Source organism: Streptomyces sp. NBC_00986 (assembly GCF_045162565.1).
Classification (GTDB): Bacteria; Actinomycetota; Actinomycetes; order Streptomycetales; family Streptomycetaceae; genus Streptomyces.
Genome location: NZ_CP108733.1, coordinates 9262395 through 9377240, shown reverse-complemented (window position 1 = coordinate 9377240; position 114846 = coordinate 9262395). Strand labels below are relative to the sequence as shown.

Below are 114846 nucleotides of genomic sequence, written 5' to 3'. Positions count from 1 at the left end.
TTCCTCACTCCTATCCCCGTGCTTCGTGGGCCGCAACCTCCGGCGTCAGCAATCGCCGAAGACATCCCAGACATCTGGAACGTTCCGGGCCGAGACTGCCCTGTGAGATACCCAACTCCCCCGCAATCTCGCGATAGGTGAGGTCCTTGGGCGACAAGAGAGCCTCCATCAGGCGCGGGCAACGACCCGGCAGCCGGCTCACCGCGTCGTGCAGCGCGCGATGCCTCGCCGCCGTGATCGCGGCCTGCTCGGGGCCGCGGTCGCTGTCGTCGACGGGCTCGTCGCCGTACGACTGCTCGAGGCGGGCGGTACGGCGGGTGCGGCGGGCCTCCGAGCGGACCGCGCGGCGGAGCCAGCGCTGGGGGTCGACCGGGGGGCCGGAGGCGTCGAGGAGCTCCAGGAGGCGGAGCCAGACGGCCTGTTCGAGGTCGCCGGGCTCGGTTCCGGAGGCATATGCCTCGGCGGAGGCCTCGGCGGCGAGCAGTGGGCGCAAGGTGGCGACAAGTTGGTGCGTCATATGCGGCACGACGCGGCCGCCCCGGCAGGAGGTTGCCGGGGCGGCCGTCTGTCACTCCAACGGGGCGCGGGGCTCAGCCGTTGACGAAGTCCGCGCGGGCGAGCAGACCGGTGTCGGCGTTGTCGGTGAAGACGCCGTCGATGCCAGTGGCGAAGTACCGCTTGAAGGCACCGAACGCGTCGCCGTAGGCGTCCGCGGCCGTGCCCTTGCGGTACTCCAGCGGCAGGAACGGGTTCTCGTTGCGCATGGTGTAGGGGTGCAGGATCAGGCCCACCTTGTGCGCGTCGGCGACCAGGGTGGTCTCCTTGTTCAGGCTGCCGTCGGCGTTCTTCGTGATGATCAGGTCGAGCGTCGGGCCCAGGCCGTCCGCATACTTCGCGATCTCGGCGAGACCCTTGGGCGTGACCAGGTCGTCGACCGTGCGCGGGTCGCCCTGGTCGATGAAGTCGAAGGGCTGGGTGCCCGTGCCGGACAGCAGCACGACCAGCGGGTTGCCGACGAGCTTGTTGATCTTCGCGATGCTGGTCGGCTCGAAGGACTGGATCAGAACCGGCGAGTTCTTCCGGTCCTTGCCGTGCTTGCGCAGGATCGTCGAGAGCAGCTTCTCCATCTCGAATCCGCGCTTGCGGAAGTAGGTGGGGTGCTTCATCTCGGGGTAGATCCAGACCTGCTTGCCGCGCTTACGGGTCTGCTCGTCCTGCCACTTGAGCACCTCTTCGAAGGTGGGGATCTCCCAGCGGCCGTTGTAGAGCATGTTGTGCGGACGGTTGACCGGGATGCGCTCGATCGCGCGCAGGGTCTTCAGCTCGGCGAGCGTGAAGTCCTCGGTGAACCAGCCGGTCGTGGAGACGCCGTCGAGCAGCTTGGTGGTCTTGCGGGAGGCGAACTCGGGGTGGTCCGCGACGTTCGTGGTGCCGCCGATCTCCGGCTCGTGCCGGCAGACCAGGTGACCGTCCTTGGTGGGGACCAGGTCACCGGCCTCGACGATGTCGGCGCCCAGGTCGAGAGCGAGGTTGTACGAGCCGAAGGTGTGCTCCGGGCGGTAGCCGCTGGTGCCGCGGTGACCGACGATCGTCGGCTTGGGCAGGTCCTTCAGGCCGCCGCCGTGGCGGCCCGACGTGGCCTCGGCCGCTCTCGCGGTGCCCGCCGGTCCGAGTGCGGCCACTCCCGCGCCGAGCACGGCGGCGCCGAGCAGCGCCCGTCGTCCGGTGCCGCCCGCTCGCTCGTTCGGCCCCTGCGTTCCCTGCGTGTCCATGAAACCTCCTGGCGTCGCCCCGTCGCTGCGCGCCGATCGTAGGTGCGCGTAGATGACGGGCGGGAGACCTCGGCCGGAACACGGCGGTGACGCTGGATGTCGTACCGGCTGGCAGGTTTGACTCGGCGTCACCAAGGAACGCGAGATGCGTCACAACATGGCGGCCCGGTTACGGGACGGTCCTGGCGCGGCACCGCAGGTAAACGTGCGTCAACACTGCGTAAGACCTCGGTGAACCCGATGTGCAATACCCCGGGCGCCGCGAGTATCGTCCTCACCTGCACAGATTTATATCGAACCCCCTTGACACCGGAGGGCCCGTTGTCCCGCTTCGCGCTCATCAAGGCACTGCTCGGACCGATCATGCGCCTGATGTTCCGCCCCCGGGTGGAGGGAATCGAGCACATCCCGGGAGACGGTCCGGTGATCCTGGCCGGCAACCACCTCACGTTCATCGACTCCATGATCCTTCCGCTGGTCTGCGACCGGCAGGTGCTGTTCATCGGCAAGGACGAGTACGTCACCGGTGAGGGGTTCAAGGGGCGTCTCATGGCCTGGTTCTTCACCGGGGTCGGGATGATTCCGGTCGACCGGGACGGGGCGAACGGTGGGGTCGCCGCGCTGATGACCGGCCGTCGCATTCTGGAAGAGGGCAAGGTCTTCGGGATCTACCCCGAGGGCACGCGGTCGCCCGACGGGCGTCTGTACCGGGGGCGGACCGGGATCGCTCGGCTCACCATGATGACCGGGGCGCCTGTTGTTCCGTTCGCGATGATCGGCACGGACAAGTTGCAGCCGGGTGGGGCGGGGTTTCCTCGGCCGGGGAAGGTGACTGTTCGGTTCGGTGAGGCGATGGAGTTCTCTCGGTATGAGGGGATGGATCGGGACCGGTATGTGTTGCGGGCTGTGACCGACTCTGTGATGACTGAGGTCATGCGGTTGTCTGGGCAGGAGTACGTCGACATGTATGCGACCAAGGCCAAGGCCGCATAAGCCTCCGGCGGTCGACCGGTTTTCGGGTGCGGGCGCGTTGTGGCTGGTCGCGCAGTTCCCCGCGCCCCTAAAGGGCGTCCTCCAGCCGCTGGCCCCGGAGCATGAACCATGCCGCAACCGCCGTTGCCAGTAGGACCGTTGCGCCTACCGCCGATGCGACGCTGAGGCCGCTGACGAAGGCCTCTCTTGCTGACGTCAGCATCTGCTGAGCCGTCTGTGTCGGCATGCTCGCCGCCGCTTCCACCGCGCCGCCCAACGACTCGTGCGCGCCGCTCGGTGTGCCCGCCGGGGATGCGAAGCCCCGGTACACGCCCGTCACGATCGAGCCGAGTACGGCGATGCCCAGGGCCGCGCCCAGCTCGTAGGCCGTTTCCGAGACCGCCGAGGCTGCTCCTGCCTGTTCCTTCGGGACGGAGGAGAGGATGACGTCGGCTGTCACCGTGAAGGAGAAGCCGGCGCCTACGCCGACCACCAGGAGCGCGACGCCCAGGAGCGGGTAGCCGGTCGACCGGTTCAGGGTTGTCAGGACGGCCAGTGCCAGGCCTACCGCTGCCAGGCCGCCGGCGACCACCGCGCGGACCGAGAAGCGGCGAGCCACCCTTCCCGCGATCAGGCCGGCCGCCACCGCGCCCACCGCTGCGGGGATTTCGGCCAGGCCTGCCTCGAACGGACCCCTGCCCTGGACCAGTTGAAGGTACTGGGAGAGGAAGAAGACCAGGCCGGACAGGCCGAGGATGGTCAGGAGGTCGGCGAGGACGGCCGCGCTGAAGCCGCGGTTGCGGAACAGGCGCATGTCCAACAGGGGGGCGGGGAGCGTGAGTTGGCGGCGTACGAACCAGTACAGGGCCGCCGCGCCCAGTACGCCCACCGCGAGCGAGGGCAGCTCGAAGCCGTGGGTCGCGGCCTCCTTCACCGCGTAGACCACTCCGATCACGCCGATCAGGGACAGGACCACGCTGATCAGGTCCCAGGGGCCCGGATTGGGGTTCTTGGACTCGGGGAGGGTTTTGATGCCTACCAGGACCAGGACCGCCATCACGGGCAGGTTGATGAGGAAGACCGAGCCCCACCAGAAGTGTTCGAGGAGGAAGCCGCCCGCCACCGGGCCGACTGCCGTACCGGCGGAGGCAGTTGCGCCCCAGATGCCCACGGCGAGACTGCGTTCGCGCGGGTCGTGGAAGAGGTTGCGGATCAGGGCGAGGGTGGCGGGCATCAGGGTCGCGCCCGCGACGCCGAGCAGCGCCCGTGCCAGGATCATCAACTCCGGTGTGGACGCATAGGCGTTGAGCACCGAGATCGCGCCGAACGCCGTGGCTCCGATCAGCAGGATCTTCTTCCGGCCGATGCGGTCGCCGAGGCTGCCCATCGACACGAGCAGGCCCGCGATGACGAAGGAGTAGACGTCGCCGATCCAGAGGAGTTGAGTGCCCGACGGCTTCAAGTCCTCGCTGATGTAAGGGGTCGCGAGGCCCAGGACGGTCGCGTCCACGGCCACCAGCAGCACGGCGAGCACGAGGACGGAGAGCGCGAGCCAACGGCCCGGGCGCTTCTCCGTCTCCGATGCGATCGCCGGCCGCAGGGTGCTGGTCATGATTCCTCTCTCTGTGTTTCGTTTCGTCGTAGTGCGCCGCCGAGCAGCAGCTCGGCGATCATGCGCGTGAAGTCCTTGGGGGCACCCTTGCCGCTCTGCACCATCCAGGCACCGGAGGCCAGCAGGCCGAACAGCGCCTCGGTGAGCCAGGCGGGCGTCAGGTCGATGCGGAACTCGCCGTCCTGCTGGCCGCGCCGGAACACGGCGGTGATGCGGTCGTCGATCCGGGCCCAGCCCTCGTGCTGCTCCTCGCCCTCGAACAGCTGGTTCTCGGTGTAGAGGAAGGCGAGCAGGCCGGCGGCCGGTTCGACCTCACGGACGAGCCGTCGCACGGCGTCCTCCGCGGGGTCCTCGTCCAGCCGCGCCGCCTCCAGCGCGGTCTCGCACTCCGCGATGCCGAGCGCCTCCAGCGCCCGTACGAGCGCGTCGCGGCCCGCGAACTGGCGGTGCAGCGTGGCCCGGCTGATCCCGGCCGCCTTGGCGACCTCGTCCATGGTCGCGGTGGACTTACGGGTCAGCAGGGCCGCGGCGGCGCGGAGTACGTGGTCACGGTCGAGAGCCATGAGACAACCATAACCCACATGAGACACTCATGTCTCATCACGGGCGTTGCCGTCTCATGAGTGCATCTGCCTCGCAGGTGGTCGGTTGCCTGGAACTGCTCAGTGCCAGGGCAGCCGGCCGCGCTTCTCCCAGTACACGTGCGGGTCCTCGGCCAGCGCGTCGAGGCGGGCCAGCTGGTCGTCGTTCAGGTCCACGACCGCCGCGTGCAGGTTGGAGGCCAGCTGCCCTGCCGTCGCCGCACCGGAGAGAGCCACGCCGGCCCACGGCTCGCGCAGGATCAGGGCCAGGGCGATCGCGTCCGTGCCGAGTGATGTCTCTTCGGCTACGGCCTTCAGGGCGTCCGGTGCGTACGGCTCCGCGAGCCTTCCGTTGGCCATGCCCTCCTTGACGATCACCGTGAGGCCGGCGTCGTGCGCCTCCGCCAGGGCGGGGCCCGCCGAGGTCTCCAGGGCGTTGTACGTCGACTGGACCGTACGGAAGAGGGGCTCGCCGTCGACCGTCACGGTGAGCGCGGCGCGGATCGCGTCGGCCTGGGCGGGGCCGCTGGTCGAGAAGCCGACGGTCACGCCCGTCGCCGCCAACTCGGCCAGTTTCGCGTGGAGTTCCTTGTCGGTGAGGGCCGGGCTGTCCGGGGTCACCGAGTGGATCTGGTAGAGGTCCAGGCGGTCGCCGAGGAGGTTCGCGGTCTCGGCGCGCTGACGGTCGTAGGTCTGGACGCTGTGGTCCTTGACCTCGTGCGTCTCGGCGTCCGCCGACCAGTCCGCGGTGTAGGTGTAGCCCCACTTGCTGCCGACCACGATGTCGTCCAGGTCGGGGTGGGACTTCAGCCAGTCGGCGAGGAACTCCTCGGAGCGGCCGTAGGAGCGGGCTGCGTCGAAGTAGCGGACGCCTTGCGCGTAGGCGGCGTCCAGGAGTTCGTGGGTTCGGGTGCGGAGGGCTTCTACGGTGCGGTGCGCTCCGAGGTCTTCTTCTCGGCCCAGGTTGATGTAGCCGGGGCGGCCTACTGCGGCGAGGCCCAGTCCGATGTGGCTGGTGGGGGTTGTTGCGTTGGCCAGTCGGGCGAAGGGCATCGCGGGCTCCGGTTGGTCGGCTCCAGTACGGCTCTGACCAACGTAACCCCGGATGACCTTCGCCCTAGAGCTCGGGTTCTTCAGGTGATTTGGCGACTACGGGTGCGTCGTGGCTTGTCGCGCAGTTCCCCGCGCCCCCCACCCAAGGGCCTGCGGCCCTACTTCCTCTTCGCCGTGGCCCACTCGTACTGAGCCGCCAAATCCCGCTTCACCTCTGCCAGTTGGATGGCGACCGCGCTCGGGGCCGTGCCGCCTCGGGCGTTGCGGGAGGCCAGGGCGCCGGGGACGTTGAGGACCGTGCGGACCTCGGGGGTGAGGTGCGGGGAGATCTTCGCGAACTGTTCGTCGGTGAGGCCGTCGAGTTCGATGCCCTCGGACTCGGCGACCTTGACGCACTCGCCCGCGACCTCGTGGGCCACCCGGAAGGGAACGCCCTGCTTGACCAGCCACTCGGCGATGTCCGTGGCCAGGGAGAAGCCGGCCGGGGCCAGTTCTTCCATGCGGTCGCGGTGGATGGTGAGGGTGGCCATCATGCCGGTGAACGCCGGGAGCAGGACCTCGAGTTGGTCGATGGAGTCGAAGACCGGCTCCTTGTCCTCCTGGAGGTCGCGGTTGTAGGCGAGCGGGAGGGCCTTGAGCGTGGCCATCAGGCCGGTCAGGTTGCCGATCAGGCGGCCCGACTTGCCGCGTGCCAGCTCCGCGATGTCCGGGTTCTTCTTCTGCGGCATGATCGACGAGCCGGTGGAGAACGCGTCGTGCAGGGTCACGAAGGAGAACTCCTTCGTGTTCCAGATGATGATCTCCTCCGCGATCCGGGAGAGGTTCACCCCGATCATCGCCGTGATGAAGGCGAACTCGGCGACGAAGTCGCGGGAGGCCGTGCCGTCGATCGAGTTGGCGACACTGCCGTGCTCGAAGCCGAGGTCCTTCGCCACCGCCTCCGGGTCCAGACCGAGGGAGGAACCCGCGAGGGCGCCCGAGCCGTACGGCGAGACCGCCGTGCGCTCGTCCCACTGGCGCAGGCGCTCCGCGTCCCGGGACAGGGGCTGCACGTGGGCCAGCACGTGGTGGGCGAACAGCACCGGCTGGGCGTGCTGGAGGTGGGTGCGGCCGGGCATCGCCACGTCCGGGTGGGCCTCCGCGAGGCCGACCAGCGCGTCCTGGAGGTCGGCGATCAGGCCGCCGATCGTGCGGGCGTGGTCGCGCAGGTACATCCGGAAGAGGGTCGCGACCTGGTCGTTGCGGGAGCGGCCCGCGCGCAGCTTGCCGCCGAGGTCGGGGCCGAGGATCTCCAACAGGCCGCGTTCCAGGGCCGTATGGACGTCCTCGTCGGCGATCGTACCGACGAGGGAGCCGTCGGCGACGTTCGCTTCGAGCTGGTCGAGGCCTGCGAGCATGCGGTTCAGCTCGTCGTCCGTGAGGAGGTTCGCCTTGTGCAGCACGCGCGCGTGGGCGCGGGAACCGGCGATGTCGTAGGGCGCGAGCCGCCAGTCGAAGTGGACGGACGCGGACAGCTTCGCCAGGGCCTCGGCGGGACCGTCGGCGAAACGACCGCCCCAGAGCCGTACGTCACCGCTGTTGCTGCTCACTTGCGCTGCTCCTCAAAGGCTGTGGATGGGGGTCGTCGTTCTGTGGTGCCCCTGCATTGTCTCGCATGCATGATTATGCAGAGCTATGCATGATTCGTCAATTTGAAAGAACCTTGAACATCAGCAACCGCTTTCCCGTACCTCTCGCCGAACGCAGGCGCCGCGTTTCCCCCACGAGTCATCCCCTGTTCACCCCTGACCCGAGTGAGGCATTCGCATGTCCAGGGCTCTCCCCAAGTACAACAAGCGTCGCGTCGTGTTCATCGGCGGTGCCGCCGCCGTGGTGCTGTCCGGCGCGGTCATCGCCGGGTCCGCTCTCGCCGGGACGCCGGACAAGAGCAGCTCCGCGCAGAGCGCCCGGACGTTGGCCGACCCGGGGACGATCTCCTGCCCCGACGTGAAGTCGCAGCTGCCCGCTGTTCCGGCTTCCGCGCAGGCCGAGGTCGACCGCAACCTCACCCTCCTCGACACCCAGATCGCCGAGGCCAACAAGCGACTCGTCGACACGGTCGGGCAAGGCGGGGCGAACTTCGTCCAGAACGCGATCCTCGGCCCCCTGAAGGACAAGCGGGTCTCGACGATCGACCGGATCGCCATCGCCATCGGCCGTCAGGGCACCAAGCCGACCGGGCTCGACTCCCTGGCCACCTGCGCCCTGAACACCGGTGGGACCGACGTCGGCGGGACGGAGACGGGCGGTACCGACACCGGCACGGACACCGGCGCGACCGACACCGCCACCCCCAGCGCCACGGCGTCCGCCACCGACGCGGCCGGCGGGACGGACACCAGCACGGCGGTCGGGACCATCTCGTGCCCCGACGTGAAGTCGCAACTGCCCGCTGTTCCGGCTTCGGCTCAGGCCGAGGTCGACCGGAACCTCGCCCTTCTCGACACCCAGATCGCCGAGGCCAACAAGCGGCTCGTCGACACGGTCGGACAGGGTGGCGCCAACTTCGTCCAGAACGCGATCCTCGGCCCGCTGGCGGACAAGCGGGTCTCGACGATCGACCGGATCGCCATCGCCATCGGCCGTCAGGGCACCAAGCCCTCCGGTCTCGACTCCCTGGCCGCCTGCACGCTCACCAAGTGACGTGACAGGCAGCCGTGGCCGCCCCGATGAACGCCGGCCGGGGCGGCCACGGTCATGCCCGGACCGGTCTCGTCTTCCCTGTTCGGCCCATCTGAGCTGCCGTCACCTTGTCCGCGCTCTACCGTCTGAGCCATGCGTCCCGGTGTTGTCGCCCTCGCGTCCGCGTCCCTTCTTCTGCTGCTCGGTGCGGTGCCCGCGCGTGCGGCGGAGCCTCCGTCACCCTCGTCGCTCGCGGACACCGGGGGTGGGAGTCAGCTGATCCTGGCGGCGACGCCGCGTGCCAACTCCACTTCCGGGACGTTGAGTTGGTGGGAGCGGCGGGGTGGCGTGTGGGTCAAGGTCGGTTCTGCCGCCGCTCGGTTCGGGGCGAAGGGGCTTGTCGAGGGGCGGGCGCGTAAGCAGGGGTCGTACACGACTCCCACCGGGTTGTACGACCTGCCGTACGCCTTCGGGATCAAGGCGGCTCCGGGTGGGACCAAGGCCAAGTACCGGCGGGTTGGCGGGAGTTCGTGGTGGTGTGAGGACACTCGGTCTCGGGTCTACAACCGGTGGAGTGAGCCGCTGGCGGGTGACTGTCGGGCGAGTGAGTCCGAGCGGTTGATCTCTTATCCGGCCCAGTATGCGTATGGGTTCGTCGTTGGGTTCAACTACGCCAAGCCCGTGAAGGGGCGGGGTGCCGGGATCTTTTTGCATGTCAACGGGCGTGGGGCTACCGCTGGTTGTGTGTCTGTGCCGGGGGATGCGATGCGGAGGATTCTTGCGTGGGTTGTTCCTGGGCGGGGGCCGCATATTGTTATCGGGACGGTGAGCGGGGCTACGGCTATTACTCGGTACTGAATTGCGAGAGCGCCGTTCACATGTCGGTCGTCTGGCGCGTGCGGGGCGGATGTGGCCGGTCGCGCAGTTCCCCGCGCCCCTGAGGGGGTCAGGCCGGCGGGAGTCGGACCGTGAACGTTGTCGAGCCCGGGCGGCTCTCCAGCTTCACGCTTCCCCCGTGCGCCTGCGCCACCGCCGCCACGATCGACAGGCCCAGCCCCGCTCCTCCTCCCCCGCCATCCGCCCGGCGGCGGTCTGCTCGGGTGAAGCGTTCGAAGACTCCCGGTTGGACCTCCGCCGGGACTCCCGGGCCGTTGTCGTGGACCACCAAGCGGGTCACTCCATCGCCCGTCTCCACGGCCACCGTCACCTTCGTGCCCACCGGTGTGTGCAGACGTGCGTTGGCCAACAGGTTGGCCAACAGTTGTTGGAGGCGGTGGGCGTCGCCCGTGACCGTGATCGGTTCCTCGGGGAGTTGCAGGGTCCAGCGGTGGTCGGGGCCGGCGGCGCGCGCGTCGGTGACGGCGTCGAGGACCAGGTGGGTGAGGTCGACCGGGCGGCGTTCCAGGGGGCGGCCGGCGTCGAGGCGGGCGAGGAGGAGCATCTCGTCGACCATGACGCCCATGCGGGCGGACTCCGCCGCGATGCGTTCCAGCGCCCGGGTGACCTTCGGCGGGACGGGGTCCGGGTGCAGCAGGGCGAGTTCGGCGTGGCCCCGGATCGACGCCACCGGGGTGCGCAGCTCGTGGCTCGCGTCGGCCGCGAAGCTGCGGAGGCGTTCCTCGCTGGCGTGCCGGTGGGTGAGCGCGTCCTCGACATGGCCGAGCATGCGGTCGAAGGCACCGGCTACGCGGCCCACCTCGCTGCGCGGATCGGACTCGGGTGCCCGGGGCGGCAGGGTCACCTCGCCGCTGGCCAGCGGGAGTTCACTGACCCGGGTGGCCGTGGCGGCGACCCGGCTGAGCGGCCGTAGCGACCAGCGCACCCAGAGCGCGCCCGCGAAGCCGGTGATCAGGAGCGCCGCGCCGAAGACGATCGCCTCGACCGTTTCCAGTCGGTGGACGGTGGCCTCCACCGACTCCAGGGGCAGGCCGGTGATCATCACGTCGCCGTCCCGGCCCGCCGAGGCGAGGACCCGGTACCTGTCGAGGGACGAGAGGTGGATGGTGTGGGCCCTGCCGTCGACCGGGACCGCGGCGAGTTCCCTGCGGTCGCGCCCGGAGAGGGTGACCTTGAGGTCGGTCGTGGTGTCGTCCTTGTCGGCGGGTACGACCGCCGCGTTGGTGACGGTGCCGTCGACCAGGCGGGCGCCGAACGTGCCCGGCGCCTGCCTGCGGGTGTCGCCGCGTTCCCGGTCGTCGGCGTCGTGGTCGGTCAGCGTCTGGCCCTTGTGCTCCAGGCTGGCCGGGAACTGGGTCCCGACCTCGGTCAGCTGCTGGTCGAGGCGGCCGGTGAGGAACCCGTCCAGCTCGATCACCGCGGCCACCCCTACGGCGGCGCAGCTGACCGCCAGCAGCACCACCAGGCCCGCCGTGAGGCGCGCCCGCAGGGTGTGCGGCCGGGGCAGTCGCGCCAGCCGGCGCCCGACGGCTCGCGGTCCCCGGCCCATCACACGACCGGCTTGAGCACGTACCCGGCCCCGCGCACGGTGTGGATCATGGGCGCGCGGCCCACGTCCACCTTCTTGCGCAGGTACGAGATGTACAGCTCGACCACGTGGGCCTGGCCGCCGAAGTCGTAGGACCAGACGCGGTCGAGGATCTGGGCCTTGCTGAGGACGCGGCGCGGGTTGCGCATGAGGAAGCGGAGCAGTTCGAACTCGGTCGGGGACAGCTCGACGAGGTCACCCGCGCGGGTGACCTCGCGGGCCTCCTCGTCCATGACCAGGTCGCCGACGACGATCCGGGGGCCCTCCTCCTGCTGGCGGGCCATGCCCGCGCGGCGCAGCAGTCCGCGCAGCCGGGCGACGACCTCCTCCAGGCTGAAGGGTTTGGTGACGTAGTCGTCGCCGCCGGCGGTGATGCCGGCGATGCGGTCCTCGACCGTGTCCCGGGCGGTGAGGAAGAGCACGCAGACGTCGGGCTTGACCTCGTGCAGGGAGCGCAGCACGGCGAAGCCGTCGGTGTCCGGGAGCATCACGTCGAGGACGACGGCGTCGGGCCGCAGCTCGCGCGCGCCGACGAGCGCGGAGGCGCCGTCACCGGCCGCGCGGACCTCCCAGCCCTCGTAGCGCAGGGCGCCGGAGAGCACCTCGGCGAGGTCGGGGTCGTCGTCGACGACGAGGACGCGCACGGGGGTGCCGTCGGGGCGGGTGAGGGCCGGTCGGCCGGAGCGGGTCGTGTTCATGGCGTTTACCAGCATCTCCCCTGGCGGCGTCCTCGGCCGCCGTGAGCGGCTCTGAGTTTCCTCTGAGAAAGCTGAGAAAGGCGTTCGCTGAGAGATCCCTCAGAGGTTCGGCCCGCACAGTTGCGTGCAGGACGGGTGAAAGGACGCTCACATGACCACCGTGTACGAACGGCGGACGGCACCGCCTGTGGCGCCGGTCCCCCGGCGTTCACCGGCGGGCGCCGTGCTCGGGCTGCTGTGGGCCGGGGCGGCGGCCGCGGTCGCCCTCTGGTGGGCGGACACCGGGTCGGTCGTCGGGGCCGCGGGCTGGCTGACCGGGATCGGGCGGATCGCCGGGCTGCTGTGCGGGTACGCCTGCGCGGTGCTGGTGGGTCTGATGGCGCGGGTGCCGCTGCTGGAGCGGCGGGTCGGCTCGGACCGGGTGGCCCGCTGGCACGCGATGGCCGGCCGCTACACGGTCTGCCTGCTGGTCGTGCACATCGTGTTCATCCTGCTCGGCTACGCGGCCCAGGACCGTGCCTCGGTCGTGCACGAGACGGTCACTGTGGTCCTGGACTACCCGGACATGCTGAAGGCGACGTTCGGGGCGGTCATCCTGTTCGCGGTCGGCATCACCTCGGCCCGCGCCGCGCGGCGCAGGCTCAGCTACGAGTTCTGGTACTACGTCCATCTCCTCACGTACGTCGCCGTGTTCCTCACCTTCTTCCACCAGCTGTCCCTGGGCAACGAGTTCAACGGCCACGCGGGCGCGACGGACGCCTGGTACGCGCTGTATCTCGGCGTCGCGGCCCTGGTCCTCTGGTACCGGATCCTCGCCCCGGTGCGGCTCAACCTGCGGCACCGGCTGCGGGTCGAGTCGGTGCACCGGGAGGCGCCGGGTGTGTACTCCGTCGTCGTACGCGGCCGGCATGTCGACGAACTCGGCGCGCAGGCAGGGCAGTTCTTCCGCTGGCGGTTCTTCGGCGAGGGCATGGGCTGGACGTCGACGCCGTACTCCCTGTCGGCGCCGCCCCGCGGGGACCTGCTGCGGATCACGGTCAAGGCGCTCGGCGACCACAGCGCTGCCGTGCCGTTGCTGCGGCCGGGGGCGCGGGTGTGGGCGGAGGGGCCGTACGGGTCGATGACCGCCCAACGGGGTTCCGGGAAGCGGTCGTTGCTCATCGCGGCCGGGGTCGGGATCACGCCGTTGCGGGCGCTGTTCGAGACGCTGCCGGGTGAGGTGACGTTGCTGTACCGGGCGCGGACCGCCCAAGACCTGGCGTTGGGCGGGGAGTTGGAGGCGATCGCGCAGTGGCGCGGGGCGAAGGTCCTGTACGCGCTCAACGGGCCGCAGGGGCAACGACCTTCACTCGGTGCGGCGGCGCTCCGCGAGGCCGTGCCCGATCTCGCCGGGCACGACGTGTACCTCTGCGGTCCGCACGCGTTCGCCCAGGAGTTGTACGGGGCGCTGTGTGCCGCGGGTGTGCCGGACCGTCGTATCCATCACGAGTCGTTCGAGCTGTGAGGCCGTCGTGCATCCGTTGAAGAAGAACCGCCCGCTGCGCCGGATCGTGCTGGCCAGTGCGGTCACCGCGTCCGGTCTGGTGATGCTGCTGGCGCTGAAGCCGCACACGGCGCCCGCGATAGCGGCGTCGCCCGCGACCGCGCCGTCTAGCAGTTCCAGTTCCGGTACCGGTACGGGGTCCGGCGGTTCGACCGCCACCGGCACCAAGACCGTCACCGGCGAGACCGCGCAGACCCGTTGGGGTCCCGTGCAGGTGAAGATCACCGTCAAGAACGGCAAGATCACCGATGTCACCGCCGTCCAGTCGCCGTCGGACAATCCGCGCGACCAGGAGATCAACTCCTATGCCCTGCCGGAGTTGCGGCGCGAGGTGCTCGCCGCGCAGAGCGCGAGCATCGACACGGTGTCGGGAGCCACCTACACAAGTGACGGTTACCGCCAGTCACTCCAGTCCGCACTGGACTCCGCGGGACTCTGAACGCACAGGCGCAACGGCACGTACTTCAGGGCCAAGGGACCAGCCCACCCCCCTTGCCCCGTCCACGGAGGAACCGTGACCACCACGCTCGCAGGCGGACGTGCCGCCCGCCGACAGACGATGCGCCGCATCCGCCCGCGCCGCTCCCCAGCGACCCTGCTGCTGCTCGCCGTCTGGGCGGGTGCGGTCGGGGTGCTGTGGATGTGGTGGCACAACACGCCGTCCATCGCCGACCAGAACGGCAAGATCCTCAACGCGGGCCGTATCACCGGCCTGTTGGCCGGTTATCTGATGGCACTCGTCGTGCTGCAGATGGCCCGCGTGCCCGCCCTGGAACGCCGGGTCGGCTCCGACCGGGTCGCCCGCTGGCACGCGATGAGCGGCCGCTACACGCTCTGCCTGGTCTTCGCGCACGTCTTCCTCATCATGTGGGGCTACGCCCTCCAGGCGGGCAAGACGCTGAGCGACATCGTCCAGCAGACCATCGACTCGGTGAACCAGCTGCCCGACATGGGCAAGGCCGCCATCGGCACCGGACTGTTCCTCCTCATCGGCCTCTCCTCGATCGGCGCCGTCCGCCGCAGGCTGCCGTACGACACCTGGTACCACGTCCACCTGCTGACGTACGCGGCGGTGTTCCTGACCTTCTGGCACCAGATCACCACCGGCAACGACTTCGCGCTGACGCCGATCGCCAAGACCGTCTGGTACGGGCTGTACGGCACGGTCACCGCGCTGGTCGTCTGGTACCGGATCCTCACCCCGATCCGCCTCAACATGCGGCACCGGATGCGGGTCGAGGCGGTCATCGAGGAGACGCCCGGCATCGTGTCGGTGCTGATCAGCGGGCGCAAGCTGCACCGGATCGGCGCGGAGGCGGGGCAGTTCTTCCGCTGGCGGTTCCTGGCGCCGGGCATGCGGTTCAGCTCGCACCCCTACTCACTGTCGGCGGCGCCCCGACCGAACATGCTGCGGATCACGGTCAAGGCGATCGGCGACCACAGCGCCCGGCTGCGCGAACTGCGGCCCGGCACCAAGGTGTGGGCCGAGGGCCCGTACGGCGCGCTGACCTCGCAGCGGCGCACCCGCGGCAAGGTGCTGCTGGTCGCGGGCGGCGTCGGCATCACGCCGATGCGGGCGCTGTTCGAGACGCTGCCCGGCGCGGCCGGTGACATCACGCTGCTCTACCGGGCCAACACCACCCAGGACCTGGCCCTGTGGGACGAGCTGGCGAAGATCGCCGACGAGCGCGGCGCCCGGCTGATGTACGCGGTGAACAGCCCCGACGGGGAACGCCCCGACATCTCGGCGGAGTCCCTGCGGCGCAAGATCTCCGACATCGACAACCACGACGTCTTCATGTGCGGGCCGCCCGGCTTCGCGCAGTCGGTCTACGAAGCACTGCGCGGCGCGGGGGTTCCCGCCCGCCGCATCCATCACGAGTCGTTCGAGATGTGAGCGACGGGAGTCAGGAGCGATGAAGAAGAGCCACCCCATCCGGCGTGTTTTGCTCGCGAGCGCCGCCACCGTGTCCGGGATCGTGCTGCTGCTCTCCCTGAAGCCGGCGTCGGATCCAGCCTCCGCGTCCGCGCAGGGTGCGGGGACCCAGGGCGCCGCCGCCGCGCAGGAGTCGCCCCAGGGCGGTACCGCGGCGGCCGGGACCTCCACGGTCACGGGCGCCGTCGCCCAGACCCAGTACGGGGTCGTCCAGGTACGCCTGACCGTCGCCAACGGCAAGATCACCAAGGCCGAGGCGGTCCAGGCACCCAAGGGCGGCACCAGCGACCAGAAGACCGCGCTGTCCGTGCCCAAGCTCAACCAGGAAGTGGTCGCCACCCAGAGCGCGGACATCACGTCCGTGTCCGGGGCGAGCTACACCAGCGCCGGCTACAAGCAGTCCCTGCAGTCGGCCATCGACAAGATGAAGGCGGCCGGCGCCAACACGGCTGCCCCGTCCCAGAGTTCGGCCGCCGGGTCGGGTCAGGCCGCCCAGGCCAAGACCGTCACCGGTGATGTCGCGACGACCGAGTACGGGCCCGTCCAGGTCCGGATCACCGTCGCGAACGGCAAAATCACCAAGGCCGAGGCGGTGCAGGCGCCCAAGGGCGGCACCAGCGACCAGAAGACGGCGCTGGCGATCCCCAAGCTCAACCAGGAGGCCGTCGCGGCCGGGAGCGCGACCATCGACTCCGTGTCGGGCGCGTCGTACACCAGCGGCGGTTACAAGCAGTCCCTGCAGTCGGCGCTGGACAAGGCCGGTGGCTGACACGGTGACCGATCCCGCGGCGGCTCCCGCCGAACTGCGGCACGCCGAGGAGGTCATGGGGACGGTGTTCTCCTTCGACATCCGCGGCGGGGAGCCCGAGGCCGTCCGCGCGGCGCTGGAGCAGGCGATCGCGCAATTGCACCGCGTCAACGAGGTGTTCAGCACCTACCGCGAGGACAGTCAGGTCTCCCGGCTGGCCCGCGGCGAGCTGACCCTGGCCGAGTGCGACGCCGAGGTCGCCGAGGTGCTGGAGCTGGGCGCCGAGGCGGAGCGGGTGAGCGCCGGCTGGTTCAGCACCACGTACGAGGGACAGCTCGACCCGACCGGCATCGTGAAGGGCTGGGCCGCCGAACGCGCGGCCGAGCTGATCACGGCGGCGGCCGGGGTGAGCGGGGTCAGCGTGAACGGCGGCGGAGACGTCCAGATGTTCGGCACGCCGGGACCGCACCGGCCCTGGCGGGTCGGCGTCTCCGACCCGCTCCGCCCGGGCGGTCTCGCGGCCGTCATCTCGGCTGCGGGCACCGCCCAGTTGGCCGTGGCGACCTCCGGTACGGCGGAGCGCGGGGCGCACATCGTGGACCCGAGCACCGGCAAGTCCGCGGTGACGGACCTGGTCGCGGTCACGGTCGTGGCACCGCGTCTGACCTGGGCCGACTGCTGGGCCACGGCCGCGTTCGCGATGGGCTCGCGCGAGGGTCTGGCCTGGCTGGAGTCGCTCCCGGACGTGGAAGCCCTGCTCATCACGGCGGGCGACGAGGTGCGCTGCACGGGCGGCCTCGCGGCCAGACTCGGCTGAAGCCCCATGCGAGTCGGGGGCGCACCGGACAACTCCGGTGCGCCCCCGACTCGTTGGTCGTACGGGTACGTCAGTGGTCGTTCTGCGCCAGCCGCAGCAGATGGTCCGCGAGGGCCTGGCCGCCGAGCGGGTCCCGGCTGATCAGCAGGAGCGTGTCGTCGCCGGCGATGGTGCCGAGGATGTCCTGGAGTTCGGCCTGGTCGATCGCCGAGGCGAGGAACTGGGCGGCGCCCGGCGGGGTGCGCAGGACCACGAGGTTGGCGGAGGCCTCCGCGGAGATCAGCAGCTCGGAGGAGAGCCGCCGCATCCGCTCCTCCTTCGCCGACTCCCCCAGCGGCACGCGCGGAGTGCGGAAACCGCCCTCGCTCGGCACCGCGTAGATGAGGTCGCCGTCGTTGTTGCGGATCTTCACCGCGTTCAGCTCGTCCAGGTCCCGGGAGAGCGTCGCCTGGGTGACGCTCAGCCCGTCGTCGGACAGCAGCTTCGCCAACTGGCTCTGGGAACGCACCGGTTGCCGGTTGAGGATGTCCACGATCCGGCGGTGGCGGGCGGTGCGGGTCTGCGGCACGGCAGGCCCCGCGGTGTGCTCGTGCTCCTGCGCCTGACTCATCGTCGACTCATTCTCCGGATCATCCGTCCCCCTTGGCCACGTCCAGGACACCGGGCAGCGCCCGGAGGAACGCGTCCGCCTCGTCGTCGCCGAGGTTCAGCGGTGGCATCAGCCGTACGACATCGGGGGCGGGCGCGTTGACCAGGAAGCCGGCGTCCTGAGCCGCCTGTTGCACCTGGGGCGCGAGCGGCTCGGTGAGCACGATACCCAGGAGGAGCCCCGCGCCCCGGACATAATCGATCAACGGGTGGCCCAGCGACTCGATTCCGTCCCGCAGCTTCTCGCTCTGCCGCTTGACGTTCTCCAGCAACCCCTCGTTCGCGATGGTGTCGAGGACCGCGAGTCCGGCGGCGCAGGCGACCGGGTTGCCGCCGAACGTCGTGCCGTGCTGACCCGGCTGGAGCAGCTCGGCCGCGCGCCCGAAGGCCACGGTGGCGCCGAGCGGCAGCCCGCCGCCGAGCCCCTTCGCGAGGGTCACGACATCGGGCAGGACGCCTTCGTGGGCCTGGTACTCGAACCAGTGCCCGGTACGGCCGACCCCGGTCTGCACCTCGTCGAGCACCAGCAGCGCACCGTGCGCGGCGGTGATCGCGCGGGCTGCCTTCAGGTACCCGGCGGGCGGTACGACGACCCCGTTCTCGCCCTGGATCGGCTCGATGATGACGAGCGCGGTCTCGTCGGTGACGGCGGCGGCGAGGGCCTGCGCGTCGCCGTAGGGCACGTGCGTGACATCGCCGGGCAGCGGAAGGAACGGCTCCTGCTTGGCGGACTGGCCGGTGAGGGCGAGGGAGCCCATCGTCCGGCCGTGGAAGGCGCCTTGGGTGGCGACCATGTGCTGACGGCCCGTCAACCGGCCGATCTTGAAAGCGCCTTCGTTGGCCTCGGCACCCGAGTTGCAGAAGAACACCTTGCCGTCCCGGCCGAAGCGCTCGATGAGCCGTTCGGCGAGGGTGACGGGCGGTTCGGCGATGAACAGGTTGGAGACATGGCCGAGTTGGGCGATCTGCGTGCTGACGGCCTCGACGATCGCCGGGTGCGCGTGCCCGAGCGCGTTGACCGCGATCCCGCCGACGAAGTCGGTGTACTCGTTGCCGTCGGCGTCCCACAGCTTGGCGCCCGCGCCGCGGACGAGGGGGAGCTTGGGGGTGCCGTAGTTGTTCATGAGCGACCCCTGCCACCGCTGGGTCAGGTCCTCATTCGCGGTCATACGGCATCCCCCTGCTTCTTGCCGGACTTCTTGGCGGACTTCTTCTTGGCGGGTTTCGCGTCGGGCAGTTCGTCCGGCACGACCATCGTGCCGATGCCCTCGTCGGTGAAGATCTCCAGCAGGATCGAGTGCTGGACCCGGCCGTCGATGACGCGGGCGGTGGTCACGCCGTTGCGTACGGCGTGCAGACAGCCCTCCATCTTCGGCACCATCCCGGAGCTCAACTCCGGGAGCAGCTTCTCGAGTTCGGTGGCGGTGAGGCGGCTGATCACCTCGTCGCTGTGGGGCCAGTCCTCGTAGAGACCCTCGACGTCCGTGAGGACCATGAGGGTCTCGGCCCCCAGCGCAGCAGCGAGTGCCGCAGCAGCCGTATCAGCATTGACGTTGTAGACATGTCCGTCGTCCTCGCTCCTGGCGATCGACGAGACGACCGGGATACGGCCGTCCGCGAGCAGTGCCTCGATCGCGCCGGTGTCGATCGCGGTGATCTCGCCCACCCGCCCGATGTCGACCAACTCCCCGTCGATCTCGGGCAGATGCTTGGTGGCGGTGATGGTGTGCGCGTCCTCGCCGGTCAACCCGACGGCGAGCGGACCGTGTTGGTTGAGCAGCCCGACCAGCTCGCGCTGCACCTGGCCCGCGAGGACCATCCGTACGACGTCCATGGCGTCCTCGGTGGTGACACGCAGGCCGGCCTTGAACTCGCTGACGATGCCGTGCCGGTCGAGAGCGGCGCTGATCTGCGGGCCCCCGCCGTGCACGACGACGGGCTTGAGCCCCGCGTGGTGCAGGAACACGACGTCCTGGGCGAACGCGGCCTTCAGGTCCTCGTCGATCATGGCGTTGCCGCCGAACTTGATGACGACGGTCTTGCCGTTGTGCCGGGTCAGCCAGGGCAGCGCCTCGATGAGGATCTGCGCCTTGGGCAGCGCGGTGTGCTTGCGAGTAGTGCTCATGACGAGTACGCGCTGTTCTCGTGGACGTAGTCCGCGGTGAGGTCGTTGGTCCAGATCGTCGCGGTCTCGGTGCCGGCGGCGAGGTCGGCGACGATGTGCACCTCGCGGTAGCGCATGTCGACCTTCTCGCGGTCCTCGCCGACGCCCCCGTTCTTGCAGACCCACACACCATTGATGGCGACGTTGAGCTGGTCGGGTTCGAAGGCGGCCTTGGTGGTGCCAATGGCGGACAACACCCGTCCCCAGTTGGGGTCTTCGCCATGGATCGCGCACTTGAGGAGGTTGTTACGGGCGATGGAACGGCCGACTTCCACGGCCTCGTCCTCGCTCGCGGCGTTGATCACCTCGACCTTGATGTCCTTGCTGGCGCCCTCGGCGTCGCGGATGAGCTGCTGCCCGAGGTCGTCACAGACGGCGCGGACGGATTCGGCGAACTCGGCGTACTCCGGGGTGACTTGGGAGGCGCCGGAGGCGAGCAGCAGGACGGTGTCGTTGGTGGACATGCAGCCGTCGGAGTCGACCCGGTCGAAGGTGGTGCGGGTGGCGGCCCGAAGTGCCGTGTCCAGTACGGCACTTTCGACGTCGGCGTCGGTGGTGAGGACGACGAGCATGGTGGCGAGGCCCGGGGCGAGCATGCCGGCGCCCTTGGCCATGCCGCCGACGGTCCAGCCGTCCTTGGTGGTCACGACGGCGGTCTTGTGGACGGAGTCGGTCGTCTTGATGGCGATGGCGGCCTTCTCGCCCCCGTGCGGGGAGAGTTGACCGGCGGCGGACTCAACTCCCGTCAGCAGCTTGTCCATCGGGAGCAGGAGTCCGATGAGTCCGGTGGAGGCGACGGCGACCTCGGCCGCATTGTGGCCCAGCACGTCCGCAACCTTCTCGGCGGTGGCGTGGGTGTCCTGGAAGCCCTTCGGACCCGTACAGGCGTTGGCGCCACCGGAGTTGAGGACGACGGCGGAGACCTTGCCACCCTTCAGCACCTGCTCGGACCAGAGGACCGGCGCGGCTTTGACGCGGTTGGAGGTGAAGACGCCCGCGGCGGCGAGGCGGGGCCCGGTGTTGACCACGAGGGCCAGGTCCGGGTTGCCGTTCTCCTTGATCCCGGCGGCGATACCCGCGGCCGTGAATCCCTGTGCTGCCGTCACACTCACGGCGCGACTCCGATCGTAGAAAGCCCGGTGGTCTCGTCGAGCCCGAGGGCAAGGTTCATGCTCTGTACGGCACCGCCCGCGGTGCCCTTGGTCAGGTTGTCGATGGCGCTGATCGCGATGATGCGTCCCGCGGCCTCGTCGTACGCGACCTGCACCTGAACGGCGTTGGAACCGTAGACGGACGCCGTCGCGGGCCACTGTCCCTCGGGAAGCAGGTACACGAAGGGTTCGTCGGCGAAGGCCTTCTCGTATGCGGCACGCACGGACTCGCCGGTGACGCCGGGCTTGGCCTTGGCGCTGCACGTGGCGAGGATGCCGCGGGGCATCGGCGCGAGGGTGGGAGTGAAGGAGACGGTGACGGGCTCGCCGCCCGCCGCGCCGAGGTTCTGGATGATCTCGGGGGTGTGCCGGTGGCCGCCGCCGACGCCGTAGGGCGACATCGACCCCATGACCTCACTGCCCAGCAGGTGCGCCTTGGGGGCTTTGCCCGCGCCGGAGGTGCCGGAGGCGGCGACGATCACGGCCTCGTTCTCGGCGAGCCCGGCGGCATACGCCGGGAAGAGCGCGAGGGAGGCGGCCGTCGGATAGCAGCCGGGCACGGCGATGCGCTTGGAGCCCTCCAACGCGGCGCGGGCGCCCGGGAGTTCGGGCAGGCCGTAGGGCCAGGTGCCGGCGTGCGCGGAGCCGTAGAACTTCTCCCAGTCGGCCGCGTCCTTCAGCCGGAAGTCGGCGCCCATGTCGACGACGAGGACGTCCGGGCCGAGTTGCTCGGCGACGGCGGCGGACTGCCCGTGCGGCAACGCGAGGAAGACGACGTCGTGTCCGGCGAGGACTTCGGGGGTAGTTTCCTGGAGGACTCGGTCGGCGAGCGGCAGCAGGTGCGGTTGCAGCGCGCCGAGTTTCTGTCCGGCGTTGGAGTTGCCGGTCAGGGCACCGATCTCGACCTCGGGGTGCGCCAGGAGCAGACGCAGGAGTTCCCCACCCGCGTATCCACTCGCTCCGGCCACTGCCGCACGTACCGCCATGGAACCCTCCTCTTCGATGGCATGACTATACGTTTCGCTGCACGTTTATGCAATCCGAGGGGGTGGGTATGCACCCAGGTCGGCGCGACCAGGATTTTGGGGATGACTGGGTACGTCGGTGGAGCTGGACACGGCTGGTAGGCGACGGCAAGGCCTGCTGGCCGGTCCGGGATATGGCTCACGTACCGGTGCTGGTGTCCCGCCCGATGCGGGGCGCCTGCTGGTCGCGCTGGACCTCTTGAGGGCATCGGAGGTGCTGTCGCAGCCGTTCCGGCTGGACTCCGAGCATGCGGGTGGGCCGGCCTGGCGCATCCCGGACTTCCTGGCCGTGATCGGCGGCCGGATGTGGCTGCTGGATGTCCGGCCGATGAAGCTGATCAAGGAAGGGGACGCGCTGAAGTCCGCGGCGCCGGGGAAGTGGCGGCCACCGAGGCCGCCTCGTCGACGCCTTCGGTCGGACCGGGGCCGGCGAGCCCGTAGTAGCCGATCGTGCCCCCGGTATCACCGTGAACCCGGCTGGGACGGCATGGGCTTCGAGCCGGTCCCGGGCGTGGTACCCGGCTCATTTCCGCTCCAGCGGCTCGTACACCAGCCGGTCGCCGTAGTACCTCGGATCTCTCGCGAAGCCAGACACGGCCTGCGGTTTCCCACCGGCAGCCTCCGGCGGGACGGTCCCCGTCAACCGAACGATGGGCTACGGCCGGGCAGGGAGGAGGGGGAGACGCACGGTGCGGCCCTGCAGGTGGAAGCCGAACGGGGCCACGATCTCCTCGCCCAGATTCGTGGCCGGCCATTGGTCGTCCCCGGCTTCGCCGCAGCGCACGTACAGCGTGCTGTCGACCCCTAGGAGGAGCAGGGCGCCGCAGGCGCTCGCGGACGTGATCGGCGAAGGCGAGCTTGCCCTCTTCCCAGGCGTCGCGGACCTTCTTGTGCGCGGTGGGCAGCTTGTGCGTCACCAGCGGCCAGGCGTAGCCCGGCCCGGGAAGGCGTGCGCCGCGGAAGGCCTGCCAGGTGTCGGCCCGGTTGCTGCCCGCGGGATATCCGCACTCGGGGGCCAGGTCGGCCCGCCGGTCGGCCTTGACGTGCTGGCGGCAGCGCTCGCACGCGTACCAGAGCCCGGACGCGATGGGCCCGGCGAAGGTGAAGCCTTCAGTGGTGCCCGGGACTTCCGCCGACAGCGTGGTCTCCCCCGTCGGGAAGGCCACGCCGCCTGTTCGGGGGACCTCTCGGCGAAGAGATCCGTCCGGCAGAAGTCGCGGAAGGTCCCGCCGTCTTCCATCCGCCCGGCGCGGGTGACCGACCGGGCCCCGGCTCCGCCGGACCGGCCCGGGGGAGCCGTCAGCTCGGGTCGGAACTCTTCTGTCCTCTCGACGAACGCGCATTGACCGCCCGGGTCACCGCGGATGTGAGCAGCTCTCCGTCGAAGTAGCCGCCGATGGAGAGCTGGGCAGCGTTGGCGCGGGCGCTCAGCATGCGCTTCGTTATTCGGATGGCCGCAGGGTCCCGGCGTGCGATCGTCCTGGCCAGACGGCTGACGGCTGCGTCCAGGCCGTCACGTGGAACGACATTGTGGAGGACGGAGAGCTCCCGGGCCCTATGGGCATCGAAAGGCTCCGAGGTCAGCAGTAGGTAGCGGACCCAGGACTGCCCCACCTCTGTGGGGAGACGGTCCAGGACTCCTCCCCAAGCAGGCGGGAGCCCGAGCCCGAGCTCGGGCATCCGGAAGCGGCAGGTGTCGGCACCGACGCGCAGATCGCAGTAGACGGCGAGTCCCAAGCCGGCCCCGATGACGTCTCCTTGAAGCCGGGCGATGGTGACCACCTCCAGTGTGGAGAGTGCGGCGCACACACGCTCAGCCTTGGTGGCGAGCGCGCGAAGTGAGCCACCGGAGGGGTCTTCGGCCAACAGGGCCGGAAATTCGCTACGGTCGCCTCCCTGGCAGAAATCGTCTCCTGCCCCGGAAAGCACCATGACGCGAATCGTGGTGTCCTCCTGAAGCATATTCAGCACCTCCAGGAGGTCGGTGAGAACCTCTCCGGACAGGGCGTTTCCGAGCTCGGGTCGGTTGAGCTGTACCTGGAGGACGGGGCCCTCTTCGACCACGCGCAGGCTCTTGAAGTCGGTCGGCATGTCAGCTCTCTTGGAGTGGGTGGAGGTCATTCGAGGACGAGTTCCAGCGAAGTCGTGCGCCGGAAGGCGATCCGCGACGCCCACTGGACAGGTGCGTTGATGCGAAGGTGCCCGGGGCGCTTGAGCAGGGATCTGAGGAGGACTGTCGCTTCCAGGCGTGCGAGCTGGCTGCCGAGGCAGTAGTGAATGCCCGCGCCGAAGCTCAGGTGCGGGGGCCCGGCCGTCTTCGTCTGACGGCGACGGACATCGAAGCGGTGGGCATCCGTCCACTGGGCCGGGTCGTGATGCGCTGCTCCCACCATGAGTTGGACCATCCCGCCTGCGGGCACGCGGATTCCGCCAAGGTCGGTGGCGGTGCCGGCGATGCGGCTGATCATGTGAATCGGTGGGTCGTAGCGCAGGACCTCTTCGACCGCGTCCGGTACGAGATGAGGGAGCCGGCGCAGCCAGTCCTCCTGCGCGCGGTGGTCGAGCACGAGGCGAAGCGCTGCGGACAGCACGTGGCTCGTTGTCTCCAAGGCCGCGAGAATCATGAACAGGGCCATGGAGTGGACGGCCTCGTCGACGGTGGCCCGGTCGCGCTCTCGTTCATCCCAGATCCTGAGCCAATTCGAAATGGGATCGGCGCCAGGATTCTCCCGGCGGTCATTGATCAGTGCGGAAAAGTAGGACCGGAGTTGAGCGGTCGCGGCATCCGAGAGTGACAGCTCGGTCGCGGACGGAAACAACTCCTGGGTGAAGACCTGGTCGTGGGTCAGGGTTCGCAGGAGGCCGTAGTCGGATGAAGGCAGGCCCAACCACTCACCGATCGCGATTACGGGAAGTTCCTCACCGACGCTCTTCACGAAATCCGCCGGCCCTTGACTCAGCTCCTCGAAGAATTGATCGAGGAGACGGTCGACCGCCTTTTGTATCGAAGAACTCAACTGCGGGAGTGAGCCTTTGTGAAACACACGTCCAAGGATTTCCCTCGTCTGCGTGTGGAGCGGAGGATTCAGCATCGGCAGGGTGGAAGCCATCTGGAACGATGCGGCTGAATTCCATCGATTCGAGCCCGTCTGGCTGGCGCGCCATTGACGATCGGGAACTCTCCACGACCTATCCCGCAGAATGCTGTGACACAGCCGATAGGAAGTTACCAAATGCCCTCCCCATGGCGCCGGGATCACTTCGCCAAGTGACCTGAGCTGATCGTAGATGGGTAGCGGATTGGACTGTCCCTCGCTCCTGCGAAGACGAGCGAAAAGCGAAACCAGTGCGCGTCGGTCGACGTTGCTAGAAGCAACTATGGATTCCACGGCAACTCTTCCTCTGGCAGCCAGGACGTAACCGCAAGCCTGCATACCCCTGTGATTGAACGTTCATGCGAGGTGGCTACTGTTGTGCGGATCACGTTTGACCGATTCAGGCTTTCATCATCGAACCTGACCTGCCAGGAACGACCTCCCCCAGTTCGTCGGCGCGTCCCCATTTCCAGGGAAGCGACTGCCGGTGACGTGCGAGGGCGCGGACGTGCACTGCAGGCAAAGCCACAGTGGACTTTCACAGGAAGTCGCGGGCATTCAGCCCGCGCCAAAGTGTCTGGCCGCAGGTGAATACACATCAGGCGGGGCGTGGTCCTGAATACAGTCAAAGTACGTGCCGTGCCTCTAACTCCCGACAAATCCTTTGGTCGGATGCGTCCACATCGTCCTGCGGACGGCCGGGACGAACGGCGTTGGACAACTGGGGAGGTTTTACCGGACTGGAAGAACTACGTCGTCTCGGTGTCAGCCTCATCGCTGCGCTTTTCGAGCAACGCGGTGTACGCGCGATTGGAATTTGCTCAGGTCGCCGCCCATTGCCCGCCCTACGAAAGCCAGACCGGACCACGTTCCAGAGATTTGGACGGCGTGATCGTCCAGGACGATGTGCGGCCTCAGCCCACCCTGTTCTTTCGCTTCGGCCAGTTGGTCGATGTTGAACTCGACTCAATCCGGCCAGGGAATTCCGTAGTTTTTCCGCGCTTTGGCGTGGAATGAGAGCGTCAGTGCCGCTACCAGGGCAGGCTCATTAGCGAGTCCGTAAGCCGGCGACATCCCGGCGTCCACTACCTCCTGCAGTTTTACCCTCTGGTGATCGAGGCCCTCCACCACAGCGAAACTGTGAAGCACGATCACCTTCGCGACTTCAACTTTGTTCCTGAAGTGACCGCAGAAGGCCCCGTTAGTTGTTTCCGCAGCGAGGACAATGTCGGCCAAAGCGCCCGCTGCTGCGGACGCCGAGGCCGAGGCCGCGTATTCTCTGCGAGATGGTCGTTCATGGGTTACCACCTTTGCGGGTCCACTCGAATACTCAAGTCGAATGGTGTCTCCGCAGCGCCGCGACCGAGATCCGCTCAACGCGCCTTTCCGCCGGCGCGAACATTCGACGGTGGGGGTGCTGTGGCGGGTCGCGTACCGAGACGGGCTCGGCTGGTGGGCCTGGCCGCGTCGCTGCTGGCGTTCCTGCTCCCCGTGCTGATGGTGCCGGGCGAGGAGCCCAAGGGCTCAGCCGTCCCGGCGACGCTCGCGGTGCCCTTCGCCGCGCTGGTCGTGCTGCGTCCCCGGGGGAAGATCCCCGTGCCGCTGGGCACCGCCTCGACAGGCTCGGGGAAGTTCCGGGCGGGCATCACCGCGGGCGTCGAGATCCTGTTGCTCGCGGTGGTGGCCCGGCAGGGCGCCGCAGTCACCGGCTCTCGATCCTTGCCGGGTCAGGCACCGGTCGTACGGGCCGAGCGGGGCTGAGCACGCAGCGCGGGCAGCCGGGCACATTCCTCAGCGCTCGCCAGGCCCTCACCCAGGGCCAGAAGCGAGAGAAGCTGCACCGGGCGGCCGGCGGTGGCCGCGGCCTCCAGTTTGTGGTGGCCGTCGAGGAGGAAGTGGGTCAGACCCCAGTGCTGGGACTGGTCGTCCCCGAAGGCGATGGCGGGCTCGCACACGTCCAGCGTCGAGACCGCCACCGCCGTCGGGACCGCACCCCGGCCCATGAGCTCGACGTACTCCTCGACGCGCTCCCGGTCGTTCCACGTCGGCGGAACCATCGGCACGACGAACTCGTACAGGTGGGCGGACGCGTCGACCACCGTCTCGAAGGTCCGGTAGTACGGCGTGTGCGGGTACTCCGGGAGGCCCCAGAACTGGTCGATCCCCCAGGAGTCCACCTGCTCGCCGCTGAAGTAGTCGCCCTCCCGGCCCGGGATCACCAGCCGGGGCTCCACGCGCAGCAGCACCGGAAGGTACTCGCCCTCCGGCAGCAACGCGCCGAACGCGTCGATCACACCGCCGTCACCGGGCTCGGCCAGCGTCCCGGTGAGCTGCTCCCGTACGTCCTCCAGCGACAGCTTCTGATTCGCGGTCACCAGCCGGCGGAACAGCAACGGGCATGTCCCACACCAGTAGCTGAGCTCGAACGCGGGCTCCCCGTCGACCACGAGCAGTCTCCGCCCGGTCCGACCCCCGCTCCGCTGCGGCTCCGCCTCGAAGCGCAACCGCGCCTCGGCGTCCGGGACGCCGAGTCCGCGCGGCTCGTCACATCTGATCGTCACGGACCGACCGTAAGCGGACCCAACGGTTCGGCACCACCGCTCAAGGACGCGACGCCCTACTGTCGTCGGCATGACGGAGCCCGTCGCAGCGATGCGCACACCCGAGCACTCCCCCGGCACGGCACGCCTGATCGCGCTGTCCGACGGGATATACGCCATCGCGATGACGCTGCTCGTCATCAACGTCGCGGTCCCCGCAGATCTGGGCGACGCCGCCTTCCACAAGGCCCTGAGCGACGCGCTGCCCAGCCTCGGCGCCTTCGCGCTCAGCTTCACGCTCATCTCAGGGTTCTGGCGTGACCATCGCCGCATCCTCACGGCACTGCCTGCCGAGACGACCGTGGTCACCCGCCTGACCCTCCTCGGCCTCGGCCTGGTCGCGCTGCTGCCCTTCCCCACCGGGCTCCTGGCCGAGTACGCCTCCCAGCCCGACGCCGTCGCCCTCTACGCGAGCGCCATGGCCGCGATCCACGCGGTGCACGTGGCTCTGCTCCTGCTCACCCAACGCCAGGTGCACCCCTCACCCGAGTCCCCCGCCGCCCTGGCCCGTCGCCGCTTCACCGCCCAACTCGGCTCCAGCGTCCTGGTGTTCGGCCTGTCCATCCCCCTGGCCTTCCTCAACACGAAGGCCGCCATGTGGTTCTGGATCGCGCTCGTCCCCGCGCACTACGCCATTGGCCACTACCGGCGCCGGCCGGCGCGGGACTGACACCTCCTGCCCGGTCAGGAGCGCTCGGTGAGTACGGCTTCGAGGTGGGCGACGTGGCGGGCCTCGGCCTCTTTGCGGACGGCGGCGAAACGGCGGTCGACGATCAGCACGGGGATCAGCCAGAGGCAGCCCCACAGGCTGAAGTGGTCCACGGCTCCCGTCCGCCGCAGCGTCGTGTTGGTGGCGAAGCACAGGATGAGGCTGACCGCCCACGCGGCCGTCCGGTACCGGCCGAGGAGACGTACCGGCGCGTTCCACGGGCCGGAGAGCGCCTCCAGGGTCGTGGCGCGCACGGTGGCGGCCCGGTCGACGGTCCCGGCGCCTCGCGTGCTCGCGCCGTCGACGTCGTCGCCGTCCCGCTGCCGGAGGTCCTCGGCCAGGACGCGGGCCTGGGCCTCGGTGTCACGGCCCTGGAGCGCACCGACCACCGCTCTCATCCTGATGTCCTCCCAGTAACCGCGCCGGGCCCAGCGCTCGGCGGCGGCGAGCTGTCCGGCCTCGGCGGACTCCGGTGCCAGCTCCTTCAGGCGCCGGGAGAGAACGGCGGCGCGCGCGGCACGGCCGGGGTACTCGAACGCGTCGGCGCGCAGGCACAGTTCGGCGTAACCGGCGAGGAGCCCGAGATGGCCGGCGTCGAGCGCGAGTCCCGCCCGGAACGCCTCCTCCGCGCGATCGTCGTGGTCGTCGTCGTCCTCGACGGCATGCCCGAGGGCCAGCCAGCAGTAGAGATCGGGCTGCGGCCCCAGCTCGTCCAGCCCCTCCTGCGCGGCGCGCCGGACGGCCGCGTTTCCCCCGGCCAGGAACAGCTGCTCACAGCGGTCCTGGTACACGTCGATCGCGGTCGTCCCGCTCATATGGAATCCCCCTCGCCAACCCCCTCCCCGGGGGCCGGACAAGTGTGCGGGTCGGGTAATCCCCAGGTCAAGCGTGATCCAGCGGTTCGGATGCCGGTCCCGCTCGCACGTCCGCAGCGATCCCCGGCCGGGGCTTGACCTGGAGTGCGCTCCAGGTTCTACCGTTGTGTTCATGAGCAGCGGACAGCCCCCGGAACCCCTCCCCCGGGACCGGGAACCCACCCTCACCATCGCCCAGGTCGCCGAGCGCACCGGCCTCTCGCACGACACGCTGCGCTACTACGAGAAGGCCGGCCTCATCGAGCGGGTCGGAAGGACCACCGGCAACCAACGGCGGTACCAGGCGGCCGACTTGGCCTGGCTGGAGTTTCTGCTGCGGCTGCGCGAGACAGGCATGTCGATCGCCGACATGCAGCGGTTCGCGGCGCTGCGGGCGGCGGGGGACGGCACGGTCGCCGACCGGCTGGCGATGCTCCGTGAGCATCGTGCCGAACTGGCCGACCGGATCAGGGCGTTGCGCCGCAACGCGTCCGCGCTGGACGACAAGATCGACCACTACGAACAGCTGCTCCTCGACGAGGTCGAGCACGAGCGGCCGGGATCGGATGAGCTGACATGAGCGCGAGCACCACCCGTGAAGAGCGTTTCGCCCACGGCCTGGAGGTCCTGAAGCGGGTCGACGGCGAGGCCGGGCAGCGGGTCGTCGACTCGCTCGCCGACATCAACCCCGAACTGGGTCACCAGGTCGTCGCCTGGGCCTTCGGCGAGATCTACGACCGTCCCGGACTCGCCCCGCGCGACCGGCAGTTGGTGACGCTGGGCATGCTCACCGCGCTCGGCGGCTGCGAGGCACAGCTCGACGTGCACGTGAACGCGGCGCTGAACGTGGGCCTCACACCCGAGGAGATCATCGAGGCCCTCACGCACTCCGCCGTGTACTGCGGCATCCCCAAGGCGCTCAACGCCACCTTCGCCGCGAAGAAGGTCTTCGCCGAGCGTGGACTGCTGCCGCTGGGACAGCAGCCCACGCCGGACGCTACTTCTGCTTGATCCTGAGGAACGTGACCGAGTTCGCCGGGAAGGTGTAACTGAACCTGCCGGCAACCCCGTTGAAGGTGGACACGACCGGCGCGACCGCGGTCGCCGTCTCGCTGTTCACCGCGTCGGGCGCGGCGGCGAGCGTGGTGACCTTCGCCCTGGACGCGACCTTGGCGCCGCCCAGGGCGATCGCCGTACGGGCCGCCGAGGACTGGTCGTTGACGACCTTGACGATCAGGTCACCGGTCTTCGCGTCCCTGGTGACGACCTGACGGAACGGCTCGGCCGGCTTGTCGTCGGCGAAGCTGCCCCACTCCTGGCCATCGAGGTACAGGGTGACCTGACGGCCCCTCACCTTGATGTCGACGTCGTAGGCGCGGCCCGTCTCGATGGTCCCCGGCTTGGCGATCAGCGTCGACTTGCCGCCGTCCACGGCCTGTTCGACGGCGGTCTGGGTGTTGTTCCAACCGCCCAGGTTCCACCAGTAGTAGTTGCCGGTGTCCTTGACGCCGAACGCGACGAGAAAGCCTTCCTTCCCGGACTGTTTCGTCGCCTTCACGTGCAGGTCGTAGTCGTGCCAGGCCGGGTCGCCCGCCGACACCATGGTGTTCTCGGCGGCGGTGTCGGTCTGGACGTACTGCCCGTCCTCCAGACTCCAACTCCCGCCTCCCGTATGGGTCCAGCGGGACGCGTCACCGGAGAAGTCGTCGCTCAGGAGCGAGGTCCCGTCGGCGCCGGTCACCTGCACGTCGTCGTACGCCGCACTCGTCGCCCAGGTCGACAGGCCGACCGCGCCGGAGATCGGGGCGGCAAGTGAGGGGGTGCCAGTGGCAGTTGAGGGCACCACCCGGCTGCCGACGTTGTTCATGAACAGCTTCTGGACCTCGTAGTCGGCGGAGCCCCAGGAGGCGTGGTTGTTGAACCACACCAGGTCCGGGCGCCACTGGACGTAGTCCTCGTTCGCGAACAGCGGTGCGTAGGAGGCGAGTTTGACGACGTCCGCGTTGCGTTCCAGGCCGGTCATGTACGCCGCTTCGGCAAGGCCGTTCTTGAACGCGTTGCCACCGGAGGCGTATTCGCCGAGGAAGACCTTCGGGCCGGTGCGGTCGTAGGAGTCGTAGCGGTCGTTGTTCTGCAGGAACCACTGCGGGCTGTTGTAGTAGTGCTCGTCGACCATGTCGACCTTGGCGTCCTTGTTCAGCTGCCAGGCCGTGTCGAAGGTCGAACCGCTGTCGTCCGGGCCCGCGTTGGAGATCACGGTCATGTAGGGGTACTTGGCCTGGATCGCGGAGCGGAACTGGGTGAAGCGGGCGAAGAACTCGGCGGGGAGGTTCTCCTCGTTGCCGACCTCGATGTGGGTGAGGTGGAAGGGCTTGGGGTGGCCCATCTCGGCGCGCAGCCTGCCCCACTTCGACGTCACCGGCCCGTTGGCGAACTCGACCAGATCCAGGGTGTCCTGGATGTGCCGCTGGAGCAACGCCGGGTCGTCGACGGCCTTGTTCTGGCCGCAGCCGGTCACCAGGGCCGGTACGACGGGGAGCGGCATCGCGCCGATGTCCTCGGCGAAGCGGAAGTACTCGTAGTAGCCGAGGCCGTAACTCTGGTTGTAGCCCCAGAAGTTGGAGTTCGTGGCGCGGGTCTCGACCGGGCCTACGGTGTCCTTCCACTGGTACGAGCGCTTGCGCTGGTAACCGGAGGCGGCGCTGTAGTCCTCCATGGAACCGGTGTTGACCAGGCAGCCGCCGGGGAAGCGTACGAAGCCCGGATGCAGGGCGGCGACCTTCTCGGCGAGGTCTTTGCGGAGGCCGTTCGGCTCGTGCTTGTAGGTGTCGCGGGGGAAGAGGGACACCATGTCGAGGGCGGCCGCGTCGGAGGAGGCGACGGTGAGGCGGCCGGTGGTGCTGGTGCGGGTCGCGGTGAAGGTCGCCTTGTACTGGGCCCAGCCGTTCTTCCTCACCCGCACCTGACGTGCGGTCGCCAGGGTGCCGCCGGCGTCCTGGAGGCTCGCGGTGAGCGTGGTGCCGCTGTCGGCGCGGGCCCACACCGAGAAGTCGTACCTCTTGCCGTCCTCGACGGCGATGCCGGTGTTGTAACCGGCGTTCGTGACGGACGAACTCGCCGCCAGGGAGAGATAGTTGCGGTTGGTCTCGTTGAGGCGGCCGGAATCGTTCACGACCTGGGCCGTACCGGCGACCGTCCAACCGGTCAGCGGGGTGTACGACTTGTTGTCGTCGGTGGAGTACTCGAAGGACCGGTTCTGCACGAGCTCGGCGTACAGGCCGCCGTCGGCCGCGCGGTTGATGTCCTCGAAGAAGACGCCGTACATCGTCCTGTCGATCGTGGCGCCCCGCGACGACGGATCGACGGTGATCGCATAGTCGGTGACGTCCGTGACGTCCTCGGCGTGGGCGGGTGCGGGGACGACGGCCGTCGCCAGCAGGAATGCGCTTGCCCCTAAGGCAAGTCTCAGGCGGGTGCGGCTGGTGCGTGACATGGATACTCCGCGGCTCTTGAAGTTGCCCTGAGGCGGCCCTGGAACTACTCGGAGGCCACCTCGGGTTGTTCGAAATACCAGACGTCGGTCAGCACTTCGAACCGGCACGATAGGAAAGGGTCGTGAGCACGTCAATGGGGCCGGGGTGCGGAGGGACGTAGGGTCGAGGGCATGCATGCGCTGTTCCCGTACTTGGCCCTGCTCGGCTTCCTCGCCGTCGTACTGGGCTTCTTCACCTGGCTGGCCCGCCGGATCCGCCGCCGCGGCACCGCCGGAGGCGCCATGGGCGGCGCCCTGGCCGCGTACGAGGAGGCCTTCCGGACCACGAGCCACGCCTCGCACCACGAGATCCGGGCTCAGGCGCGGCGCAAGGCACCCACCGACTCGCCGGACGGTCGGCGACGTCGGCGGCGGCTGGGGAAGGGGTGACGATGGGCGAGTTCTGGCCGGTGGTGGACGTGTTGGCGTATCTGTCCGGGAGTTGGCGGGTGCGGAGGTCGGTACGGGACCTGTCGAGCGGCGACGAGGGCGACTTCGCGGGTACGACCGTCTTCGGCGCCCTGCCCGAAGGCGGCCTGCTGCACACGGAGTTGGGCACCTTCACCTGGCAGGGCGTGGCCCGCCCCGCCGAACGGACCCTACGGTTCCTGCCGGGCGGGGCACCTGGGGTGGCCGACGTTCGCTTCGGTGACGGGCGGCCGTTCCACGACCTGGATCTCACCTCGGGGCACCATGTGGCCGACCATCCCTGTTCGGCGGATCTGTACCGGGGCGAGTTCACGGTTCTGGACGCGGACCACTGGCGGACAGTGTGGCGAGTGGGCGGGCCCGCGAAGGATCTGGTGCTGAGTACGGAGTATGCGCGCGGGGGTTGAGGGGTGGCGGGTCCGGGCGGTAGCGGGTTGGGTTCGAGGCGGGTGCGGGGGCTGGGGCGGGGCGTCGCCGAATGCGGGTGATTTCAGGCGGAGTTGATGCTGGGTTGCGCGTGGGCTGGATGGGGGGTGGATGCAGGGGGCAGCGGCTGGTGCCGTCCCGCGCGTGCGCCGGCCTTCGTGTGCGTGGGCTGGGCGGCGGCCGACTCGGCCGGTTTCACTCGGAGTTGATGCCGGGTTGCGCGGGTTGGATGCAGAGGCAGCGGCTGGTGCCGTCCCGCGCGTGCGCCGGCCTTCGTGTGCGTGAGCCGGGCGTCGGCCAAACCGGCTGGCATCAGGCGGAGTTGAAGCCAGGTTGCGCGCAGGCTTGGTGAAGGGGCAGCGGCTGGTGCCGTCCCGCGCGTGCACCGGCCTTCGTGTGCGTGGGCCGGGCGGCGGCCGACCCGGCGGGTTTCACTCGGAGTTCGGATCAAATGCGCGGGCCCGCCTGGGCCGGACGGCAGCCGACCTGGCCGCATGCGTGCCGGGCGGCTCCGAATCCGGCTGAGGCTGGGCGGAGTTCGCACGGAATCGCGCACACGTGGACTGCACGGCGATCAGCCCAGGCCGTTGCGGCGGAGTCCGCATGCACCACGCTCGCATGACGTGGGCGTCGGCGAACCCGGCTGATTCCGGGCGGAGCTCGCACCAGCCGACGCGAGCACAGGCGCAGGCCGGCATCAACGCCCCCACCCGCTCCAGCGCTCCCCAAAACCGCCCCGCACCACACCCGCCCCGCCCTACACCCGCCTCGACTGAGCCCCCGCCCCGTCGAAGCGCAGATTCCACCGCCCCGCATGCCCCGTGACCGTCGTCGTCGACAGTGGGCGTACGTCGAAGTTCCAGTAGGTCGACGGGGGTGCCTTGAGGGCGTAGACCAACGCGGCGCGGATGACGGAGGGTTCGGCCACGGCGACTATGCGGCCGCCGTCGTCGTCGGGGCGGGTGTCGAGCCAACCGCCGACCCGGGCGATGAAGGCCAGCAGGGACTCGCCGCCGTGCGGGGTGGAGCGTGGGTCGCCGAGCCAGGCGTCGACCAGGGCCGGTTCGCGGGCCATCGCCTCACCCAGGGTCAGGCCGCGCCAGCGGCCCATGTCGCAGTCCCGCAGGGCGAGTTGCACAAGCGGGGTGTAACCGAGCCCGTCGCCGGTGGTGCGGCTGCGCGGGGTCGGTGAGCAGTAGCGCAGCTCCGCCGCCGCCAGCGGCAGCAGGACCGGGGCGGCACGCTGTACCTCGTCCCAACCCGCCTGGTCCAGCGGGCGGTCGTCCTCGAAGCGCTCCGCGAGCAGCGGCGAGCTGCGCGCGGCGGCGACGAACGTGACCCGAAGTTGCATGCGGCGATCGTGATCCCGCCGAAGTACGCAGGTCAAGGGGTGCCGGATGAGAGTTACCCAGGGTGGGCGAAACCTCACCTCGAGGTCGGGACCAGGCGGACAACTCACTCGAAAATGAGGGCCATCCACTGGTCGGGCCGCTCCAGTGGCTTGAATCCGAGCTTCTCGTACACCCCATGGGCGTCGTGCGTGGCGAGCAGGATCCGCCGCAGTCCGAACGGCCGCAGCTCCTCCCGTACGGCGCCGACGAACGCCGTGCCGACGCCCTTGCCGCGCACCGACGGGTCCACGTACACATCGCACAGCCACGCGAACAACGCCTCGTCGGTCACCACGCGCGCGTACGCCACCTGCTCCCCCGAAGTCGCGTCGTACACCCCGAAGTTCATCGAGGACGCGACCGCGCGCTCGTGCTTCTCGCGGGGCCGGTCCTTCGCCCAGTAGGCGTCGGTGGACAGCCAGCGGTAGGTGCGGTCGATGTCGACACGGGCGGGGTCGGCGGAGAACTCGTAGCCGTCGGGGAGGCTCGGGATGTCGTTCATGGCGGGAGGCTCGCAGGTCAGAGGGCGAGGTGTCGAGCGATTTTGGCCGGCCGCCCGGGCGTTGTCAGTGGCGGGTGGCAGGCTTGAGACCATGACACGGACGACCACCGCCGACGACTACACCTGGCTCCAGGCGCAGCATGCCCCGCTGATGCATGCCTACTGCGTCACGCTGGTCCGGGAGATCACGCCGGACCGGCTGCTGCATGAGCTGGGAGCGGAGCCGGAGAGGATACGGGTCAAGGGTGTCGAGCCCCTGCGTGAGCCGTCGTACGACACCTGGGACGAGCACTACGGGGACCCGCTGTTCGTCGGTGTCGCCGCGGTCGGCGACTGGTCGCTGATGGTCGAGCACAACGGATATCTGGGCGTCACCAGCGCGGCCATGCTCCCCGTCTCGCGCGGGCGCACGGTGGTCTCCCACTTCCGCAACGTGAACGCGGTGGACCGCTTCTACTGGTTCGAGGACAGGGAGATACGGCTGCGATTCGAGCCGCTCTTCGCCTATTCCCGGGACGGCAGTCACGCGGACGAACCGGAACTCCTCACCGGGATGCGGGAGTCGGGCTTCGATCTGAGGGAGGACGAGGAGCGCAGCTACGACCTGCACACCGAGGCCGCCTTCGCGCTCGCCCATCGCCTCACGGGCGTGCACCTGACGCCGGAGCTGTTCGCGTCCCTGGAGTTCTCCGGCGCTCTGGTGCCGGTGCCTGAGGACTGAAGCACGTCCGCGTCAGAGCACCTCCTCGCAGGCCGCCCGAAGCCGCCGTACCCCCTCCACGATCTCCCCCGTCCCCGCGACCGCCGCGAAGCTCAACCGGACGTGGGCAGCCGGGGGTTCGGCGCTGAAGTAGGGGCGGCCGGGGGTGATGGAGACGCCCGCGCGGAGGGCCGCGATCGTCAGCGACTGTTCTCCCCCAGATCCGAAAGCCTGGGAGGTGCCCCCAATGCCCTCGGGCAGGCCGAGCCAGAGGTGGTAGCCGCCGGAGGGGATGTGCGGGAGGGAGAGGGTGGGGAGTTCGAGGCGCAGGGCGGTCGTCATCGTGTCGCGGCGGGTCTTCAACTCCGTTGAGATCGCGCGGAGATGGCGTGGCCAGGCCGGGGAGCCGACGAGTTCGAGGGCCGCTTCCTGGAGCGGCCGGGGGACGAAGAAGGTGTCGACGACCTGGATGGCGCGCAGGCGTTCCAGTACCGGACCGTGCGCGGCGAGGGCGCTGACCCTGAAGCTGGGTGAGGTCGCCTTGGTGAGGGAGCCGACGTGGACGACGACTCCGTCGGGGTCGTCGGCGGCGAGCGGACGCGGCAGCGGTCCCGCGTCCTCGTGCACCAGCCGTCGTACGAAGTCGTCCTCGATGACGAACGCGCCCGCGTCCCGGGCGATGCGCAGGACCTCCGGGCGGCGGGCGGGGGCCAGGACCGCGCCAGTCGGATTCTGGAACAGGGGCTGGCAGACGAAGACCCGGGCGCCGGTGGCACGGAACGCATCGGCGAGCAGGGGCGGTTTCACGCCGTCCGCGTCCACCGGCACCGGGACCGGACGCAGGCCCGCCGCCCGTGCGATCGCCAACATGCCTGGATACGTGGGGGATTCGACGAGGACCGGTGCACCCGGGGGTGCGAGGGCCCGCAGTGCTGTGGTCAACGCGGTCTGGCCGCCCGCGCTGACCAGGACGTCGGCGGCCGTCACCGCTCCGCCGATGCTGCGCGCGAACCACTCGCGCAGTTCCGGCAGGCCCTCCATCGGCGGTCGGCCCCAGGCGCCGGGACGGCGCCCTGCCCGGGACAGCGCTGCGGCCATCGCACGCTCGGGCTGGAGCGACGGGTGCAGATAGCCGCCGTTGAACTCGATCACGCCCGGCGGCGGGACGGCCAGGGTGGCCAGGACCGCGGACGCGTCCACCGTGCGCGGCACGAAGTCGGCGGTGCCGTCCGCGCTGAGCGCGACCTCCTGCCAGGAGGTGTCCCCTGCGGCGGCGGTCGCGGTGCGGGGCGTCGCCCGGAACGCGCCGGCCCCGGGCCGGGTGACCACCAGCCCCTCGGCGGCCAGCTGCGCGAGGGCGCGCGAGACGGTCACGGGGCTGACCCGGAACCGTTCGACGAGCACCCGGCTCGACGGCAGCTTTCCACCGGGCGAGTAGCGGTTGAGTTCCTGTCGCAGGCGATTCGCCAGTTCACCGACACTGCTACGCTCATGCATGAGAGCACACGATAGCGCTATCGCCCCGAGTCCGATAGCGGTCAGCACCGCCGGTCCCACTCCCCCCGCACCGGCCCCTGCGCTCGGCGCCCGCGCCGGAACCGTCCAGGCCGCGCTCGGTGTGATCGCCTTCTCCCTCACCTTCCCGGCCACCGCCTGGGGGCTGGAGGGCTTCGGCGCCTGGTCGCTGGTGGCCGTGCGCAGTGTCCTCGCCGCGGTCATCGCGGGCGGCTGTCTGCTGGCGCTGCGCGTCCGCGTGCCCAGCCGTCGGCACTGGGGCGGGCTGGCCGTCGTAGCCGCCGGAGTGGTGGTCGGATTCCCGCTGCTCACCACGCTCGCGCTGGAGACATCGACTACCGCCCACGCGGCGGTGGTTGTCGGTCTGCTGCCGCTGACGACCGCCGCCCTGTCCGCGCTGCGCACCGGCATCCGCCCCTCGCGCACCTTCTGGACGGCCGCGCTCGCGGGCGCCGGCGCGGTGCTCGCCTTCACGGTCCAGCAGAGCGGCGGCGCCGTGACCACCGCCGACCTGTATCTCCTCGCCGCGCTGCTGGTCTGCGCGGCCGGTTACACCGAGGGCGGCCGGCTGGCCCGGGTCATGCCCGGCTGGCAGGTCATCGCGTGGGCGCTGGTCCTGTGCCTGCCGCTGAGCGTGCCCGCCGCCGCGCTCGCCCTGTCGTACGACACCCCGCACCTCACCGCGCACAGCATGGCCGGACTGCTGTGGGTCGCCGCCGGTTCACAGTTCCTCGGGCTCGTCGTCTGGTACCGGGGCATGGCCGCCATCGGCGTCCCGAAGGCGAGCCAACTGCAGTTGGCCCAGCCGCTGCTCACGCTGGTGTGGTCGGTCCTGCTGCTCGGCGAACACCTGCCTGTGGCCGCCCCGTTGACCGCGGCGGCGGTGCTGGTCTGCATCGCCGTCACGCAACGGGCGCGGAGTTGAGGGCCGTTCACCAAGCCGTCAAGCACCAGGACGTCAAGTACCCGGACCCGGAGCGGCAGTTCAGCGGGGGGCATTCGCCGGCTGCTGGTAGTGGTCGGCGACCACCCGCGCCATCGCGCCGACCGGATCCACCGCCACATCCTTGGCCGCGAAGAACACATGCCCGCCGACCTCGGGGTACTTGGCGGCGAGGGTGAGGTGCCGGGACAGTTCGACCGGGTCCTGCCAGGCCGCGGGCTGCGCCGGGTCGCCCGCCTTGTACAGCGCCTCACCTGCGTACAACTGCGTCTTCGTGCCGCGCGCGACCTCCGCCCACCAGGGCAGCAGCTTCGCGTAGTCGGCGGCGGCGAAGCCGATGTTCCAGTACAGCTGCGGGACGATGTAGTCGATCCAGTTCTCGCGCACCCACTTGCGGGTGTCCGCGCAGAGGTCGTCGTACGTCTGCACCCCCGCGCGGGTGTCGGAGCCGAGCGGGTCGGTCGCGATGTTGCGCCACACGCCGAAGGGGCTGATCCCGAAGCGCGTGCCCGGACGGATCTGCTGGATGCGGGCAGCGGTCTCGCGGATCAACCTGTCGATGTTGTCGCGGCGCCAGGCGGCCCGGTCGGTGAAGCCGCCGCCGTACTTGTCGTAGGCCACGTCGTCGTCGAAGGTCTGACCGGCCACCGGGTACGGGTAGAAGTAGTCGTCGAAGTGGACCCCGTCGACCGGGTACTTCTTCACCGCGTCGAGGATCGCGTCCTCGACGAAGGCGCGGACCTGGGGCAGTCCGGGGTTGTAGTAGAGCTTCCCGCCGTACTCGACCACCCAGTCGGGGTGCTTGCGCGCGGGGTGCGAGGCGACGAGCTTGGTCAGGTCGGTGTTGTTGGCGATCCGGTACGGGTTGAACCAGGCGTGGAGTTGCAGCCCCCGCACATGCGCCTCTTCCACTGCCGTCTTCAGCGGGTCCCAGCCGGGGGCCACGCCCTGGGTGCCGGTGAGGTACTGCGACCAGGGCTCGTACGGCGAGGGCCACAACGCGTCGGCGGTGGGCCGTACTTGGAACATCACCGTGTTGAGGCGGTCGCGGACCGCCGTGTCGAGGTGGGCGATCAGTTCGGTGCGCTGCTGTGCCGGGGTGAGGCCCGGGCGGGAGGGCCAGTCGCGGTTGGCGACCGTCGCCAGCCACACGCCCCGCATCTCGGTGACTCCGCGCGGGCGCCCTGCCGGCCTCGGCGCGCGCCCGGTGTCGGCCGCCGCGCTGCCCGTCGTGGCCAGCGTCGACAGCGCTGCCATCGCGAACGCCCGACGTGACAATCGCCCCATCTGTACACCCCCATACGCTGTGGATCCGTGCCGTCACGGATCGTCTCCGCGCCCCAGAATGCCCGACCCCGGCGATCGATCATCGATACTTGCGGGTAACGTGCACGATCGGAGCAGGCGTCGAACAACGGGGTCCTGCGACCAGCCGTAGATCAGCGAAGGGGACGATGTGACCGACATCGAGCGCGTCGGAGTGGTCGGCTGCGGCCAGATGGGCGCCGGCATCGCCGAGGTGTGCGCCCGCTCCGGCCTGGACGTGAAGGTCGCCGAGACCACCGGCGAGGCCCTGGAGATCGGCCGGACCCGGCTGTTCAACTCGCTGGCCAAGGCCGCCGAGCGCGGCAAGATCACGGCCGAGGAGCTGGCGGAGACGCAGGCGCGGCTCAGCTTCACCACCGATCTCGGCGAGTTCGCCGACCGCGACCTCGTGATCGAGGCCGTCGTCGAGAACGAGCAGGTGAAGACCGAGATCTTCCAGGTGCTCGACCAGGTCGTGACCCGCCCCGACGCGATCCTCGCCTCCAACACCTCCTCGATCCCGCTGGTGCGGCTCGCGGTCGCCACCTCGCGCCCCGACCAGGTCATCGGCATCCACTTCTTCAACCCGGCGCCGGTGCAGAAGCTCGTCGAGCTGATCCCGGCGCTGACCACCTCCGAGGGCACGCTCAGCCGCGCCCAGCTGTTCGCCGAGAAGGCGCTCGGCAAGCACGCGATCCGCGCGCAGGACCGCTCCGGGTTCGTGGTCAACGCGCTGCTGATCCCCTATCTCCTGTCCGCGATCCGGATGTTCGAGTCGGGCATCGCCAGCCGCGAGGACATCGACAACGGCATGGAGCTCGGCTGCGCCCACCCGATGGGTCCGCTGAAGCTGGCCGACCTGATCGGTCTGGACACGGTCGCCTCGGTCGCGTTCTCGATGTACGAGGAGTACAAGGAGCCGCTGTACGCCGCTCCCCCGCTGCTCCAGCGCATGGTCGACGCGGGGCGGCTCGGCCGTAAGTCCGGCTCGGGGTTCTACACCTACGCCTGAGCACTTCCCTCGCGGCAACTCACCGTAATACTTTGACGGTTGCGGGCCCGGCACTCTTCGGAGTACCGGGCCCGCGCCATTCACACACCGTGTGCGCGCCGGGCCCGCATATGCCGCTCGCACACTCTCCCCTGGTGTCCACCAGGGGAGTTGACTCTTCATGCGCATGCAAGGGATGTTCCGACTACGGAAAGGAGCGGACCCGTGACCGCCGACCCCGAGCATCCCGTGGTCCATGGAGAACTCGCAGAGTTACGCCGCCGCCTCGACGTCGCGTACGCGCGTGTCGAGGGTGGGCTGGCCCTGCTCAGTCATCGCACCGAGGAGACGGACAAGGAACTGGACGATCTGAGCGCGCGAATCGTTGCACTTGAGCACACGCGGTGGCCGCTGCCGACCATCGCCGCGATGACCGCCGTGGGTGCACTTGTCGTGACTGTCTGGCAGGCCTTGGGACGCTAGAGCCCGAAGGTCAGTCGGTTGGCTGCCGGTCCGTTGTGGCTGGTCGCGCTCCGCGGCGGAGCCGCTAATGTCACTGCCCCGCGCCCCTACGGGGCGCTGTATCCGCCCCCAGCCTCAGATGGTGCAACAGCAGTAACGCGGCCGCCATGTTGGCGGCCGGGACCTCCCCGCGGGCGACCATGTCGGGTACGAGTTTGAGCGGCACCCATTCCCGGCGGTCCGACTCGAAGTCGTCCACGGGGTGTCCGGTGTACTCGCCCTCGTCGGCCCAGTAGATGTGGTGCCGGGCGTCCGTGAGCCCGTTGGACGGCTCCACGCTCATCAGGTGGTGCAGGGGCCCCGGCCGCCAGCCGGTCTCTTCCTCCAGTTCCCTGGCGGCCGCGCGCGCGATGTCCTCGCCGTCCTCGACGACGCCGGCCGCGAGCTCCCACCCCCAGCTGTCGGTGATGAAACGGTGCCGCCACAGCAGGAGAACCTCGTTCGCCTCGTTGACCACCGTCGCCACGGCCACCGGGCGCAGCCGTATGAGGAAGTGGTCGAGGTGCCGGCCGTCGGGTAGTTCGACATCCGCGAGATTGACGCTGAACCAGCGGTTTGAGTACACAGTTTGTTCGTTCTGTTTCGTCCACTGCACGGTTCTGCCACCTTCCGTCGAGTAAGTGGCAATATCGCAGCAGGGACTGTGTTGTGGTCTACGGCGCTTTCCAGGGCGCTCTCTACAGCGGTACGCGCAGTGCCCCGTCGATGAGTTCGGCCGCCTCGGTGGTACCCGCGCAGTCGCTGCGCACCAGGTACTCGCGGACCGCGCGGAGTCTGTCGCGCAGCCGCTGGGACTCCATGCCCCGTGCCTGCTCGGCCATCTCCACCGCCGTGGCCACCGCTTTGTCGGCGTTTCCCTGGCGCAGTTCGATCTGGCTGAGCATGGCCAGCCGGTGCACCCGGCCCCGGTCGTGCGCCGGAGTGTCCACGGCCGCCGTGGCGTGTTCCGCCGCCGCCGTCAGATCGCCGAGGCTGAGAAGCGCCTCCGCCACCTGGACGTTGACCAGTCCCGGCTGGACATAGCCGGTCTCGTCGGGTTCGTATCCGCGCCGGATGCGTTCGGCGGCCTGTTCGGCACGCCGGATGCAGGACAGGGCGCTCGTGCCGTCGCCGAGGTGCGCGTACGCCTTCGCCTGCATCGCGTACAGGTCGGAGGCGAGCGCCGGGGTGATCTGCCGTCCCGCGGCGCGCAGCGCGGCCTCCGCGAAGGCGACGGCCTGGCGGAACTCCCGCATGAACAACGACTGGTTGACGAGCAGCGCGATGACGTACGCGCCAAGTCCCCTGTCGTTGCTGGCCTTTGCGAGTCTGAGCGCCTGGTGGAAGTAGCGCTGGGCGAGTCCGTGCGCGTCGGAGTCGTAGGCGCAGATGCCCGCGATGGCCACCAAGCCGCCGGTGCAGCGGTGCAGTTGGCGGCCGGTGGCGTCGGTGTAACTGCCGCGCAGCAGGGGTGCGGTCTCGGAGTTGAGGAAGCCGACGATGCGGGTGCGGGTCGCGATGCCACCGGCCTTGCGGTACATCTGCTCGTAGTGGGCGCGGGCCGCGCGCAGCATCTCGATGTCGGCCATGCTCACCCGGTGCCGGCCGCCGCGCGAGACGTCCACGTCGTCGGGCGGGTTCTCCCACTCCCAGACGGGCATCACCGCGGGCGTTCCGGTGACCGCGGGGGCGCCGAGGATGTGCGGGCGCTGTTGTTCGTCGGAGCGCCACAGGGCGGTGGCCCGTTCGACGAAGCCGGAGAGGGAGGTGCCGTGCGGGGTGGACGGTTCGCCCGGTACGCCGAGACCGATGTCGTCGAGGGTCACGGGTCTGTGCAGGCGGGTCGCGAGTACCTCGCAGATCAGGTCGGGGACCTGGCCCCGGGGGCGCTGGCCCTTCAACCACCGTGCCACGGCGGTGTGTTCGTACCGTAGCGCGAGCCCTCGGGCCCGTCCGGCCTGGTTCACGTGGGCGGCGAGTCCCGCGTGCGAGATTCCCGCCTCGTCCAGGATCGCGTCGAGGAGTGTGTTGGGCTGCATGGATGGCCCCCCGGTGACTCGGTGCGGACAGAGTAGTGCGGTTCGGTTCACACCGGGTGTGAACGGAGTGCGCGAATCCGTGGTGTGTGCGCGCTGTTGCGGAGAGTTCCGAACCGGTTGACTGGATTGCCTCGCAAGAGGCCGGCCGGGCCGCCGGCTCCCCCTCGTAAGTGCGGCGGCCTGGCTTTGCGATGGGGTTCAATGCGGTGCGACTAAACGCCGTTGTGTTGTGGGTGATTGGTCGGGTGCGACGCCGTCGTGGCTGGTCGCGCAGTTCCCCGCGCCCCTGGGTCGGGAAGCGCCAGCTTTCTGTCATTGCTGAGGACGAGTATCGCCACGTCGTCCGTCGGGGTGCCGCCTGTGTGGCGCAGTAGGGCCGTGAAGACCGAACCCAGGACCGACTGGGGTACAGGGAGCGGGTGTTGCCCCACTGCCTCTGCCAGGACATCCGCCAACGGAAAGAAACGGCCCCTCGTGTCACGGGCGTCCTCCGCCCCGTCCGTGTAGAGGAACAGGGCCTCGCCCGGGAGGAGTTGGCCGCAGCAGACGAAGGGCAGCTCGGTCGGCAACGGGAATGGACCGAGGGGCGGAAGAGGATCGGCGCGGGCAAGTGGTTCGACGCTCGTGCCGCTCAGCAAGTACGGCCACGGGTGGCCGCAGTTCAGCCCCCGCACCTCGCCGTCCCTGCCGATCTCCAGCAGTAGTACGGTGACGAACTCCTCGGCGACCGGGCTGTCGGGGTCGAGGCCGCCCGAGGCGGGGTGTTCCGCGCGGGCGCGTTCGCGGAGGTGGCGGGCGAGGGCGCGCTCCAGCCGTCGTAGGACGCCGTCGAGGTCGGGTTCGTCGTGGACGGCCTCGCGGAAGCTGCCGAGGACGGCGGCGACCGTGCTGATCGCGGAGATGCCGTGGCCGCGTACGTCGCCCATCACGACCCGGACGCCGTGCTCGGTGGCGATCACCTCGTACAGGTCACCGCCGACCACCGCACCGCGCTCCGCGGACAGTTGGGCGGCGGCGATGTTCAGCCCGTCGAGGCGGGGCGGCAACGGTCGCAGCAGGGCGTTCTGCGCGGCGCCGGCGATCTGGCGGATCTGCCGCAGTTCGCGGAGCAGGGAGCGGCGGACCTGGACGATGAGCCCGGTGCCGACCGCGAAGAACACCGCGCTGGTGACGATGCGTGCGCCCAGGCTGTTCTGCTGGGCGAGCGGGCAGGTGAGTTTGTAGGTGATCGCTATGGCGCCCCAGACCGTGGGCAGCCCCAGGGCGAGCGCCCGGCGCAGCGGACGACGGGCACGCTTCCTCGGGCGCGTCCTGCGGGGCACCCCAGCCTTGATGCGGATCATGCCTGTGGCCCCCCAAATAGGCCCCGACAGCGCAATCGGACCGACCCCGAAAGGCCGGTCCGATTCTGTCGACCACATGCCCCGATCGGGCCACATCACCCAAACTTCTCACCCGAACGAGTGAGAAGAGATCAGACACATGCATTTATGCAGGCAGACCCTCAAATACAGGCCCACAGGGATGCCCTTAAGGGGCGCGGGAAACTGCGCGACCAGCCACAACGCTCCCGCAGCCGGCAAACAACAGCAGCTCCCCACCCCTTAGCCCGCCTTAACCGCGAAGCACAGCCCCAACCCGCGACCCGGCCAACGCCACCGCCGCATCCCGAGCCGCAGACGCCTCGTCGACAGTCAACGTCCGGTCAGCCGCCCGGAACCGCAACGCATAAGCAAGGGACTTCTTTCCCTCACCCAGCTGCGCAGCATTCTCGTAGACGTCGAACAGCCGGATGGACTCCAGCAGTTCACCCGCCCCCTCACGCAACGCAGCCTCAACACCCGCATGCGGCACAGCCACATCAACAACGAGCGCGACATCCTGCGTAGCGACAGGGAACGTGGAGATCTTCGGCCCCTTGGGAACCCCCGAAGACGCCGACTCAAGGACATCCAGGTCGAGTTCCATCGCGCTGGTACGCGCAGGCAGCCCCAGGGTCTTCAGCACGCCGGGGTGCAACTCCCCGGCATACCCGATGACTTGCTCAACACCCTCGACGACAACGGCGAGTTCCGCACACCGCCCCGGATGCCAGGGCCCGTACTGCCCACCCCGCACAACGAGTTCGGTCCCGGCCTCACGCGCCAGCACCCGCGCCGACTCGACCGCGTCGGCCCAGTCGGAAGGACGCCCCTTGCCCCACCACCCGGCCTGTTCACGCGCGCCCGCGAGGACGACCGCGGCATGCCGGGGCTGAACGGGCAGCGCCTCGGTGAGAGAGGCGATCTCCTCGTCGGTGGGACGCCGGTCGACAGGCAGCCGTACCGCGATCTTCAGCTCTTCGCGCGGGTGGAAGACCAACCCCGTCTCGAACAGCGCGAGATCATGCGAGCCACGACCGTCGTTCCGGCGCAGCGCACCGAGCAGGCCCGGCAGCAACGTCGTACGAAGAGCGGGCTCCTCGTCGGAGAGCGGGTTGACCAGCTTGACGACCTTGCGGTTCGGGTCGTCGGCGGTCAGGCCGAACTGGTCGAAGACGTGCTCGCCGATGAAGGGGTAGTTCGGCGCCTCGACATAGCCGGCACCGGCCAGCGCGCGGCCGATGCGGCGGTGCAGGCGCTGGCGGTCGGTGAGGCCCCGGCCCGCGGGGGGCTTGGGGAGCGTGGAGGGCAGGTTCTCGTAGCCCTCCAGGCGGATGACCTCTTCGGCCAGGTCGTTCGGGTCGGTGAGGTCGGGGCGCCAGGACGGGACGGTGACGATCAGCTCGTCCTGCCCGTACACGTCGCAGCCGACCTCCTGGAGACGCCGTACGACGGTCTCGCGGCCGTAGGCGACACCCGCGACCTTGTCCGGGTGGTCCGCCGGGATGGTGATGGTGTGCGGGGCCGAGGGCGCGATGACCTCGGTGACGCCCGCGTCCGCCGTGCCGCCGGCGAGGAGGACCAGGAGGTCCACCGTGCGCTGGGCGGCGGCCGACGCGGCCTGCGGGTCGACGCCGCGCTCGAAGCGCTTGGACGCCTCGGAGGCCAGCTTGTGGCGGCGGGCCGTACGCGAGATGGAGAGCGCGTCGAAGTGCGCGGCCTCGACGACGACCTCGGTGGTGGTGCCCTCGGTGTCGTCGATCTCCGTGTTGGCACCGCCCATGACGCCCGCGAGGCCGATGGGGCCGCGGTCGTCGGTGATCACCAGGTCCTGGGCGTCCAGCGTGCGCGTGACGCCGTCGAGGGTGGTGAGCTTCTCGCCCTGCTCGGCCCGGCGCACGCCGATCGGACCCTGGACGCGGGAACGGTCGTAGGCGTGCAGGGGCTGGCCGAGCTCCAGCATCACGTAGTTGGTGATGTCGACGGCGAGCGAGATCGGGCGCATGCCCGCCTTCTGGAGGCGGCGCGTGAGCCAGAGCGGGGAGCGGGCGTCGGGGTCGAGGCCGGTCACCGTGCGGGCGGTGAAGCGGTCGCAGCCCATCGGGTCGGAGACCTGGACCGGGTAGCCGAAGGCGTTCGGCTGCGGGACGTCCAGGAGGGCCGGGTCGCGCAGCGGAAGGCCGTAGGCGGTGGCGGTCTCGCGGGCGACGCCGCGGATCGACAGGGCGTAGCCGCGGTCGGGTGTGACGGCGATGTCGAGGACCTCGTCGACGAGCTGGAGCAGCTCGATCGCGTCGGTGCCGACCTCGTGCTCGGGCGGCAGCACGATGATGCCGTGCGAGCCGTCGTCGCCCATGCCCAGCTCGTCGCCGGAGCAGATCATGCCGTGCGAGGTCTTGCCGTACGTCTTGCGCGCGGCGATCGCGAAGTCGCCGGGCAGGACCGCGCCGGGGAGGACCACGACGACCTTGTCGCCGACGGCGAAGTTGCGGGCGCCGCAGACGATCTCCTGGGGCTCACCGGTGCCGTTGGCCCGGCCGACGTCGACCGTGCAGAAGCGGATGGGCTTCTTGAAGCCCTCCAGCTCCTCGATCGTGAGGACCTTGCCGACGACGAGCGGGCCCTTGAGGCCGTCGCCCAACTGCTCGACGGTCTCTACCTCAAGACCCACGGAAATGAGCTTGGCCTGGACGTCGCGGCCGGTCTCCGTCGCCGGCAGGTCGACGTACTCCCGCAGCCAAGAAAGCGGGACGCGCATCAGATCTCCATCCCGAACGGCCGGGTGAACCGGACGTCGCCCTCGACGATGTCTCGCATGTCTTCGACGTTGTGGCGGAACATCAGCATCCGCTCGATGCCGAACCCGAAGGCGAATCCGCTGTACTTCTCCGGGTCCACACCACAGGCGACGAGCACGCGCGGGTTGACCATGCCGCAGCCGCCCAGCTCGATCCAGCCCTCGGAGGAGCAGGTACGGCAGGGGCGGTCGGGGTTGCCGACGGACTCGCCCTTGCAGACGTAGCAGAGCATGTCCATCTCGGCGGACGGCTCGGTGAAGGGGAAGTAGTTCGGCCGCAGCCGGGTCTTCATCCCCGCGCCGAAGAGCGACTGGACCATGTGGTCGAGGGTGCCCTTGAGGTCGGCCATGGTCAGGCCCTCGTCGATGGCGAGGAGCTCGATCTGGTGGAAGACCGGGGTGTGCGTGGCGTCCAGCTCGTCCGTGCGGTACACGCGGCCGGGGCACACGATGTAGACCGGCGGCTCGCGGTCCAGCATGGCGCGGGCCTGCACGGGGGACGTGTGGGTGCGCAGGACGACACCGGACTCGTCGCCTTCGGTCCCCTCGGGGCCCTGGACGAAGAAGGTGTCCTGCATCTGCCGGGCCGGGTGGTCCGGGGTGAAGTTCAGGGCGTCGAAGTTGAACCACTCTGCCTCGACCTCGGGGCCCTCGGCGATCTCGTACCCCATGGACACGAAGACGTCGGCGACGCGCTCCATGAACGTGGTGAGCGGGTGCCGGGCGCCGGCCGGGACGCGGTCGTACGGCAGCGTGACGTCCACCGCCTCCTCGACCAGGACGCGGGCGTCGCGGTCGGCCTCCAGCTCGGCCTGGCGGGTGGCGAGGGCCTTGTTCACCGCGCCCCGGGCCTGGCCGACGAGCTTGCCGGCCGCGGCCTTGGCCTGCGGGGGCAGCGCGCCGATCTCGCGGTTGGCGAGGGCGAGGGGGGAGGTGCCGCCGGTGTGGGCGACCTTGGCCTCCTGGAGCGCTTCGAGGTCGCCGGCGGCCGCGAAGGCGGCGAGCGCCTCGTCCCGCATGCGCTCGATCTCTTCCGGTTTCAAGGCCTCGACCTCTACAGGGTCGTACGACTTATTCGGTGCCGACATCTCTTCCCGTGCTTCCGGTTGGCTGGCGGATGGTCCCCGTCCCGACTCGACTCGGGGGACGCGTCGTCGTCCCTGAAACGGGGACGCAAAGGTGCCAAAGGCCGAGTCTAACGGGGGTGAGGCAGGTGACATCGCCCGTGGGGCCTCGTCGGCGGCTGCGGCAGGGCTACTGCAGATACGCCGGGGTGCCCACGGGCAACATAAATCGGAACTCGGCGCCGCCGCCCGGGGCGCGGCCGACCGTGATGGTGCCGCCGTGGGCCTCGACGATGCCCTTGACGATGTACAGCCCGAGACCGGTGCCGCCGCGCTTGCTGCCCCGCCAGAAGCGGGTGAAGACGCGGTTCATGGACTCCTCCGGGATGCCTGGGCCCTCGTCGCTCACCGTCACCGAGGTGCCGGTCTCCTCCCCTTCTCGGGGGGAGGCCGAGGCCGTGACGTCGATAGTGACGGTTCCCTCGCCGTGGCGCACGGCATTTTCCAGCAGGTTGCTGAGCACCTGGTCGACCTTGTCGGGGTCGGCCCACAGATCGGGCAGCGGCTGTTCCACGCGGAGCAGGAACCGGTCGGCGGTCTGGCCCGCGGCGACGTACGCCTGGATGTGACGGCCGACGGCCGCGCCCATGTCGACGGGCTGACGGCGCAGCTCCAGCCGCCCGGAGTCGATGCGGGAGATGTCGAGCAGCTCGGCGATGAGCCGGGTGACGCGGTTGGCGTCGGCGTCGACGGTCTCCAGCATCAGCCGCTTCTGGTCGTCGGTGAAACGTTCCCACTTCGCGAGCAGGGTGGCGGTGAAGCCCTTGACGGAGGTGAGCGGCGAACGCAGTTCATGGGCGACGGTGGCGATCAGCTCCGCGTGACTGCGCTCGGTGCGACGCCGGGCTTCGGTGTCCCGGAGGGAGACGACGACCCGACGAACAGGACCGAGGGGTTCCGCACGCACATAACGCGCGGTGACGAGAACCTCATGCCCGCCCGGCAACAGCAAATTCCGCTCGGGCTGCCGCACCCGGATGGCCAACCCACCGTAGGGATCGGTCAGTTGCCACCAGCGGCGCCCCTCCAGGTCCTCTAACGGAAGCGCCTTCTCCAGCCGCTGCCCGAGGGCATCGGAGGCGGCGAGGGAGGTGATGCGCTCGGCGGCGGCATTGAAGCAGACGACATGCCCGTGCTCATCGGCGATCACGAGACCGTCGGCCAGTTCGTCGGGATCGATGCCGAGGTCGTCGTGCCGGGCCTCGGACGGCCGGGGCACACCCCGTGCTCCCGGCGCGCTGCTCGTGCCGACAGTCATCCCCGTACCCCACCTCTTCTCATACGGCGCAGGTGGCCCCCGAGCTGGTCACCCTACTAGCTGCCGGTGACAGAGCGGCACCCTCCGGAGGCGCGCTGTGCACGCGCCGACGCATACAGACATACGGCGGCGGCGGTGGCGAGGTTCAGGCTCTCGGCCTTCCCGTGGATCGGAACCCGCACAACGGCGTCCGCGAGCGCCCGCGTCTCCTCCGGAAGCCCCCACGCCTCGTTCCCGAAAACCCAGGCGGTGGGCCCGCCCATGGTCCCCTGGTCCAGTTCGTCGTCGAGGTCGTCGGTCCCGGCCCCATCAGCGGCGAGAATCCGCACCCCGATCCCCTTGAGCCCGGCCACGGCCTGCTCAACGGGCACCCCGACGGCGACAGGCAGATGGAAGAGCGAACCCACGGAGGCCCGTACGGCCTTCGGGTTGTAGAGATCGACAGAAGCATCGGTCAGTACGACAGCCTCGGCCCCGGCGGCGTCAGCACACCGCAGAACGGTGCCGGCGTTCCCGGGGTCGCGCACATTGGCAAGCACGGCAACGAGCTTGGGCCGCGCCTTGAGGATCTCCTCGAACGGAGTGTCGAGAAACCGGCAAACCCCGACCAGCCCCTGCGGCGTGACAGTGGTCGAGATATCGGCGATGACCTGCTCATCGGCAAGATGCACGCGCGCACCGGCATCACGGGCCTCGCCGACGATATCGGCGTACCGCTCAGCGGCTTCAACGGTCGCGAACAACTCAACGAGCGTGTCTTTGTACCCGGCAGCCTCCCGCACGGCCTGCGGCCCCTCGGCAAGAAACAGCCGCTCTTTCCCCCGGAAGTTCCGCTTCGCGAGTCGCCGGGCGGCGACCACACGAGAGGAACGGGGAGAGACGAGTTCGGGACCGTTCGGGGACATACTCCGCTTCACCTTCAATCTCAGGCCGACCGTGTTTTTTTAGGGGCGCGGGGAACTGCGCGACCAGCCACATACGACCCGCACCCGACAACGAACCAGGGCCGCCCCAGCAACAAAGGGCCCGCAGGCAAAAACCTGCGGGCCCTTCAAGTCACCGCTCAAGCCAGCGCAGCGTCACGCGGCCTTGGGCGCGTTGACGTCGCTCGGCAGAGCCTTCTGCGCAACCTCGACCAGCGCAGCAAACGCACCGGCGTCGTTGACAGCCAGCTCCGCGAGGATCTTGCGGTCGACCTCGATGTTCGCCGCGTTCAGACCCTGGATGAAGCGGTTGTACGTGATGCCGTTGGCGCGGGCAGCAGCGTTGATGCGCTGGATCCACAGCCGACGGAAGTCGCCCTTGCGCTTCTTGCGGTCGTTGTAGTTGTAGACCAGCGAGTGGGTGACCTGCTCCTTGGCCTTGCGGTACAGGCGCGAACGCTGACCGCGGTAGCCGGAGGCGGCTTCGAGGATCGCCCGGCGCTTCTTGTGGGCGTTGACTGCCCGCTTGACGCGTGCCACTTGTTTAACTCCTTGTAGCGGGGCCGTGGTTGGACTCACACGGCCCGGAATCGATGGGGTCCCGGTCCAGACGTACGGCGCTCAACCGGAGCGCCGCGTACGTCACTTGCCGAGAAGCTTCTTGATCTTCTTGGCGTCGCCCGGGGCCATCTCGGCGTTGCCGGTGAGGCGACGCGTCACACGGGACGACTTGTGCTCGAGCAGGTGGCGCTTGCCGGCACGCTCGCGGAGCACCTTGCCGGAGCCGGTGATCTTGAAGCGCTTGCTGGCACCGCTGTGCGACTTGTTCTTCGGCATAGCGCCGTATCTCCTCGTCGGTGGCGCTCCGGTGCCCGGTCGTGAAACCGGGCACAGGTGGAGCGTCGCTCTTGTATCGGTTACTTCCCTGGACTGGCGTCCGGGGATCAGGCGTCGGCGCGAGCCTCGGCCGGGGCCTCGACGGTCTCGACCTCGTCGACGGTGTCCTCGTCGGCGAGGTTCTCGTCGTCGAACTCGGACTCCGCGGCGTTCTGCGACTTGCCGGGGTTGGCCTTCGCTTCCGCCTTGCGGGCGGCCTGGGCCTCACGGGCCTCGGCCATCGCCTCGGTCTTCTTCTTGTGCGGGCCGAGAACCATGATCATGTTTCGGCCGTCCTGCTTCGGGTTCGACTCGACGAACCCGAGGTCGGCCACGTCCTCCGCGAGACGCTGCAGCAGTCGGTAGCCGAGCTCCGGCCGGGACTGCTCGCGACCACGGAACATGATCGTGATCTTGACCTTGTCGCCCTGCTTCAGGAACCGGACGACGTGACCCTTCTTGGTGTCATAGTCGTGCGGGTCGATCTTCGGCCGGAGCTTCATCTCCTTGATGACCGTGTGCGCCTGGTTCTTGCGCGCCTCACGGGCCTTCATGGCCGACTCGTACTTGAACTTCCCGTAGTCCATGAGCTTGCAGACCGGCGGACGTGCACTCGCCGCAACCTCGACCAGGTCCAGGTCGTACTCCTGCGCAAGCTCAAGGGCCTTGGCAAGCGGAACAATTCCGACCTGCTCGCCGCTCGGACCGACAAGTCGCACTTCGGGAACGCGAATCCGGTCGTTGATACGGGGCTCGGTGCTGATGGATCCTCCTCGGTTAGCACCACACGGCCATCTGGCGGACGGCCGCGTTTGTCTTTGGTAGACAGACCTAACCGCGCCGGAACACAAAAAATGCCCCGGACGATCACAAGACGGGGCTCCAAAACACTGCCGGAGCACCGCCGCGATGATCGCGGGGCGCGCTTTCGGGCGACTCCATCGTCCGTACGGAACGATGGTGACCGCCTGACCGGGGTGACCCGCCGTCCGTGAGGACAGTCAGGTGGGAGATCGGAGCCTCCACTTGTTGGCCGGGCACCACAGTGCCTGGCCGGTCATCACACAAGGTTAGCAGCTCCCCGGGGGTGGTGCGAACCGCCGTACACCGGGCCCTATCGTGTGGGGCATGAGTGACACGCCTCCCGAGTCCCCCAATGTTGACGCCCCCGACTTCGACGCCATGGCCCGCGACATCGCGGAGGTCCCGGCGGTCGAGGTGATCGTGACGGTCGCCGTGAACCTGATGAGCGCCGCCGCCGTGAAGCTGGGTCTGACCGAGGAGGGCGACAAGTACAAGGACCTGGACGAGGCCCGCAAACTGGTCACCGCCCTGGCCGGCCTCCTCGACGCGAGCGCGACCGAGATCAGCTCGTTCCACGCGGCCCCGCTGCGCGACGGCCTGAAGTCCCTCCAGCTCGCCTTCCGCGAGGCGTCCCTCGTCCGCGACGAGCCGGGCCAGGGCCCGGGCGAGAAGTACACGGGCCCGATCTACGGCTAGCAGCTCACCCCTTACGTACGTACAAGGGCTCGCCCGGAGGCGTCGCCCCGGCCGGCAGCAGTGCCAGGTCGAGGCCGCGCACCAGGCGGGCCCTCAGCGTCTCGTCGTCGGCGAGGCGCCGGGCCACCGCGCGGGCGGCCTCGGCGGCGGGCGCGGCCGGGTCGAGCACGAGCGCGAGGGTGCCGTCGGCCTGACCAGGGCCGAGGTGCGCACGGAGTACGGCGGGCTCGGCGGCGACCGCGGTCCGTACCGCCTCCACCACGGCCGGGTCGCTGAGCGGATCGGCGGTCGTGCGCCCCTCCGCCACCGCGAGCAGCGCGGACCCGCTCAGTTCGTACGGCACGGGCCCGGCCAGGTCCAGCACGATCGTGTCCGCCTTCTCGTGCACGGCGGCCTGCAGGGCCTGGTGCAGGGGTACGGCCACAGGCCGCGCCGCCGGGTCCCAGCGGGCCAGCGAGTCGGTGGAGGTGAAGGCGGGCAGCGCGGTCCGGCCGCCGGCCTTCAGCGTGGGCACGGCCATGTCACTGGTCTTCTCGCGGCGCAGCCCGTTCTCGTCCTCCTCGACCTCGCCGAGGACGGCCACTACGGGCACGAGCAGCCGGGCGCCCTTGAGTGCCTCCAGGACGGGCCCCACGGCGGTGCGGTCCCCGGCCCAGGCGGCGAGTGCCGCGCTCAGCGCGGGGTCGGCGGAGCCGTCGTCGTCGGAGTAGCCGGAGTCGGGAATGTTCTTGTTCGCCACGGTGACCGACCCTATCGGGGGGATGCTGCAGGGCTTGTGCGGGTCCTGAAACCCGGAGGACACAGCTTTCACACGTTTCTCAGACACAGTTGACAGACATCTAACTTTCATCTCACGTGTCGCACAGTCGCCGCCACCACGATCGCGGGCATGGAGTCTTCCAGAGCCGCCCGCCGAAACCACCGCGCGCGTCCCTCCCGACGCCGTCCGCTCCCTTACATCGCCCTCGCCGCCGTGGCCGTCGTGGGCGTTACGGCGGGGGGAACCGTGTACGTGAAGGCACACGCTCACTCCGGCGCCGTATCGTCTTCGGCGGCGCCGTCGGCCTCCGCGTCGGCGTCGGGCAGCGGGGAGGCGACGGTGGAACCTGTGACGCAGCCGACGGTGGACTACGACGCGCTGCTGGCGAAGGCCATGAAGTCGGTGACTCCGGTCGGCGACCAGAAGGTATCGGTCGCGGTCCTCGACCTGACCTCCGGCGAGAGCGCCACGTACGGCAGCGCGGCCTTCGACACGGCGAGCATCGTCAAGGTCGACATCCTGGCGACCCTGCTGCTCCAGGCACAGGACTCGGGCCGCCAGCTGACCGCGACGGAGAAGTCGTACGCCACCACGATGATCCGGAACAGCGACAACGACTCCGCGACCGCGCTGTGGAACGTCATCGGCACGGCGGACGGGCTCGACACGGCGAACAAGACGTTCGGACTGACGGGCACCACGGGTGGCGCGGGCCCGCTCTGGGGCCTGACCCAGACCACGGCCGCCGACCAACTCACCCTGCTCCAGCAGGTGTTCGGGGACGACTCGAAGCTGAGCGCGGCGTCGCAGTCGTACATCCAGGGTCTGATGAAGGAAATAGAGGCCGACCAGCAGTGGGGGGTGTCGGCCGCGGCCGACGGCTCCAAGTGGGCGCTGAAGAACGGCTGGTTGGCGCGCAGCACGACCGGCCTGTGGGACGTCAACAGCATCGGCCGGGTGACCGGCGCGGACGGCGACACGTACCTGGTCGCCGTGCTGTCGAAGGGCAGCACGACCCAGACCAAGGGCATCACGCTGATAGAGGCGGCGGCGAAGGCGGGGGTAGCGGCGTTCGGCGAGAACAGCGGTTCGTCTACGGCGGCTTCGGCGTCCGCGACGGACTGACGACCGCTCGCCCGGTCCGGGGGTGCGGCTCTCTCCGGCCGACTCCCCCTGTTCACCGCCGTGTTCAGAAGGCCTCGGGCCGTCGGCGTCGGCCGCGCCACAGGACGACCGCGGCGACGAGGAGGACTCCGCCGACGCTGCCCGCGAGGGGGCCCGCCCAGTCGGACGTACTGCTGTCGGTCTTGGCGGCGTCCGGTCCCGAGCCGAAGTACTTCTTGCCGTAGGCGGCGGAGCGCAGGCCGGTGGGCTTGAGGCCGGCCGCGGCCTTGATGGCGGCGGCGGGGTCGATGAAGCCGTAGCCGCGGGAGTCGTCGCGGCCGCCGGCCGGGGGGTTGCGCGCGGTGTCCTCGAGGAGCTTCTTGATCTGGGCCGGGGTGAGCCCCGGGTGGGCCGCCTTGATGAGCGCAACGGCCCCTGAGACAAAGGCGGATGCGGCGCTGGTCCCCCACCCCTCGTAGTACTTGTGGTCGGGGTCGGCGATGACGACGTTGACGCCGGGGGCGCTGACCGTGGCGTACCAGCGGCGGGTGGAGAAGGAGGCGCGGGTGCCGAAGCGGTCCACGGCGGTCGCGGCGATGACGCCCGGGTAGGCGGCCGGGTAGGAGACGTGGTCGCCCTTCTCGCCGCCGTTGCCTGCCGAGGCGACGACGGCGACGCCCTTCTTCAGGGCGTACTGCACGGCCTCGTCCTCGGCGGGCTCGGGGTGCGCGGAGGCGGAGTCGTCGCCGAGGGAGAGGTTGATGACGTCGGCGCCGTGGTCGGCGGCCCAACGGATGCCGTCCGCAAGGGCGTTGCCCCGGGTGGTACGGGCCTTGCCGCGGGCCGAGTCGCCGTCCTCAAGGATCACGCGGACGGGGAGGATCTTGGCCTGGGGGGCGATGCCGATGACGCCGTCGGTGTCGCCGGGGCCGTGTCCGTGGCCGGCGATGATCCCGGCCATGGCGGTGCCGTGCCGGGCCCAGGCGCGGTCGCCCGGCTTGGCCCCGAAACCGACCATGTCCTTGCCGGCGAGGACGTTGCCGGCGAGGTCGGGGTGGTCGGCCTCGACGCCGGTGTCCAGGACGGCGACGGTGATGCCCTTGCCCTTGGTGGTCTGCCAGGCCTCCTGGGTGTGCATGGCGTCCAGGGCCCATTCCTGGGCGCGTATGCCGTCGGCGTGCGCGACGGTGGACGGGACGAGGGCGAGGGAGGCGGCCAGGAGGGCGCTCAGCAGACCGGCCCGGCGGACGGTGACGCTCATGAGGTCTTCTTCTCCGAGCTCTCTGAGACCCCTGAGGTCTTCGATGTCGCCGAGGGTGAGTCGACGGTCTTGCGCAGGCTCCGCTCGACGCGGTCGGCGAGCCCCTGCGCCTCGTTGCCGAGACCGGCCTGGGCGGGCGCTTCGGTGCCACCGGACGTGACGGCTTCGTCGGCGGGCTCGGGTGCGTCGACCGTACGGCCGTCCGCCCAGCCGGAGACGGCGTAGACGACGACGGGGGCGTCGGTGAGCACGGAGACGGTCCACGAGGCCCGCTGTTTGTCGCCGAAGGCGGCGGCGAGGGTGCCCTTGGCGGCGTACGGGCGGGGCATGAGGTCGGCGCGGTTGCCGAGGTTCTCTTTCTTGAACCGGGTGGAGAGGGCGGTCATCGCGGTGAGGTCGGCCTTGGTGAAGAGGATGCCGACGGTGGTGACGTAGCTCTGGGTGGCGTCGGTGTAGGTGGCCCGCAGGAGCCGCTGGCAGCCGACGGGAGCGAGTACGTCGCGCAGCAACGGGTCGAAGGCGTTGGCACACCCGGTGTCCGGGGCGACGGCGATCCGCGTCCAGGTACGGTCGGCGCCGCCGGGCCCGGCCCCCTGCCCTGCCACGGTGGGCGGAAACAGCTGGTCGACGGGCACGCTGTGCCACAGTTGCCCGGCGGCGGCGAAGGAGGTGGCGCCGCTGTCCACTCCGTCATCCCCCGTGAGCCAACTCCCGGTCACCGCACCGCCGATGAGCCCGAGGCCCAGCACGACACAGACGCCGACAGCGGCGGTACGCGATCGTATCCGCGCCCCCAACGGCCGCGCCCGCACCCGCTCGTCGTACCCCTCGGGCTCCCCGAACGACACAACGGGCCGCCCCTCGCCGGGATTCACGGACGAGCTCCAGGAAAAGGCGGGGTCCGGGCTGGAGTTGGGGGCGGGGCGGGGCATTTCGGAGGCGGGGCGGGTGGGGGTGCCGGGTGGTGCGGGGGTCCAGGCGGGGGTGGGCTCGACTTGGTTGCTGGGGGCGGTAGTCGGCCAGGTTCGGGTTTCGGTGTCGGTGTCGTCGGGGGCGGGCCCGACCGGCTTGCTGGGGGCGGACGTTGACCATGCACGGGGGGCGTCGTCGGCAGGCCTGGCGGGGGTACTGAGAGCGGCCGGTGACCAAGCCCGGGCATCGGCGTCGTCTACGGAGGGATCAACCGGCTTACCGGGGGAGGCCGTTGACCAGGCACGCGTGTCATCGACAGCGGGCCCGACCGGCGTGTTGGGAGCGGCTGCTGACCAGGCACGGGCGTCGGTGTCGTCTGCGGGAGGCCCAACTGGCTTACCGGGGGCGGCCGGTGACCGGCGGGCTGTGTCGTCGACGGTGGAGCTCTGCGCGGCGGACGCGGAGGCGCCGGGGCCGACGGGGTGGGCGTCGGCTGGGCGTGGGCCCGAGGCGTAGGGCGCAGCGGGGTGAGTGTCGGAGGGGTAGGGCGCGTTGCCACCGGTCGGCGACCACGCACCACGGCTGGGCGCGCCGCGGGTGGGATCCGTGAACGACTCGCCTCGCCAAGGGGTTTCCGGCCGGACCCGATCCGTGGTGCCCGAGGCGGGCTCGGGGGCGGGGCCGGCGGGGGGAGCTTGTGGGCGAGTGGGGGTGGGGCTGCGCCGGTCGGATCCCTGGGGCGAGGGCTCGGTTGTCGGGCGGGGCGGGGTGGCGGCGGGGCCGGGAGGCGTCGCCGTGCGGTTCGAGTCCTGGCGAAGCCGGTCGGACTGCTGGGGCGAGGGCTCGGTTGACGGGCGCGGCGAGGTAACGGCGGGGCCGGGAGGCGTCGCCGTGCGGTTCGAGTCCTGGCGAAGCCGGTCGGACTGCTGGGGCGAGGGCTCGGTTGACGGGCGCGGCGAGGTAACGGCGGAGCCGGGAGGCGTCGCCGTGCGGTTCGAGTCCTGGCGAAGCCGGTCGGACTGCTGGGGCGAGGGCTCGGTTGACGGGCGCGGCGGGGTGGTGGAACCGGCAGATGTTCCCGGGCGCGTGGGGACATACCGCTGCCGGTCGGACGACTGACGCGGAGGCTCGCCCTCGGGACGCGGCGGAGTGACCGGGCCAGGAGGCGTTTCCTGGCGTGCCGAATCCTGACGAGGCCGGTCGGACGGCTGGGGCGGAACCTCGGCCCCTGAACCGGGCGGGGTGCTGGAGCCGGCAGACGTTCCCGGACGGGTCGGGACATAGCCCTGCCGGTCGGACGACTGACGCGAGGGCTCGACCTCGGGGCGCGGCGGAGTACCCGGAGCTGAAGCCGTTGCCGAACGAGGAGAGTTCCTGTCCGACCGGTCGGACAACTGGGGTGGAACCTCGGCCGCCGAACCAGGCGGGGTGGTGGGACCGGCAGAGGCTCCCGGGCTGGTCGGGACATGGCGCTGCCGGTCGGACGACTGTCGCGGAGGCTCGGGCTCAGGGCGCGGCGGAGTGATCGGGCCAGGCTGCGTTGCCGAACGAGCCGAATCCTGACGAGGCCGGTCGAATGCCGAACGCGGGGCCCCGCTCGCAGGGCGCGGCGGGTTGCCCGAGTCGGCGGATGTCCCCGGACGGGTCGGGATGTACCGCTGAGAGTCGGACGAGTCACGCGGAGTCCCGGTCGCCGAACCGGACGAGGCAGCGGGGCCGGTAGATGTCCCCGGGCGTCCGGGGACATAGTGCTGCGGGTCATTCGACTGACGCGGCGCCTCGTCCTCGGGGTGCGGCGAAGTCGCCTGGCCGGGAGGCGTTTCCTGGCGAGCAGGGTCCTGGCCGAGCGGATCGGACGCTTGAAGCGGAGCCTCGCCCGCCGGACCGGGCGGAGTGGCTGAGCCGGGAGGCGCTACCGGACGCCCTGGGGCATGGCGAAGCCGGTCGGACGACTGACCAGGGCCCTCACCCGCAGCACGCGGCGGGACACCCGGGGCAGGCGGCATCCCCGAACCAGCCGAAACCTGACCCGACCAGTCGAACGCCTCACCCGGAACCTCACCCACAGGACGCAACGGACCAGCGGAACCAGGAGGCGCTACCGGACGCCCGGAGACATGGCCAAGCCGATCGGACGACCCACCAGGGCCCTCACCCGCAGCACCCGGCGGAACACCCGGAACAGAAGAAGGCATCCCCGAACCAGCCGAAACCTGACCCGACCAGTCGAACGCCTCACCCGGAACCTCACCCACAGGACGCAACGGACCAGCGGAACCAGGAGGCGCTACCGGACGCCCGGAGACATGGCCAAGCCGATCGGACGACCCACCAGGGCCCTCACCCGCAGCACCCGGCGGAACACCCGGAACAGAAGAAGGCATCCCCGAACCAGCCGACTCCTGACGCGACCAGTCGAACGCCTCGCCAGGAGCCTCACCCACAGAGCGCTGCGAACCAACGGAGCCGGGAGGTGTCGCCGACCCGGTCGCATCCTGGCGAAGCCAATCGGACGACGACGGGCGCGGGCCCTCGCCCGCAGGGCGCGGCGGGTTGCCCGTGCCGGATGGCGGGGTCTGGCGGAAAGGGGTGACCGGCTCCGAACTGGGTTCCCACAGCGCCTCGTTACCACCGGCCGCCGTAGGGCGGTGAGGCGGCCGGGGTGGAACAGCTCCCCGCATGGCTCCATCGGCGTTCGCGCGGAGCACCTCGTCGCCAGGCGCGGGCGGGGTGTCCGGGAAGCGTGCCGAAGCCGGCGGAGGGGGTGGGCTCACGGAGTCCATGACGCGGGGTGAGAAAGGCCGAAGGCCGGGAAAACGCGGCCGCCCGTCAGAGGCGACCGGTGCGGAACCCGACCCGTCACGGCCATCGGAACCGTTGTTCCGAGACACGGGACGAGGATCAGCACCGTTGCTCGAAAAGTCCGCCCGGGCATCAGGACCGTTGCTCGGAAAGCCCGCGCGGCCATCAGGACCAGTGCCCGGATAGTCCACGCGGGCATCAGGACCGGAGCCGGCCGACACCCCACGGGCATCAAAACCGTCGGCCGAAGACCCGGTACGCGCATCAAGACCGGTAGTCGAAGACCCGGTACCTACGTCAGAACCGGTGCTCGAAGACCCGGTACGCGCGTCAAAGCCGGTACTCGAAGACCCGCCACGCCCACCAGAACCGGTACCCGAAGACACCGAGCCGGCATCAAACCCGTTGCCCGGAACCCCAGTTCGCGCATCGAAACCGTTCCCCCGGAACACCGTCCCGGCGTCGACCCCACCGTCCTGCGGTGCCGTACGCCTGGCGTTGCCGCGGTCCCACCACCCCGTACTGGACCCGTCACCCGAGCCCGCGTTGCCACTCCCCGCCGAAGCCGCACCGGAACCCCGCGCGAACGGCTCTCGCCCGGTCCGCGAAACTCCCGCAGCCCCAGAAGCCCCCGAGTTACCCGACCCCGACACACCCGTAGCCGTGCCATCGCCCGGTCGCGGCGTATCCCCCGTCGCCCGGCGTCCCCTCGCGTGGGCGCCCGAGGCAGGCCGCCGGTCCGACGACCCACCGTTCGTCGACGCACCCGGCATCCCTGGCGCACTCCACGCGTCCCACGCACTCGAAGTACTCGACGCACCAGGCCTGTTCGGCCCACCCGGCATCCCCTGCCCACCCCTAGAAGCGGAACCCGGAGTCACCCCCGAGCCCGGACCCGAACCGGAACCCGGGACCGGCCCCCAAGCGGCCCCCGAAACCGGACCAGAAACAGAGCCCGAGCCCGGAGCAGAACCCAACGCTGAACCCGGAACGGAACCCGAGCCCGGAGCCGAAGCGGAACCCGAAGCCGACCCCGGAACGGAACCCGGAGCGGAACCCGGAGCGGAACCCGGAGCGGAACCCGGAGCGGAACCCGGAGCGGAACCCGGAGCGGAACCCGGAGCGGAACCCGAGGTGGCCCCTGACGCAGCCACCCCCGGCGACCCGGACGCCCCCGACATTCCGGAAGCCCCCGAAGTCCCCCTCGCCCCCGCCGTCCCCGAATCCCCCACAGAACCAGAATGCGGTCGGTCCAAGTCCTCGCCCGTTGCCTCGTCGGCCGTCGGCCACCCCGCCGAGTCCGTCACGTTCCCCGAATTCGTCCCGCTCGTCCCGTTCGTTCCGCTCGCCGGGTGCACGGGATTCACTGAGCCCGTCGAACCCATCGAGCCCGGCGGCCGGTGCGGCGGCGTCGAACCCGCCGGTCCGGGGGCGCGTCGCGCTTCCGTGCTCATGCACCCCCCGTTTCCTCGTACCCGGGCCACCGTTTGCTCGCATGCGGGCCGATGTACGCCTGCCCTTTGTCCGTACGCGGGCCGGTGTACTCCCGCCCGTGCTCGTATACGGACCGGCGTCCACCCCGCTCTCACCCGGCACGACAGAAAAACAAAGTCACGAAGACAAAGTCGTCCCGGGCACGCATACCCGCAGCGGCGGACCGCCATCCCGGGCGCGGTCGAACGACCGGCGGCGTTTCCTCCGTGCGTGCGCGTCACTCTACGGGTTGACCCCGCTCGAACGGGAACCAGTCCACGCCCCCGGGGCATCTGCCCGGAACGTCCCCCTACCCTGCGGTAATCCTGTCTGGCAGGCTGCGTTCATGACTGCGCGCGCCGCCGACCGGGCCCGTTACGACCGGGCCACCGCCCACCTCGACGCCCCTCTCGCGATCGTCGACCTGGACGCCTTCGATGCCAACGCGGACGACCTCGTCCGCCGGGCCGGCGGCAAGCCGGTCCGCGTCGCGAGCAAGTCCGTCCGCTGTCGAGCGCTCCTCGAACGCGTCCTGGCCAGGGACGGCTTCGCGGGCCTGATGTCCTTCACCCTCGCCGAGTCACTGTGGCTCGCCCGCTCCGGGTTCGAGGACGTCCTCCTCGCCTACCCCTCCGCCGACCACGCCGCCTTCGGCGAACTCGCCAACGACCCCAAGCTCGCCGCCGCCGTCACCGTGATGATCGACGACCCGGCCCAGCTCAAACTCATCGACGACTCCCGCGACGGCGGCACCGAAGTCATCCGTGTCTGCCTGGAGTTGGACACCTCACTGCGGATGCTCGGCGGCCGCATCCGCGTCGGCGCGCTCCGCTCCCCCCTCCGCACCCCCGCCCAACTCGCCGACATCGCAAGGACGGTGTCCCGCCGCCCCGGCTTCAAGGTCGTCGGGATCATGGCCTACGAAGGTCACATCGCCGGCGTCGGTGACTCCGTCGCCGGGCGGCCGTTCCGCTCCCGCGCGATCCGGCTGATGCAGGCCACCGCCAAGCGCGAACTCGCCGAGCGGCGCGCCGAAGTGGTGCGCGCGGTCAGGGCAGTCGTGCCCGACCTGGAGTTCGTCAACGGCGGCGGCACCGGCAGTGTCCAGCACACCGCCGCCGAGGACGCGGTGACCGAGATCGCGGCCGGTTCCGGGCTGTACGTGCCGCGCCTCTTCGACAACTACACGTCGTTCCACGGCCGTCCGTCCGCGCTCTTCGCCATGCCCGTCGTACGACGCCCGGGCGTCGGCGTCGTCACCGTCCTCGGCGGCGGCTACCCCGCCTCGGGCGCCGCCGGTCCCGACCGGCTCCCGGTGCCGTACCTCCCGGAGGGCCTGCGCTACGACCCCCAGGAAGGGCCCGGCGAGGTGCAGACGCCGCTGCTGGGCTCCCCCGCCGACGATCTCCTCATCGGCGACAAGGTGTGGTTCCGCCATGCCAAGGCCGGTGAACTGTGCGAGCGTTTCGACGTGTTGCACCTGATCGAGGGCGACGCGGTGACCGCCACGGTGCCCACCTATCGCGGCGAAGGCATGACGTTCCTCTGACCTCTGACCTCTGACGGATCGACAGAAACGCACGACGGCCCGGAAGTTCTTCCGGGCCGTCGCTGCGTGCTGACCGGCCGACCTCACATCGGCGTGACGTACGCCCCCGAAATCCCGCCGTCCACAAGGAAGTCGGCCGCGTTGACGAACGAAGAGTCGTCACTCGCCAGGAACGCGACGGCGGCGGCGATCTCGGTCGCCTCCGCGAAACGGCCGACCGGGATGTGCACCAGACGACGCGCGGCCCGCTCGGGGTCCTTCGCGAACAGCTCTTGCAGGAGCGGGGTGTTGACCGGTCCCGGGCACAGCGCGTTGACACGGATGCCCTCGCGGGCGAACTGCACGCCCAGTTCACGGGACATGGCGAGGACACCGCCCTTGGAGGCCGTGTACGAGATCTGGGACGTGGCCGCGCCCATCCTCGCCACGAACGACGCCGTGTTGATGATGGAACCCTTGCCCTGGCGCCGCATGTACGGGATCGCGGCTTTGCAACACAGGTACACGGACGTGAGGTTGACGTCCTGGACGCGCTTCCAGGCCTCAAGGCCCGTGTCCAGGATGGAGTCGTCGTCCGGCGGTGAGATGCCCGCGTTGTTGAAGGCGATGTCGACGCTGCCGTAGGTGTCGAAGGCCGTCTTGAAGAGCGCCTCGACCTGTTCGGGGTCGGTGACGTCGACCTTCACGAACAGCCCACCGACCTCGTCGGCCGCCGCCTTGCCATGGGTCTCGTCGATGTCGCCGCAGACGACATTGGCGCCCTCGGAGGCGAACCGGCGCGCGGTGGCGAGGCCGATGCCGCTGCCGGCTCCGGTGATGACGGCGGTACGGCCGACGAGACGCCGGCAAACAATCTCTGAGGTCACTGTGCGGGGCCCTCCGTGCTGGTCGAGACGCTGCTGGTGGAGACGTTGCTGATGAAGACGTTCTTGGTTTCGGTGAAGGCGGCGAGCGCGTCCGGGCCCAGTTCGCGGCCGATCCCCGACTGCTTGAAGCCGCCGAACGGGGTCCAATAGCGGACGCTGGAATGGGAGTTGACGGACAGGTTGCCCGCCCGCACGGCCTGCGAGACGCGCAGGGCGCGGCCGACGTCCCGGGTCCAGATGGAACCGGAGAGGCCGTAGTCGGTGGCGTTGGCCAGGCCGATCGCCTCCGCCTCGTCCTCGAAGGGGAGCACTACGGCCACGGGCCCGAAGACCTCCTCGACGGCCACGCGCGCGTGCGGATCGACGCCGGTCACCACCGTCGGCGGGAACCAGAAGCCGGGCCCCTCGGGCGCCGTGCCGCGAATACCACCGAGGTCGTCCGTGACGTACGAACGGACGCGCTCCAGCTGGACCTTGGAGATCAGCGGACCCATGTCCGTCTTCTCGTCGGCCGGGTCGCCGACCGTCACCGCCTCGATCGCGGGGGTCAGGAGGTCCAGGAACCGGTCGTAGACGCTGCGTTGGACCAGGATGCGGGTGCGGGCGCAGCAGTCCTGGCCGGAGTTGTCCAGGAAGGACATGGGGGCGGCAGCGGCCGCGGCCTCGATGTCCGCGTCGGCGAAGACGATGTTGGGGCTCTTGCCGCCGAGTTCGAGGGTGACGCGCTTGAGGAGCGCCGAGCCCTTCGCCAACACCTGTTTGCCTACGGCGGTTGACCCGGTGAACACGATCTTCGCGACGCCCGGGTGCTCGACGAGTGCGGTGCCCGCGACCGGGCCGTGGCCGGGGAGGACCTGGAAGAGGAACTCGGGAAGTCCTGCCTCCAGGGCGAGTTCGGCCAGCCGGAGTGCGGTCAGCGGGGTCGTCTCGGCCGGCTTGAGGATGACCGCGTTGCCCGCCGCGAGCGCCGGGGCGGTGCCCCACGCGGCGATCGGCATCGGGAAGTTCCAGGGCGCGATCACGCCCACCACGCCCAGCGGTTCGAGGATCGTGATGTCGAGACCGCCCGCGACCGGGATCTGCCGCCCGGTCAGCCGCTCCACTCCCCCGGCCGCGTAGTCGAGCAGATCACGGACGTTGCCTGCCTCCCAGCGGGCGTTGCCGACCGTGTGCCCGGCCTCGCGCACCTCCAACTGGGCCAGTTCTTCGAGGTGTTCGTCCACCGCCGTAGCGAAGCGGCGGAGCAGCCGGGCCCGGTCGGCGGGCGGGAGCGCGGCCCACTTCGCCTGGGCCCGGGCGGCGCGTACGACGGCGGCGTCCACGTCGGCCGCGGTGGCGGCGGGGACGGTGGCGACGACCTCCTCGGTGGCGGGGTTCAGTACTTCCAGCGGGTGCTCGGCAGGCAAAGCGGTCCTCACAGACGTTCGAAGGAGCGACGCAGCTCCCAGTCGGTGACGGCGGCGTCGAAGGCGTCCAGTTCGACGCGTGCCATGTTGCGGTAGTGCGCGACGACCTCGTCGCCGAAGGCGGCCTTGGCGATCGGGCTGTTCTCCCACAGCTCGGCGGCCTCGCGGAGATTGGTGGGGACGTGCGCGTAGTCGCCGCTGTAGGCGTTGCCCGCGCAGGCCTCCGGCAGCTCCAGCTTGTGCTCGACGCCGTAGAGCCCGGCCGCGACCAGGCCCGCCACCGCCAGGTGGGGATTCACGTCCCCGCCCGGCAGCCGGTTCTCGAAGCGCATCGAGCGGCCGTGGCCGACGACCCGGAGGGCGCAGGTGCGGTTGTCGTATCCCCAGGCGACGGCGGTCGGCGCGAAGGATCCCGGCTGGAACCGCTTGTACGAGTTGATGTTCGGGGCGTAGAGCAGCGAGAAGTCGCGGAGCGCGGCGAGTTGCCCGGCGAGGAAGTACCGCATGACCTCCGACATGCCGCCGGGGTCGTCCGAGGAGCCGGCCATGGCGTTCCCGCCGTCGGCGTCGGCGAGCGAGAGGTGGATGTGGCAGGAGTTGCCCTCGCGCTCGTTGTACTTCGCCATGAAGGTCAGCGAGACGCCTTCCTGGGAGGCGATCTCCTTGGCGCCGGTCTTGTAGATCGCGTGCTGGTCGCAGGTGACGAGGGCGTCGTCGTAGCGGAAGACGATCTCGTGCTGGCCCGGGTTGCACTCGCCCTTGGCGGACTCGACGGTCAGTCCGGCGACGGTCATGTCGTTGCGGATCCGGCGCAGCAGCGGCTCGATGCGGCCGGTCCCCATCACCGAATAGTCGATGTTGTACTGGTTGGCCGGGGTGAGCCCTCGGTAGTTGGCGTCCCAGGCCTGTTCGTACGTGTCCTTGAACACGATGAACTCCAGCTCCGTACCGACCTGCGCGGTGAATCCGTGCTCGGCGAGGCGCTCCAGCTGGCGGCGCAGGATCTGGCGGGGTGCGGCGACCACCGGCGATCCGTCGTTCCAGGCGAGGTCGGCGATCAGCAGGGCGGTGCCGGCGTTCCAGGGCACACGGCGGAGGGTGGTCAGGTCCGGGTGCATGGCGAAGTCGCCGTAACCGCGCTCCCAGGAGGACATGGCGTAGCCGTCGACCGTGTTCATCTCGGTGTCGACGGCGAGGAGGTAGTTGCAGCCCTCGGTGCCGTGCCGGAGCACGTCGTCCAGGAAGAACTGGGCGGCGAACCGCTTGCCCTGCAACCGCCCTTGCATGTCGGGGAAGGCCAGGACGACAGTGTCGATCTCACCACTGGCGACGAGGCGTTGAAGTGCCTCGACGCCCAGTGGGGGTGTGCGGTCTGCCACGGGAAAGCCTCCTTCGGCTTCTACGGTCAGCCGGAAGCCATAAGGTATTGCGGAGAACCATTGCTTGGGAAGGGGGTGCCGCCATATGTCACTGGAAGCGGAGAACGGCCTTGAGGACCGGTTGACCCCGGTACTGCGGCCGGTGCGGGCGGGCAACGGATTCGAAGAGGCGCTGGAACAGATACTGCAGGTCGTACGGCTGGGCCTGGTGCCTGGGGGCGAACGGTTGCCGGCCGAGCGGGAACTGGCCGAGCGGCTCGGGATCAGTCGGGTGACGCTGCGCGAGGTTCTGAAGGTACTGCAGGACCAGGGTCTCGTGGAGTCGCGGCGCGGACGCTACGGCGGGACGTTCGTCCTGCCGAAGTCGGACGCGGGCGGCGAGGACGAGCTGCGGCGGCGGATCAGCGCGGTCGACATCGAGGACGTGCTGCGCTTCCGTGAGGTGCTGGAGGTCGGCGCGACGGGCCTGTGCGCGACCCACGGCCTGAGCGACGAACAGGCGGGCCGCCTGCGCGACGCCCTGGCCCGCACGCACGACGCCCCGCTCGCCGACTACCGCCGCCTGGACACCCTGCTGCACCTGACCCTGGCCGAGCTGTGCGGTTCACCGACCCTGACCGCGCAGTACGCGGCGGTACGGGCGACGGTGAACGACCTCCTCGACTGCATCCCGCTCCTGGTCCGCAACCTGGAGCACTCGCAGCGCCAGCACATCGCGCTGGTCGAGGCGGTCCTCGACGGGGACGCGGACGGGGCGCGGGAGATGATGCGGGAGCACTGCGCGGGGACGGCGGCGCTGCTGCGGGGGTTCCTGGCATGACCGCCTGACCAGCGGGGTAGTTCAATGGTTCCCACGGAGTCCATTCAATTCGCTTCACGTCGGAGGGGTGCATGGCGGGCAGGCCGCTGATCGGCATCAGTACGTATCTGGAGGCCGGAGCGCGTTGGGGCGCCTGGGAGTTGGAGGCCGCGCTGCTTCCGGCCGGCTACCCGCGCCTCGTCCAGCACGCGGGCGGCCTCGCCGCGATGCTGCCGCCCGACGCCCCCGAGCATGCCGCGGCGACCGTCGCCCGCCTCGACGGCCTGGTGATCGCGGGCGGCCCGGACGTGGAACCGATCCGCTACGGCGCGGAGCGCGACCCCCGCTCCGGCCCGCCCGCTCCCGCCCGCGACGCCTGGGAACTCGCCCTGATCGAGGCCGCGTTGACGGCGGGCATCCCCCTCCTGGGCATCTGCCGGGGAATGCAGCTCCTGAACGTCGCCGTGGGCGGCACTCTCGTCCAGCACATGGACGGCCACGCGGAGACACCGGGCGTCTTCGGCCACCACCCGGTCAAGCCGGTACCGGGGACCCTGTACGCCTCGGCGGTACCGGAGGAGACCTCGGTCCCCACGTTCCACCACCAGTGCGTGGACCGCCTGGGCGCGGGCCTGACGGTGTCGGCCTGGGCCGAGGACGGCACCCCGGAGGCCGTCGAACTCCCCTCCGCCGACTGGGTGTTGGGCGTGCAGTGGCATCCCGAGATGGGTGAGGACCTGCGGGTGATGCGGGCGTTGGTCGAGGCGGCCGCGCGCGCTACGACGCCGTCTCCAACCGCTTCCTGAGCCAGGCCAGGGCCGCGTCGCCCTGGGCCCGTTGGAACTCGCGCAGGGTGGGCAGGCCCGGCGGTGACGGTCGGAGCGAGTGCTCGACGAAGTAGCCGGCGAGGGCCGCCAGTGTGGCGGTGACACCGGACGGGTCCGCGCCCTCGGCCAGGGGATGCCGGGTGAACAACTCCTCCGGATCCGGGCCGCCCTGGGCACGGATGCACGGCAGCATGACGAGCAGGTCGAACCAGGGCGCGGCACGGAGGGCGTGCGGCCAGTCGACGAAGACGACCCCTCCGTCGTCCGTGAGCAGCATGTTGTCGGCGCGCAGATCGGCATGCGCGAGGGTGTCACCGGCGGCGAACTCGGTCCAGGGTTCGGCGAGTTCGGCCAGCTCGGGAAGGTGCTCGACCGTCCACGGTTCGAGCCGTCCCGGGATGTCGCCCGCCTCACCGTCGAGCAGCCGCCGCCAGCCGGCGAAATCGCGGGCGAGGCTTTCGACGACGGCCGGGGCGGCCACGGGGGACGGCGTGAGGCTGCGGCCCAACTGCTCCACGGCGCCCAGCACGCGCTCCAACTCGGCCTCCCGCCACGGGACATGAGGCTGCCGACCGGCCACCTCCTCGAAGACCAGGGCCACCCAGGTGCCGTCGTCGTAGGTACCGAGAAGACGCGGCGCGGGGACCGAAGGCGGGAGGGCGGCGGCGTTGCGGGCCTCCGTGCGGTGGAGTTTCGGGCTGTGGGGGTTGGTCTCGGCACTGACCGCCTTGACAAAGGCTCGGGTGCCGTCGGCGGTTCGCACCCGGGCGGCCGTGCCCGGGGAGAAGCCACCTGGCTGCGTGACGGCGTGGGACACCGGCGAGCCGAGCAGCCGGGCGACGGCGTCGTGGAGGTGGGCGGGGAGGGCTTCCCAGGGGGTGCGGACGCCTTGGGCGGGCGGGGCGGTGGGGGTCATGGCGATTATGGTGCGCAAGCGTTGTGGGCGCGCGCCAAGGGTTTTCACCCCCGCCGCCGCTACCCGACGGGCCGGGGGTTGGCGCAGTGCGGGGCGTTAACCCCGGGTCAGTGACAGGAGTTCCCTTGCCGGTCCCGTCGGCCGGTGACCCGTGGGCCACACCGCTCTCAAGTCCCGGGCGAGCGTGATCCCTTCGACCGGGATGCGCACCAGCCTCCGCATCGACAGCTCCTCCCCCACGGCGAGTTCGCTCAGCACCGCGGGCCCCGCTCCGCTCACCGCCGACGCCTTGACCGCCGTAGTGGACGACAACTCGATGAGGGGGCGGGCCAGACCGCCCAGTGCCGCGTCCAGTACCTGCCTCGTGCCCGAGCCCTTCTCCCGCAGGATCAGGGGCGTCGACGCCAACTCGGCCGCCGGGACCGGGCGTTGGCGACGGGCCCACGGGTGGGTCGGGGCGGTCACGACGATCAGGTGGTCATGGGCGATCACCGTGGAGTCCAGTCCCGCGGGCACGGACAGGCCCTCCACGAAACCCAGGTCGGCCTCGTCGGCGAGGAGCCGTTCCGCGACCGTGGTCGAGTTGCCGGCCAGCAACGAGACCGCCGTGTCGGGGCGTTGGGAGTGGAGGGCGAGGAGCCAACCCGGGAGGAGGTACTCGGCGATGGTCATGCTGGCGGCGACACGGAGCCGGGAGTCGCGGCGGTGCCGTAGCGCCTGGGCACCCGCGTCGAAGGCGGCCGCCGCTTCCACAACCCGGCGGGCCCAGTCCGTGACCAGGGCGCCGGCGTCGGTCAGGGTCGATCCGCGCGGTGAGCGGTCCACCAGGGCGACGCCGAGCTGCCGTTCCATGGAGCGGATACGACTGCTGGCCGCCGGCTGCGTGATCCCCAGCTCGCGGGCCGCCGCGCCGAGACTCCCGAGCCGGGCCACCGCCAGCAGCAGTTCCAGCGCGCCCAGGTCAGGCACCCGGTGCGCAATCGACCCGCCCCGCTGATCTTCCGTCTCGCTCCCGCTCATAAATCCAGTTTATGTCCCCATAGACCCATACTCCCTGGTCGCGTGTCTCAGTCGGCGAGACGGTGGAGGCATGGTCACCGCAGTTCGTCATCTCGGACCCAACTGGTACGCCTCCGTCATGGGCACCGCCATCGTCGCCACGGCCGGTGCCGGGCTCCCGCTCCACCTCCCGGGACTGCGCACGGCCTGCACCGCCGTCTGGGCCCTCTCCCTCGCGATGCTGCTGGCCCTGCTCGCCGCCCGGACCCTGCACTGGACCCACCACCGCGACCAGGCCCGCGCCCATCTCCTCGACCCGGCGATGGCCCCCTTCTACGGTTGCCTCGCGATGGCCCTGCTGGCGGTGGGCGGCGGCACGCTGGTCGTCGGGCAGGACTGGATCGGGGTCCGGACGGCGGTCGCGCTCGACGCCGCGCTGTTCGGCACCGGCACGGTCATCGGGCTCGCGGTCGCCGTCGCCGTCCCGTACCTGATGGCCGTACGGCATCACGTGCACCCCGCACAGGCGACTCCCGTGTGGCTGCTGCCCGTGGTCGCGCCCATGGTCTCCGCGGCCCTCGGACCGCTCCTTATCCCCCACCTGCCGCCCGGACAGCCCCGGGAGACGCTCCTCCTCGCGTGCTTCGCGATGTTCGGACTGAGCCTGCTGGCAACGCTGTTGATGCTGCCGCTGGTCTTCGCCCGGCTCGTCACCGGCGGCCCGCTGCCCCTCGCGCTCACCCCGACGCTGTTCCTGGTGCTGGGCCCGCTGGGCCAATCCACCACCGCCGTGGGCAAGTTCGCGGACTTCGCCCCCGGTGTCGTACCGCCCGCGGACGCCCAGGGCTTCAGCCTCCTCGCCGTCCTCTACGGCGTCCCCGTCATGGGCTTCGCCCTGCTCTGGCTCGGCCTCGCCACCGCGCACGTCGTCCGCGCCCGCCGCCACGGCATGCGCTTCACGATGACCTGGTGGGCGTTCACCTTCCCGGTCGGCACCTGCGTCACCGGCGCCGAATCCCTGTCCCACCACACCGGCCTCGCCGCCTACGACCTGCTCGCGATCGTCCTCTACGGCGTCCTGGTCGCCGCCTGGACCACCGCCGCCGTACACACGGCCCGCGGCCTGCTCAGCGGCGCACTGCTCGCAGGGCCGCGCCCAGCACCCGTGGCGCTTCGCCCAGTGACGGCCCGTACCACGTGAGGTGCCTGCCGCTGACGAGCGCGCAGGGCAGGCCCGCGAAGGCCCCTGGTCCGTCGTCAGCCGTGAAGCGGTACGGCTCGTCCGGGAGGACCACCAAGTCCGGTGCCGCAGACCGCAGTTCGTCTACCGTGGCCCGCGGGTAACGCTCGGCGTGCGTCGCGTACACGTGGTCGACTCCCAGCCGGGACAGCACATCTCCCGCGAAGGTGTCCCGGCCCAGCACCATCCAGGGCCGACGCCAGATGGGGACGACGGCGGTCATACGGCGTTCCGGTTCCGGCAGTTGCGCCCACGCCTCCTCCACCTGGTCCAGCCAGCGCGGCCGGGACGGCGCTCCGCACGCGTCGAGGACGCGGGCGAGTTCGAGGAAGGCCTGCGGGACGTCACGCACCTCGGTGACCAGGACCTCGACTCCCGCCCCGCGCAAGGCCGTCAGGTCCGGTGCACGGTTCTCCTCCTCGTTGGCGATCACCAAGTCGGGGGCCAGGGCGAGGATCTGGTCGGCTTTCGGGTTCTTGGTGCCGCCGACGCGGGTGACGTCGAGGTCGGGCGGGTGGCTGCACCAGTCCGTCGCGCCGACCAGAACTCCCGGAAGCGATACGGCGATTGCCTCCGTAAGGGACGGCACGAGGGACACGACGCGCATCAGCGCTGGCGGTCCTGGACCGCCTCGATGTGCTCGGCCACCGCGACCACGACCACCCGGGTGTCCGGCACGGTCGCGCGCCAGCGGTGACGGACGCCGCCGGTCAGGTACATCGTGTCGCCGCGCACCAGCCGGTACGCGCGCCCCTCGGCCTCGATCTCGACGGCGCCGTCGGCGACGTACATCAACTCGTCGTTGCGGTGCTGGAATTCGCGCCCGGCGTCGTGGTCGCCGGTGAACTCCGAGGCGTGCAGCTGGTGATGGCCCCGTACCAGGGAACGCATCCGGGGCTGGGCCGACTCGGGCTCCTCCGCGCGGACGACGTCGACGCTGCACGCGGGGTCGGCGGCGGCGAGGAGTTCGACGGCCGTGGTGCGCAGGGCGTCGGCCACCTTCTCCAGGGAGCTTCTGCTGGGGCGGGCCCGGTCGTTCTCGACCTGGCTCAGAAAGGGCACCGAGAGGCCGCTGCGTTCGGCCACGACGGCGAGGGTCAGGGACAGCGCGCGGCGGCGGCGCCGTACGGCCGCACCCACCCGAAGGGGCTGTTCTTTGTGGTCGCCCATCGCTCCGGCTCCCTCCTTCGCTCGTCGGTCTTCAGTTGCCTCTGATGAGTTCTCTGCACCCTACGCATGTTCGTCAAACCGTTTCATGCGCCTGTCACATCCACGTCACACAGCGTGCGATCGGACGTCATGGTTCTGGCCAGTCCGCAACGGTCCCCTGCCCCTCGGTCGGCGCGAGAGTTCTTCCCTACTCTTCAATGCGTACGCGGTCGACTGTGTTCCCGCTCACTCCTCAGGCCTGATTGCGGGGTTTCGTAGCGCTATGTGGTTGGCCGGATCCTTTCCGTACCGGATCGGGGCGCCGAGAAAGGTGGGCCCCGCCGCACGAAGGGGGGGAACGTGCGGTGGGGCCCACCTCTGGGACGGCGGCTGCGGGACTGTCAGGTCACCCCGGCCGCCTGGCTCTTCCGGTCGGTCCTACTGGCTCTTCCGGTTCTTCGCGACCGGGGCCAACTGGTCGACGAGGCCCGGGTGTTGCTTCAGCCAGGTGCGGACGGCGTCCTGCTCCTCGCCCTTGCCGGACTTCTGGATCTGCGCCTCGAGACCGGTGAGCTGGGACTCGGTCATCCTGAAGTCCTTCAGCCACTTGCCGACGTCGGGGTTGTCGTCGGCGAAGCCCTTGCGGGACACGGTGTGCACGCCGTCGCCCTTGCCCCAGGCGTTCTTCGGGTCCTTCAGCTTCTTCAGCTTGTAGTCGCTGTACGCCCAGTGCGGCGACCAGAGCGTGACGACGATCGGCTGCTTCTTGGCGTACGCCCGCTTCAGCTCGGCCAGCATCGCCGGGGTGGAGCCGTCGACGACGTCGTAGGAGCCCTGGAGGCCGTACTCCTTGAGGACCTTGGTCTTCAGGAGGCCCATCATTCCGGCGCTCGGTTCGATGCCGGTGATCTTGCCGCCGAACTCGGAGGCGTGGGCCTTGAGGTCCGCGAGGGTGTTGACGTCCTTCACGTACGACGGGACTGTCAGCTCCAGGGACGTGGAGCCGTACCAGCTGCCGAGGTCGTCGAGCTGCTTGCCGTACTTCTTCCAGTACTCGGCGTGCGTCGTGGGCAGCCAGGAGTCGGTCTGGAAGTCGACCTGGCCGGTGGCGAGGCCGGTGTACAGCGGGCCCGCCGCGTACTGGGTGGTCGTCACCTTGTAGCCGCGCTCCTCCAGGATCTCCTTCCAGAGGAAGGTGGAGGCGATGCCCTCGTCCCAGGGGATGTAGCCGATGGTGATGTTCTTGCCCTTGCCGACGTCCGTGGCGGAGGTCGCCTTCGTGCCGGAGGAGGAGCCGAAGACGCCGATGCCGCTTGCCACGAGGGCGAGGACGACCACGCCGATCACGGCGAACGCCGGGCGGGGGCGGTAGTTCCAGGGCTTGGCGGTGCCGGCGGCGCGGGCCTTGGCGGCGGCGCGGCGGCCGAGCGGGGAGATCTGGGTGCCGAGCGCGCTGGTCATGCGGTCGAGGTAGATCGCGAGGACGACGATGCCGACGCCCGCCTCGAAGCCGAAGCCGATGTCGAGCTGGCCGATGGCCTCGTTGACAGCGCCGCCGAGGCCGCCGGTGCCGACCATGCCGGCGATGACGACCATCGACAGGCCCAGCATGATGACCTGGTTGATGCCCGCCATGATCGTCGGGAGCGCCAGCGGCAGTTGGACGCGCAGCAGGGTGTCGCGCGGTGAGGTGCCGAACGCCTCTGCCGCTTCGACGAGTTCGGCGTCGACCTGGCGGATGCCGAGCTCGGTCATGCGGACGCCGGGGGCGAGCGCGAAGATCAGGGTGGCGATGACGCCGGCGGAGGTGCCGAGCCCGAAGAAGAGGATCGCCGGGATCAGCAGCACCATCGACGGCATCGTCTGGAGCAGGTCGAGAGCGGGCCGCACGACCGCGCTGACCGTCTTGGAGCGGGCCGCCCAGATGCCCAGCGGGATCGAGATCACCAGGGCGATGACGGTCGCGACGAGGACGAGGGCGAGTGTCGACATCGCCCGGTCCCAGAGGTCCAGCGAGTCGATGAGCAGGAATCCGGCGAAGGCCAGGACGCCCGCGACCAAGCCGCGCAGCCACCAGGCGATGACGGCGAAGATGCCCGCGAGGAGCAGGGGTTCGGGGGCGGTGAGGACCGCGTTGATGCCGTCGTACATGCCCTCGACGACCGTCTTGATCGCGTCGAAGAGCCAGGACATGTGGGCGAGGAGCCAGTCGACACCGGAGTCGACCCAGTCGCCGAGCGGGAGCCTAGGCATGGGCGGTCACCTTCTCGCCGCCGTCGCGCGGACTGACACAGGGGGTGGGTTCGTGCTGCTCGTCGCCGAGGAAGGCGACCAGGCGCTGCCTGGGTACGACGCCGACCAGTTCGTGGTCCTTGTCGAGCACCGCGACGGCGTGCGTGAGGCGGGCGCTGATCGCGCAGAGCTCGTTGAACGGCGTCTCCGGCGTCGCGGTCTCGCAGGCGCAGTCGGCCTCGTCGCCGCGCAGGTCGGTGTCCATGACGGAGCTCGCGGTGAGGACCCGGGAGCGGTCGACGTCCTGGATGAAGGAGGAGACGTAGTCGTCGGCGGGGCGGACGAGGATGTCCTCGGCCGTGCCGGTCTGCACGATGCGGCCGTCACGCATGACGGCGATGCGGTCGCCCAGGCGCATGGCCTCGTTGAGGTCGTGGGTGATGAAGACGATCGTCTTCTTCAACGACTGCTGCAGTTCCAGGAGTTGGTCCTGCATGTCGCGGCGGATCAGCGGGTCGAGGGCACTGAACGACTCGTCCATGAGGAGCAGGTCGGCGTCGGTGGCGAGGGCGCGGGCCAGGCCGACGCGCTGCTGCATACCGCCGGACAGCTCGTCGGGCCAGGAGTCCTCCCAGCCGGCCAGGCCGCACAGGGCGAGCGCCTCGCCGGCGCGCTTCAGGCGCTCGGCGCGGGGCACGCCCTGCACTTCAAGACCGTAGGCGGCGTTCTCACGGACGCTGCGGTGCGGGAAGAGCGCGAAGTGCTGGAAGACCATGCTGATCTTGTGGGCGCGGACCTCGCGGAGTTCGCGGTCGCCGAGCGCGGTCAGGTCCTGGCCGTCGAAGAGGACGCGGCCCGCGGTGGGCTCCAGGAGTCCGTTGAGCATGCGCAGGAGGGTCGACTTGCCGGAGCCGGACAGGCCCATGACGACGAAGATCTGTCCCGGCGCGACGGAGAAGGAGGCGTCGATCACGGCCGCGGTGGTGCCGTCGGCGCGCAGCTCCTCCCGGTCGGCTCCTTCGCGGAGCCGTTCGACTGCCTGGTCGGGTCGTCTGCCGAACACCTTGTACAGATGCTCGGCTTCTAGCCTGGCTGACACGCGTACCTCTCGGTCGGGGGCAGGACGGGGAGGCGACGGCGAGAGACCTGAAGGCCCCTCGACGGTTGAATGTGCAACCGGCATCGCTCCGAGGCCGCGCCTTCCCAGGCTTCCCGGGCGCAAACTCAGGAGTGGCCCAGCTCACCAGCCGGCGGTGTGCGCCCCTCCGGAGCCGGCGGTGTTGGTCCCTCCGGGTGACGGGGAGGGGTGGTCGTCGCGCCGTCGTGCGGCATGATGCGAGGCGTGACCGGACGACTGATGCTCCTCGACACCGCCTCGCTCTACTTCCGCGCCTACTTCGGCGTCCCGGAGTCCGTGAAGGCACCGGACGGGACGCCGGTGAACGCCGTACGCGGGCTGCTCGAGTTCATCGACCGCCTGGTCAAGGACCACCGCCCCGACCAGCTGGTCGCCTGCATGGACGCGGACTGGCGGCCCCAGTGGCGGGTCGACCTGATCCCCACCTACAAGGCGCACCGCGTCGCCGAGGTGCGCGAGAGCGGCCCGGACGCGGAGGAGGTGCCGGACACGCTGTCCCCGCAGGTGCCGATCATCGAGGCCGTCCTCGACGCGGTCGGTATCGCGCGCGTGGGCGTCGAGCCGTACGAGGCCGACGACGTGATCGGCACGTTCACGGCGCACGCGAAGGGCCCGGTCGACATCGTCACCGGCGACCGCGACCTCTACCAGCTCGTCGACGACGCCCGCGGGATCCGCGTCCTGTATCCGATCAAGGGCGTCGGCACGCTCCAAGTCACCGACGAGGCGTTCCTGCGCGAGAAGTACGGCGTCGACGGGCGCGGCTACGTGGATCTGGCGCTGCTGCGCGGCGACCCCAGCGACGGTCTGCCGGGCGTCCCCGGAATCGGCGAGAAGACGGCGGCGAAGCTGCTCGCCGAGTTCGGTGACGTGCCCGGGATCATGGCCGCGATCGACGACCTCCAGTCCAAGCTGACCCCCTCGCAGCGCAAGCGCCTCGACGAGTCGCGGCCGTACGTCGCGGTCGCGCCCAAGGTCGTCAGGGTCGCCGACGACGTTCCGCTGCCCGACGTCGACCCGACGCTGCCGCACGCCCCGCGCGACCCGGAGCTGGTGGACGCACTGGCGGAGCGGTGGGGGCTGGGCGGATCATTGCAGCGACTGCTCACCACGCTGTGCGCGTAAGCATTGTTATTGCTCTCGCCTTCTTGCCTATCACAAAGAATCTAGTGCTAACTTAGGTAAGCCTAAGCATGGGAATCTGGGAGGCCGTCATGGCAGAACGTCCGGCACGGAAGCCGCGTAAGCCCCACTCCGCGCAGGTCGTCCGCACCGAGCGCCTGACCCCTCACATGCAGCGCGTGGTGCTCGGTGGCGAGGGTCTGGCCGAGTTCTCGGCGGACACCTGCACCGACCATTACGTGAAACTGCTGTTCCCGGCCGGGGGCGCGGTCTACCCCGAGCCCTTCGACATGGAGCGCATCCGCGCCGAGTTCCCGCGCGAGCAGTGGCCGGTGACCCGCACCTACACCGTGCGCGCCTGGGACGCCGAGCACCTCGAGATGACCCTGGACTTCGTGATCCACGGCGACGAGGGCCTCGCCGGCCCGTGGGCGACCCGCGTCCAGCCGGGCGAGACCGTCCACTTCATGGGCCCCGGCGGCGCCTACGCCCCCGACGCGGGCGCCGACTGGCATCTGCTCGCCGGGGACGAGAGCGCGCTGCCCGCGATCGCCCGCGCGCTGGAGTCGCTGCCGGAGGGCGCCACCGCGCACGCCTTCGTGGAGATCTCCGGCCCGGAGGAGGAACAGAAGATCGACTCCGACATCGAGGTCGTCTGGCTGCACCGCGGCGACCGTCCCGTCGGCGAGACACTCTCCGAGGCCGTACGGGCGCTGGAGTTCCCCGAGGGCCGGATGCACGCGTTCGTGCACGGCGAGGCGGCCTTCGTGAAGGACCTCCGCGCCCTGCTGCGGGTCGAGTTGCAGATCCCGCGCGAGGACCTGTCGATCTCCGGCTACTGGCGCCTGGGTCACAACGAGGACGGCTGGCAGGCGTCGAAGCGGGAGTGGAACGCGAAGATCGAGGCGGAGCAGGAGGGGACCACGGCGGCTGCGTAGCGCCGGGGAGAGAGCTGGGGAACGGGGCGGCGCCTTCGGGCACCGCCCCTTCGTCATGCCCGGGTCGGTCGCGCCGATGGCCGCTATGACCGGAACAAGCCCACCGGCGTGAGGACTTAGGCCCGCCACAGACACGGCGGCGTGACGCGGCGGAAACAGCGGCTCCCTAATTTCTGTCACCCGACAGGAATTCAGCTGTCGCCGTCAGGATTCCGCTCTCCTGCGCCGAAGGCAGGTGCCGCCGTGACCACAACCACCACCTCCGACATACGCCCCGACCCGCCCCACTCCTCCTCCCCCGACGACGGCTCCCTCGCGGAGTTCGGCTACCGCCAGGAACTGCACCGCAGCCTGGGCCGGTACGCGTCCTTCGCGGCCGGGTTCTCCTTCATCTCCGTACTGACGACCGTCTTCCAGTTCTTCGCCTTCGGGTACGCGTTCGGCGGCCCGGTCTTCTTCTGGGCCTGGCCGGTGGTCCTGGCGGGCCAGTTGCTGGTGGCGGCCTGCTTCGCGGAACTGGCCGCGCGCTACCCGATCTCGGGCGCGATCTACCAGTGGTCGTCCCGCCTCTCCAACGCGGCCTTCGGCTGGTTCGCGGGCTGGATCATGGTAATCGGCCAGATCGTGGTGGTAGCGGCGGCGGCACTGGCCCTGCAAATGGTCCTGCCGGCGATCTGGTCGGGCTTCCAGCTGGTGGGCGGCGACCCGGCACCCACCTCACCGGACGGCGCGGCCAACGCGGCGGTCCTGGGCGTGATCCTGCTGGTCCTGACGACGCTGGTGAACATCCTCGACAACCGCGTGATGTCGGTGATCAACCGGGTCGGTGTGACTGCGGAGATCATCGGCGCGATCCTGATCGTCGTCCTCCTGCTGACCCACTCGAAGCGCACGCCGAGCATCACCTTCCACACGACCGGCAGCCTGGAGGGCGGACTGCTCGGCGCCCTGCTGGTGGGCTCGTTCACGGCGGCGTACGTGATGATCGGCTTCGACAGCGCGGGCGAGATGAGCGAGGAGACCCACAACCCCCGCCGCACCGCGCCCCGCACGATCCTCACCGCGCTCAGCGCGGCGGGCCTGCTCGGCGGCCTGATCATCCTCGGCGGCCTCCTCGCCGCCCCCAGCCTGACCGACGGCCGGCTGGGCGTCGACGGCCTCAGCTACGTCCTCACGAGCAGCCTCGGCGACGGGGTGGGCAAGGCCCTGCTGGCGGACGTGGTGGTGGCGATAGCCGTAGCGACCCTGGCCATCCAGACGGCGGCCTGCCGCATGCTCTTCTCGATGGCCCGGGACGGCCAACTCCCCTTCTCCGCCCGCCTGTCCAAGGTCAACCCCCGCACGGGCATGCCCAGCGCCCCGGCCCTCGTCGTAGGCATCCTCTCGGCCGCCCTGCTCCTCCTCAACTTCGCCTCCCCGGACGCGTTCCTCGCCATCGGCACCACCTGCATCGTGATGCTGTACCTGGCGTACGCGATGGTGACGGGACCACTCCTGTTCCGCCGCGTGCGGGGCGAGTTCGAGGTGGAGGGCACGGACGAGACGGGGGCGCGTCTCTTCTCCCTGGGGCGGTGGGGGGTGCCGGTCAACGCGCTGGCGCTTGTCTACGGCCTGGTGATGACGGTCAACCTGGCGTGGCCGCGGGCTGCTGTGTACGACCCGGCGGGCGGGCACTGGTACTTCCAGTGGTTCACGGTGTTGTTCCTGGCGGTGACGGTTACGTGCGGAGCCTTGTACCGGCTCATGCGCGCGCGACGCGTGCGCTCCGCGACCGAACCTGCTCGATCTCTTGCGGTTCATACTCAACTGCCGCCTGAATAAGCCTTGTTGTGGTCGGTTGGCGGCGCATGGACGGCGCACTGGACGGAGCGTGAAGCCGCGCATCCGGCAAGCGGCGAACCGCTCCATGCGCCGGGGTAGCACCATGCGCCGGGGCAGAACGCCCTTTTGGGGAGGCGTGGGCCGTCGCATGGTCCGGAGCAAGGCCCTTTCAGGGCGAATTGACGACATGACTCGATGTCGCACCCGGGCCCGTTGGAGGTGGTGCCCGGATGCCCGCGACGGCCGGCGGCTCAACACCTCGCGACGGCGCCTTCCCTGAGCTCCGACCTGCCTCGAACAGTTGACTGGACCCGCAGGCACATCGGAAGGTGGAGACGCCCCGCGACCGCACCGTCCGGCGGTCGCCGCCAAGGCCATGGCTGACAGCACCACCCGGCACGCGGTCGATGAGGCCCGCTCGGCCGGGTCAGCCCGCGGGCCTTGTTCGTGTACGAATCAGCCACGCCGCAGTCACGGCGCAGGGAGTACAGCGCGCAGTTCGTGGACTTGGTCGACTCCGTCACCCGGAGGGCACCGCCAAGGGCTCCGCCCCCACCCAGCCGCCAGGGGCCGTAGCCCTGGCCGTCGGCTGCGTGCGGCGGCCCGAGGCCGCCCTCCGCGAGTCTCCGATTCCGTGCTCCGCCCAAGCCGAAAGGCCTGACAACCACTGCTGATGCCAGGTCTTGCGTCCCGACAGGAGATCAGCACGATGAGCACATCCGCGCTCCGAGCGCATTACACCTGGCAGGGGAACCCGAACGTCGACCTGCTGAATCGCAGCGGCGACGACTGGACGTACGACATGGGGCTCCTGCCCGTCGCGGCCGACCCGGAGGAGTGGGCGGCCATCGGACTCGCCGACTGCACCGCATGGTGTTACCCCTTCGCGGACAAGGACGAGCTGTTCCTGGCGTACCACCTCTACGCGTGGATGTTCGCCCTCGACCTGCTGTTCCCGCGGACGTTCAAGGCCGAGCGCGACCTCCAAGGAGCGCGGGCCCTGGTCGACCGGCTGTCTCTGTTCATGCCGTTGCACGGCACTTCCCATGCGATGCCGAAGCACCCCATAGAGAGGTCCCTTGCCGATTTATGGATACGGATGACGCCGACCAGGTCGACGGACTGGAAACGCAACATGCGGAACGCCGTGCTGGAATATGCCGACGGGCAGTGCTGGGAGCTGGAATGCATGCGCTCCGGGCGTATCCCTGATCCGGCCGAGTACCTTGTCCGCCGCCGCGGCTCGTTCGGCGGCCAGGTCGGGATCTGCCTCGCCGAGCACGTGGCCGCCGCGGAAGTGCCGGCCCGTGTGCGCCGCTCCCGTCCCTTCCGTGCGCTGACGGACGCCTGGATAGACCTTCAGACTCTCTACAACGACGTCCGTTCCTACCGTCGAGAGGTCGAGAAGGAGGACGAGATATGCAACTTCGTCCTCGTGTTCGCGAGGTTCCTGGACATCTCCGTCGACGAGGCCGCGGCCGTGACAACCCGGCTGCGCACGGCCAGGCAGTCGGAGTACGAACACCTTGAGAAGACTCAACTCCCGGACATCTGCGAACAGTTGCGGCTGAACGGCAACGATCGTGAGCAGTTGTCGGCCGTCGTCGAAGTGATGGGTTACCACCTCGCCGCCGTCGACGCCTGGACGACCACCGCCCCGCGGTATCAGGCGCCCGCCCCGGGAGACGTGCCCTCCACGGTTCTCGGATCCTGAGGAACCGAACCGCCGCGTACGCTTGATCGTGATGAGTCGCCGCACCCCGCCCCCGCCCTCTCCGCTGCCCCAACGCGACGGAGTGGATCCGGTGCGGGTGCGGCTGCCGGCCGGAAACGCCTGGGCGACCGTACGGGATCATCTCGTGGCGCGGCTCGCGGCCAGGGCCGAGGTGATCGACACCATGCTCGACGAGGGACGGATCGTGGACGTCACCGGGCGCCCGGTGTCGCGGGACACGGCGTACGCGCCCGGGATGTTCGTGTGGTTCCACCGGGAACTGCCGGACGAGGAGCGCGTGCCGTTCCCGATCGACGTGGTGTACCGGGACGAGCACGTGGTGGTGGCCGACAAGCCGCACTTCCTGGCCACCACCCCGCGCGGCAGCCACGTCACCGAGACGGCCCTGGCGCGGCTGCGGCGGCAGCTGGGAATCCCGGCGCTGGGCGCGGCCCACCGCCTCGACCGGCTGACGGCCGGGCTGGTGCTGTTCATCGTGCGACCGGAGGAGCGCGGCGCGTACCAGTCGCTGTTCCGCGACCGGCGGGTGGCGAAGGAGTACGAGGCGGTGGCCCCGTACGACCCGACGCTGACCCTGCCGCGCACCGTGCGCAGCCGGATCGTCAAGGAGCGCGGGATCCTGGCGGCCCAGGAGGTCGAGGGCGAGACCAACGCCATCAGTCGGGTCGAGTTGCTGGAGCACCGGCACGGGCGGGCCCGGTACCGGCTCACTCCGCGTACCGGGCAGACGCACCAACTGCGGGTGCACATGAGCGCGTTGGGCGTGCCCATCCTCGGCGATCCGCTCTATCCGGTGGTGGCCGACCCCGTGCCGGCCGGTGATTTCCGCCGTCCGCTCCAACTGCTGGCGCGGGTCCTGGAGTTCACCGATCCGGTCACGGGGTGCGAGCACCGGTTCGTCAGCCCGCGGGTGCTGCGGGCCTGGTCGTCGTACGAGGAGTGGGCGGGGTGACCCGGGTGGCCGGTCGTCTCATTCGCCGTGCCACCAGCGCAGGAAACGGCGGAACAGGCCCGGTCGGTGGGCCGGTTCGGGCACCGGCGCCGCGGCGGGCACGGCGGTGGGCTCGTCGACCGGGGCGGCGGGCGCCGGAACCGTGGGCGGGGTCGGCACGAAGCTGACCTGCCAGTCGTTCGGGCGCTGCCGCAGCGACGGGTTGACGGCGGGCTGCTCGGCGACGTCCTGCTGGGCCTTCGGCGTGAACCGCACCGGCAGTTCCACCAGGTGCCGGTTCCCGATGGACGACCGCCAGCGCAGTTCGTCCTCCTCGCAGTCGAGCTGGATGTCCGGAACGCGGGTCAGCAGTGCGTCGACGCCCACGTCCGCGATGGCACGGCCGATGTCCTGGCCCGGGCACTCATGAGGGCCACCGCTGAAGGCGAGGTGCGAGCGGTTGCCCATCATGTTGGCCTTGAGGTCGGGCCGCACCCGGGGGTCCACGTTGCCCGGCGCGGGCGCGAACAGCAGTCCGTCGCCCTTGCGGATGCGCTGGCCGCCCAGCTCCGTCTCCTGCTTGGCGAAGTAGGCGAAGACCGTGCTGAACGGCGGCTCGTCCCACAGGGACTGCTCGACCGCCTCGGGCACGGTCATCTGGCCGCCGTTCAGCTGGGCCCGGAAGCCCGGTTCGGTGAGCACCATGCGCAGCACGTTGGCGAGGAGGTTGGCCGTGGTCTCGTAGGAGGCGAGGAGCACCACGCGCAGGTGTTCCCTGACCTCGTCGTCGGTGAGCCCCGCCGGGTGGGTGACGAGATGGCTGGTGAAGTCCTCCTGAGGCTGGGCCCGGCGCCGTACGGCGAGCCGGCTGAGGACCTCCATGAGGTAGGCGTGGCTGGCGAGCGCGGTCTCGGTGCCCTTGAGACAGTCGCGGGCGGCCTGCACCAGCCGGTCGCCGTACTCCTCGGGCATGCCGAGGATCTCGCACATGACCGCCATCGGCAGATGCTCGGCGAACTCGGCGACCAGGTCGGCGCTGCCGTCCTCGCAGAACTGGTTGACGAGGTGCTGGGTCGCACGGTTGATGTGGCGGCGGATGCCCCGGTGGTCGATGGTCGACATGGCGCCGGTGACCGCGCCGCGCAGCCGCAGGTGCTCGTCGCCCTCGGCGTGCGCGCAGATGGGCTGCCAGGCGAAGTGCGGCATCAGCGGGTGGTCGGGCTTGACCGTGCCGTCCAGCATGGAAGTCCACAGCCGGCTGTCCTTGCAGTACTGCGAGGGGCTGCTCACCATGTGCAGGTTCTCGCCGTGACCGAGCACCACCCAGATCGGCACGTCCTGGTGCAGCAGCGCGGGGGCCACCGCACCGTGTTCGGCGCGGAGTTTCTCGTACACGGCTCCCAGGTCCTCGGCCTCGGGACCGTACAGCCGGCGCAGCCCGCCGGGGCCGGTGCCGTGCGCGGGGCAGCCGGGCGGCGGACCGAGCACGGTGTCGTCCGTATCGGTCGGGGAGTGAGGTTCAGGCGTCACAGTGATCGCTCCGAGAACTGAAGTGGATCCGGTGTCGGGGGAGTTGGGCGGGTCAGGTCAGTGAGCCCGTCATCGCCAGGGAGTGCAGGAAGCGCATCAGGGTCATCAGGACGTCCCGGCTGGAGGCGCGGCGGCGCGCGTCGCACTCGATGATGGGGATGTCCGGGGACAGGTCGAGCGCCGTACGCAGGTTCTCGATGGGGTAATGCGGGCCGTCCGGGAAGGAGTTGACGGCGATCACGAACGGCACCCCGCGCTCCTCCAGCCGTCCTATGACGTCGAAGCTGACTTCGAGGCGCCGCGTGTCGATCAGCACCACCGCGCCGAGCGCGCCCTCGAACAGCCCGTTCCACAGGAACCAGAAGCGTTCCTGGCCAGGGGTGCCGAACAGATACAGCACCAGTTGGTCGGTGATGCTGATGCGGCCGAAGTCCATCGCGACGGTGGTGGCCGTCTTGCTCTCCGAACCGTAGTTGTCGTCGACGCCGACGCCGGCCTGCGTCATGGTCTCCTCGGTGGTCAGCGGCCTGATCTCGCTGACCGAACCGACCATGGTCGTCTTGCCGACCCCGAAGCCGCCGACGATCACGATCTTCACCGCGGCCTGGGCCGTGTGCGGGAGATGGTCCTCGGTACGAGGGCCCGTGATGGTGTCAGAGCTTTTGAAGTCCATGCATCACCGCTTCGAGGAGGGAACGGTCGGGGAGCGCCTGGCGGACGATCGGGGCGCGCGCCTGCACCAGTTCGGCCGTCAGCAGCTCGGTGAGCAGGACGGTCACCACGCTGTACGGCAGGTTCAGGTAGGCCGACAGCTCGGCCACGGACAGGGGGGCGATACAGAGCCCGAGCAGGGCCGCCTGCTCCGGAGTGGCCGACTGCGGCGCGTCGGAACGCGCCACGATCAGCGTGACCAGGTCGAGTTCGGCCCGGTCGCCGTCCTCGGTCGCGCCGGTGAGGACGTACAGCCGCTCCGGGATCTTTCCTTCGCCCTGCTTCTTGGCGGGCTCGGGCGGCGGCCCGTCCTTCGGATGTCGCCGCTGGCGTTGCGGAGGAGTCATACGGTCTGCCCGTTGCGCCTCGGCGGGCTGGTGAGGTGGGCGCCGATTCTGACGACGAGGTCACGCATGCGGTTGCTCATCAGGCCGGGTTCGGCGACCACGTCGGACAGCACGGCCAGGTAGGCGTTGGCGCCCGCTGCCATCAGATAGAAGTAGCCGCCGTTGATCTCGATGATGACCATCTTCATCCGGCCGTCGCTGCCCGGGATCTCGGAGGCGACGGCGCCCGCCAGGCTCTGCAGCCCGGCACAGGCCGCGGCGACGCGGTCGGCCGCGTCCGGGTCGCCGCCGTAGCGGGCGATGCGCAGCCCGTCGGCGGACAGGACCACGATCTGCTGGATGCCGGGCACGCCGTCGGCGAGATCCTTGAGCATCCAGTCGAAGTTGGCTCGCTGCTGGATCACTTGAGGTCCCCCTCGTCGTCGGCCTCGACTCGGGCCGGCTCGGTCTTCTGGGTGAAAGCGGTCGGGTCCGGGTCACCCTTGAGGCCTTCCATGAACGCCTCGACCCACAGGCCCGGTTCGGGTTCGTCCTTCTTCTCCGGCTCGGGCTCGGGCGCGCCCCAGGCGGAACGGGCCTCCCGCGCGGCGGCCTCGGCGCGCTCGGCGGCGGCCTGTTCGGCGTACCGCTGGGCGAGCGGGACCTTGACCCGGCTGCGGCGCTGCGGCAGGCCGCCCGCCGTCCACTCGGTGACCTCGGGAACCTCGTCCTCCATGCTCACCGAGGCCGGGATGCGCGGGCTCGTGGGGCGGCGCCGCTTGATCGTGCGCTTGGGGCCGTCGACGGCGCCGAGTTCGGCCTTGGGCATGGCGGTGGCGCCGATGCCGTGGGCGAGTCCGGGTGCGGTGCCGGGGGTGAGCATCTCGCTGGGCACGATCAGGACGGCGCGGACACCGCCGTAGGCCGAGGCGCGCAGCGAGATCTGCATGTTGTACGTCGCGCAGAGCCGGCCGACGACCTGGAGGCCCAGGCGCGGGCTCTCGCCGAGGTCCTGGAGGTCGGTGCCGGCCTTGGCGCGCTCCAGCATGCCCTCGGCCCGGGCCCGCGACTCCTCGCTGAGGCTGACGCCGCCGTCCTCGATCTCGATGGCGACACCGGTCTGCACCTCTACGGCGGTGACGTGCACCTTGGTCTGCGGGGGCGAGTATCGCGTGGCGTTGTCGAGGAGTTCGGCCGCCGCGTGGATGACCGGCTCGACGGAGATGCCGCGGATGTTGACCTTGGCGATGGAGTGCAACTCGATGCGGCGGTACTCCAGGATGCGGGACATGGCGCCGCGCAACACGCTGTACAGCGGCACCGGTTCGGGCCACTGGCGGCCCGGGCGGCCACCACCGAGCACCGAGATGGAGTCGGCGAGACGGCCGATCAGCGCGGTGCCGTGGTCGATGCGCAGGAGGTCGTCGAAGACCTCCGGGTTACGGCCGTGGTCCTCCTCCATCTCCCGGAGTTCCTTGGCCTGTTGGTGGACGATGGCCTGCACACGGCGGGCGATGCTGACGAAGGAACGCTGCGCGGAGTCACGCATGTTCTCCTCGCGCTCCACGATCCTGAGCACGGTCCTCAGCAAGTCGCGCTGCGGATCGGGAAGTTGCCGCCACTCCGGATCGGCGTCGACGACTTGGCGAATCACCTCTCCGGGGGATTCTCCACTGCTGAGCCGGTGCAGCGTCGCGGGCAGGATCTCCTGACCGAGGCGGACCATCTCCTGGTTCTGGTCGGCGAGCCGCCGTTCCAGATACGCGGTGTGACGGTCGTGCTCGGCGCGCTGGTCCCGCAGGTTGCGTCCGCGGCGTACCGCTTCGGCCGCCGTCATGATCACCAACAGGGTGGCGACGGCTCCGCACCAGCCGACGGCGATCCGGGCAGGCCCCGCCACCAGGGCGACGGCGGCCCCGGTCGCCGCGGCCATCACTATGGCAGGCGGCAACAGCACGCGCGCGTAGGGAAGTTCACGGCCACCGGGGGGCGATTGAACACTCACCATGTATGCCCTCTAAAGACAGGTCGGCTGGGGGGATGGGGAAATCTGGGGGGAGCTTCTGTATCTTTTGCATGTTTGGGAACAAGCGCACGAATACAGCCCAACTCGGTGCGCTGCGGGCGAGCTTAGTCCGACCGGATCACCGCTGTGTCATATTCAGCAAGCCCCTGAAAAGGGACATAGAAGAGGAGTACCCTCAGCCCATTTACACGCTGTGGCTTCAATCGCACACAGTGAGTTACGGCGCACGGGCATACGAAAATCACTCACCGTAATGAGTGAAGCCTCGATTCCGGCTCGGGTTCCGGCTCGGGTTCCGGCTCGGGTTCCGGCTCGGGTTCCGGCTCGGGTTCCGGCTCAGATTCCCGCGATGCGCAGCGCCGCGTCGGCGGTCGCCTCGGCGAAGGCCGACACCGGCCGCTCGGGATCGGAACGGTGCACGAGGATGACGCCCTCGATGAGCCCGAACACCAGATCCGTCCGCAGCTCCAACTCGCTCTTGGCGAGCGCCCCGCTCGCGGCCGTCGCGGCGAGCAACTGCCGGTAGGCGTCCTTGAGTTCGGCACGCACGGCATGAAAGCCGGCGAAACGCTCGGCGCGCACTTCGGGCAGCAGATACAGCCCACCGAGATTGTGCGAACCGCCGCACAACAGCTCGACGTCCGTACGGCACAGCTCCCACAGCCGGTCCTCGGCCGGGGTCGCGTCGTCCGTGAGGAGTTCCCGGGCGCAGGTCAGCGAGGGCGTGACCGTGGACTCCAGGAGGTCCGCGAGCAGCTCCTCCTTGCCGGAGACGTAGTGGTACATGGACGCCTGCCGCATGCCCGCGCGCTCGGCGACGGCCCGGGTGGTGGTGGCCGCGTAGCCGCGAGTGGTGAACAACTCGGCGGCGGCGGAGAGGAGTTCGGCACGCGGGGACAGTCCGCTGTCCGGCCGCTGATCGGCCCGTGGCCTGCCGACCCGGCGGCCCCCCTGTGCACCCGTTGTCCCCATGCGTTCGATCCTCGCACACGGCCCTGGACGGCGACCGCCCGCCGAACGCCGGGTGATCTCCGTGAGGGCTCGGTAACCGAGCGGCAACACCCGGGCAACCCCGGTGACCCGCCCGCCTCCTAATTTCTGTCAAGCGACAGAAATGTCGTACGCCCACGACGTCCCCCGCAGCCGGAGGTCCCCCGCGATGGCGACAGCGACCACTTACGGAGCCCGCGACCACGCCCGTGCCCAGGAGGGCAAACAGGCCGAGGCGATGCCCGTCGTCCCGGCCGGCGACTGGCCGGCACCGCCCTGCGAGGCGGGCCACCTGGTGTGGGCCGAGACGGTCGCGGGCGGCAACTACACCCACCGCGTCCTGGCCCGCGGCACCGAACTCCGCCTGACCGACCTCCGCGGCGACGCCTGCGCCCACCTCCTCCTCTACGCGGCGGACCGCCCGTGGGAACGCCTGAACGTCGCCGACACGGTCAAGGTCCAGTGGAACGCCTACCTCGGCGAGGGCCAGCTCCTCCTCTCCGACCAGGGCCGCGTCCTCGCCTCCCTCGTCGCCGACACCTCCGGCCGGCACGACGCGCTGTGCGGCACCTCCACCCTGGTCCGCAACACCGAGCGCTACGGCGACGGCACCCCGCAGTCCAACTCCCCTGCCGGGCGTGAGCTGTTCAAGCTCGCCGCCGCCAAGAACGGCCTGGAACCACGCGACTTGCCGCCCTCGCTCTCCTTCTTCCAGGGCGTCGAGATCCGCGACGACGGCTCCCTCGACTTCACCGGCTCGACCGGCCCCGGCGGCAGCGTGACCCTGCGCGCCGAACAGGACGTGACCGTGCTGATCGCGAACGTCCCGCATCCGGCCGACCCGCGCGACGACTATGTCAACTCCCCGCTGGAGGTGCTGGCTTGGCGCGCCGAGGCGACCAAGCCGGGCGACCCGCTGTGGGAGGCGACGCCCGAGGGCCGCCGCGCCTTCCTGAACACCGCCGAATTCCTTGCCGCGAGGGGGCTCATATGAAGACCGAGGACGCACCGGCCGTGAAGACCGTGGAAGTACCGGCACGCGCCGCCTGGTCCGCCGTAATCCGCACGGGCGAGACCCTCACCATCACCGACCTGCACGGCAACCAGGCCGTCGACTTCCTCGTCTACGACGCCCACGACACGTCGGTCCGCTACAGCGCCCCGGACACGATCCACGCCCAGGGCAACCTCTTCCTGACCACCGGCAGCGTGCTGATGTCCAACGAGCACACCCCGCTGATGACCGTCACGGACGACGAGGTCGGCCGGCACGACACGGTCGGCGGCGCCTGCTCCAAGGAGTCCAACACTCTGCGCTACGGCCACCACACGTGGTCGCAGCACGCGTGCGTGGACAACTTCCTTGCGGAGGGCGCCCGTTACGGCCTCGGCAAGCGCGACCTGGTCTCCAACATCAACTGGTACATGAACGTGCCGGTCGAGAAGGACGGCACCCTCGGCATCGTCGACGGCCTCTCCGCCCCGGGCCTGAAGCTGACCCTGCGCGCCGAACGCGACGTCCTCGTCCTGGTCTCCAACTGCCCCCAGATCAACAACCCTTGCAACGGCTTCGAGCCGACAGCGGTGGCGATGACGATCGGGGTTTCAGGATGACCTTCGACACGCTGCTGATCGCCAACCGGGGCGAGATCGCCGTCCGCATCATCCGCACGGCCCGCGAACTCGGCCTGCGCACGGTCGCCGTGTACTCCGACGCCGACCGTTCGGCACCCCACGTACGCCTCGCCGACGAGGCGGTACGACTCGGCCCGGCACCCGCCAAAGAGTCGTACCTGGACGCCGACTTGGTACTCAAGGCGGCCAAGGACACGGGCGCGGGCGCGATCCACCCCGGCTACGGCTTCCTCTCCGAGGACGCGGCCTTCGCCCGGCGCTGCGAGGACGCCGGAATCGTGTTCGTCGGCCCAACTCCGGCCCAACTAGAGCTCTTCGGCGCGAAACACACAGCACGAGCGGCGGCGGAGTCGGCGGGTGTCCAACTTGCCCCCGGCACAGGCCTGTTGGCGAACCTGGACGAGGCACTCACCCAGGCCTCCCTGATCGGCTACCCCGTCATGCTCAAGGCCACCGGCGGAGGCGGCGGCATCGGCATGTCGGCCTGCCACTCCCCCGCCGAACTCACCGAATCCTGGGAGCGCGTGCAGCGCGTAGCGGCCGCCTCCTTCTCCTCCGCCGGCGTCTTCCTGGAACGCCTCGTCGAGCACGCCCGCCATGTCGAGGTCCAGGTCTTCGGCGACGGAGACGGCAAGGTCGTCACCTTCGGCGACCGGGACTGCTCCCTCCAACGCCGCAACCAGAAGGTGGTCGAAGAGGCCCCCGCCCCGGGCCTCCCCGACCACATCCGCACCCAACTGGCCACCTCAGCCCGTGACTTGTGCGCCTCGGTCGGCTACCGCTCCGCCGGCACCGTCGAGTTCGTCTACGACGCGACGCGCGAGGAGGCCTACTTCCTGGAGGTCAACACCCGTCTCCAGGTGGAACATCCGGTCACCGAGGAGGTCTACGGCGTCGATCTGGTCGCCTGGATGCTGCGGCTGGCCCAGGGCGAGCCCGACGTCGTCCGCGACCCCGGCACCCCGCGCGGCCACGCCGTCGAGGCCCGCGTCTACGCCGAGGACCCGTCCCGCGAACACCGGCCCAGCGCGGGCCTGTTGACCCGGGTCGAGTTCCCGGACGGCGTACGCGTCGACGGCTGGGTGGAGACCGGTACCGAGGTGACGACGTCGTACGACCCGATGCTCGCGAAGGTCATCGCCTACGGTTCCGACCGCGCCCACGCGCTCCAACGCCTCGACGAGGCACTGGCCCGCACCCGAGTGGACGGCATCGAGACGAACCTGGGCCTGGTCCGGGCGGCGCTGGCGGAGCCGGACTTCCGCACGGCCACCCACTCCACGGCGACCTTGGCCACGGTGACCGACCCCACTCCCCGCATCGAGATCGTCTCCGGCGGCACCCTCACCACGGTCCAGGACTGGCCCGGCCGCACCGGCTACTGGCAGGTCGGCGTACCCCCGTGCGGCCCGATGGACGACCTCTCCTTCCGCCTCGGCAACCGCGCGCTCGGCAACGAGGAGGGCACCCCCGGCCTCGAATGCACGCTCCAGGGACCGACGCTGAGGTTCACCCACGCCACCACGGTGTGCGTGACGGGCGCGCCGGCACCGGTGACCGTCGACGACACCCCGGTCCCGCAATGGGAGCCGGTGACGGTACCGGCGGGCGCGACCCTGGAGATCGGCACCCCGGCCGAACACGGCCTCCGCACCTACGTGTTGGTCGCGGGCGGCCTGGACGTGCCGGCCTTCCTCGGCAGCGCGAGCACCTTCACCCTGGGCCGCTTCGGCGGCCACGGCGGCCGGGCGCTGCGCACCGGTGACGTCCTGCACGGCGGCACGGTCACCGAGGGCACATCCGTACCCGCCGCCGACCGCCCGACCTTCGCCGCCGTATGGGACGTGGCGGCGGTCGAAGGCCCGCACGCCGCACCGGAGTTCTTCACCGAGGACGACATCCACGACTTCTACGCTGCCGACTGGAAGGTCCACTTCAACTCGGCCCGCACGGGCGTCCGCCTGGTCGGCCCGAAGCCCCGCTGGGCCCGCACCGACGGCGGCGAGGCGGGCCTGCACCCGTCCAACATCCACGACACCCCGTACTCGGTGGGCGCCGTCGACTACACGGGCGACATGCCGGTCCTGCTCGGCCCCGACGGCCCGTCCCTGGGCGGCTTCGTCTGCCCGGCGACGGTCATCAGCCAAGAGCGCTGGAAACTGGGCCAGTTCAGGCCGGGCGACACGGTGCGCTTCACCCCGGTGAACGTCGACGGCTCGCCCCGCCCCGCCATAGTGGACGGCGGAATCCTGGCCAGGGACGGAGACGTCACCTTCCGCCGCAGCGGCGACGACAACCTCCTCGTCGAATTCGGCCCCATGCAACTGGACTTGGCGCAACGCATGCGAGTCCACGCCCTGATGGAGGCGGTGGCGAAGGCCGACTTCGAGGGCGTCACGGACCTGACCCCAGGCATCCGCTCCCTCCAGATCCAGACGGACCCGACCCGCCTCCCCCAGCGCGAACTCCTGGCCGCAGTAAGGGAGACAGCAGCTTCCCTGCCCCCCACGGACCAACTGATCGTCCCCTCCCGCACGGTCCACCTCCCCCTCTCCTGGGACGACCCGGCCACGCGCGAGGCGATCGCCCGCTACATGGCCGGCGTCCGCGACGACGCCCCTTGGTGCCCCTGGAACATCGAGTTCATCCGCCGCGTCAACGGCCTGGACTCGGTACAGGACGTCTACGCCACGGTCTTCGACGCGGAGTACCTCGTACTGGGCCTGGGAGACGTCTACTTGGGCGCTCCGGTAGCCACACCACTCGACCCCCGCCACCGCCTGGTAACGACGAAATACAACCCGGCGCGCACCTGGACGGCCGAGAACTCGGTCGGCATCGGCGGGGCGTACCTCTGCATCTACGGCATGGAGGGCCCCGGCGGCTACCAGTTCGTGGGCCGTACGACACAGGTGTGGTCGGGCTGGCAGCAGCGCGGCGCGTTCGAGCAGGGCTCACCCTGGCTCCTCCGCTTCTTCGACCGCATCAAGTGGTACCCGGTGGAGGCGGACGAACTCCTCGAACTCCGGGCGGACATCACCTCCGGCCGTTTCGTCCCGCGCATCGAGGAGGGCACGTTCTCGCTCGCCGAGTACGAGGCGTTCCTCACCGAGAACGCCGAGTCCATCGCGGAGTTCAGGTCCCGCCAGCAGACGGCGTTCGGTGCGGAACGCGATGCGTGGGAGGCGGCGGGCGAGTTCACCCGAGCGGAGGCGGCAGCCGCCCCGGCACCACCGCAGGCCGAGGTGACGGTCCCGGCGGGCGGACAACTGGTGGAGGCCGAATTCGCCGCGTCCGTCTGGCAGTTGAACGTGGAGCCGGGCGACGAGGTGACGGCGGGCCAACCCCTCCTGGCCCTGGAGGCGATGAAGATGGAGTCCAGGGTGCACGCGCCCATGGCCGGCATAGTCACGGAAATCCTGGCCAGGCCCGGCGACCAGGTCGAGGCGGGCACGGTGTTGCTGGTCCTCGCCCCCGCAAGCTGAACCTCAAGCCGAACCGCAAGGAGCAGAAGAGCGATGTCGACCACCGTGTCCCGAGTCCGAGCCGCCTACGCCCGCATAGAGGCGGTGAACCGCCCAGAGATCTGGATCGACCTGCGCCCGCGGCCGGACGTGGAGTCCGAGGCACAGGCAATCGACGAGCGCGTGACGGCGGGCGAGCAACTCCCCCTCGCAGGGCGCCTGTTCGCGGCCAAGGGCAACATAGACGTCCACGGCCTCCCGACCACGGCGGGCTGCCCGGCGTACGCCTACACCCCGGAGACCGACGCCCCGGTGGTGGCCCGTCTCCGCGCGGCCGGCGCGATCGTGCTCGGCACCACGAACCTCGACCAGTTCGCCACGGGCCTGGTCGGCACCCGCTCCCCGTACGGCGCGGTCCGCAACGCCCACGACCCGGAACGGATCAGCGGCGGCTCCAGCGCGGGTTCGGCCGTAGCCGTGGCCCTCGGCATCGTCGACTTCGCCCTCGGCACCGACACGGCGGGCTCGGGCCGGGTCCCCGCCGCCTTCAACGGCATAGTCGGCCTGAAGCCCACCCGGGGTCTGGTCCCGACGGCGGGCGTGGTCCCGGCCTGTACGTCGATCGACTGCGTGACGGTCTTCGCCCGCACCCTCCCCGAGGCCGAACAGGCCCTGTCCTTCATGACCTCCCCATCGACCCGCACCCTCCCGCCCCTCCCCCAACGCGCCCCGGGCCCATGGCGCATAGCGGTTCCGCCACGCGAACAGCTCGGCGAGCTGGACGAGGGCTGGGCAGAGGCGTACGAGGGGGCGGTGGAGCAGCTCAGGGGCGCGGGCGCCGAGATCCGCACCCTCGACCTCACTCCGTTCACGGAGGCGGCGGCGATGCTCTACGAGGGAGCGTTCGTGGCCGAGCGCTACACGGCGGTAGGGGCATTTGTCGACAAGGCGATCGCCTCCGGCACCGAGGGCCTGGACCCCACGGTGACCGGCATCATCACCCGAGCCCGAGACGTCCCGGCCCACCAGCTGTACGCGGACGAGGAACGCCTGGCCGCTCTCCGCACCCGAGCCCTCGCCGAACTGGCAGACGCAGACGCCCTGTTGCTCCCGACAACCCCGGGCCACCCCACTCTTGCCGAGGTAGCAGCCAACCCCTTGGGCGCCAACGCCCGCCTGGGCCGCTTCACCAACTCCACCAACCTCTTCGACCTGGCGGCGGTGGCAGTCCCGTCCGGCGAGGTAAACGGTTTGCCCTTCGGCGTGATGCTGATCGGCCCGGCATTCACGGACGACCGCCTGGGGCGGATAGCGCGCGACCTGGATCCATCGGTGCAACTGGCAGTCGTAGGAGCCCACTTGACGGGCCAGCCCCTGAACCCCCAACTGCTCTCCCTGGGCGCCCGCTTGGACCGCGCAACCACAACGGCCCCGGTCTACCGCCTGCACGCCCTGACAACAACTCCGCCCAAGCCGGGCTTGGTTCACGTGGGCGAGGGCGGAGCGGCGATAGAAGCGGAGGTATGGCACCTACCGGCAGAGGGCCTGGGCCGCCTGTTGGCAAGCCTGCCCCGCCCAATGACCTTGGGCAGCGTTGAGCTGGCAGACGGCACAAGCGTCCCGGGTTTCTTGTGCGAGCCGACGGCACTGGAAAACGCCAAGGACATCACAAGCTACGGCGGCTGGCGACCGTACCTGGGCTCTTGAAGAGGCACGAGGCCAACCCCCTAGGGGCGCGGGGCTGTGTCGATATGCGGCTCCGCCGCGTGGGCGCGACCAGCCAAAAGGCACCCGCACCCGCACCCGCACCCGCACCCGCACCCGCCAACGAACCCTCACCCCACCGACGAGTAGGCCACAACCCCCCGCAGCAACAACTCAACAGCCTTCCGCGCATTCTTCGCCACGGTGGACGACGCCTCGCCCCCAGTGACCGGCGCCGCAGCAGAAATCTGCCCCAACACATCGATCACCTGCTTGCACCACCGAACAAAGTCCCCGGCAGGCATCTCAACCTCCCGAAGCACCTCGTCCAACCCCTTCCCGCTGGCCCACATATACGCGGCCCAGGCAAACCCGAGATCAGGCTCCCGCTGCCCGACCCCTTCGGTCTGAGTGATCCGGAAATCCTCCTCAAGGGCGTCAAGCCGCCCCCAGATCCGCACCATCTCCCCGAGCGCCGCCTTGGCCGCACCCGACGGCACCTTGGGAACAGTCGCATCGTCACTGACCCGCGCCTCGAACACCAACGCCGAGACACACGCGGCGAGTTCGGCAGGAGAAAGCCCCTCCCAAACCCCCTCGCGCAGACACTCACTGGCCAGCAGATCAAGCTCGCCGTACAACCGGGCCAACCGCTTCCCGTGCTCGGTGACCTCGTTGCCCCGCAGATAGTCCAGGTCGGTCAGCAGCGCGACGATCCGGTCGAAGGTGCGGGCGATCGTATTCGTCCGCCCCTCGATCCGCCGCTCCAGCTGCGTGGTGTCCCGCTGCAGCCGGTGGTACCGCTCGGCCCAACGCGCGTGATCCTCACGGTCGTTGCACCCATGACACGGATGCGCCCGGATCGCCGTACGCAACTGCGCGATCTCCCGGTCGTCCGCGGCCTGCGAGCGCTGCTTGCGGGCCCGCTCCGGCGGAATGTGCCCGGCCTTGGTGCGCAGCGCGGACGCCAGGTCCCGACGGGACTGCGGGGAACGGGCGTTGAAGGACTTCGGGATCCGCATCCGGTCCAACGCCTCGACGGGGACGGGGAAGTCCATCGACGCGAGCCGCTTCACCTGCCGTTCCACCGTCAGGACCAGTGGACGCGGCCCGTCGTGCTGCTCGAAGCCGCGATGGCCGTTGGACCGCCCGGCGGGCAGTCCCGGGTCCAACACCAGTGCCAGACCCGCGTACTTGCCGGTCGGGACATGGATGACGTCGCCCGGCTTGAGCTTCTCCAGCGCTACGGCGGCCTCGGCGCGCCGTAGCGCCACGCCTTGGCGGGCCAGCTCGGTCTCGCGGTCCTTGAGCTCGCGGCGCAGCCGCATGTAGTCGTCGAAGTCGCCCAGGTGGCAGGTCATGGAGTCCTTGTAGCCCTCCAGGCCCTCCTCGTTGCGCTGCACCTGCCGCGAGATCCCGACGACCGACCGGTCCGCCTGGAACTGCGCGAAGGACGTCTCCAGGAGCTCCCGCGACCGGTGCCGCCCGAACTGCTCGACGAGGTTGACCGCCATGTTGTACGACGGCTTGAAGCTGGAGCGCAGCGGGTACGTGCGCGTGCCGGCCAGTCCCGCGAGGTGCTCGGGGCTGATCCCGCGCTGCCACAGCACGACGGCGTGGCCCTCTACGTCGATGCCGCGGCGGCCGGCCCGGCCGGTCAGCTGGGTGTACTCGCCGGGGGTGATGTCGGCGTGCTGCTCGCCGTTCCACTTGACGAGCTTCTCCAACACCACCGAGCGCGCGGGCATGTTGATGCCGAGCGCCAGGGTCTCCGTGGCGAACACGGCCTTCACGAGCCCGCGCAGGAACAACTCCTCCACGACCTCCTTGAACGTCGGCAGCATGCCCGCGTGGTGGGCCGCGATGCCGCGCTCCAGGCCTTCCAGCCACTCGTAGTACCCGAGGACATGCAGGTCCTCGTCGGGAATGGACGCCGTGCGCTCCTCGACGAGCGCCCGCACCTTCTCCCGCGCCTCGTCGTCGTTGAGCCGCAGCCCGGCGTACAGACACTGCTGCACGGCGGCCTCGCAGGCGGCGCGGCTGAAGATGAACGTGATGGCGGGCAGCAGGTCTTCGTTGTCCAGCCGCTCGATGACTTCGGGGCGGCCCGGTGTCCACACCCGCGAACGCGATCTGCGCTCCCGCTCCCGGTCGGCCTCGCGCATGGCACGGCCGCGCTTGCGGTCCTGGTAGGACGGCCGCTGGGCCTCCATGCGGGCCAGGCGGGTGAGGTCGGGGTTGACGGCCTTCTTGTTGCCCTCGCCCTCCTCGAAGAGGTCGTACATCCGCCGCCCGGCAAGCACGTGCTGGAACAGCGGCACGGGCCGGTGCTCGGAGACGATCACCTCGGTGTCGCCGCGGACGGTGTCGAGCCAGTCGCCGAACTCCTCGGCGTTCGACACGGTCGCCGACAGCGAGACCAGGGTGACCGACTCGGGGAGGTGGATGATCACCTCTTCCCATACGGCGCCGCGGAAGCGGTCGGAGAGGTAGTGCACCTCGTCCATGACCACGTAGCCGAGGCCGAGGAGGGTCTGCGAACCGGCGTACAGCATGTTGCGCAGCACCTCGGTGGTCATGACGACCACCGGGGCTTCGGAGTTGACGCTGTTGTCGCCGGTGAGCAGGCCGACCTTGTCCGCGCCGTAACGGCGGCAGAGGTCGGCGTACTTCTGGTTCGACAACGCCTTGATCGGGGTCGTGTAGAAGCACTTCTTGCCCTGCTGGAGGGCGAGGTGGACGGCGAATTCGCCGACGATCGTCTTGCCGGAGCCGGTGGGCGCCGCGACCAGCACGCCCTTCCCCGCTTCGAGCGCCTGGCAGGCCTCGATCTGGAAGGGGTCGAGACCGAAGTCGTACATCTCGCGGAAGTCCGCGAGCGCGGTGGCCTGCTCGGCTGCCCGCAGGCGGGCTGCCGCGTACCGCTCGGCCGGGGAGAGGTCCTCTGTCATCGTGCTTTCGAGCGTACCGGGCGCCACTGACAACAGGACGATCATTATCCGTTCCCACGGGTCCTCCACACACGGAGACCGGCCGCCCCCGCTGTGGGAACGGCCGGTCTCGGTGGAGTTCGGAAGGTGATCAGGTCACGTCGTCATAGCCGTTGACCCGGTCGGAACCGGTGCCGCTCGCCTGCTCGGGCAGGGCTGCCCGGCCGGCCGAGACGGCTTCGATCTCGCCGATGTCCTCGGGGGTGAGGTCCAGGTCCGAGGCCTCGTCGTCGTCCGGTCCCTCCGCCTCGCGGCGGCGCTTGCGCCGGTCGTTGAGCAGGGAGAAGACGACGGCGCCGAAGTACAGCACCCAGATCGGCCCGGCCAGCGCCAGCATGGTCAGCGGGTCGGTGCTGGGGGTGGCGACGGCGGCGAAGACCGTGATGCCGAGGATCATGGCGCGCCACCAGCCGAGCATCCGCTTGCCGGTCAGCGCCCCCGTGAGGTTGAGCATGATCAGCAGCAGCGGCAGCTCGAAGGAGAGGCCGAAGACCAGCACCATGCGCGTGACCAGGTCGAGCAGGTCGTCCAGTGGCAGCAGGTTGTCGACACCGCTCGGCGTGAAGCCGATCAGGACCTTCGCCGTGGTGGGCAGCACCTTGTAGGCGAAGTAGGCGCCGCCGAGGAACAGCGGCACGCCGGTGCCGACGAAGGAGAGCGCGTACTTCTTCTCGTTCTTGTGCAGGCCCGGCGCGACAAAGCCCCAGAGCTGGTACAGCCAGACCGGGGAGGCCAGGACGACACCGGCCATCAGGGACACCTTCAACGCCAGCGTGAACGGCGTCAGCAGACCGTTGATCGTGATCTGCGCGCACTGCTGGGTCTTCGCCGACGACCTCGACAGCTGCTCGAAGTTCTGGGAGCAACCGACCGAGTGCAACACCGGCTTGGTGATGATGTTGACGATGTCGTTGTAGAAGAAGGCGGCCACGCAGGTCACCACGATGATGGCGAGCATCGCCTTCGCGAGCCGGTTGCGCAGCTCACGCAGATGGTCCGCGAGGGGCATCCGCCCCTCGGGGTCCTTCTCCTTCTTGCGGGCGGACTTAGGCAACCCACGTCCTCATCTCGTGCGGCAGGCCGAGGGGGTCCCGGCCCTGCGTCAGCGCTTGGTCGTGTCCGACGGCTCGGTGACGGGACGCGCACTGGTCACGTCGCCGGGGGCCGCCTGGATGGTGCGCTGCACGGACTCGTCGGTGTTCGGCGGGCCGGCGGGGGTGGGCGCGGTGTTGCCCTCTTCCTTCATCGCCTTGGCTTCGCTCTTGAGGATGCGGGCGGACTTGCCGAGCGAGCGGGCCATGTCCGGAAGCTTCTTCGCGCCGAACAGGAGCACGATGACGACGAGGATGAGAATGATCTCGGGTGCTCCGAGCCTTCCGAACATAAGTCTTTACCTTCTCACCGAGGCGGCTGGGGTGGGGTGCTGTCCGATCGGTCGGACATCTGTCCGACCTTCGTGCTGCCAGCGATCGTAACGCTCAGGGGTAAACGTGAGGCAATCCCCGTGCGTACTCCCGGTCCGCGCTCCGGGCCTCGTTATCCGGACCGCGATCAGCAGCGTACCCGCCTCCACCGACAACGTGACAGGGCAAAGTGACGCGAAGCGCATGAGGCGCGCAACTCACACCCCGCCCATATGTGAATCACAGTGCGTCCACGGAACGCGCCGTGGATGCCGCCGCGCGCTCCAGGTCCTCGGCCGCCCGGTTGATGCGGTGCGCGGCGTCACTGACCTGGAGCCCGAGCCGCCGCGCCTCCAGGAAGACCCGGACGGCGAGCACGCCGAGCACGGCGAGACCCAGGAAACCAACAGCTACCGCGACCATCGCCCAGAACATGGGGCGAGCCTAGACCCTGCTAGCCGACGGAGGTCAGCCGCAGGGTCCTGACTCCGCCGCCGGTGAGCAGTTCGACGATCCGCTCGCCCGCGGGCTTGCGTACGGCCGCGCCGCAGTCGGGGCAGGTGAAGGAGTAGAAGGTGGTGCGGCTGGTGGCGCCGATGGCGAGGCGCAGGGCGCTCGCCGCCAGTTCGAAGTTGCTCCGGCAGTCCGGGCAGCCCGCTCTGAACATCACGGGGACCACGCTCTTCATCCCGGCGAACGCGGCGGCCACCGTCATCTCCGGACCGCCCTGGGCACCCGAGACATCCGTCATCGTCGACTCGCTCACAGCCCCTGCTCCTCTTTCCTTGGTCGTTCGCCTCCGGGGCGCTTTCAGCCGTTACCGAGAGGGCCCCTACGGCTCACTCCCGCCTCTCGTCAACACCCTGCACTGCGTCAACAACACCCTGCGGACCGTCGTACGCCGCCAATGCCTCGCGGGCGGCCCGGCGGGCGCTGTCGGCGAGGTCGCTCGGGGAGACGATCCGGCCGTCGCGCCCGAGCCGCAGGGCCAGGCGTCTCAGAGACGTGGGGTCGGGGGTGCGCAAGGTAATACGCAGCCCGCCGTCGGGAAGCTCATCGGCACTGTCGTGCGGGTAGTACTCGGCGACCCAGCGCCCGCCCGGGCCGACCTCCACGACGACCTCCGGGTCCTCGGCGGCGGGCTGCACCAACGCCTCGGACAGGTCCCGCAGTTCGATCTCGGGGGGCGCGGACGGCTCGTCGAGGATCTTGATCTCGGCGACCCGGTCGAGGCGGAAGGTGCGGCGTGCCTCGGAGCGGCGGCACCAGGCCTCCACGTACGTGTGGCCGACGCTGACCAGCCGGATGGGGTCGATCTCGCGCTCGCTCAACTCGTCGCGGGCGGGCGAGTAGTAGCGGATCCACAGGCGGCGGCGCTCCGAGATCGCGCGGTCGACGTCCGCGAAGACCCCGCCCTCGGACTCGAAGGTCACCGACAGGCGCGCGCTGGCCCCGGCCGCCTCACCGGCCGCCGCCTCCACCTTGGCGTTGGCCCGCAGCAGCGCCTGCCGGTCGCTCTCGCGCAGGCCCGGGAGGGTCGACACGGCGCGGGCGGCCACCAGGAGCGCGGTCGCCTCGTCGGCGGCGAGCCGGAGCGGTTCGGCGACGTCGTCCGGGTTGTGCCACCAGATACGGTCGCCGTCGGTGTCGATGTCGAGCAGGTCGCCGCCCCGGAAGCTGGTCCCGCACATGGGCAGCACGTCGAGGTCGGAGACCAGCTCGTCCTCGGTGATCCCGAAGGCACGGGCGACGTCCTCGATACGTGCTCCGGGGCGCTCCTTGAGATAGGTCACCAGGGAGAGCATCCGCCGGGTCTGGTCGATGGCGTTGACGGGCCTGACCGGTTTGCCTGCCACAGTTCTCTTCCGCTCCCCCTCAGCCCTTGGCCACGGCGCGCAGCCGGTCCACCACGTCGGCCCGCAGCTCGGCGGGCTCCAGGACGACGACATCGGGCCCGAACTCCACCAGCCAGGCGTCCAGCCCGTGGCCGTACGGAATCTCCAACTCGTCCCAGCCGTCCCCGAGTTCCCGAACCGACACGGCTTTCGCCCGCAAGGGGTAACCGGAGCCCATGCGCAGCCGGATCAGCGCGGAGCGGTCGGCGGTCTCCCCCGCCCAGCTCGCGACGGTCTCCCGCACGGTGACGACGTCGGGGATGTCCGCGGTGAACCGCCCGTTGCGCGAGCGCACCTTGCCGGTGATCCGGGACAGCCGGAAGACACGCTCGGCGCCCCGGTCGCGGTCCCAGCCGGCGAGGTACCAGTGGCCGCGCCAGCACTCCAGCGCCCACGGTTCGACAGTGCGGGGTTCTGGGCGGGCGGCGGTGGCCTTGCGGTAGTCGAAGACGACGGGACGGCGGTCGCGGCAGGCCAGCATCAGCGGCTCGAACGACGCCTCGTGCACCGGGATGCGCGGCTCCAGGGCGCCGTGCGGCTCGTACGGGTCGAGGTCCTCGGGCATCCCGGCCGCGCGCAGCTTCTGCAGGGCGCCACTCGCGGCGCCGGCGAGCCGGGCCTGCTGCCACACCTTGGCGGCGAGACCGAGCGCGGCGGCCTCCTCGGCGTCGAGGGTGATGGGCGGGAGGCGGTTGCTGTCGCGGCGGGCGAGATAGCCGACCTCGCCGTCCAGGTTCTCCACCGTCTCGATGACGAGGCCGAGTTCGCGCAGATCGTCCTTGTCGCGCTCGAACATGCGGTTGAAGGAGTCGTCCGAGCCCGCTTCGAGGTAGGCCTCGATGGACTCGCGCAGCTCACGCTTGCTGAGCGGCCGCCGTGTCCCGAGCAGACACAGCGCGAGGTTCATCAGCCGCTCGGCCTTGGCAATGGCCATCGACGCCCTTCGCCTCCCTGTATGTGCTTACGAACGATGACCGTACCGCTCCGCGGATGCCTGGCAAAAGCCGAGGGCCCATGCCCCAACAGGCATGGGCCCCAGGTGATCGGGTCCGGTCGGAACCGGTGATCAGACGGCGATGAGGTCGACCACGAAGATCAGGGTCTCGCCCGGCTTGATCGCCGGGGTCGGGCTCTGGTTGCCGTAGGCGAGGTGCGCCGGGATGGTCAGCTGGCGGCGGCCGCCGACCTTCATGCCCTGCACGCCCTTGTCCCAGCCCTTGATGACACGGCCGCCACCGAGCGGGAACTTGAACGGGGTACCGCGGTTCCAGCTGGCGTCGAACTCCTCGCCGGTGCTGAAGGCCACGCCCACGTAGTGGACGGTGACGTTCTGGCCCGCCACCGCGATCTCGCCGTCACCCTCCCAGAGATCCTTGATCTCCAGGTCGGCCGGGGCTTCGCCCTCCGGGAAGTCGATCTCGGGCTTCTCGATGCTCACGTCTCTAGCTCCTGCTTGTGTACGACAAGGCAACTCCGACAGTCTCGCAGACCGGCCGAATTCGTGCTCCGGCCAGGCCCCGACCCCGCAGGGGTCACATGGCCGCCAGGATGTCCACGGAGAACACCAGGGTGTCGCCCTTCTTGATGGCGCCGCCGCTCGGCGGGGTGTCCCCGTAGGCCAGGTCGGCGGGCGCGACGATCATGATGCGGCTGCCGACCTTCTTGCCGGTGATGCCCTGGGCCAGGCCTTTGACGACCGACAACATGTCCTTGAGCGCGAACTGGCTCAACCGCCCCTGGGAGTACGTCGATTCGAACTCCTTGCCCGTGCTCCAGACCACGCCCTTGAACTGGCAGAGGATCGACTGGTCCGCCTTGACGACGGCTCCGTCGCTCTCGAGGACGTAGTTCGACACCAGCTTCTTCGGCGGGTCCGCCTTCGGGACGGTGACCGAGGGGGCCTTGCCGTCGGTGTTCGTGCCGACCTTGGGCAGATCGGCGTCGGACTGCGCGACGGTCGAACCCTTGGCGGAGCTCTTGGCGTTGAACGAGTCCTGGATGTCGATCACGAAGACCAGCGTGTCGGTGCCCTTGATGCCCGCCTCGGGGCTGCCCGCCGTGCCGTATCCCCAGGTCGGCGGGATCGCCATCTCGACGCGGCTGCCGACCTTCTTGCCCGCGAGGCCGTAGCGCCAGCCGTCGATGATGCCGCCCTGGGCGAGCTGGATGACCAACGAGGTGTTGCGGTCGTAGGAGTTGTCGAAGACCTTGGCCGTCGACCAGATCTGGCCCAGGTAGTTGACCTTGACGAAGTCGCCCTCCGCCACGGCCTTGCCGCCGCCCGCGATCACCGTCTTCACCGCGAGGTCCTTCGACGGAGTGCCGGTGCCCTTGGCGACGGTCGGCTTCTCGTCGAACTTCGTGCCCGCGGTGATGGCCGGCAGCGGGCCGTCCACGAGCTTCGGCGGCGGCACGGCCGAGGCGGAGGAGGACGGTGAGGGCGACGGCGACGCGCTGGCCTTGCTGGAGGAGGAATCACTGTCACCGCACCCCGCGATCGTCACAAGTCCTGCGGGAACAGCGATAAGAACGGAGCGTCGGCGCACGGTGAAGGCCTCGTAATCGGTCGATCTTGTTGATGGCGTGCGCGCAACTCTACGGTGCGGGACGGGCCCCGTACGTGAAACGTACGGGGCCCGTGTGGCGTACCGAATATGTATCCGGACGTCGGTATCCGGATGTTTTTGCCTACATTCCGGCGATCAGTTTCTCCACCCGGTCGTCGACCGAACGGAACGGGTCCTTGCACAACACCGTGCGCTGGGCCTGGTCGTTGAGCTTGAGATGGACCCAGTCGACGGTGAAGTCCCGCCGCTGTTCCTGGGCCCTGCGGATGAAGTCGCCGCGGAGCCTGGCCCGAGTGGTCTGCGGCGGAACGGACTTGCCCTCGAAGATCTTCAAGTCGTTGCAGATCCGGGCGGCTTGGCCCTTCCTCTCGAGGAGGTAGTAGAGCCCTCGGCGACGGTGGATGTCGTGGTAGGCGAGGTCGATCTGCGCCACCCGCGGGTGGGACATGGTCATGTTGTGCTTCGCCCGGTACCGCTCGATGAGCTGGTACTTCATGACCCAGTCGATCTCGGTGCCGATCCGGTCGAGGTCCTCGGCCTCGATCGCGTCGAGCGTGCGGCCCCACAGTTCCAGGACCTGCTCGACGGTGCCCGTACGGATGCCGCGGCGCTCGACGAAGTCCACGGCCTTCTCGTAGTACTCGCGCTGCACCTCGATCGCGGAGGCCTCGCGTCCGCTGGCCAGACGCACCTTGCGCCGGCCCGTGATGTCGTGGCTGACCTCGCGGATCGCCCGGATCGGGTTCTCCAGGGTCAGGTCGCGCATCACCGTGCCCGCCTCGATCATGCGCAGCACGAGGTCGGTGGCACCGACCTTGAGCAGCATGGTCGTCTCGGACATGTTCGAGTCGCCCACGATGACGTGGAGACGGCGGTAGCGCTCGGCGTCCGCGTGCGGTTCGTCCCGCGTGTTGATGATGGGCCGGGAACGCGTCGTCGCCGAGGAGACGCCCTCCCAGATGTGTTCGGCGCGCTGGCTGACGCAGTACACGGCGCCGCGCGGAGTCTGCAGCACCTTGCCCGCGCCGCACAGAAGCTGACGCGTGACCAGGAACGGGATGAGGATGTCCGCGAGCCGGGAGAACTCGCCGTGCCGTGCCACCAGGTAGTTCTCGTGGCAGCCGTACGAGTTGCCCGCCGAGTCGGTGTTGTTCTTGAAGAGGTAGACGTCGCCCGCGATTCCCTCCTCGTGCAGGCGTCGTTCGGCGTCCACCAGGAGTCCCTCGAGAATGCGCTCGCCGGCTTTGTCGTGGGTGACCAGTTCGGTCACGTTGTCACATTCGGGGGTCGCGTATTCCGGATGTGAGCCCACGTCGAGATAGAGCCGGGCGCCGTTTCGCAGAAAGACATTGCTGCTGCGGCCCCATGACACGACACGGCGGAAGAGGTACCGAGCCACTTCGTCGGGAGACAGACGCCGCTGTCCCCTGAACGTACACGTGACGCCGTACTCGTTCTCCAGCCCGAAAATGCGGCGGTCCATGACTGAACATTACGCCCGATCGCCTGTGCTGAAACGGGGTTCGGCAGCACGGTTTGGATCATTTTCCGATGAAGCCGCAACCACCGCACCCCCGGCGGGAGCTGCGAGGACCCGCCCGGTGAGGAGCAGGACCAGCAGCGACACGGCCCCCGCGACCCCCGGCACGGCGAACCCCCACAGGGCCCCACCGGCCTGTACGACCGGGCCCGCGACGCCCGTCCCGACCGACGCCCCGACGGTGAACGTCGTCACAAGCCACGAGAAAGCCTCGGTGACCGTCCCCTTGGGCGCGTGCCGGTCGACGATGATGAAGGCGCAGGCGAGAGCGGGCGCGAGGAACACCCCGGCGAGCACGGTCAGCAGCACCATGGCGACCGCACCCGGCATGAGCATCAACGGCAGGTAACACACCGCCAGCAGCCCCACCAGGACCCGCAGTCGCCGCTCCGGCACCCCGGTCCACTGCCGCGCCCCGTAGACGGTCCCGCCCAGCAGCGCGCCCAGCCCGATCGCCGCCATCAGCCAGCCGTAGACCACGTCACCGCCGTGCCCGTCGGCGTACGACACCGACGCGACCGTGATCGAGCCGAGCGCCATGCCGACGAACAGGAAGGCGCCCAGCAGCGCGAGGAGTCCCGGCGAACGCAGGGCGCCCAGCCAGTGCGCCTCGCGCGGAGCCGAGCGCCACGCGCGCGAGGGGGGCGACACGACTACGGAGAGGGCGCCCAGCACGCCGATGACGTTCAGCACGAGCAGGGCTACTGGAGCGGACCACAGGGACACGAACACCGTCACGAGCAACGGCCCCACGGTGAACATGACTTCCTGGGCGACCGCGTCCATGGCGTACGCCGTGTGCACCTGCTCCTCGCGACGCAGCACGGCCGGCCACAGCGCCCGGAGACCGCCCTCCAGGGGCGGCGCGAAGAGACCGGCGGCCGCGACGGCTACGTAGGCGAGGGGCAGTGGATCGGTGCCCCAGAAGGCGAAGACGGCCATGGAGAGCGCCGACAGGACCGCGGCGGGCAACTGCACCCGCGGCTGCCCGTGGACGTCCACCAGGCGCCCGAGGAGGGGCTGGCCGACCGCGTTGGCGATGCCGTACACGGCCGCAAGCGCCCCCGCGAGGCTGTAGGTGCCGCCCTCGGCGCGGATGAACAGCACGATCGCGATCGCGGCGGTGGCGTTCGGCAACCGGCCCACCAGCGTGCCCACCAGCAGGCGGGTGGCGTGCCTCGCCCTGAGGATCTCCAGATATCCCACGGCCTCGAACCGCCCTCCCCCTCACCGTCACCCATGAGGTTTTACGTATAACGTCCTCTGTCATACGTACCATGTGCGCTGTTCACGCGTCCATACGGAGTCCCTACGGATCCTCACCAAGGAGCAGGCCGACCGTGGCACCAGGCAACACCCGCCCCACGAGCCGCGACGTCGCGCAGGCCGCCGGCGTCTCCCAGGCCGCGGTCTCCCTGGTGCTCGGCGACAAATGGCGCGGCCGGGTCTCCGCCACCACCGCCGAACGCGTCCGCGAGGCCGCCCGCGACCTCGGCTACCGCCCCAACCTCGCCGCCCGCAACCTCCGCCTCGGCCGCACGCGCACCGTCCTGCTCGTCGTCCCGGTGCTGACGACGGAGTTCTTCGCCGGTGTCTACACGGGCGCCGCCCGCGTCGCCGCCGAACACGGCTTCGGCGTCGTCCTCTACCCCTCCCCCGAAGGCATCGGCCCCGCCCGCGACCCCTTCGCCTCCGCCCAGGCCGCCCTGGACGGCGTGATCGCCTCCTCCATGGCCGCCGACGCCCTCACCGCGATCCGCGGCGACCAGCTGCCCCTGGTCATGCTCGACAGCGACCCCGAGGGCAGCCTCGGCGCGGCCACCGTCAACCTGGACATCGCCGACGGCATCCGCCAGGTCGCCGACCACCTGCTGGCCCTGGGCCACCGCCACTTCCTCCACCTCGCCGCCGACGTACCGTCCTGGACCTTCGAGGTACGCGCGCGTGAACTGGCCGCACGCGTCGGCTCCGTGACAGGCACCTCGGTACGGACGACCCGCGCCCCCATCTCGATCGAGGGCGCCCTGGCCGCAGCCGAAGCCGCGCTCGCAGCCCCGGGATCGCGGGTGACCGCCCTGGTCTGCGACGACGACAAACTCGCCGCCGGCGCCTACAAGGCCGCCCGCCGCCTGGGCCTGCGCATCCCCGACGACCTCTCGATCACCGGCCTCGACGACCTCGCCCTCGCCACCGCCATCGACCCGGAACTCACCACCGTCCGCCTCGACGCCGAGCTCTTCGGCGAACACGGTATGCGCGCCCTCCTGGCCGTCCTGGACGGCCGTGTACCGGAGGAGGGGGACATCCCGGTGGAACTGGTCGTACGGGGCTCTACGGCGCCACCACGCGCCCTCTGACGACCCTGTGGCCCCCGCAACGCCGCGCGCCCCGGCCGATGACCGGCCGGGGCGCGCGAGAGGCTGAGCGAGGTCGACTCACTCCTCGTCGTCGGCGTCGGACTCCTCCGACGACGTGTCCGCGTTCTCGCCCTCCAGCAGGCGGGACAGCTGACGGCCGACGATGCGCTTGAACTTGCGGGCCTGCGGACGCGTACGGTCCAGGACCGCGACCTCCAGGCGCTCCGCGGGGATCTCCCGCTCACTGCCGTTCGTGTCACGGGACAGGGACTGCACGGCCAGCTTGAGCGCCTCCGCGAGGGTCATGCCGTCGCGGTGACGCTGGTCCAGATAGCTGCTGATCGTCTCGGCGTTGCCACCGACCGCGACCGAGCCGTGCTCGTCCACGATCGAACCGTCGTGCGGCAGCCGGTAGATCTGATCGCCGTCCGGAGTGTCCCCGACCTCCGCGACGACCAGCTCCACCTCGTACGGCTTCTCGGCCGCACTGGAGAAGATCGTGCCGAGCGTCTGGGCGTAGACGTTGGCGAGACCGCGGGCCGTCACATCCGCACGGTCGTAGGTGTAACCGCGCATGTCGGCGTACCTGACGCCGCCGATCCGCAGGTTCTCGTACTCGTTGTATTTTCCGGCGGCCGCGAACCCGATCCGGTCGTAGATCTCGCTGAACTTGTGCAGCGCACGGGACGGGTTCTCGCCGACGAAGACAATGCCGTCGGCGAACTGCAGCACGACCAGGCTGCGGCCACGGGCGATGCCCTTGCGGGCGTACTCCGCCCGGTCGGCCATCGCCTGCTGGGGTGAGACATAGAACGGCGTCGACACCGGTATCCGTCCCTCTCTTTAAAGTTCCGTCGAAATCAGTGGATCACCTTGTGACGAACGGGCCCTCGGTCAGAGCAGCGCGGCGCGCGGGCCGTCGGGCTGCTGCAGTCGCCGCTCCAGGATCGAGCGGGCGATCTCGGAGGACTCGTCGTCGGTGAGCCGGCGGAAGCCGTCCTCGGTGATCACGGTGACGATCGGGTAGATCCGGCGGGCGACATCGGGACCACCGGTCGCCGAGTCGTCGTCGGCCGCGTCGTAGAGCGCCTGGACCACCAGGGTCGTGGCCTCGGCCTCGGTCAGTCCGTCGTGGAAGAGCTTCTTCATGGCACCGCGTGCGAAGACCGAGCCGGAGCCGGTGGCCGCGTAGCCGTGCTCCTGGGAGCGGCCGCCCGTCACGTCGTAGGAGAAGATGCGGCCGACGCCGCGGTCCACGTCGAAACCGGCGAAGAGCGGGACCACGGCCAGGCCCTGCATGGCCATGCCGAGGTTGGAACGGATCATGGTGGACAGTCGGTTCGCCTTGCCCTCCAGGGAGAGTTGGGCGCCTTCGACCTTCTCGAAGTGCTCCAGCTCCAACTGGAAGAGCTTGACCATCTCGACGGCGAGTCCGGCGGTGCCGGCGATACCGACGGCCGAGTACTCGTCCGCGGGGAACACCTTCTCGATGTCCCGCTGCGCGATGACATTGCCCATGGTGGCCCGCCGGTCACCGGCGAGCACCACGCCGCCGGGGAACGTGACGGCCACGATCGTCGTGCCGTGCGGTGCCTCGATGACGCCCTGCATGGGCGGCAGTTGCCGGTTGCCCGGGAGCATCTCCGGCTGATGGTCGGAGAGGAAGTCCATGAAGGACGACGACCCAGGCGTCAGGAAGGCAGCCGGTAGACGCCCGGGGCTACGAGTGTTGGCTTCCACGAGGATCCTTCCAAGTAGGCGGCAGCCCGACGAACAGCGTCGGGATCAACTCCCAACTTGCCGATGGCCGAATTGCAGTTGAAGCACAGTACGCCACGGACCCTACCCGTCTACTGGCAGTGATCCACATGAACGGAGCAGGCATTCGCAAGCCGCTCAGACCGCGGCCGGCTCGCCCCGAATCGCACGTGATTCGTGCGCCCGGATGCGAAGACTGCGTGCGGCTTGGCCTCGCCGCACCGCACGCAGCACTTCATCTTCGACTCGCCTGCCACCACGCCACCCCGTTCACCTTCGAATCGAAGGGTAGAGCGACCTACTGGCCGCCCTTCTGAACGAAGGAGCGCACGAAGTCCTCGGCGTTCTCCTCGAGGACATCGTCGATCTCGTCCAGAACCGAGTCGACATCGTCGCTCAGCTTCTCGTGGCGCTCCTTGAGGTCGTCGGTCGCCTGTGCTTCCTCGACCTGCTCTTCGACCTCCTCCGTGGAGCGCGTCGCCTTCTGCTGTCCGCCGCCGGTGTCCTTGGTCGCCATAACCCTCACCCCGCTCGGTTCGACGTTCTTGATCAGACCCTACTTGCAGGGACTGACATCGGCCCCGCAGTTCCTACAACGTACGGCGGCCACCTCGATGATTCCCGGCCACCGGACATTCCACCCTGTCCGGCACCGGGGATCCGAGGGTCCTGTCAGCCGCCCGACAGGACCCTGACCAGGTCTTCCGCAGTTCGACAGCGGTCAAGGAGCTCCTTGACGTGATTACGCGTTCCGCGAAGCGGTTCGAGGGTTGGGACGCGCTGAAGCGAGTCCCGGCCCGGGAGGTCGAAGATCACGGAGTCCCAGGAGGCGGCGGCGACGTCGTCGGCGTACTGCTCCAGGCAGCGGCCGCGGAAGTACGCGCGCGTGTCCTCCGGGGGCTGCGTGCGGGCCTTCTCGACCGTGTCCTCGTCCAGCAGGCGCTTGATACGGCCGCGGGCCACCAGGCGGTTGTAGAGGCCCTTCTCGGCCCGTACGTCCGCGTACTGGAGGTCGACCAGCTGCAGCCGGGCCGCGTCCCAGTCGAGGCTGTCGCGGCGCCGGTAGCCCTCCATGAGCTCCCGCTTGGCGACCCAGTCCAGTTCGCCGGCCAGGCTCATCGGGTCGTTCTCCAGGCGGTTGAGCGTGTCCTCCCAGCGGGCCAGGACGTCCTTGGTCTGGTCGTCCGCGTCGGAGCCGTAGCGCTCCTCGACGTATTTGCGGGAGAGCTCGAAGTACTCCATCTGCAGCTGGACCGCAGTGAGGGTCCGGCCGCTGCGGAGGGTGACCAGGCGCTTGAGCGTGGGGTCGTGGGAGACCTGGTGGAGGGTGCGGACGGGCTGGTCCACGGCCAGGTCGACGGCGATGAAGCCGTCCTCGATCATGGAGAGGACGAGGGCTGTCGTGCCGAGTTTGAGGTAGGTCGAGATCTCGGAGAGATTCGCGTCGCCGATGATCACGTGCAGTCGGCGGTACTTCTCGGCGTCCGCGTGCGGTTCGTCGCGAGTGTTGATGATCGGGCGCTTGAGGGTGGTCTCCAGGCCGACCTCGACCTCGAAGTAGTCGGCGCGCTGGCTGAGCTGGAAGCCGTGCTCGTGCCCGTCCTGGCCGATGCCGACGCGGCCCGCTCCGGTGACGACCTGGCGCGAGACGAAGAAGGGCGTCAGGTGGCGCACGATGTCCGAGAAGGGGGTCTCCCGCTTCATCAGGTAGTTCTCGTGCGTGCCGTACGAGGCGCCCTTGTTGTCGGTGTTGTTCTTGTAGAGGTGGATCGGCTGGGCGCCCGGGAGTTGGGCCGCTCGTTCCGCCGCTTCCGCCATGATGCGCTCGCCGGCCTTGTCCCACAGGACGGCGTCCATGGGGTTGGTGACTTCCGGGGAGCTGTACTCCGGGTGTGCGTGGTCGACGTAGAGCCGTGCGCCGTTGGTGAGGATGACATTGGCGAGGCCGATGTCCTCGTCGGTGAGCTGGCTGGAGTCGGCGGCCTCCCGGGCGAGGTCGAAGCCTCGCGCGTCCCGCAGCGGGTTCTCCTCCTCGAAGTCCCAGCGGGCCCGCCGGGCCCGGTGCATCGCCGCCGCGTAGGCGTTGACGATCTGGGACGAGGTGAGCATGGCATTGGCGTTGGGGTGGCCGGGGACGGAGATCCCGTACTCCGTCTCGATGCCCATTACTCGCCGTACGGTCATGCGGCCCTCCTTGCCCGGCGGCGCCCTCGGTCGGGGACGCTGCTCAAGTACCGCTGGCGCTCCGGTGCGTGTGCGGTGCCCGTCCCCGCACTGCGCGACTCGGCGGTACCGAAGAGCCTAGAACGGCTTTGCGCTGGTGGGGAGATCATTTGCGTCATTGCCTCGCGCGCCCCTTGTTCGGTCATGGCCTGAAAAACAGTCGGCTGCGGGTACCCGCCGAGGGCACCCGCAGCCGCCCTGCTCTTTACAGGTACTGACCGGTGTTCGCCACCGTGTCGATGGAGCGTCCGGTGTCGGCGCCCTGCTTGCCGGTGATGAGCGTACGGATGTAGACGATCCGTTCGCCCTTCTTTCCGGAGATCCGGGCCCAGTCGTCCGGGTTGGTGGTGTTGGGCAGGTCCTCGTTCTCCTTGAACTCGTCCACGCACGCCTGGAGGAGGTGCGAGACGCGGATGCCCTTCTGCTTGTGGTCGAGGAAGTCCTTGATGGCCATCTTCTTGGCCCGGCCCACGATGTTCTCGATCATGGCACCGGAGTTGAAGTCCTTGAAGTAGAGGACTTCCTTGTCACCGTTGGCGTAGGTGACCTCCAGGAAGCGGTTCTCCTCGGATTCCGTGTACATGTGTTCCACGGCCGTCTGGATCATGCTCTGGACGGTGGTGGTCTTGTCGCCGCTGTGCTCGCCGACGTCGTCGGGGTGGAGCGGGAGGCGTTCGGTGAGGTACTTGGCGAAGATGTCCTTGGCGGCCTCGGCGTCGGGACGCTCGATCTTGATCTTCACGTCCAGGCGGCCGGGGCGCAGGATGGCGGGGTCGATCATGTCCTCGCGGTTCGAGGCGCCGATGACGACCACGTTCTGCAGGCCTTCCACGCCGTCGATCTCGGCGAGCAGCTGCGGGACGATGGTGTTCTCCACGTCCGAGCTGACACCGGAACCACGGGTGCGGAAGAGGGATTCCATCTCGTCGAAGAAGACGATGACGGGGGTGCCCTCAGAGGCCTTCTCACGAGCACGCTGGAAGACCAGGCGGATCTGCCGCTCGGTCTCACCGACGTACTTGTTGAGGAGCTCGGGACCCTTGATGTTGAGGAAGAAGCTCTTGCCGGTGGCCTGGCCGGTGACCTCGGCGACCTTTTTGGCCAGCGAGTTGGCGACGGCCTTGGCGATGAGCGTCTTGCCGCATCCAGGAGGCCCGTACAGCAGGACGCCCTTGGGCGGCCGCAGTTCGTGCTCCTTGAAGAGGTCGGGGTAGAGGTACGGCAGTTCGACCGCGTCGCGGATCATCTCGATCTGGCCGCCCAGACCGCCGATCTGCTCGTAGCCGATGTCGGGGACCTCTTCGAGGACGAGTTCCTCGACCTCGCTCTTCGGGACGATCTCGTAGACGTAGCCGGATCGTGGTTCGAGCAGCAGGGCGTCGCCGGGGCGGATGGTGATGTCCAGCAGCGGCTCGGCGAGCCGCACCACCCGCTCCTCGTCGGTGTGCCCCACCACGAGGGCGCGTTCGCCGTCCTCGAGGATCTCCTTGAGGGTGACGATGTCGCCGACGCGCTCGTACTCCATGGCCTCGACCACGTTGAGCGCTTCGTTGAGCATTACTTCCTGGCCGCGGCGGAGCTCTTCGAGTTCCACGCTTGGGCTGACGTTCACCCGCAGTTTGCGACCGCCGGTGAAGATGTCCGCTGTGCCGTCCTCGTTGGCCACGAGGAAGACACCGAAGCCGGCCGGCGGCTGTGCGAGCCGGTCGACTTCTTCCTTGAGGGCCACGATCTGGTCGCGGGCCTCACGGAGCGTGTTGGCGAGTCGCTCGTTCTGGGCGGACACCCCGGCCAGATTGGTCTGCAGCTCGACGATCCGCTCTTCGAGAATCCTCGTGTGTCGCGGAGAGTCGGCGAGCTTACGTCGCAGGACGGCGATCTCCTGCTCAAGGTAGGCAATCTGCCCGGACGGGTCGTCGGACCCTCGTCCCGGGCGGATGCCGCGGTTCATGTCGTCGTCGTGGGCTGCCACGGTCCTCACCTCCTCCAAGGGGAGCTGGACGCTTCCAGACCCTACCTGGGTGGGTGTCGATTGAAACCCCTAGATCACAAAGACTGTCAAGGTGTGTCGTCGGTCACCCTGCGCTCTCCCTCACGCCGTGTGGATACCCACTCAACGTGATTCAGAAGCGGACTGTTCCAAGGCCGGGTTGGTCAAAACCCTTCACGGTGGACGTGAGTTGCCGTGCGGGCGGGTTCTGCGCCCGACGGAAACCGGCCAAGGCGCCCCTGACTGAGAGTGTCCATGCGGACAGTGTCCGTCATGCGGGGGCGTGAAACCTGAGATCGCGGAGAAAGGTCGCTCGGGCGGTCGGAGGTAGGGTCGACGATGTCCAACACCCGGCGGAAACAGGAGACATCACCGTGCAGGACGAGGCCGCGGCCGACGGCGAGGCGCTGGAGGTCTGGATCGACCAGGACCTCTGTACCGGCGACGGCATCTGCGCCCAGTACGCCCCCGAGGTCTTCGAGCTGGACATCGACGGCCTGGCCTATGTGAAGAGCCCGGACGACGAGCTGCTGCAGGACAAGGGCGCCACCACGCTCGTGCCGTTGCCGTTGTTGGTCGACGTCGTGGACTCCGCCAAGGAGTGCCCCGGGGACTGCATTCATGTGCGCCGGGTCGCGGACCGGGTCGAGGTGTACGGGCCCGACGCGGCCTGAGGGACGGCGGGGGTCAGACGTTCTGGGCGTTGCCGGGGGTGGAGCGGACGAACGTGCCGTTCTGCCACTGCCACTTGGCGGTTTCCTTCACGTCGGGGCAGCAACTGGGCACGTCCGCCGTCGAGTAGCCGAGCAGGGTCGCGAGCACCGCGCCGTCGCGTACGGAGAAGTCGGTGACGGTCTCGCGGGCCTTCGGGGCGACCAGGGTGGCGACGACGCGCGGCTTGGCGGCGCCCGCTCCCTGGGTGAGGACGTAGACGCCGTCGGGCGGGGTACCCATGCCCGCGTCGCAGTGGACCACGGCGACCGTCTCCGGCCGGCCGTCGCCGTCGAGGTCCCCGGATGCCTTCTTCTGTACGACGGCCTTCACGGGGCCGCAGTCGAGGGGGAAGGCGACTCCTGTGGTCGCGGGGGCCGAGGCGGCGGGCGCGGACTTGGTCTGCGGACCGGCGGCCTGGGCGGCGTGC

102 protein-coding genes and 2 pseudogenes (1 of these 104 cut by a window edge) are annotated in these 114846 nt (G+C 69.8%); 36 read left to right on the top strand and 68 right to left on the bottom strand.

The annotated features are described in order from the left end of the window. Window positions 1-10: 10 nt before the first annotated feature. Window positions 11-517, bottom strand: a complete 507-nt coding sequence (locus tag OG504_RS42125) for a sigma-70 family RNA polymerase sigma factor (protein WP_405994490.1) — start codon at window positions 515-517, stop codon at window positions 11-13. Between the two features lie 73 nt (window positions 518-590). Continuing rightward, on the bottom strand, window positions 591-1772 hold the full coding sequence (locus OG504_RS42120) for a glycerophosphodiester phosphodiesterase (RefSeq protein ID WP_405994489.1): 1182 nt from the start codon (window positions 1770-1772) through the stop codon (window positions 591-593). A gap of 240 nt (window positions 1773-2012) precedes the next feature. On the opposite strand from OG504_RS42120, the gene OG504_RS42115 reads away from it, so the two are divergent. Continuing rightward, window positions 2013-2765, top strand: coding sequence for a lysophospholipid acyltransferase family protein (locus OG504_RS42115; protein ID WP_405994488.1), 753 nt, complete (start codon window positions 2013-2015; stop codon window positions 2763-2765). A gap of 67 nt (window positions 2766-2832) precedes the next feature. On the opposite strand, the gene OG504_RS42110 is transcribed toward OG504_RS42115, so the two are convergent. From OG504_RS42110 to argH, 4 genes are all read right to left on the bottom strand, one after another. Next, the gene (locus OG504_RS42110) at window positions 2833-4356 is read right to left on the bottom strand and encodes an MFS transporter (RefSeq protein WP_405994487.1); all 1524 of its coding nucleotides are present in this window, start codon (window positions 4354-4356) and stop codon (window positions 2833-2835) included. After that, the gene (locus OG504_RS42105; RefSeq protein WP_405994486.1) at window positions 4353-4919 is read right to left on the bottom strand and encodes a TetR/AcrR family transcriptional regulator; all 567 of its coding nucleotides are present in this window, start codon (window positions 4917-4919) and stop codon (window positions 4353-4355) included. Before OG504_RS42105 ends, OG504_RS42110 begins: the two co-directional genes overlap by 4 nt. Before the next feature lie 99 nt (window positions 4920-5018). Further along, on the bottom strand, window positions 5019-5990 hold the full coding sequence (locus OG504_RS42100; protein ID WP_405994485.1) for an aldo/keto reductase: 972 nt from the start codon (window positions 5988-5990) through the stop codon (window positions 5019-5021). Between the two features lie 158 nt (window positions 5991-6148). Then, window positions 6149-7579, bottom strand: a complete 1431-nt coding sequence (gene argH / locus OG504_RS42095) for an argininosuccinate lyase (protein ID WP_405994484.1) — start codon at window positions 7577-7579, stop codon at window positions 6149-6151. A 217-nt stretch (window positions 7580-7796) separates the two neighbouring features. Here argH and OG504_RS42090 point away from each other — a divergent pair, with 217 nt between their 5' ends. Together OG504_RS42090 and OG504_RS42085 are read left to right on the top strand one after the other, a co-directional pair. After that, window positions 7797-8672 carry a hypothetical protein gene (locus tag OG504_RS42090; protein WP_405994483.1) on the top strand — a complete coding sequence of 292 codons (876 nt, stop codon included), beginning with the start codon at window positions 7797-7799 and terminating at the stop codon, window positions 8670-8672. Between the two features lie 132 nt (window positions 8673-8804). Beyond that, window positions 8805-9509, top strand: a complete 705-nt coding sequence (locus OG504_RS42085) for a L,D-transpeptidase (RefSeq protein ID WP_405994482.1) — start codon at window positions 8805-8807, stop codon at window positions 9507-9509. A gap of 88 nt (window positions 9510-9597) precedes the next feature. Here the strand turns inward: OG504_RS42085 and OG504_RS42080 are convergent, their stop codons facing one another. Together OG504_RS42080 and OG504_RS42075 are read right to left on the bottom strand one after the other, a co-directional pair. Further along, complete coding sequence (locus OG504_RS42080) at window positions 9598-11097, bottom strand: sensor histidine kinase (RefSeq protein ID WP_405994481.1); 1500 nt, start codon at window positions 11095-11097, stop codon at window positions 9598-9600. After that, on the bottom strand, window positions 11097-11834 hold the full coding sequence (locus tag OG504_RS42075; RefSeq protein ID WP_405994480.1) for a response regulator transcription factor: 738 nt from the start codon (window positions 11832-11834) through the stop codon (window positions 11097-11099). The genes OG504_RS42080 and OG504_RS42075 overlap by 1 nt, the downstream gene beginning before the upstream one ends. A 151-nt stretch (window positions 11835-11985) precedes the next feature. Between OG504_RS42075 and OG504_RS42070 the strand changes: the two genes are divergently transcribed. The 5 genes from OG504_RS42070 to OG504_RS42050 all read left to right on the top strand — a co-directional run bounded on the left by OG504_RS42070 (window position 11986) and on the right by OG504_RS42050 (window position 16878). Continuing rightward, complete coding sequence (locus OG504_RS42070) at window positions 11986-13338, top strand: ferric reductase-like transmembrane domain-containing protein (RefSeq protein ID WP_405994479.1); 1353 nt, start codon at window positions 11986-11988, stop codon at window positions 13336-13338. Window positions 13339-13345: 7 nt separating this feature from the next. After that, window positions 13346-13816, top strand: a complete 471-nt coding sequence (locus tag OG504_RS42065) for an FMN-binding protein (RefSeq protein WP_405994478.1) — start codon at window positions 13346-13348, stop codon at window positions 13814-13816. Window positions 13817-13891: 75 nt separating this feature from the next. After that, window positions 13892-15274 (top strand): ferric reductase-like transmembrane domain-containing protein, encoded by a 1383-nt coding sequence (locus OG504_RS42060; protein ID WP_405994477.1) that lies wholly within the window; start codon window positions 13892-13894, stop codon window positions 15272-15274. A gap of 19 nt (window positions 15275-15293) precedes the next feature. Beyond that, the gene (locus tag OG504_RS42055; RefSeq protein ID WP_405994476.1) at window positions 15294-16082 is read left to right on the top strand and encodes an FMN-binding protein; all 789 of its coding nucleotides are present in this window, start codon (window positions 15294-15296) and stop codon (window positions 16080-16082) included. Next, window positions 16075-16878, top strand: a complete 804-nt coding sequence (locus OG504_RS42050) for an FAD:protein FMN transferase (protein ID WP_405994475.1) — start codon at window positions 16075-16077, stop codon at window positions 16876-16878. Before OG504_RS42055 ends, OG504_RS42050 begins: the two co-directional genes overlap by 8 nt. A gap of 70 nt (window positions 16879-16948) precedes the next feature. Here the strand turns inward: OG504_RS42050 and OG504_RS42045 are convergent, their stop codons facing one another. From OG504_RS42045 to OG504_RS42015, 7 genes are all read right to left on the bottom strand, one after another. Beyond that, window positions 16949-17488: an arginine repressor gene (locus OG504_RS42045; protein ID WP_019059868.1), complete on the bottom strand. Its 540-nt coding sequence runs from the start codon at window positions 17486-17488 to the stop codon at window positions 16949-16951. 19 nt (window positions 17489-17507) lie between these two features. Next, on the bottom strand, window positions 17508-18695 hold the full coding sequence (locus OG504_RS42040) for an acetylornithine transaminase (protein ID WP_405994474.1): 1188 nt from the start codon (window positions 18693-18695) through the stop codon (window positions 17508-17510). Beyond that, window positions 18692-19651: an acetylglutamate kinase gene (gene argB, locus OG504_RS42035; RefSeq protein ID WP_405994473.1), complete on the bottom strand. Its 960-nt coding sequence runs from the start codon at window positions 19649-19651 to the stop codon at window positions 18692-18694. Before argB ends, OG504_RS42040 begins: the two co-directional genes overlap by 4 nt. Beyond that, window positions 19648-20802, bottom strand: a complete 1155-nt coding sequence (argJ, locus tag OG504_RS42030; protein ID WP_405994472.1) for a bifunctional glutamate N-acetyltransferase/amino-acid acetyltransferase ArgJ — start codon at window positions 20800-20802, stop codon at window positions 19648-19650. The genes argB and argJ overlap by 4 nt, the downstream gene beginning before the upstream one ends. Next, window positions 20799-21827 (bottom strand): N-acetyl-gamma-glutamyl-phosphate reductase, encoded by a 1029-nt coding sequence (gene argC / locus OG504_RS42025; protein ID WP_405994471.1) that lies wholly within the window; start codon window positions 21825-21827, stop codon window positions 20799-20801. Before argC ends, argJ begins: the two co-directional genes overlap by 4 nt. Window positions 21828-23165: 1338 nt before the next feature. Then, window positions 23166-23957 carry an enoyl-CoA hydratase/isomerase family protein gene (locus OG504_RS42020; protein ID WP_405994470.1) on the bottom strand — a complete coding sequence of 264 codons (792 nt, stop codon included), beginning with the start codon at window positions 23955-23957 and terminating at the stop codon, window positions 23166-23168. Window positions 23958-23983: 26 nt separating this feature from the next. Then, window positions 23984-24976 carry a cytochrome P450 gene (locus OG504_RS42015; RefSeq protein ID WP_405994469.1) on the bottom strand — a complete coding sequence of 331 codons (993 nt, stop codon included), beginning with the start codon at window positions 24974-24976 and terminating at the stop codon, window positions 23984-23986. Between the two features lie 624 nt (window positions 24977-25600). On the opposite strand from OG504_RS42015, the gene OG504_RS42010 reads away from it, so the two are divergent. Both OG504_RS42010 and OG504_RS42005 read left to right on the top strand, forming a co-directional pair. Continuing rightward, the gene (locus tag OG504_RS42010) at window positions 25601-25978 is read left to right on the top strand and encodes a hypothetical protein (RefSeq protein ID WP_405994468.1); all 378 of its coding nucleotides are present in this window, start codon (window positions 25601-25603) and stop codon (window positions 25976-25978) included. Between the two features lie 402 nt (window positions 25979-26380). Then, complete coding sequence (locus OG504_RS42005; RefSeq protein WP_405994467.1) at window positions 26381-26722, top strand: hypothetical protein; 342 nt, start codon at window positions 26381-26383, stop codon at window positions 26720-26722. Here OG504_RS42005 and OG504_RS42000 read toward each other — a convergent pair. Continuing rightward, a complete protein-coding gene (locus tag OG504_RS42000) occupies window positions 26689-27522 on the bottom strand; it encodes a hypothetical protein (protein ID WP_405994466.1) in 834 nt (277 codons plus the stop codon). The two genes, OG504_RS42005 and OG504_RS42000, sit on opposite strands and share 34 nt — an antisense overlap. Before the next feature lie 70 nt (window positions 27523-27592). Between OG504_RS42000 and OG504_RS41995 the strand changes: the two genes are divergently transcribed. After that, window positions 27593-28231 (top strand): TMEM175 family protein, encoded by a 639-nt coding sequence (locus OG504_RS41995; protein WP_405994465.1) that lies wholly within the window; start codon window positions 27593-27595, stop codon window positions 28229-28231. Between the two features lie 14 nt (window positions 28232-28245). Here the strand turns inward: OG504_RS41995 and OG504_RS41990 are convergent, their stop codons facing one another. Continuing rightward, the gene (locus tag OG504_RS41990) at window positions 28246-29085 is read right to left on the bottom strand and encodes a hypothetical protein (RefSeq protein WP_405994464.1); all 840 of its coding nucleotides are present in this window, start codon (window positions 29083-29085) and stop codon (window positions 28246-28248) included. A gap of 172 nt (window positions 29086-29257) precedes the next feature. Between OG504_RS41990 and OG504_RS41985 the strand changes: the two genes are divergently transcribed. Both OG504_RS41985 and OG504_RS41980 read left to right on the top strand, forming a co-directional pair. Continuing rightward, window positions 29258-29704 carry a MerR family transcriptional regulator gene (locus tag OG504_RS41985; protein WP_405994463.1) on the top strand — a complete coding sequence of 149 codons (447 nt, stop codon included), beginning with the start codon at window positions 29258-29260 and terminating at the stop codon, window positions 29702-29704. Continuing rightward, the gene (locus OG504_RS41980; protein WP_405994462.1) at window positions 29701-30135 is read left to right on the top strand and encodes a carboxymuconolactone decarboxylase family protein; all 435 of its coding nucleotides are present in this window, start codon (window positions 29701-29703) and stop codon (window positions 30133-30135) included. Before OG504_RS41985 ends, OG504_RS41980 begins: the two co-directional genes overlap by 4 nt. Here the strand turns inward: OG504_RS41980 and OG504_RS41975 are convergent. Beyond that, window positions 30122-32617 (bottom strand): alpha-L-arabinofuranosidase C-terminal domain-containing protein, encoded by a 2496-nt coding sequence (locus OG504_RS41975; protein WP_405994461.1) that lies wholly within the window; start codon window positions 32615-32617, stop codon window positions 30122-30124. The genes OG504_RS41980 and OG504_RS41975 overlap by 14 nt on opposite strands. A 171-nt stretch (window positions 32618-32788) precedes the next feature. Between OG504_RS41975 and OG504_RS41970 the strand changes: the two genes are divergently transcribed. Continuing rightward, window positions 32789-33046 (top strand): hypothetical protein, encoded by a 258-nt coding sequence (locus tag OG504_RS41970; protein WP_405994460.1) that lies wholly within the window; start codon window positions 32789-32791, stop codon window positions 33044-33046. Window positions 33047-33048: 2 nt separating this feature from the next. After that, on the top strand, window positions 33049-33492 hold the full coding sequence (locus OG504_RS41965; protein ID WP_405994459.1) for a DUF6314 family protein: 444 nt from the start codon (window positions 33049-33051) through the stop codon (window positions 33490-33492). A gap of 776 nt (window positions 33493-34268) precedes the next feature. Here OG504_RS41965 and OG504_RS41960 read toward each other — a convergent pair. Both OG504_RS41960 and OG504_RS41955 read right to left on the bottom strand, forming a co-directional pair. Beyond that, window positions 34269-34862 carry a histidine phosphatase family protein gene (locus tag OG504_RS41960; protein ID WP_405994458.1) on the bottom strand — a complete coding sequence of 198 codons (594 nt, stop codon included), beginning with the start codon at window positions 34860-34862 and terminating at the stop codon, window positions 34269-34271. A gap of 104 nt (window positions 34863-34966) precedes the next feature. Beyond that, window positions 34967-35404 carry a GNAT family N-acetyltransferase gene (locus OG504_RS41955; protein ID WP_405994457.1) on the bottom strand — a complete coding sequence of 146 codons (438 nt, stop codon included), beginning with the start codon at window positions 35402-35404 and terminating at the stop codon, window positions 34967-34969. A gap of 91 nt (window positions 35405-35495) precedes the next feature. On the opposite strand from OG504_RS41955, the gene OG504_RS41950 reads away from it, so the two are divergent. Then, window positions 35496-36125: a DUF6461 domain-containing protein gene (locus OG504_RS41950; protein ID WP_405994456.1), complete on the top strand. Its 630-nt coding sequence runs from the start codon at window positions 35496-35498 to the stop codon at window positions 36123-36125. Window positions 36126-36137: 12 nt separating this feature from the next. Here OG504_RS41950 and OG504_RS41945 read toward each other — a convergent pair whose 3' ends face one another. Continuing rightward, the gene (locus OG504_RS41945; RefSeq protein WP_405994455.1) at window positions 36138-37601 is read right to left on the bottom strand and encodes a PLP-dependent aminotransferase family protein; all 1464 of its coding nucleotides are present in this window, start codon (window positions 37599-37601) and stop codon (window positions 36138-36140) included. Here OG504_RS41945 and OG504_RS41940 point away from each other — a divergent pair. Next, on the top strand, window positions 37600-38544 hold the full coding sequence (locus OG504_RS41940) for a DMT family transporter (RefSeq protein ID WP_405994454.1): 945 nt from the start codon (window positions 37600-37602) through the stop codon (window positions 38542-38544). The genes OG504_RS41945 and OG504_RS41940 overlap by 2 nt on opposite strands. A 60-nt stretch (window positions 38545-38604) precedes the next feature. Here the strand turns inward: OG504_RS41940 and OG504_RS41935 are convergent, their stop codons facing one another. Then, window positions 38605-39819: a glycoside hydrolase family 10 protein gene (locus tag OG504_RS41935; protein ID WP_405994453.1), complete on the bottom strand. Its 1215-nt coding sequence runs from the start codon at window positions 39817-39819 to the stop codon at window positions 38605-38607. A gap of 241 nt (window positions 39820-40060) precedes the next feature. On the opposite strand from OG504_RS41935, the gene OG504_RS41930 reads away from it, so the two are divergent. Beyond that, window positions 40061-40879: a 3-hydroxybutyryl-CoA dehydrogenase gene (locus tag OG504_RS41930; protein WP_405849300.1), complete on the top strand. Its 819-nt coding sequence runs from the start codon at window positions 40061-40063 to the stop codon at window positions 40877-40879. 204 nt (window positions 40880-41083) lie between these two features. After that, window positions 41084-41341 (top strand): hypothetical protein, encoded by a 258-nt coding sequence (locus OG504_RS41925; RefSeq protein ID WP_328684423.1) that lies wholly within the window; start codon window positions 41084-41086, stop codon window positions 41339-41341. A 70-nt stretch (window positions 41342-41411) separates the two neighbouring features. Here OG504_RS41925 and OG504_RS41920 read toward each other — a convergent pair whose 3' ends face one another. From OG504_RS41920 to infC, 10 genes and pseudogenes are all read right to left on the bottom strand, one after another. After that, window positions 41412-41975 carry an NUDIX hydrolase gene (locus OG504_RS41920; protein ID WP_405994452.1) on the bottom strand — a complete coding sequence of 188 codons (564 nt, stop codon included), beginning with the start codon at window positions 41973-41975 and terminating at the stop codon, window positions 41412-41414. Window positions 41976-42057: 82 nt separating this feature from the next. Then, window positions 42058-43398, bottom strand: a complete 1341-nt coding sequence (locus OG504_RS41915) for a transcriptional regulator (RefSeq protein WP_405994451.1) — start codon at window positions 43396-43398, stop codon at window positions 42058-42060. A gap of 212 nt (window positions 43399-43610) precedes the next feature. Continuing rightward, on the bottom strand, window positions 43611-44741 hold the full coding sequence (locus OG504_RS41910) for a PP2C family protein-serine/threonine phosphatase (protein ID WP_405994450.1): 1131 nt from the start codon (window positions 44739-44741) through the stop codon (window positions 43611-43613). Window positions 44742-45012: 271 nt separating this feature from the next. Continuing rightward, complete coding sequence (pheT, locus tag OG504_RS41905; protein WP_405994449.1) at window positions 45013-47517, bottom strand: phenylalanine--tRNA ligase subunit beta; 2505 nt, start codon at window positions 47515-47517, stop codon at window positions 45013-45015. After that, on the bottom strand, window positions 47517-48644 hold the full coding sequence (gene pheS / locus OG504_RS41900; protein ID WP_405994448.1) for a phenylalanine--tRNA ligase subunit alpha: 1128 nt from the start codon (window positions 48642-48644) through the stop codon (window positions 47517-47519). The genes pheT and pheS overlap by 1 nt, the downstream gene beginning before the upstream one ends. A gap of 166 nt (window positions 48645-48810) precedes the next feature. Then, window positions 48811-49938 (bottom strand): ATP-binding protein, encoded by a 1128-nt coding sequence (locus OG504_RS41895; RefSeq protein ID WP_405994447.1) that lies wholly within the window; start codon window positions 49936-49938, stop codon window positions 48811-48813. Window positions 49939-49994: 56 nt separating this feature from the next. Then, window positions 49995-50843 (bottom strand): TrmH family RNA methyltransferase, encoded by an 849-nt coding sequence (locus OG504_RS41890; RefSeq protein WP_405994446.1) that lies wholly within the window; start codon window positions 50841-50843, stop codon window positions 49995-49997. 174 nt (window positions 50844-51017) lie between these two features. Further along, the gene (rplT, locus tag OG504_RS41885) at window positions 51018-51401 is read right to left on the bottom strand and encodes a 50S ribosomal protein L20 (protein ID WP_019066261.1); all 384 of its coding nucleotides are present in this window, start codon (window positions 51399-51401) and stop codon (window positions 51018-51020) included. A gap of 102 nt (window positions 51402-51503) precedes the next feature. After that, window positions 51504-51698 carry a 50S ribosomal protein L35 gene (gene rpmI / locus OG504_RS41880; protein WP_019065473.1) on the bottom strand — a complete coding sequence of 65 codons (195 nt, stop codon included), beginning with the start codon at window positions 51696-51698 and terminating at the stop codon, window positions 51504-51506. A gap of 107 nt (window positions 51699-51805) precedes the next feature. Beyond that, window positions 51806-52526: pseudogene (gene infC, locus OG504_RS41875) on the bottom strand (translation initiation factor IF-3). A gap of 339 nt (window positions 52527-52865) precedes the next feature. Between infC and OG504_RS41870 the strand changes: the two are divergent. Beyond that, window positions 52866-53237 (top strand): DUF1844 domain-containing protein, encoded by a 372-nt coding sequence (locus OG504_RS41870; RefSeq protein ID WP_033282172.1) that lies wholly within the window; start codon window positions 52866-52868, stop codon window positions 53235-53237. 4 nt (window positions 53238-53241) lie between these two features. On the opposite strand, the gene OG504_RS41865 is transcribed toward OG504_RS41870, so the two are convergent. Next, on the bottom strand, window positions 53242-53976 hold the full coding sequence (locus OG504_RS41865) for an SseB family protein (RefSeq protein WP_405994445.1): 735 nt from the start codon (window positions 53974-53976) through the stop codon (window positions 53242-53244). A gap of 150 nt (window positions 53977-54126) precedes the next feature. On the opposite strand from OG504_RS41865, the gene OG504_RS41860 reads away from it, so the two are divergent. After that, window positions 54127-55122 carry a serine hydrolase gene (locus OG504_RS41860; RefSeq protein WP_405994444.1) on the top strand — a complete coding sequence of 332 codons (996 nt, stop codon included), beginning with the start codon at window positions 54127-54129 and terminating at the stop codon, window positions 55120-55122. A 64-nt stretch (window positions 55123-55186) separates the two neighbouring features. Here the strand turns inward: OG504_RS41860 and mycP are convergent, their stop codons facing one another. Further along, window positions 55187-56362 carry a type VII secretion-associated serine protease mycosin gene (gene mycP, locus OG504_RS41855; RefSeq protein ID WP_405994443.1) on the bottom strand — a complete coding sequence of 392 codons (1176 nt, stop codon included), beginning with the start codon at window positions 56360-56362 and terminating at the stop codon, window positions 55187-55189. Then, complete coding sequence (locus OG504_RS41850) at window positions 56359-57237, bottom strand: hypothetical protein (RefSeq protein ID WP_405994442.1); 879 nt, start codon at window positions 57235-57237, stop codon at window positions 56359-56361. Before OG504_RS41850 ends, mycP begins: the two co-directional genes overlap by 4 nt. A 4658-nt stretch (window positions 57238-61895) precedes the next feature. Between OG504_RS41850 and OG504_RS41845 the strand changes: the two genes are divergently transcribed. Continuing rightward, on the top strand, window positions 61896-63098 hold the full coding sequence (locus OG504_RS41845; protein ID WP_405994441.1) for an amino acid deaminase/aldolase: 1203 nt from the start codon (window positions 61896-61898) through the stop codon (window positions 63096-63098). Window positions 63099-63181: 83 nt separating this feature from the next. Here the strand turns inward: OG504_RS41845 and OG504_RS41840 are convergent, their stop codons facing one another. From OG504_RS41840 to OG504_RS41830, 3 genes are read right to left on the bottom strand one after another with little or no spacing between them, the layout of a single operon-like run. Further along, window positions 63182-63964 carry a 3-oxoacyl-ACP reductase gene (locus OG504_RS41840; RefSeq protein ID WP_033283766.1) on the bottom strand — a complete coding sequence of 261 codons (783 nt, stop codon included), beginning with the start codon at window positions 63962-63964 and terminating at the stop codon, window positions 63182-63184. Continuing rightward, window positions 63961-65370, bottom strand: a complete 1410-nt coding sequence (locus tag OG504_RS41835; RefSeq protein ID WP_405994440.1) for an aldehyde dehydrogenase family protein — start codon at window positions 65368-65370, stop codon at window positions 63961-63963. Before OG504_RS41835 ends, OG504_RS41840 begins: the two co-directional genes overlap by 4 nt. 8 nt (window positions 65371-65378) lie before the next feature. Continuing rightward, window positions 65379-66749, bottom strand: coding sequence for a glutamine synthetase family protein (locus OG504_RS41830; protein WP_405994439.1), 1371 nt, complete (start codon window positions 66747-66749; stop codon window positions 65379-65381). Between the two features lie 85 nt (window positions 66750-66834). Between OG504_RS41830 and OG504_RS41825 the strand changes: the two genes are divergently transcribed. Next, the gene (locus OG504_RS41825; RefSeq protein ID WP_405994438.1) at window positions 66835-67569 is read left to right on the top strand and encodes a FadR/GntR family transcriptional regulator; all 735 of its coding nucleotides are present in this window, start codon (window positions 66835-66837) and stop codon (window positions 67567-67569) included. 71 nt (window positions 67570-67640) lie between these two features. Continuing rightward, window positions 67641-68354 carry a gamma-glutamyl-gamma-aminobutyrate hydrolase family protein gene (locus OG504_RS41820; protein WP_405994437.1) on the top strand — a complete coding sequence of 238 codons (714 nt, stop codon included), beginning with the start codon at window positions 67641-67643 and terminating at the stop codon, window positions 68352-68354. On the opposite strand, the gene OG504_RS41815 is transcribed toward OG504_RS41820, so the two are convergent. Both OG504_RS41815 and OG504_RS41810 read right to left on the bottom strand, forming a co-directional pair. Further along, window positions 68326-69291 carry a phosphotransferase family protein gene (locus OG504_RS41815; protein WP_405994436.1) on the bottom strand — a complete coding sequence of 322 codons (966 nt, stop codon included), beginning with the start codon at window positions 69289-69291 and terminating at the stop codon, window positions 68326-68328. The two genes, OG504_RS41820 and OG504_RS41815, sit on opposite strands and share 29 nt — an antisense overlap. 96 nt (window positions 69292-69387) lie before the next feature. Beyond that, window positions 69388-70311, bottom strand: a complete 924-nt coding sequence (locus tag OG504_RS41810) for a LysR family transcriptional regulator (protein WP_405994435.1) — start codon at window positions 70309-70311, stop codon at window positions 69388-69390. 70 nt (window positions 70312-70381) lie between these two features. On the opposite strand from OG504_RS41810, the gene OG504_RS41805 reads away from it, so the two are divergent. Then, window positions 70382-71491, top strand: coding sequence for a TDT family transporter (locus OG504_RS41805; RefSeq protein ID WP_405994434.1), 1110 nt, complete (start codon window positions 70382-70384; stop codon window positions 71489-71491). Here the strand turns inward: OG504_RS41805 and OG504_RS41800 are convergent. The 4 genes from OG504_RS41800 to OG504_RS41785 form a co-directional block, all read right to left on the bottom strand. Continuing rightward, window positions 71418-72137 carry a helical backbone metal receptor gene (locus OG504_RS41800; protein WP_405994433.1) on the bottom strand — a complete coding sequence of 240 codons (720 nt, stop codon included), beginning with the start codon at window positions 72135-72137 and terminating at the stop codon, window positions 71418-71420. The two genes, OG504_RS41805 and OG504_RS41800, sit on opposite strands and share 74 nt — an antisense overlap. After that, window positions 72137-72700, bottom strand: coding sequence for a helix-turn-helix domain-containing protein (locus tag OG504_RS41795; protein WP_405994432.1), 564 nt, complete (start codon window positions 72698-72700; stop codon window positions 72137-72139). Before OG504_RS41795 ends, OG504_RS41800 begins: the two co-directional genes overlap by 1 nt. Before the next feature lie 417 nt (window positions 72701-73117). Then, window positions 73118-74932: an ABC transporter permease/substrate binding protein gene (locus tag OG504_RS41790; RefSeq protein WP_405994431.1), complete on the bottom strand. Its 1815-nt coding sequence runs from the start codon at window positions 74930-74932 to the stop codon at window positions 73118-73120. After that, window positions 74925-76010 carry a glycine betaine/L-proline ABC transporter ATP-binding protein gene (locus tag OG504_RS41785; RefSeq protein ID WP_405994430.1) on the bottom strand — a complete coding sequence of 362 codons (1086 nt, stop codon included), beginning with the start codon at window positions 76008-76010 and terminating at the stop codon, window positions 74925-74927. Before OG504_RS41785 ends, OG504_RS41790 begins: the two co-directional genes overlap by 8 nt. Before the next feature lie 234 nt (window positions 76011-76244). Here OG504_RS41785 and OG504_RS41780 point away from each other — a divergent pair, with 234 nt between their 5' ends. The 5 genes from OG504_RS41780 to OG504_RS41760 all read left to right on the top strand — a co-directional run bounded on the left by OG504_RS41780 (window position 76245) and on the right by OG504_RS41760 (window position 82617). After that, window positions 76245-77174: a 5'-3' exonuclease H3TH domain-containing protein gene (locus OG504_RS41780; protein ID WP_405996571.1), complete on the top strand. Its 930-nt coding sequence runs from the start codon at window positions 76245-76247 to the stop codon at window positions 77172-77174. A gap of 89 nt (window positions 77175-77263) precedes the next feature. Next, complete coding sequence (locus tag OG504_RS41775) at window positions 77264-78109, top strand: siderophore-interacting protein (protein WP_405994429.1); 846 nt, start codon at window positions 77264-77266, stop codon at window positions 78107-78109. 243 nt (window positions 78110-78352) lie between these two features. Continuing rightward, window positions 78353-79930, top strand: coding sequence for an amino acid permease (locus OG504_RS41770; protein ID WP_405994428.1), 1578 nt, complete (start codon window positions 78353-78355; stop codon window positions 79928-79930). A 709-nt stretch (window positions 79931-80639) separates the two neighbouring features. Beyond that, complete coding sequence (locus OG504_RS41765; RefSeq protein WP_405994427.1) at window positions 80640-81644, top strand: hypothetical protein; 1005 nt, start codon at window positions 80640-80642, stop codon at window positions 81642-81644. Window positions 81645-81675: 31 nt separating this feature from the next. Further along, entirely contained in the window at window positions 81676-82617 is a 942-nt protein-coding gene (locus tag OG504_RS41760) for an RluA family pseudouridine synthase (RefSeq protein WP_405994426.1), read from the top strand. Window positions 82618-82635: 18 nt separating this feature from the next. Here OG504_RS41760 and OG504_RS41755 read toward each other — a convergent pair whose 3' ends face one another. The 6 genes from OG504_RS41755 to OG504_RS41730 form a co-directional block, all read right to left on the bottom strand. Beyond that, on the bottom strand, window positions 82636-84126 hold the full coding sequence (locus OG504_RS41755; RefSeq protein ID WP_405994425.1) for a cytochrome P450: 1491 nt from the start codon (window positions 84124-84126) through the stop codon (window positions 82636-82638). Between the two features lie 52 nt (window positions 84127-84178). Beyond that, window positions 84179-84799 carry a GTP-binding protein gene (locus OG504_RS41750; RefSeq protein ID WP_405994424.1) on the bottom strand — a complete coding sequence of 207 codons (621 nt, stop codon included), beginning with the start codon at window positions 84797-84799 and terminating at the stop codon, window positions 84179-84181. After that, window positions 84780-85184, bottom strand: a complete 405-nt coding sequence (locus tag OG504_RS41745) for a DUF742 domain-containing protein (RefSeq protein ID WP_405857651.1) — start codon at window positions 85182-85184, stop codon at window positions 84780-84782. Before OG504_RS41745 ends, OG504_RS41750 begins: the two co-directional genes overlap by 20 nt. Continuing rightward, on the bottom strand, window positions 85181-85588 hold the full coding sequence (locus OG504_RS41740) for a roadblock/LC7 domain-containing protein (protein WP_019066134.1): 408 nt from the start codon (window positions 85586-85588) through the stop codon (window positions 85181-85183). The genes OG504_RS41745 and OG504_RS41740 overlap by 4 nt, the downstream gene beginning before the upstream one ends. Continuing rightward, window positions 85585-87171 (bottom strand): sensor histidine kinase, encoded by a 1587-nt coding sequence (locus tag OG504_RS41735; protein ID WP_405994423.1) that lies wholly within the window; start codon window positions 87169-87171, stop codon window positions 85585-85587. The genes OG504_RS41740 and OG504_RS41735 overlap by 4 nt, the downstream gene beginning before the upstream one ends. Window positions 87172-87525: 354 nt before the next feature. Beyond that, window positions 87526-88161 (bottom strand): TetR/AcrR family transcriptional regulator, encoded by a 636-nt coding sequence (locus tag OG504_RS41730; RefSeq protein WP_405994422.1) that lies wholly within the window; start codon window positions 88159-88161, stop codon window positions 87526-87528. Window positions 88162-88348: 187 nt separating this feature from the next. On the opposite strand from OG504_RS41730, the gene OG504_RS41725 reads away from it, so the two are divergent. The 4 genes and pseudogenes from OG504_RS41725 to atzF all read left to right on the top strand — a co-directional run. After that, entirely contained in the window at window positions 88349-89173 is an 825-nt protein-coding gene (locus OG504_RS41725) for an urea amidolyase associated protein UAAP1 (RefSeq protein WP_405994421.1), read from the top strand. Next, on the top strand, window positions 89170-89793 hold the full coding sequence (locus OG504_RS41720) for an urea amidolyase associated protein UAAP2 (protein ID WP_405994420.1): 624 nt from the start codon (window positions 89170-89172) through the stop codon (window positions 89791-89793). The genes OG504_RS41725 and OG504_RS41720 overlap by 4 nt, the downstream gene beginning before the upstream one ends. Next, window positions 89790-93299, top strand: coding sequence for a 5-oxoprolinase/urea amidolyase family protein (locus tag OG504_RS41715; RefSeq protein ID WP_405994419.1), 3510 nt, complete (start codon window positions 89790-89792; stop codon window positions 93297-93299). Before OG504_RS41720 ends, OG504_RS41715 begins: the two co-directional genes overlap by 4 nt. Before the next feature lie 18 nt (window positions 93300-93317). After that, window positions 93318-94985: pseudogene (atzF, locus tag OG504_RS41710) on the top strand (allophanate hydrolase); the annotation flags it as partial. Window positions 94986-95113: 128 nt separating this feature from the next. Here the strand turns inward: atzF and OG504_RS41705 are convergent. The 11 genes from OG504_RS41705 to OG504_RS41655 all read right to left on the bottom strand — a co-directional run bounded on the left by OG504_RS41705 (window position 95114) and on the right by OG504_RS41655 (window position 106583). After that, on the bottom strand, window positions 95114-97978 hold the full coding sequence (locus OG504_RS41705; RefSeq protein WP_405994418.1) for a DEAD/DEAH box helicase: 2865 nt from the start codon (window positions 97976-97978) through the stop codon (window positions 95114-95116). Between the two features lie 85 nt (window positions 97979-98063). Next, window positions 98064-99026 carry a twin-arginine translocase subunit TatC gene (tatC, locus tag OG504_RS41700; RefSeq protein ID WP_405994417.1) on the bottom strand — a complete coding sequence of 321 codons (963 nt, stop codon included), beginning with the start codon at window positions 99024-99026 and terminating at the stop codon, window positions 98064-98066. A gap of 48 nt (window positions 99027-99074) precedes the next feature. After that, a complete protein-coding gene (tatA, locus tag OG504_RS41695; RefSeq protein ID WP_405994416.1) occupies window positions 99075-99356 on the bottom strand; it encodes a Sec-independent protein translocase subunit TatA in 282 nt (93 codons plus the stop codon). Window positions 99357-99615: 259 nt separating this feature from the next. Continuing rightward, on the bottom strand, window positions 99616-99810 hold the full coding sequence (locus OG504_RS41690) for a hypothetical protein (RefSeq protein ID WP_405994415.1): 195 nt from the start codon (window positions 99808-99810) through the stop codon (window positions 99616-99618). A gap of 19 nt (window positions 99811-99829) precedes the next feature. Then, a complete protein-coding gene (locus OG504_RS41685) occupies window positions 99830-100126 on the bottom strand; it encodes a hypothetical protein (protein ID WP_405849303.1) in 297 nt (98 codons plus the stop codon). Window positions 100127-100214: 88 nt separating this feature from the next. Continuing rightward, complete coding sequence (locus OG504_RS41680) at window positions 100215-101231, bottom strand: helix-turn-helix transcriptional regulator (RefSeq protein ID WP_405994414.1); 1017 nt, start codon at window positions 101229-101231, stop codon at window positions 100215-100217. Window positions 101232-101250: 19 nt separating this feature from the next. Beyond that, window positions 101251-102204: a helix-turn-helix transcriptional regulator gene (locus OG504_RS41675; RefSeq protein WP_405994413.1), complete on the bottom strand. Its 954-nt coding sequence runs from the start codon at window positions 102202-102204 to the stop codon at window positions 101251-101253. 132 nt (window positions 102205-102336) lie between these two features. After that, window positions 102337-102708 (bottom strand): FKBP-type peptidyl-prolyl cis-trans isomerase, encoded by a 372-nt coding sequence (locus OG504_RS41670; RefSeq protein WP_033283738.1) that lies wholly within the window; start codon window positions 102706-102708, stop codon window positions 102337-102339. Window positions 102709-102802: 94 nt separating this feature from the next. After that, window positions 102803-103816: an FKBP-type peptidyl-prolyl cis-trans isomerase gene (locus tag OG504_RS41665; RefSeq protein ID WP_405994412.1), complete on the bottom strand. Its 1014-nt coding sequence runs from the start codon at window positions 103814-103816 to the stop codon at window positions 102803-102805. 142 nt (window positions 103817-103958) lie between these two features. After that, window positions 103959-105320 carry a Pup--protein ligase gene (gene pafA / locus OG504_RS41660; protein WP_033283736.1) on the bottom strand — a complete coding sequence of 454 codons (1362 nt, stop codon included), beginning with the start codon at window positions 105318-105320 and terminating at the stop codon, window positions 103959-103961. Between the two features lie 9 nt (window positions 105321-105329). Next, window positions 105330-106583: an MFS transporter gene (locus tag OG504_RS41655; protein WP_405994411.1), complete on the bottom strand. Its 1254-nt coding sequence runs from the start codon at window positions 106581-106583 to the stop codon at window positions 105330-105332. A 134-nt stretch (window positions 106584-106717) separates the two neighbouring features. Here OG504_RS41655 and OG504_RS41650 point away from each other — a divergent pair, with 134 nt between their 5' ends. Further along, window positions 106718-107734, top strand: coding sequence for a LacI family DNA-binding transcriptional regulator (locus tag OG504_RS41650; protein ID WP_405994410.1), 1017 nt, complete (start codon window positions 106718-106720; stop codon window positions 107732-107734). 78 nt (window positions 107735-107812) lie between these two features. Here OG504_RS41650 and prcA read toward each other — a convergent pair whose 3' ends face one another. The 6 genes from prcA to arc form a co-directional block, all read right to left on the bottom strand. Further along, on the bottom strand, window positions 107813-108559 hold the full coding sequence (gene prcA, locus OG504_RS41645) for a proteasome subunit alpha (RefSeq protein ID WP_399001165.1): 747 nt from the start codon (window positions 108557-108559) through the stop codon (window positions 107813-107815). Between the two features lie 69 nt (window positions 108560-108628). Beyond that, a complete protein-coding gene (prcB, locus tag OG504_RS41640) occupies window positions 108629-109474 on the bottom strand; it encodes a proteasome subunit beta (RefSeq protein ID WP_390165145.1) in 846 nt (281 codons plus the stop codon). After that, the gene (locus OG504_RS41635; protein WP_390165491.1) at window positions 109426-109539 is read right to left on the bottom strand and encodes a hypothetical protein; all 114 of its coding nucleotides are present in this window, start codon (window positions 109537-109539) and stop codon (window positions 109426-109428) included. Before OG504_RS41635 ends, prcB begins: the two co-directional genes overlap by 49 nt. A gap of 251 nt (window positions 109540-109790) precedes the next feature. Next, complete coding sequence (locus tag OG504_RS41630; RefSeq protein ID WP_033283731.1) at window positions 109791-110009, bottom strand: ubiquitin-like protein Pup; 219 nt, start codon at window positions 110007-110009, stop codon at window positions 109791-109793. A 155-nt stretch (window positions 110010-110164) separates the two neighbouring features. Further along, window positions 110165-111676: a depupylase/deamidase Dop gene (gene dop, locus OG504_RS41625; RefSeq protein ID WP_405994409.1), complete on the bottom strand. Its 1512-nt coding sequence runs from the start codon at window positions 111674-111676 to the stop codon at window positions 110165-110167. A gap of 244 nt (window positions 111677-111920) precedes the next feature. After that, complete coding sequence (arc, locus tag OG504_RS41620; RefSeq protein ID WP_033283729.1) at window positions 111921-113687, bottom strand: proteasome ATPase; 1767 nt, start codon at window positions 113685-113687, stop codon at window positions 111921-111923. A gap of 386 nt (window positions 113688-114073) precedes the next feature. Here arc and OG504_RS41615 point away from each other — a divergent pair, with 386 nt between their 5' ends. Further along, window positions 114074-114379: a ferredoxin gene (locus OG504_RS41615; protein WP_328686559.1), complete on the top strand. Its 306-nt coding sequence runs from the start codon at window positions 114074-114076 to the stop codon at window positions 114377-114379. A gap of 13 nt (window positions 114380-114392) precedes the next feature. On the opposite strand, the gene OG504_RS41610 is transcribed toward OG504_RS41615, so the two are convergent. Then, window positions 114393-114846 carry the 3' portion of a hypothetical protein gene (locus tag OG504_RS41610; protein ID WP_366495634.1) on the bottom strand. Its footprint extends 128 nt past the window's final position, so only the last 454 of its 582 coding nucleotides appear in the window; the start codon falls outside the window, past its right edge — the gene reads right to left on this strand; it ends in the stop codon at window positions 114393-114395.

Bases quoted from the DNA above. Each gene is read 5' to 3' on its own strand.
- OG504_RS42125 (WP_405994490.1), bottom strand. From the start codon at position 517: ATGACGCACCAACTTGTCGCCACCTTGCGCCCACTGCTCGCCGCCGAG.
- OG504_RS42120 (WP_405994489.1), bottom strand. From the start codon at position 1,772: ATGGACACGCAGGGAACGCAGGGGCCGAACGAGCGAGCGGGCGGCACC.
- OG504_RS42115 (WP_405994488.1), top strand. From the start codon at position 2,013: ATGTGCAATACCCCGGGCGCCGCGAGTATCGTCCTCACCTGCACAGAT.
- OG504_RS42110 (WP_405994487.1), bottom strand. From the start codon at position 4,356: ATGACCAGCACCCTGCGGCCGGCGATCGCATCGGAGACGGAGAAGCGC.
- OG504_RS42105 (WP_405994486.1), bottom strand. From the start codon at position 4,919: ATGGCTCTCGACCGTGACCACGTACTCCGCGCCGCCGCGGCCCTGCTG.
- OG504_RS42100 (WP_405994485.1), bottom strand. From the start codon at position 5,990: ATGCCCTTCGCCCGACTGGCCAACGCAACAACCCCCACCAGCCACATC.
- OG504_RS42090 (WP_405994483.1), top strand. From the start codon at position 7,797: ATGTCCAGGGCTCTCCCCAAGTACAACAAGCGTCGCGTCGTGTTCATC.
- OG504_RS42085 (WP_405994482.1), top strand. From the start codon at position 8,805: ATGCGTCCCGGTGTTGTCGCCCTCGCGTCCGCGTCCCTTCTTCTGCTG.
- OG504_RS42080 (WP_405994481.1), bottom strand. From the start codon at position 11,097: ATGGGCCGGGGACCGCGAGCCGTCGGGCGCCGGCTGGCGCGACTGCCC.
- OG504_RS42075 (WP_405994480.1), bottom strand. From the start codon at position 11,834: ATGAACACGACCCGCTCCGGCCGACCGGCCCTCACCCGCCCCGACGGC.
- OG504_RS42070 (WP_405994479.1), top strand. From the start codon at position 11,986: ATGACCACCGTGTACGAACGGCGGACGGCACCGCCTGTGGCGCCGGTC.
- OG504_RS42055 (WP_405994476.1), top strand. From the start codon at position 15,294: ATGAAGAAGAGCCACCCCATCCGGCGTGTTTTGCTCGCGAGCGCCGCC.
- OG504_RS42045 (WP_019059868.1), bottom strand. From the start codon at position 17,488: ATGAGTCAGGCGCAGGAGCACGAGCACACCGCGGGGCCTGCCGTGCCG.
- OG504_RS42040 (WP_405994474.1), bottom strand. From the start codon at position 18,695: ATGACCGCGAATGAGGACCTGACCCAGCGGTGGCAGGGGTCGCTCATG.
- argB (WP_405994473.1), bottom strand. From the start codon at position 19,651: ATGAGCACTACTCGCAAGCACACCGCGCTGCCCAAGGCGCAGATCCTC.
- argC (WP_405994471.1), bottom strand. From the start codon at position 21,827: ATGGCGGTACGTGCGGCAGTGGCCGGAGCGAGTGGATACGCGGGTGGG.
- OG504_RS42020 (WP_405994470.1), bottom strand. From the start codon at position 23,957: ATGCCGACCGACTTCAAGAGCCTGCGCGTGGTCGAAGAGGGCCCCGTC.
- OG504_RS42015 (WP_405994469.1), bottom strand. From the start codon at position 24,976: ATGGCTTCCACCCTGCCGATGCTGAATCCTCCGCTCCACACGCAGACG.
- OG504_RS41995 (WP_405994465.1), top strand. From the start codon at position 27,593: ATGACGGAGCCCGTCGCAGCGATGCGCACACCCGAGCACTCCCCCGGC.
- OG504_RS41990 (WP_405994464.1), bottom strand. From the start codon at position 29,085: ATGAGCGGGACGACCGCGATCGACGTGTACCAGGACCGCTGTGAGCAG.
- OG504_RS41985 (WP_405994463.1), top strand. From the start codon at position 29,258: ATGAGCAGCGGACAGCCCCCGGAACCCCTCCCCCGGGACCGGGAACCC.
- OG504_RS41980 (WP_405994462.1), top strand. From the start codon at position 29,701: ATGAGCGCGAGCACCACCCGTGAAGAGCGTTTCGCCCACGGCCTGGAG.
- OG504_RS41975 (WP_405994461.1), bottom strand. From the start codon at position 32,617: ATGTCACGCACCAGCCGCACCCGCCTGAGACTTGCCTTAGGGGCAAGC.
- OG504_RS41970 (WP_405994460.1), top strand. From the start codon at position 32,789: ATGCATGCGCTGTTCCCGTACTTGGCCCTGCTCGGCTTCCTCGCCGTC.
- OG504_RS41965 (WP_405994459.1), top strand. From the start codon at position 33,049: ATGGGCGAGTTCTGGCCGGTGGTGGACGTGTTGGCGTATCTGTCCGGG.
- OG504_RS41960 (WP_405994458.1), bottom strand. From the start codon at position 34,862: ATGCAACTTCGGGTCACGTTCGTCGCCGCCGCGCGCAGCTCGCCGCTG.
- OG504_RS41955 (WP_405994457.1), bottom strand. From the start codon at position 35,404: ATGAACGACATCCCGAGCCTCCCCGACGGCTACGAGTTCTCCGCCGAC.
- OG504_RS41950 (WP_405994456.1), top strand. From the start codon at position 35,496: ATGACACGGACGACCACCGCCGACGACTACACCTGGCTCCAGGCGCAG.
- OG504_RS41940 (WP_405994454.1), top strand. From the start codon at position 37,600: ATGAGAGCACACGATAGCGCTATCGCCCCGAGTCCGATAGCGGTCAGC.
- OG504_RS41945 (WP_405994455.1), bottom strand. From the start codon at position 37,601: ATGCATGAGCGTAGCAGTGTCGGTGAACTGGCGAATCGCCTGCGACAG.
- OG504_RS41935 (WP_405994453.1), bottom strand. From the start codon at position 39,819: ATGGCAGCGCTGTCGACGCTGGCCACGACGGGCAGCGCGGCGGCCGAC.
- OG504_RS41930 (WP_405849300.1), top strand. From the start codon at position 40,061: ATGGGCGCCGGCATCGCCGAGGTGTGCGCCCGCTCCGGCCTGGACGTG.
- OG504_RS41915 (WP_405994451.1), bottom strand. From the start codon at position 43,398: ATGCAGCCCAACACACTCCTCGACGCGATCCTGGACGAGGCGGGAATC.
- OG504_RS41910 (WP_405994450.1), bottom strand. From the start codon at position 44,741: ATGATCCGCATCAAGGCTGGGGTGCCCCGCAGGACGCGCCCGAGGAAG.
- pheT (WP_405994449.1), bottom strand. From the start codon at position 47,517: ATGCGCGTCCCGCTTTCTTGGCTGCGGGAGTACGTCGACCTGCCGGCG.
- pheS (WP_405994448.1), bottom strand. From the start codon at position 48,644: ATGTCGGCACCGAATAAGTCGTACGACCCTGTAGAGGTCGAGGCCTTG.
- OG504_RS41895 (WP_405994447.1), bottom strand. From the start codon at position 49,938: ATGACTGTCGGCACGAGCAGCGCGCCGGGAGCACGGGGTGTGCCCCGG.
- OG504_RS41890 (WP_405994446.1), bottom strand. From the start codon at position 50,843: ATGTCCCCGAACGGTCCCGAACTCGTCTCTCCCCGTTCCTCTCGTGTG.
- rpmI (WP_019065473.1), bottom strand. From the start codon at position 51,698: ATGCCGAAGAACAAGTCGCACAGCGGTGCCAGCAAGCGCTTCAAGATC.
- OG504_RS41870 (WP_033282172.1), top strand. From the start codon at position 52,866: ATGAGTGACACGCCTCCCGAGTCCCCCAATGTTGACGCCCCCGACTTC.
- OG504_RS41860 (WP_405994444.1), top strand. From the start codon at position 54,127: ATGGAGTCTTCCAGAGCCGCCCGCCGAAACCACCGCGCGCGTCCCTCC.
- mycP (WP_405994443.1), bottom strand. From the start codon at position 56,362: ATGAGCGTCACCGTCCGCCGGGCCGGTCTGCTGAGCGCCCTCCTGGCC.
- OG504_RS41845 (WP_405994441.1), top strand. From the start codon at position 61,896: ATGACTGCGCGCGCCGCCGACCGGGCCCGTTACGACCGGGCCACCGCC.
- OG504_RS41825 (WP_405994438.1), top strand. From the start codon at position 66,835: ATGTCACTGGAAGCGGAGAACGGCCTTGAGGACCGGTTGACCCCGGTA.
- OG504_RS41820 (WP_405994437.1), top strand. From the start codon at position 67,641: ATGGCGGGCAGGCCGCTGATCGGCATCAGTACGTATCTGGAGGCCGGA.
- OG504_RS41815 (WP_405994436.1), bottom strand. From the start codon at position 69,291: ATGACCCCCACCGCCCCGCCCGCCCAAGGCGTCCGCACCCCCTGGGAA.
- OG504_RS41810 (WP_405994435.1), bottom strand. From the start codon at position 70,311: ATGAGCGGGAGCGAGACGGAAGATCAGCGGGGCGGGTCGATTGCGCAC.
- OG504_RS41805 (WP_405994434.1), top strand. From the start codon at position 70,382: ATGGTCACCGCAGTTCGTCATCTCGGACCCAACTGGTACGCCTCCGTC.
- OG504_RS41800 (WP_405994433.1), bottom strand. From the start codon at position 72,137: ATGCGCGTCGTGTCCCTCGTGCCGTCCCTTACGGAGGCAATCGCCGTA.
- OG504_RS41795 (WP_405994432.1), bottom strand. From the start codon at position 72,700: ATGGGCGACCACAAAGAACAGCCCCTTCGGGTGGGTGCGGCCGTACGG.
- OG504_RS41790 (WP_405994431.1), bottom strand. From the start codon at position 74,932: ATGCCTAGGCTCCCGCTCGGCGACTGGGTCGACTCCGGTGTCGACTGG.
- OG504_RS41780 (WP_405996571.1), top strand. From the start codon at position 76,245: ATGCGAGGCGTGACCGGACGACTGATGCTCCTCGACACCGCCTCGCTC.
- OG504_RS41775 (WP_405994429.1), top strand. From the start codon at position 77,264: ATGGCAGAACGTCCGGCACGGAAGCCGCGTAAGCCCCACTCCGCGCAG.
- OG504_RS41765 (WP_405994427.1), top strand. From the start codon at position 80,640: ATGAGCACATCCGCGCTCCGAGCGCATTACACCTGGCAGGGGAACCCG.
- OG504_RS41760 (WP_405994426.1), top strand. From the start codon at position 81,676: ATGAGTCGCCGCACCCCGCCCCCGCCCTCTCCGCTGCCCCAACGCGAC.
- OG504_RS41750 (WP_405994424.1), bottom strand. From the start codon at position 84,799: ATGGACTTCAAAAGCTCTGACACCATCACGGGCCCTCGTACCGAGGAC.
- OG504_RS41745 (WP_405857651.1), bottom strand. From the start codon at position 85,184: ATGACTCCTCCGCAACGCCAGCGGCGACATCCGAAGGACGGGCCGCCG.
- OG504_RS41735 (WP_405994423.1), bottom strand. From the start codon at position 87,171: ATGGTGAGTGTTCAATCGCCCCCCGGTGGCCGTGAACTTCCCTACGCG.
- OG504_RS41730 (WP_405994422.1), bottom strand. From the start codon at position 88,161: ATGGGGACAACGGGTGCACAGGGGGGCCGCCGGGTCGGCAGGCCACGG.
- OG504_RS41725 (WP_405994421.1), top strand. From the start codon at position 88,349: ATGGCGACAGCGACCACTTACGGAGCCCGCGACCACGCCCGTGCCCAG.
- OG504_RS41720 (WP_405994420.1), top strand. From the start codon at position 89,170: ATGAAGACCGAGGACGCACCGGCCGTGAAGACCGTGGAAGTACCGGCA.
- OG504_RS41715 (WP_405994419.1), top strand. From the start codon at position 89,790: ATGACCTTCGACACGCTGCTGATCGCCAACCGGGGCGAGATCGCCGTC.
- OG504_RS41705 (WP_405994418.1), bottom strand. From the start codon at position 97,978: ATGATCGTCCTGTTGTCAGTGGCGCCCGGTACGCTCGAAAGCACGATG.
- tatA (WP_405994416.1), bottom strand. From the start codon at position 99,356: ATGTTCGGAAGGCTCGGAGCACCCGAGATCATTCTCATCCTCGTCGTC.
- OG504_RS41690 (WP_405994415.1), bottom strand. From the start codon at position 99,810: ATGTTCTGGGCGATGGTCGCGGTAGCTGTTGGTTTCCTGGGTCTCGCC.
- OG504_RS41685 (WP_405849303.1), bottom strand. From the start codon at position 100,126: ATGACGGATGTCTCGGGTGCCCAGGGCGGTCCGGAGATGACGGTGGCC.
- OG504_RS41675 (WP_405994413.1), bottom strand. From the start codon at position 102,204: ATGGCCATTGCCAAGGCCGAGCGGCTGATGAACCTCGCGCTGTGTCTG.
- pafA (WP_033283736.1), bottom strand. From the start codon at position 105,320: ATGGACCGCCGCATTTTCGGGCTGGAGAACGAGTACGGCGTCACGTGT.
- OG504_RS41630 (WP_033283731.1), bottom strand. From the start codon at position 110,009: ATGGCGACCAAGGACACCGGCGGCGGACAGCAGAAGGCGACGCGCTCC.
- dop (WP_405994409.1), bottom strand. From the start codon at position 111,676: ATGACCGTACGGCGAGTAATGGGCATCGAGACGGAGTACGGGATCTCC.